Origin of the sequence: Aquirufa beregesia (assembly GCF_011090385.1) — a bacterium.
Classification (GTDB): domain Bacteria; phylum Bacteroidota; class Bacteroidia; order Cytophagales; family Spirosomataceae; genus Aquirufa; species Aquirufa beregesia.
Window position 1 is genome coordinate 1 of sequence record NZ_SEWW01000002.1, and the last position, 115,343, is coordinate 115,343.

A 115,343-nucleotide genomic window follows, 5' to 3' on the forward strand; every position below is an offset into this window, starting at 1 on the left:
GGAAAATTAAGCCCTGTAAGTTTTGAAGAAAGTTGGAATAATAATAAGTTCTTTTCAAAACCAAGATTTACTATTTTTAACAATGAAAAATTATTAGAAACCGGTCAACTCTAATCAGGGAAGTACAATCATCTTGAAACATGAGTTGTATGATAGGAATTATTTGCATTAGGCATTTACATTTCAGCGTTTGTAAATAATAAACCCTTTAATTTCTAAATTTGGGTATACAATAATTTTAGGGACCTTCTACGTATGAAAAAAGTATTCTTTGCTTTGACCTTATTACTCTATGGAAATGTATATGCCCAAAGTACTTTGAGTTCAGCCACATTTAAACCCGTTGAAGTATATCATTCTGAAGATTTATGGATCATTCAAATTTCTGAGAATACATTTGTGCATACTTCGTTTCTTCAAACGAACGATTTTGGCAAAGTGCCTTGTAACGGTATGATCATTAGGGATTCCAAAGAAGTGGTTGTGTTCGATACACCAACCAATAATAAATCTGCTGAAGCTCTAATCAAATACATAAAAGAAAAACTTCAATGTAAAGTAAAAGCCATTGTTCCAACCCATTTTCACGACGATTGTTTGGGAGGTTTAGCTTCATTTCATGAGCATAAAATCCCTTCATTGGGGAATTTTAGTACGATAGAATTAACAAAAGCAAACAAAGTTATTTCTCCTCAATTGGGATTTAAAGACTCTCTAAAATTGAAACTTGGAAATACGTTTACCATGGTAACTTTTTTTGGAGAAGGTCATACCAAGGATAATGTGGTAGGCTATTTCCCTAAAGAAAAAATACTATTTGGTGGCTGTTTAATAAAAGAACTAGAAGCCACAAAGGGTTATTTAGGTGACGCTAATATTGGTGAGTGGTCAAATACTGTTGAGAAAATTAAACAAGCCTATTCCGATGTGAATATAGTTATTCCTGGTCACGGGAAAATAGGTGGAAGAGACCTGCTTGATTATACCATTAAATTATTTAAAACTCAGTAGTTGCCTTTATAATCACGTCTAATTGATTTATCAATAGTTACGGACTTAATCCTGCGGATAGTGGCATATTTAGAAGCAATGAGGAGCAAAATTAGAAAAGAGGTCAATATCGACCTCTTTTCTAATTTTAGGCTGTTGCTCAACCCCTCTTACATTATTTTTGCAAGTTAGTTCAGATCTTTTTAACACTTTGTAGAGGTTCCACTTATCATTTGCACAGAAAAATATATCGTAAGCATGAAAACATAAGGAAATGCATCTACTTCTAGTACTAAAAATATAAGATAATTTGGATAATTATGCTGATTTTTTCTAATCACATATAATAAGGGCAGATTTAAAATATAGTAAATTTTGAAGTAGTTGGGTTTATTAATAAAGAGAAAGTGCTTTGTATCCCAAATTTACAGTTTTTGGCAGTCAGAAAAGGAGGTACTTACATCATTAGTGGTTGTTTTTCCGCCAGCGGCCATACCAGATCAAGAAACCTGTTACCGGTAATGAGGCAATCATTAAACTCATTAAAAAAGCGATTATCTTTCCGGTTAATCCCAATACCGAACCTACATGTATATCATAATTTAGGCGTAATAGTTTATCTGCAGTATTAGCTTCTTGGTAATGCCCCCAAATATGATTTACACGAAGCTCTTTAAGTGAAAACGGATTATAATAGACATAATCACTCCTCCAATAGGTATCATAACTTGGATTTATTACCACAGAGATACTAGAATTTTCCGTCTCGGGAGGGTGCAGCTCAATATGAGCAAAATTAACTCCAGAAGAGTAATATTTATGATATAGAGCGTCTAAAGGTTCGTTAGTTACAGGAGCAACATGTCTAGATAGAGGCTCTTCATATACCAGGCTTTTTTCCCCGCCAAAGGCTTGATGGTACCAATTCGCAAAATTGGGCATCACCCAAACTAACCCAGTAATGATAAACAAAAGCGCAAAAGAGATAGTATAAAAGCCAATTATACTATGTAAATCCCAATTTTTTCTTTTCCAATTGGCACTGCTTTTCCAGTTGAACCAAATGCGTTTTTTGAGTATATACCAGTTTTTGGGAAGCCATAATATAAAGCCGCTCAATACTATGGTGAAAAATAACAGTGTAACTATTAATACCAGTATCCTCCCCATATCTTGCGGAAGCCATAAATACATATGCCCCTTGAGGATGAATGGGAAAAATCCCTCTTCCATATTTTGCGTATGCAACACCTTTCCTGAATAGGGATTGATGTACATGATGTAATAGTATAAAGGAACCTGATGGTAGAATGTTGCCTCTATCGAATGATTGTCTTTGTAATATTTAATAGAGTGTAAATTTTTACCAGGTAATTCTTTACGGACAATCCGCCGAATTTCACTCGGTAATAAAACAGGCTTGTTTTCTTTTATCACAAATCGGTATTCATCAGTAAAATCTTGAATCTCTTTTTGAAAAGCATAAAAGCAACCAGTGACGGATATGATAAACACCAATAGCCCGATAATTAAACCGAGCCAAAGGTGTAGTGTTCGGATGTATTTTTTGATCACTTAGTTAGAACCGATTAGAATTTATAATTAAACCCAAGAGAAATGGATCTCAAGCGCTGAGGAGTAACAGTGCTCCATCCTGCATAATATTGGGTATTGGCCAGGTTATCAACTTTCAAATTGATACTATAATTGTTTACGGTATAAGCTAGAGATGCATTGATAATGGTATAACTTGGTAGGGTAAAGCTACCAATGTTGGCTCGGTTTAAAGAACGGAATTCACTGGCATAATTGGCACCCAAGCCGAAGCTAAATCCTTTTAATACCGATTTTTGAACACGGTAAGTTGCCCAAAAGTTAAATAGGTCGGCTGGTCCTGCTTCTTCAGTTCTCAAGCCCAAATATCCGCTATCTGGCGTATCTTTTTTCACTTTATTTTCATTATGGCTATAGCCTGCAATGATACTTAGTCCTTCAATAGGGCTAGTCACCATACTCAATTCAAATCCTTTGCTTTCAACCTCACCTCCTTGAATGGTGTTGTTTATATTATTGGGGTCAGACATTGTTTTATTGGAAACAAGGATATTGTAATAACTGGTTGTAAGAGCGATCTTGTCTTTGTACAAATTGGTTTTGACGCCTAATTCCCATTGATTAGCATGTTCTGGCTCAAGGATTTTTAGAGTAGGATTATTGCCACTTACATCAGCCACTTCTATAGGACTCAGATTAATAAAACCGTTCATGTAGTTACCAAAAATGGAAACCTTATTCACTATTGGCTGGTATACCAAACCAAGTTTTGGAGAGAAAGTGCTTTGTGATTTTAATTGATCTGAACTCCAGATGGATGGATTTCCTTGGAAATTGTCCAAACGCAAGCTCATCATGGCTGAGAACTTCGGTGTGAAATTGATTACATCAGAAACATAGGCACTCAAAATTTTAGTTTCAGCAATCGAATTTCCTTCTGCAGAATTGATCAACAATTGATCAATACCCTGGGTAGTTAATTTGCCGTTATCGGTTTGGTCATTTAGTGATATTACACCATTGGCAACCCAGCCCGTACTGTAATTTTCAACCTGTTTGATCAGGTAATCTATACCCACCAACAGTTTGTTTTTGAAAGTACCTAGGGTAAAATTACCTACAAAATTTTGCTGGATATTAATCGTATTGGTTTCGCCATCGCGTTTTGAAATATATCTGGTAAATTCATTTCCATTAGAAGAATCCCATAGGTACTGATAATAACCGTTGGTTTTGGTATGACTTCTTGATAAAATCGTTTGTGAGGTCCAGTTATTGGAAAATTTATATAAAGCTTGCGACTGAATGCTAAAACTTGGGTTTTTCATGCTAAGGCTATTTCCTGTATAAGATTTCTCATAACTTTTTTCAAACAGATTGATGGCATTGAAAGATAATGGAGCATATCTGTTCAGGAAGATCATAGGTGCATTGGCAGCCTCAGCATTTTTAAATTCCGTATTGAAAAGGAAAGTCAATTTATTGCTGGCATTGATTTTCACACTGGGAGCCACGTAAAATGCTTTATTGAAACCCGCATCTTGGAAACTTTTTTCATATTGATTGGCCATATTTAAACGAGCGAAAACTTTATCCCCCAATGGGATATTGATATCGGCCGTAAAGCGGTTCAGTCCATAACTGCCGGATACATAGCCTACTTCACCACCAAATTTTTCGTAAGGTCTCTTGGTTACAATATTGATCAATCCGCCATAAGCAATCAGGCTACCACCATACAAGGTACCTGATGGGCCTTTAATCACTTCAATGCTCTCAATATTGGCTGGATCAACTGTTCCATTTGAAATATTGGGCATACCATTCATCATAGTAGGTTGTAGTGCAAATCCTCTCATACTGTAAAACTCAGCTCCGTCGCCACCTCTTCCCGTACTTTCCCATAGTCGGGTAATACCTGTTGCATTTTTTAAGGCATCATTTAAATTCGTTACTAATTGGTCTTTCAATAAATTTTTAGAGATGGTATTATAGACCTGAGGGTTTTCCAAGTCTTTCAAAGGCATTTTAGATACGGTGACACTAGAATCGATTTTATAATCATTTCGGTATGCAGTTACTGTAACCTCTGACAATTCTTTAACAAAAGTGGTGTCTTTTTGTATTTTTTGGGCAAATGTGGTGATGCTCAATAGCATCAATGGCAATAAGGTGTATTTTTTCATGTTTTTATTTGGACTAATTCTAAATAAGGACAAATATAGCAGTTGAAGCGTCCAATGCAAGCCCTTATTTAAAATAATTCTAAATAATGATCAAGATCACCCAATGTATTAGTTAACTAATACTGATTTGAGTATTAAGTAAAAATGGTGTTGAAGGGAATATTATACCTTGATTTCAGTCGGAAATAGACCCGTTTGAATGGATTTGCATTTTGTACATTCGGGTATTCGATTTTAGATTAAAGTAGTAGTAAGAGATTAGGGGATAGGAAATACGAAGGGCGAGTTTTCTACGAATTAAGATGATATTAGGATGAATAAGAATAACCTCAAGGCTAGGAATTTGATAGCTATTTTGAGCCAAGGGAAACTTTTTACTATTTCCCTAAATGCTAAAAATTTTCTCTGAACGTCTTGAAAATGTAAGGGAATGCACGAGCTAAGAATGATAGTTATTAAAAAAAGGAAAATAGTATTTTAGGCATAATCGTTGATTTCGCTCTTAAAGGGATTACTATTAGTTTGGTTTATTAAGTCGTTGAATGTTTTTATTTAAATCTTGCTAGGAAAAAGGTAGAATAAATGAATGCCTCCTGACTGGCCCTTAACTCCTCTTACATTATTTACAACCTCAATTGAGGGGCAGGTCCATGGAGCAGCCTAAATGAAACCGAATAATCGGCTAACCTACTTGACTTTGACAACCACTTTTCCTTTAGTTCGCCCACTGGAAACATAGTCCATTGCTTCATTCAATTGATCAAATGGAAAAGTTTTATCTACCACTGGTTTGATAACTCCAGCATCAATCAAATTGCCAATTTCTGACAATTGTTTTCCGTTGGCTTTCATAAACAGAAAGGAATAATCAACGTCTAGTTTCTTTGCCTGATTTCTGATTTTGCTACTTATAAAAAACATAACCATTTTCATCAACCAGGATGAATTGATTTCTTTTGCAAATGCAGGATCTGGGGGGCCTGAAATAGAAATGACTTTTCCTCCCGGTTTCAAAATTCGTAAGGACTTTTCAAGCGTTTTGCTGTCTTGACTGTTCAAGACCACATCGTAGTCTTGGAGTATTGTTTCAAAATCTTGCGTTTTGTAATCAATCACAACATCTGCTCCTAAACTTTTAACTAACTCAAAATTAGCAGCACTTGTGCTTGTAGCCACCGTAGCACCCAAATGCTTTGCCAATTGAATAGCAATTGTTCCTACACCGCCAGAACCAGCTTGAACAAAGATTTTTTGACCTTTTTTAAGCTTTGCTTTTTCAACAATCGCTTGCCAAGCCGTTAATGCCACCAAGGGAAAAGAAGCAGCTTCTTCAAATGAAATGTTTTTTGGTTTTATGGCTAAATCATGTTCATTAACAGCAATAAATTCTGCAAAAGTACCAATATGATAATCGGCAGGACGAGCAAAAACTTCATCGCCGATTTTGAAGCGGCTGACTTTAGAGCCTACTTCAATAACTGTTCCCGCAAAATCGTGTCCTAAAATCAACGGAAATTTGTAAGGCATGAACAATTTAAATTCGCCCGTTTTAAGTTTGATATCTAATGGATTTATACTTGAAGAATGAATCTGAATTAAAACTTCGTTGTCTTTTGCCTTGGGCTGTGGAACCTCTGTTATTTGAAATTTATCTTCTTTGCTGTAACGGTTTATAGTATACGCTTTCATTTTGTTCTTTTATTTTAAATATTTTTCAGCATTTTTGGGATTTACTAAGGCAAATGCCAATTTCGGGAAAATTCGATTCAAAAAGTAAAATACGCCAGTGTAGCCCATTCGAATGGTGTATTGATTTTTTTGTAAACCCATAATCAGCCCTTTTATTAGTTTTTCAGGGCTCATTTTTTGAATCTTTCTATGTGCAATTAATTCGGTTTCTACAGCAGGAGGTAATAGCTCAAAAACTTTAACTGGGCTGTTTGCAATTCGCAAATGTTCTCGAAGCGACTTTGTATAAAACCCTAATGCTGTTTTAGTTGCAGAATAAGTTGCTTCAAGCAATGAAGGTACATAACTCAAAACGGACGTAGTGTTGATTATGGCCCCTTCTTCTCTTGAGTTTAACATATTCATAAATAGATTATTTAGCCGAATGACAGCTATATAATTGATGTCCATTTCATAAACAGCACCTCGTACATGTTTGTCGTTCGCTACGCCTAAATTGGACGGCATAACACCAACTCCTGCGTTGTTGTAAAGAATGTCAATTCCACCCATCAGTTCAATTTGTTTATAAAGTGCCATGGCATCTTCTTCCTTTGCTACATCACTTTTTATAGCTATTAAATCTGGATAGCGTGTTTTAGCCGTATCTAACTTGTCTTGATTTCTGCCTGTGATAATGACTTTTGTGCCTAATTCCAAGAATTGTTTAGCGGCTTCTAGTCCAATCCCGGCGCTGCCACCAGTAATCAAAATTGTTTTATTTTTTACGTTCATGTTGTCTTTGTTTTAGAAAACGTATAATTTCACTTTCAAATTGCAAGTGCAAAGCTAATAAAGCACTTTTAAATTGCAAGTGATTTTAAACTAATTTATGAAAAACAGTAAAAAAAGGTCCGATTGTCCAATTAGTTGTTCCTTAGATATTTGGGGCGACAAGTGGTCGCTGATTATTGTTCGAGATTTAATGTTATCCAAACAATGTACCTATGGTGACTTTCTGAAATCAGACGAAAAAATAGCGACCAATATTTTGGCCTCACGCCTGCAATCGCTTGAGGAAAATGGAATAATCAGTAAATCTGACCATCCAGACAGTAAAGCAAAAGTCCTTTACAAGCTGACAAAGAAAGGAATAGATTTGCTACCAGTGATGATAGAAATTAACTTGTGGGCAGATAAGTATTACGATCTACCAGCAGACAGAAAAGAAGAATTGAAAGAAGTAAAAAAGGACAAAGAAAAATTTATTAAAACAGCGGTCAAAGACTTAAAAAAAGGGATCAATTAATTTGCCTTGCAACAGACAAACTCAGGTTTAATGGTGTAAGTTCCTACTAACTTTCCCATCAGAACTCACAATGCAAGAGTTACTTATAGCTGCAACTTTCGTCGAAATGAGGAGTAATCTAAAATTACTTACATGCTAAATCGAGGGGAACTTCGGTGTTAGCTGTTTAAATGAATTGACTACATGATATCCCTTGGCCTACATCAACAAAATGGGGTAATTAACCATGGGAGGTCGTACTGAATTTTACTTGGATTTTCTGGTAAACCTACACCTTTAATGGGATTGTATGGAAAATGATATAAACACATAATCCACTCTGAAGAATGGATTATGTGTAAGGAGTTTATTTAAATAATTGTGGCGCAAAAGTATTTAAATAGATCCTCCAATTGGACCAAGTATGGCCGCCAGAATTCACAAAAAACGTATGTTTTAGTCCATTTTCTGTCAAAGTCTTGTCTAATAATCTGGCTGGTTCAATTAAGAAGTCGCTATCTCCACAGGCTAAGAAGTACAGCTTATAACCGGCTTTTTTCAAATTTTGAAATTGCTGATTGTAATCTGCCTTTGCTTTTTCATCAGCCATCCTAATCCCATTACTTAATGGACAGATGTAGCTAAAGAAACCAGGATTCAAATTCGTAACACGAATCGTATGCCCTGCCCCCATGGAAAGCCCAGCTATGGCTCTAGATTTTGGATTGGCGATGACTTTATAATTCTTTTCAATATAGGGAACGATGTCCTTCATAATGCTATTGACATACAAGTCTGTAAATCTAGGATCGTTTCGTTCAAAGGTTTTTTCGGGCAACAGAGATGTTTTGGCGGCTTGTTGTCCTGGATTCCCATTCGGCATGACCACGATCATAGGTTTTGCCAATCCTTTTTCAATCAAATTATCCATAATTTGGCATGTTCTCCCCATCGTATTCCAAGCATCTTCATCCCCTCCAGCACCATGTAATAAGTATAGCACAGGATATTTCTCTTTGCTAGATTCATATCCAAAAGGAGTATAAACAAACATTCTTCTGTTAACACCGATGGTGGGAGAGTCATACCATACTTGAGATAAATTGCCTCTGGAATTAGCTTCAAAATAATTAGTGGCTACATCACCTGGTACAAGTAAGACACTTAAATAGCGGGTTCCATCACGTTGCATGAGAATGTTGTTGGCATCTGTTACAGCTAGGCCATCGACAATAAAATGGTAGGTATATAGTTCCGATGAAGGTTTGGTTACTCTGGCTGTCCAAAGTCCCGACTTGTCTTTTTTCATTAATACCGACTGTGTAGGTTTTTCCATCCAAGAGCCATATAATTTAACTGTATCGGCATAGGGATTTGAAATCCTAAAAAAGACTTCCTGATCTTTTATTTCTGGGGAAATGATGGGTTTTTGTCCAGCAAAGTTGGCTAACTCCTGTGCATAGGATCCTACAGCCAAGAATAGTAATAGAATTGAAAGTATATGTTTCTTTTTCATGTTATCAATGTTTAAATGTATACCGTTGGATTCAATTTACTTGAAAAGTAATTGTCCAAATGTATTTAAATAGATTCTCCAATTGGCCCAGGTATGGCCACCCGGAGAAACAAAAAATGTATGGCCTATTCCATTTTTGGTAAGAGCGGCTTCTGTCGTTTTTGCCATTTCCCAAAGGAAATCATCGCTACCGCAAGCAAACCAATACAATTTATATCCTGCTTTTTTTACACCTTGAAGTTTAGACTCAAATTCAGGTGTGATGGTACGAACCCCGATACTTAGTGGACAGATGTAATTGAATGTTCCGGGGAATTCATTGGTAACGCTGATGGTATGTGCTCCACCCATAGAAAGCCCTGCGACTGCTCTTGAATCTGCATTGGGAATGGCTCTGTAATTCTTTTCTACATAAGGAATAATGTCTTTTACAATACTGTTAATGTATAAATTCTGAAATGCGGGATCATTGCGATCATATATTTTTTCATCCATTAATAATGTTTTGGCAGCCTTTTGACCAGGATTTCCATTGGGCATTACGCAAATCATAGGCACGGCTAATTTCTTTTCAATTAAATTATCAAGTATCTGAACGGCTCTTCCCATCGTACTCCAAGCATCTTCATCTCCACCCCCGCCATGTAGTAAATAGAGAACGGGATAATTTTGATTGGATGTTTCGTATCCATAAGGTGTATAAACATACATGTGCCTATTGCTACCAATAGTGGGCGAATCATACCATACTTTTTTCAAATTACCCCTTTGATTTGCCTCAAAATAATTTGTCGTGGTCTTTCCAGGAACCAATAAAACACTTAGATACCGAACGCCATCACGCTGTAAAAAGATGTTATTCACATCATTGACTGTCATGCCATCTACAATAAAATGATAGGTATAAAGCTCAGAAGCAGGTCTAGGAACACTAACAGACCAAGTACCTACTGAATCTTTCATCATATTGGTAGATGAATCAGAGCTCTTCATCCATGACCCATATAGCCGAACTAGTTTTGCTTTGGGAGCAGAAATGCGAAATATGACCATCTTTTCTCCTATTTCTGGTGAGATGATGGGTGCCCTTCTGACATTTGCCAATTCTTGGGCCTGCGAGGTAATGGCAGAAATAAACAAGAAACAAATAATGGCAAAAGAATACATTTTAATAAATCGGACTTTTGTTTTCATGAGGTATGGTTATTTTAATTTATGACTATTAACGGATAAAATAGAATTTTTAATTTACAAATTATTTTGGAGTAAGGTTCTCCATTCATGTATTTAGTGGAATTTCATTCATAAGTTTATTAAGGCAAATCGTTTTAGAAATGCATTTGGTACAGGCAGATGTTTAGTTCTTATGGTTTAGGAGAATTTAGAAAAGACAGCTATAAAAGAGCTAGAAAATTGAATTAGTCATTTGGCTTGCAAAAGACTAGGTCAAGTTTAACCCTTTAATCTCCTAATCATTACAAATTCCGCTTCTTTTTTTCACGAATGGCATAATCAACGGCCCGAGCCGTTAGTGCCATGTAAGTTAGGGATGGATTTTGAGTAGATGTGGATGTCATACAAGATCCATCTGTGACAAACACATTTTTACAATGATGCATTTGGTTAAAAGCGTTCAGCATGGACGTCTTGGGGTCTTTTCCCATTCTTACTCCGCCCATTTCATGATTTTCATTTCCTGGCAAGCGTTTAGTGTCTATGGGCTGTATATTTTTAAAGCCTGCAGCCTCATACATTTCGGTAAATTGCTGATGAAAATCTTTTAACATCTTCTCATCATTTTCGTCATAACCCACCGAAACTCGTAGCTGGGGTATCCCATACTTATCTTTTAATTGTTTATCCAAGCGAATGGTAGAATGTGCCTTAGGAATGGTCTCCCCCATCATTCCCACATTGATGTGCCAATTTCCCAACTTTTGTGCCAATAAGGATTGCTTTAAAGATTCTCCCACTAAGTCTTTGGCATTTTCAATGACCCTACTTGCAGAAAGGTTACTTGCATAGCCTCTCAAAAAATCCGTTTCTTGTTGATATACATTTCTAAATCGTGGGATATACCCAGATGTTGGTCTTTTCCCCTCTGTTTTATAGGCTAAATCTCCATCATATTCTGCTGTAATTCTACCTCGATAACTATGAAAAGCCATGTGCGTACCCAAAATACCAGAATCATTTCCTAGGCCATTGGGGAAGCGAGAAGAAATGGAATTCAACAATATTAAATTAGTCGCTAAAGGAGAGGCGTTCACAAAAATAATGGAGGCAAAATATTCCTCCATTTCATGAGTTAATGCATTGACCACTCGAACCCCAATGGCTTTGTTTTTCTTCTCATCATAAATGATGGAATGAGCAATGGCATACGTTTTTAGCGTTAAATTTCCCGTTTTATATGCGGCAGGTAAAGTGGCAGAATTGCTACTAAAATATCCACCATAAGGGCATCCCCGCTCACAAAGTGTTCGATTTTGGCACTGGCTTCTACCCACGGACATGTGGATTTTATCAGCTTGACTTAAATTGGCTGTGCGTGCTATAATAACATGTCGATCTGTATACTTGTTTTTAAGTACTTGGCCAAAATGTTTTTCCACACAGGATAATTCATATGGCTTTATAAAATCACCATCTGGCAGAGTTTCTAAGCCATCTTTATTGCCAGAAATTCCAACAAATTTTTCCACATAACTATACCAGGGGGCAACATCTTTATAGCGAATAGGCCAGTCGACCGCAAAACCATCACGAGCTGGACCAGTAAAATCAAAATCACTCCAACGCTGCGTATGACGGCCCCATAAAAGAGATCGGCCTCCTACATGGTAGGCCCGAATCCAATCATAGGGTTTTTCTTGAATGTAGGCTTGTTCTTCGTCTTTCGTTAAAAAATGGGAAGTGGCTTCGGTGAAAATAAAATTTTTGCTGGCAATTTTGTATTCTTTTCTTAGCTCCAAAGGGACCTGTCCTCCATGGGGGAAATTCCATGGATTGTGCATGGCAGTTGGGTAATCGGTCACATGTTTTACGTCTCTACCTCGATCTAAAAGGAGTGTTTTTAACCCTTTTTCTGTGAGTTCTTTGGCAGACCATCCACCACTAATGCCGGAGCCAATCACAATTGCATCAAACGTATTTTTATCTTTAACACTCATTTTTTACTGCCAATATGTTGAAAAGTTTTTTGAAAAATGAGGAATGGCAATTTCTGGCTCCTGTATCTCAGGGTGCCAAAGTTTTTCCCATTCAAAACTATAATAGCCCGCATACCCTCCCAATTTTAAAGCATGAAGAGCTTCTCTAATCGGGGCATGTCCTTCTCCTAAAAGCGTGTATTTTTCTCCTACATCTGATACAATCGCGTCTTTAATGTGCGTGTGTAAAATATATTTTTTCAATAGGGAGTATACAATAGCGGGGGGCTCTTTCGTAATCGACCACATATTAAAGAAGTCCCAAACCAGACCTACATGGGCATGATTTGTTTCTTGCATGATGTGCAGGAGCATGTCACTTTTTATTACTTTACCATGGGATTCCAGAAGGACTTTTACGCCAGAGGTTTTTGCAAAATCGCCTAATTCAATCAATGATTGAATGATGGCATTGACGGTTTCTTTTTCTGGCTGATCTTTTGGTAGGTCATTAGGAAATACACGAATAAAAGGGCAGGATAAATGGTTTGCTAACTCAATGTATTTTTTGGCCTCATCCAAATTGCTTTGTCTCTTTTTAGGGTCTAAAAAATGCATATTGGATGATGAACCCAAATTGACAATTTTCAACCCTGCATCTTCCACTTGCCTCCGAGTAGACGAAATATTCGTTGGCGAAAAGATTGAATTAGCGGGAAGGTCTAAATCCCCTTTTATTCCTCTTATTTCAATTCCTGAATACTTATTTTCTACTGCCTGCTGAATGACCTGTGAAAAATTCCAAGAAGGACATCCTAAAGTTGAAAAAGATAAAAGAGCTTTAGGAGGATTGATTAAATGTAAGGCTGATAGGCCAAATAGCCCCGAGCTTTGTTTTAAAAATTCACGCCGGTTTTTCATTTATTCCCCTTGATATTACATTGAATGTAATAAAATTATCTATAAGTTATATGAAATGAAATCACTATTAGTGCAATTACAGAAATCTTCTAAAAATGGAATAACTATTATCTTATTGATTTTAATAAGATTTGGATTCTTATCTTGGGAAGGTATAAGCACCTTTACATTATAGAAATATATTTATGGCTGGTATACTTGTAGAACTACTTCTTTCCTGGATTATACTTTGGTACTTTGATAAAAGTAATCTTTTTTCATTGGGGATTACACCTACTTTAAGTCGAATTTTAGATTTGATTTTTGGTCTTGTAAGCTCTTCTATCATATGTGGTTTTGGTCAATACCTGGTGATTTATTTGTCCAATTCGGCCGTAGAATTTAATCCTAATTTTACCCTTTCAACTTTTATTTCCAGCCTTTATTGGATGCTGAAATCGGTACTTTATGAAGAGCTAATTTTTAGAGGAGCATTGCTGTATATAGCCATTAAAAAGTTGGGCATTAAAAAAGCCTGTATGTTATCCTCTGTTGCATTCGGGATATATCATTGGTTTTCATATGGAGCTCTAGGTAATATTCCACAAATGGGGTATATCTTTATTTTGACTGGATTTGCTGGGGCCTTTTTTGCCTTTTCATTTGCCTATTCCAAATCCATTTGGTTACCCATTGGCCTACATTTGGGATGGAATGTAATCTCTAGCATCGTCTTTTCCCAAGGAGCCTTAGGGGCTCAAATGTTGCTCATTCATGGTGGGCAAAAAATCGGATATATTTGGTCTTTTGTATATTTCATTTACCAAATATCTGTTTTACCTATTCCCATTTATTTCTATTTACGAAATAAATCTGGGTTTTCTTTGGTGTAGAAAACAGTTTACTTTTGTAAGTAGGTTGGACTTATTAGACCCAATTTTATTGCGCTAAAATTATATAATTTAGGTTTCCCTCATGAATACACTTGCAGCTTTTAAAGAGTCATTACAGCATTCTTCTCCTGAAACGCATCATTCTGCTATGTTAAAAAGCCTGTGGTATGACGGAAAAGGAGACTGGGATAAAGCACATGCACAAGTAGACCAATTAAACGACAAGGATGCTGCTTGGGTACATGCCTATTTGCATCGGAAAGAAGGAGACTTGTGGAATGCGGATTATTGGTATGCTAGGGCTAAAAAAATTAGACCAAGCAGCTCTTTACAAGAAGAATGGGAAAACTTAGTAGAACAGTTTTTGTAATCAAATTAGGGTTTAATTACTGAAAAATTTGATTTAGAATCGATCAATCTTAAAAATTGGGGGTAAAATCAATCATCCATTCTATCCCATATTTATCCCGGAACATAGCAAAATAAGATCCCCAGGGGCTAGTAGACATGGGCATTTCTATGTCACCTCCAAATGAAAGTCCCAGGTATAGTTTGTCAGCCTCTTCCTTACTTTCGGCCTGTAAATATATTTTACTTCGGTTTTCATTTTCATTGACTGTTCCCATAAATTCAGGTACATCACTTCCCATTAATGCACTGGAGTTCTCTATGCTTAAGACTATTTGCATTATCTTATTGGCCTCTTTATTAGGGAATGAAAATGCTGGATTGCCAATATCTTTAAAACGTAATATTTTGGTTATTGTACCTCCAATTACCGATTGGTAAAACAAAAATGCTTCCTCAGCATTACCATTAAAATGTAGATGTGGATTGATTTTTGACATAAGATTTACATGTTAGCTGTTTCTGCGTGTTTTATTGAAATGATATATGCACTTACTCGCTTTCTAATTAATGACCCATTTTTGGGGTTCAGCTATTCTATTTACTTATTTTTTTACAAATCTGTACAAGTACGGGGCTTTATTTTGTGCACCTGTAAATTTCTTTTCAAGTCTTTCTAATACCTTCAAATCCAACATTTTCTTTTGAAAATTATTATTGGCAAAATTTCGTTCATATACCGTTTCGTATAGTTCTTGAATCTCCCGCATGGTGAATACTTCTGGAAGTAGATTAAACCCAATCAATTTAGCATCAAAGTTTAGACGCAGCGCTGTTAGGGCCTCTTCTACTATGCTATTATGGTCATGCATTAAGTTTGGGATTTGTTGGATATTGCGCCATTCCAATAACTCATCAAATTCGCGATTTTGTGTGGTTACTTTTTGTATGTCCACTAAGGCATAATAACCTATGCAAACGAATCGATCGGTTAGCCATGAAATAACCTCCTCCGTAAAAATCGTTGCATCATACTGGAGATACCCCAAACGCAATGCTTCATTATACGGACTTTCCACGATTCTCGTCTCATGTCCAAATACTCGAAATTGTTCTAAATAAATATTTTTTAGTGCCGTTCTTTCATATAAAATCCTGCTGGCAGCTTTATCAATCCCTTCTGATTTCTTGATGTATCCCCCAGGAAGCGCCCAAAAATTATCCCCCAATTTCGACTTAGATATCAGGATTTTTAATTCTTTTCCTTCGTAACCAAAAATGACACAATCAATGGACAAATGCGGTAAGTATTGGTCTAAATTAAATTCATTCATACGAGACTCCATTCAAATTTTGTCAATACGAAAATAAGATAATTCAACTAATACCCTCGGTTTAACACCGTCAAATTTTTATTATCTTTTTTTTAGAGAATAAAAAAATGCTTTTATATTTGACACATCAAACATAATAACCATGAAACATCTGTACCGATTCTGTATGAAACCTGCTGTACGACCAGCCTTTATCATCATACTATTATTCAGCGTATTAAGTTATTCATCTTCAGCAGCCATCATGGGTGATACCACGAGCTACATTCATACACTGGATATTCGAAGTGGTAAAATAGACACGCTTACTAGTGTTAAATCGCATGTTGAAGCGCCTAACTGGCACCCAGATAATTATTTGATTCTGAATAGTTATGGAAAACTCTATCGTTTTGATTTAACGAAGCGAAATTTTACTCAAATCAATACGGGTTTTGCCAATGCTTGCAATAATGATCACGGTATATCGCCAGATAAGAATTGGTTAGTGATTAGTCATAATGACAAAAGTGATCCTTCTCCCAAATCCTATAAATCGGCTATTTATGTGCTCCCCGTGCAAGGGGGAACACCTAGACGCATTACCTCAGAGGTGATGTCATTTTGGCATGGATGGACCCCAGATGGGAAAACCTTAGCTTATTGCGGTGAGCGAAATGGTAATTATGATATTTATTCCATTGGGGTTGATGGAGGAAAAGAAACGAGACTTACAGACTCACCAGGTTTAGATGATGGACCCGATTATTCGCCTGATGGCAAGTATATTTATTTTAATTCTTATCGAACGGGTCATATGCAAATATGGAGAATGTTAGCCGATGGGTCTAATCTAGAACAATTAACCTTTGATGTTAATTCGAATTGGTTTGCTCATCCATCTCCAGATAATCAATGGATTGTTTATATTGCCTATACTTCTGATGAAAAGCAAAGTCATCTTTTTGGTAAGCAAGTTAAATTACGACTGATGAATCTTCAAACGAAGGAAATTAAAGACATAAGTCCTGTATTTTATGGAGGACAAGGATCCATCAATGTTCCATCTTGGAGTCCTGATAGTCGAAAAATAGCTTTTGTAAGTTATTCCGTTAACTAATTAAACGATAGATTGAATTGTATGAAAAACGAGACCGCAAATTCACGAAGAAAATTTCTTCAACAAATTGGAGCTACCAGTTTATTAGCTTCTACACCGACTATGGCCACTTTAGGTCTTAGCGCTAATGCTGAAGAGCGAATGTTGAACTATGAGAAGAAAATTACTTCCAATGATAAAATCAGAATTGGGGTCATAGGTTATGGTGTCCAGGGGCATTTTGATTTACGTACGGCACTTAAAGTTCCTGGAGTGGAATTGGGAGGGATCTGTGATTTATATACGGGAAGGATTGAAAATGCGAAGGAACAATTTGGGAAAGAACTTTTCACCACCACTAATTACCAGGATTTATTAGATAAAAAAGACATAGATGCTGTTTTGATATGCACAACTGACGTTTGGCATGCCCGAATAACCGTAGATGCTTTGGCTAAGGGAAAGCACGTGTATTGTGAAAAACCGATGGTCTATAAAATAAGTGAAGGTTATCCCGTCATGGAAGCAGCCAAAAAATCGGGTAAAGTGTTACAAGTGGGTAGTCAGCGGGTAAGTAGTATAGGGTATGCCAAAGCAAAAGAATTAGTAGTAGCAGGTGAAATAGGGGAGCTAAATATGGTGAATGCAGTATATGATAGACAAAGTTCCATTGGTGCTTGGGAATATACGATTCCAAAGGATGCAAATGCGCTTACGACCAATTGGGGGAAATTCATAGAAGCGACAGAGAAAATGGCCTTTGATGCGAAAAAATTCTTTTGGTGGAGAGCATTTAAGGAAGTAGGGACAGGTGTGGCAGGAGATTTATTCATCCATTTGTTGAGTGGCACTCATTTTATGACGAACTCAAAAGGGCCAGAAAATATTTATAGTACGGGTCAATTTAGCTATTGGAAAGATGGTAGAAACCTACCAGATGTTATGTCGGGGGTGTTACAATATCCTAAAAATAAAGATCATGCAGCTTTCTTAATGACGCTTCAAGTTAATTTTATTAGTGGTACAGGTGGACAAGAAACCATACGATTAATTGGTTCAGAGGGTGTCATTGAAGTGAATGGAAATAACATTACTTTGAAACATAGTTTAATGCCGGAGGCACCAGGGTTTGGAGGATATGATTCACTATTTACTTTTTCCAAAAGCATGCAAGAAGAAATGCAAAAAGAATATGATGCTAAGTGGTCGTCAGAGCAAAGAAAAAGAAAAACCAAGGAAGATATTATTTTTAAAGCCCCAGCAGGATATGATGATCATTTAGACCATTTTACCAATTTCTTTGATTCGATTCGTACGGGAAAACCGGTTATAGAAGATGCAGAATTTGGATTTAGAGCGGCAGCCCCAGCTTTATCGTGTAATGAGAGCTTTCTTAAAAAGAAAATCATTCTATGGGACCCTATCAAGATGAAATTAAAATAAGTTTTTTCAAACAAGAATTAAACAAAAAATTCACCCAATAAGGTGAATTTTTTGTTTTGATCGAGGGCTCTTTTTTATCTTCTTGGCCACAGCGCTTCGCTTAGCATATGATGTTGTACACTAATCGATGGTGTAGTTCACGATTAACATCTATGAGAAATTTATGTCTATATTAGGGGGGGAATGATGAAAAGAAATAGGAGTAGGTCCTATTGGCTTCCAAAAAGGCGCCTGCAATGCGCTATGAATTGTGGCATGCTTTTTAGTATTTGATTCAATTTTATCTGCGCATCATTTTAATTTTCTCAGAGAAGATATGGAAGATTTATTGGAGAATTTGTTCTAATTTTAAACCTATTGAATCTCTTTGATTCAATAATGCATGAATGAACAATCCCGTATGAACCATGTTATATTTTCAACAGAATGCTAGAAAATTTGGGAAATCTATCGCCCTTTTGTCTGGTTCTCAAGCATATTCTTATTCTACGCTGATCGATCAAGCCGAAAAAATAGCTGGGCTTTTAGTAGAGGATCAAGCCGACCTGCATCAATCACCTGTGGCCTACATGGTTGAGCCAGGTTTTGCCTATGTTTCTGCTCAATGGGGGATTTGGTTGGCAGGGGGAATTGCTGTTCCTGTGGCACTAGCCCAGCCTGTAGATTCTATCCAATACATCATTCAAGATACGGGAGCAAAGACGTTTATCTGCTCAGCTTGCTTTACATCTCTACTCTCGGATTTTTGTCGAGATGCTGATGTTCGATTGCTTGTTTGGGAAGAAGTACCTGAAACAGCTAGTAAGTCATTACCCGAAATAAACGTCGATAAGGGAGCCATGATATTGTATACAAGTGGTACTACCAGTCTTCCCAAAGGGGTATTAAGCACCCATCATGGAATAGAAAGCCAAATTAGGTCTTTGGTAGAAGCATGGAATTATACGGCCGATGATCACACGCTTTGTGTGCTGCCTTTGCACCATATTCATGGGATTATTAATGTGATTTCTGCGACTTTATACGTGGGAGGAAAAGTAGAATTTTTGCCTCAGTTCTCGCCGGAGGAGATTTTTGCTCGATTTAAGCAAGGAGCATTGAATGTGTTTATGGCTGTTCCAACGATTTATTTCAAATTAATAGCCTATTTGGAATCCTTGCCTGAGAGTGAAAGGATCGAACTAAAAACATGTATGCAAGCCTTTCGCTTAATGATATCGGGTTCGGCAGCTTTACCTGTTTCTGTGATGGAAAAATGGGAAATTTTAAGTGGGCAGCGTTTATTAGAAAGATATGGCATGACAGAAATAGGTATGGCCATCAGTAATCCTTATGCTGGAGAGCGTCGGGCTGGGCATGTTGGGATGCCTTTACCGGGAGTACAAGTTAGGATAGTGGACGAGAAAAATAGGATTGTGGAGGGTCAGCCAGGTGAAATCCAAATTAAAGGGCCAACGGTCTTTAAGGAGTATTGGGGAAAGGAGAAAGCAAGTCAAGAAGCATTTACGGAAGACGGGTGGTTCAAGACAGGGGATGTGGCAGAATTAGCGGATGGATATTATCGAATTTTGGGAAGAAACTCCACCGATATCATTAAATCAGGAGGCTATAAATTGTCTGCTTTGGAAATAGAGGAAGTTTTAAGAACACATGCCAGTGTAGAAGACTGTTCTGTAGTAGGTTTGCCTGATGAAGAATGGGGCGAAATTGTGGCGGCCGCAGTTGTGTTGAAAGATAAAAAGAGCAGTCCTGAAGAATTGAATACCTTTATGCGTCAAAAAATGCCTGCTTATCGAGTACCAAGAAAGTACTTATTTCTTTCTGAGTTACCAAGAAATGCGATGGGTAAGGTGACTAAAAACGACTTGAAAGTCCTGTTTACATAAGGGCTTTTAGCGCTAAATAAAAGACACTTGGACAAAGTAAACAGCCCAAACCAGTATAAAAAGTAGCTGTTAATGCTCCATAGGGAACGAGTTTTTGGTCTGTGGCAGCTAAACCAGCAGCTACACCACTGGTAGTTCCCATAAGTCCACCAAAAACCATGGCAGCGTGAGGATTATCTAGTTTAATTTTTGACGCTATTAATGGGGTAAAAACGGTAACGACAATGGCTTTGACTACTCCTGTTGCGACGCTCAATGCAATAACATCTGAGCTGGCTCCTAAAGCAGAACCAGTTACAGGCCCCACGATGAACGTAAGGGTTCCTGCCCCAATGGTGGCTAGACTTTCTGCATCGTGATATCCAAAAGCTAAGCCCACACAAATTCCCACAATAAAGGAGACCCCCAAACCTAAGATCAACGAAATGATACCTGCTTTTCCGGCTTGTATCATCACAGGAAAGCTTACGCCCAAAGCCGTGGAAACGATGCAAAAATCCCTAAACATGGAGCCCCCCACTAATTTAAATCCACTGAACAAGGGGATGTCGGCAATTCCTTTTTCACCTCCAGTAATCATGCCTCCATAATAGGCTAATAATAAACCCAGTAAAATGGCAATGGCGGATCCTGGTATTTTTTTTCGTAAAAGCCTAGTAGAAATTTGTTCGGCTATCAGCATGATGATTGCAATGATGAGAAAACTAGTAATCATACCATTTTTCTCAAAAAAGGAAATGATGTTCATGAATGTGTGGTCTTAATGCTCGAAATAACAGGGACTAGGGCAAATCCAATGATCACAATGAGTGTCCCTGCTACAATGGGAAGTACACCTTTATTAAATGCGAGTAGCGCATTTTGACTGGCCGACATAGCCACGATAACGGGAATGTACATATTGCTCCAAAATCCAATTCCTTCATCAAATTGGGCTTTGACCCATTGCTTTTTTTGAAAATAGTTATGCAAAAGAACCAACAAGAGCATGGCAAATCCCACGCCTCCTACATTGGCTTGAACTCCGATCATTTCACCTAAAAAATCACCAAATAATTGACCTGCTAAATAACTAAAAGCGAGTAAACCTAATCCATAAATGAGCATAATTTCGAGGGCTTAAAAACGAAGATAAGAAATTCCTAGATGACCGTTTACTACATGTTTTGGCTTATTTGAATTGTTGTTATCCAACTTTCGTATTCAGAACATGAGTGAAGCTTATCCTTAGGGCTTTGGGGTGAAAAAGTAGATATTTTACATACTGTTGGTGGTGATTTTGGAGAAGGAAGAAATGAATTTTAAGTAAAGACATGCATCTAATGTAGATGTTTAGTTTAAATACAGGTGGTGATAAAAGTAATTTAAGCTTGTAGCGTCTGGTATTTTTACATTATCTACCTGTTTATCCAATTTAATAATTTCTAAAGAAGAAGAATTAAATGCAGGCCAAGTAGGCAAACCCTTTGCATTGGGATTTCCCAACTTAGCAAAGTTGACCCAATACGAAGACATGGTATTAGCTAAGGCTAGATCTTCTTTTTCCCAAGGTCGATTGACCAAATGAAGTGTATTCAAGGCGTAAGGAACTTCCCCTGTATGAAACGCTTTGAACTTTTTGTATTCTCCATATGCCGGAACTACACGGCTAAAGCGATATACATAAACTGGATGGCCTTGATCACTATGTAGATTTGCCAGAATAAAATTCGGAGCTCCAAAAATCACGTCTCGAGAAAGCCGATTTTGAGAATTGACGGCTATCGAATCATTGTTGGCAGGATAAAATTTTAATAATTCAGAAGCATAATTTCCATACTGTTTTTCAATATCTGCTTTAAAGGCTTCTGCCTTTTTGTAAGGCCCCATCACCAGTCCTTCGTCTTCATTCCAACCTGTCAGCAAAGGGACTTTATTCTGTTTTTTCTCGTTAAAAATACGCTCGATGCTTTCGGGCATAAAATATCCATCTACAATGACTCCACTTCTACTGGAAACTTTTTTGCGTAATTCTTCAGCAGGCATTGCTCGCATTTGATCTAAGGTTTGCAAACCTATGGTTTCCATGGCTTTTTTACCTTGTTCTTCCGATTCTGTTAGACCAACTAAAGCTTGTTTGGATACTAATGGGTTTCTTGGCAGTAAGCCTGCTCCACTTTCAGCAATGGCCTTATGAAATAGTCCCTTAGCTAAAGGAGATGCGACCAAACTAACCACCGCCATAGAACCTGCCGATTGTCCAGCTATGGTCACATTATTGGGATCCCCTCCAAATTGAGCAATATGCTGTTTTACCCATTTTAAGGCCTCTATTTGATCCAAAAGACCGTAATTGCCCGAAGCATGCAGAGGCGATTCTTTGCTTAATTCAGGATGAGCAAAAAATCCAAAAATACCCACACGGTAGTTGATGCTCACATATACAACACCTTGGGCGGCTAATTTTTCTCCATCATAAATGGGAACAGACCCCCCTCCAGAAGAAAAACCGCCCCCATGGATCCAAACCATTACGGGTTTTTTATCTATGGTTTTTTGGGCATCAGTCCAAACATTGAGGTATAAGCAGTCTTCACTTATGGGTTCTTTGGGAATCAAAAATTCTTCTGACCACATATAAAATGGAGCTGGCGGAGCTTGAATAGCACTTGGCCCAAAAGCCTGACACGATTTTACTCCTTCCCAAGCGGCAACAGGTTGGGGAGCTTTCCACCGTAAGTTACCTATGGGAGGAGCCGCAAAGGGAATGCCTTTAAAAGATTTGATTCCACTTTTTTCTGATTTCCCCTGAATGTAACCTGATGTTAATTTTATAGTTAAACCCACAGGTTCATTAGCAAATGTGGCAGGTATTCCAAAGAAATAAGAAAGCAGGAAAATGAAGGAAAGTAGAACAGTTTTTTTCATGTGAATGGTCGGTTTGGTGGTTTAGTGTAATTGAGTTTCTAGTTGTTTGGCTAAATGAGAATTTCCCCATTTCGCGACTTCATGCATTAATGGTAAAAGACTTTGTCCTGCCATGGTTAATTTATATTCCACCCGAGGGGGGAGCTCTTGAAATTCCGTTCGTTCAATCAAAGTCAAGGCTTCCAATTCTTTTAGTTCATTGGATAAAACCTTATTGGATATAGCTGGCATGAGTTGATTGAGTTTACCAAAACGGAGCGACTTATCGCCTAGGCAATTGATGATGATGGGTTTCCATTTTCCACCAATGATGGACATGGTCCGAGTGACGGGGCATTGATAAGGGTTGTCGATAAAACGCATAGAAAAATATTAGTTACTTAGAGGTTACTACTATTCACTTTTTTAGTTACTAAAGTATACCAATGGCCGTAAATTTGTTGAAATATTTATCCAATAGCAATGTTCAACATGAAAAAGAGTTTACTTTTTTTACTATTTATATTCAACACATTTTTGTCCTCTGCCCAAACGGGAAGTATTGAAGTAAGTTCAGGAGGATTTTCCTTTATTCCTGCTTTTACATCCAGAGAACCCAATCTTATTCTTAACGCAGGAACAAATCCACAAAGGAAATTATCAGGTCATATTATGTACATGGTTCGGTTGAAGAGTTTAACTCCTACGGGAATTATATTGATTTCAAGATATAAATTGATCAACAAAAAGTTTAAAGCAATAGCAGGCCTTCATTTACCAGCCATGCAAGTATCTGAAAATTATCAAGTTACTAGCATTTTTGGACAAGAATTAACCTTGTCTTATCCTTTAACTAACAATGTTTTGATGGGGGCCTTTTTCTTGAATGGGAGGGGTAGAAATAATGATTTTAAAGCGACATTTTCTTCAGTTCATGCAAATTACCACAAGAATAAATGGAATTTTTTAACGCAAATGTATTACTTAGATTTAGGGGATTTGACAGGTGTAGCTGAAACGATTTCATATGATATTAATTCTCATTTTCAAGCAAAGGCTTTTGTCAATTTTACACCTAAAGACCAATTTTTTATTAGCACGGTAGGTCTAAAATATTCATTATGAGAGCGAAATATGGTTTGGAATATCAATGATTTAAGCCACTTTACATTATCCCAAAGCTGTAACTTTCATGAAAATATACACCCAAATAGACTTACAAATTGTCGATAAAGGGTTGCGCATAATGACGTTTACCCGTGGCCTTGTATAGGGCATTGGCTAATGCAGCAAATACGGGTGGATACGCAGGTTCTCCCATGCCACTCGGATCAATTTCATTTTTAACAAAATGGATATTCATGGTTTTGGGAGCCTCATTCATGCGTATCATGCGGTAGGTATCAAAATTTTTATGTTGTGGTACGCCTTGTTCCAAAGTCATTTTCCCAAATAAAGCAGAGCCAATTCCATCTATCACGCCCCCTTCCACCATATTCCTGGCCCCCGTAGGATTAATGACAATGCCACAATCGATGGCACAATGCACTTTTTCAATCACAGGCATGCCATCTTTCATGTCCAATTCAATGACATTGGCAGCATAGGAATCATGGCAGAAATAGGCAGAAACGCCCACTTTCTTGGTGGATTTAATGTTTTTCCAATTCGATTTTTCTTGGACCAATTTTAATACACCAGCATATCTTTCAGGTTCATATTCATTGTTTTTGCCAACTGGTTTTTCGGCTGCCCGCTTTAGCAATTCCAAACGAAAATCAATGGGATCTTTACCGGCCAGTTCAGCCACTTCATCCAAGAAAGACTGTTCTGCTGCCGCCATAAAATTGGAGCGTGGTGCTCTGAAAGAACCCACTGTAATATTGGAATCTATGGTCCATTCTTCTGCTAAATAATGATCCACGGCACCAGCTGGAAAGCGGTTGGGATAAAGCGGAGATTCGGGAATTCCCCCTGCTTTCACATGAAAGGCAATCAAATTATTTTGCGCATCTAAACCAGCCTTGTAAGTAGCGGAATAGGTAGAACGATAAACCCCGGAAGTCATATCGTCTTCTCGAGTATATTGTAATTTGACTGGTGCTTGCACTTTTTGAGAAATGAGGGCGGCTTCAATCATCCAATGGGCGTAAGAACGCTTTCCAAACCCTCCGCCTAGTCGGGTCATTTTGATATTGATTTTATCCAAAGGAATACTTATCCGGGCAGAAAGAGATTGTTCCGTTAATTCAGGTTTTTGTATTGGTCCAGCTAAACTGGCAGAGTTCGCTTTCACGTCGGCAAAAAAGTTCATGGGCTCCATGCAATTATGAGCTAAATAGGGCCCATAATAGGTCTTTTCTATAATTTTTGCCGCCTGTTTAAAGGCCGCTTCCACATCTCCATCTTTACGTCTGACCGTAGCAAATGAATCTTTTTTAGCCGACATTTGGGCCACATGCTGGCTGGTGTTTTCCAATCCAGCAGGAATGTTTTCGACCGTTTTACGGCCTAGCATATTCCTATTTTGAGTATAGCTTTTAATCTCCTGCCATTCTACTTGCAAGACTTTTTTGGCTTGCAACACTTCCCAAGTTGAATTTCCTACAATAGCCACAACTTGGTTGAAACTAATGGTATCAAAAAAGGATTTTTCATAACCATCATTAAAGACTTTGATGGGGAAAATATCCTTGATGCCTCGCATTTTACGGGCTTCGGAATCATTAATAGACTTTAACTCCAGACCAAAGGCAGGTGGATGGACAATCATGGCATGGAGCATGCCTTTTACTTGAGTATCAATTCCATACAAAGGCTGACCCGTGACGATCTTTTTTAAGTCTACATTTTGTTTGGATTTCCCAATGATAGAAAAATCTTTGACTGATTTTAATGGAGTATTTTGTGGAACATTGATTTGGGCAGCAAGGCTGGCCAAATCACCATATTTAGCCGATTTGCCACTTTTTTTATGATGTAAAACACCAAGTGAAGTACTTATTTCCTCTACCGGTACTTGCCATTGTTTAGCTGCCGCCTTCATCAACATCCGACGGGCTGTGGCACCTGCTTGTCGGAGTGGCATCCAGCCTTGATGAATTGCTTGGCTTCCACCGATGTATTGTCTTGTAAAATGTTTGGTATCTAAATCTGCTTGAATCACCTGCACTTGTTTCCAATCCACATCCAACTCCTCTGCTACGATCATGGGCATGGAGGTTTTTACTCCTTGACCCCCCTCAGGGTTTGGCGACATGATTTGAATGATATTATCGGAGGTGATTTTTACAAAACCATTTATTTCATGCTGAGTTCCCGGGGCAACTTTAGCGTTATCTCCTGTGGAGGCAAAACTGGAGAAGTAGCTAAAACTTAACATGAATCCACCACTACTCAACGCGGCAGATTGTAGAAAAGATCTACGGTTTAGTTTTTCCATGATATCGAAATGGTTTATAAGGAAGAATCCAAGGTAATCTGATTTTGGGATTAACGCTTAATCTAAACCTTTATTTTTCAAGAAATTATGTAAAAGCTCGGCCATTTCTACATGGTTCAAATCCGAAAAGGGAAAGGGGGTATTTCCTTTGATTCCAATTTCGGGCAGGTGAATCACGGTAACATCACCACCATACTAAATGATGTTGGGACTCTTTTCATGACACAAAGGAAATGATAGGTTAGTTATTGGTATTTAGTTTGGTGAAGGAGAGAGAACCTAGTTTCCAAGCCCCATTTTGTTTCACGTAAACTTCTGTTACTTCAAATGGATTGGTCACTTCATTCCCACCTACTACTGCCAGTAAAGTTATTCGATTCAATAAAATGGCTGTAGAATCAATAATATTAACAGAAATAGAATGGATATCGGCTTTTTTATAATGAATCATACCGCCTTTGATGATGTTAATTTCACGGTCTTTTCCCCAGCTTCCTCCCATGTGGACAAAAACGGATTTTTCATGGAAAAGTTGGCTTAACTTATCAGCTTCTTTATCGGCCATCCATTGCCATTTATCTTTGGAAAGTTGAATAATCTCCTGGTCGGCAGATGAAGTTTGAGCCATCATCTCCACGCTAGCGGTTAGGATGAAAAGGAAAGAAAATAAGGCTTTTTTCATGGTATGTGTTTTAAAATTAAGGGGTATATAAGGATGATTAATGTTTGATTTGATGCGTGTCTCGTACGCTACTGAATGTTAAAGCTAACAGCTTCCAATCTTGACCATTTTTTTGGTAGACCTCTGTTACTGTAAATTCTGTAATGGCAACTTGTTCCCTTACCACCGCATCTAAAGTTATACGATTCCAGACAATGGCGGTATTACCAAAAAGCTCAACCGCTGTATCTTTTACCGTGGCTTTTTTATACCAAATTCTACCCGTTTTGATGATATCAAGTTCTTCCTCTTTTTTCCAAGTACCACTCATGTGCACAAATTTGGATTTAGTATCAAATAAGGCATCTAATTTAGTGCCATCTTTGTCTGACATCCATTGCCATTTGTCATTGGAAAGTTGGATAAGCGCTTGCTTTTCATTGCTTTGTTGGGCCAAACCCAATTGAATGAAAAATAAGGTAAATACGAAAGTTAAGATAGTCGATTTCATATGTCTAATGAGGTATAATTTTAAGTGTAAATTTTAAACAAATGTCCTATTATTATTTTTTACACAAGTAGATAAACTACTGAATTTTCTACCATTTTTACTCATTCATATTATAGGGAGAATCAGCTATAAGTGAAATAGTTACATTTGGAACAAATTTGAAAATCATGGAAAAAGTAATTGACCTTAACCAAATTAGCGAGTATAATGCGGCCAATAATCATACCACACTTCACCCTTTAGTGAGTGTCATAGATTTTTCTAAAGCGAACGTACGTGATTGGGGGAAGTCGATAACTCGTGTCAAATTTCAATATGGCCTGTATTGTATTTATTTGAAAGATGTCAAATGTGGAGATATTGTGTACGGTCGACATACCTATGATTACCAAGCTGGAACATTAGTCTTTTTTGCCCCTGGTCAAGTATCCGAATTTGAGATTCCAGGAGAGCCTTACCAGCCTAAAGGTTATGGTCTGGTTTTTCATCCTGATTTGATTCTTGGAACTGCACTAGCCAAGGCTATCCCTTTATATCATTTTTTTAGTTATAAATCCAACGAAGCTTTGCACATTTCGGATGCTGAAAGACAGGTTGTATTGGATTGTCTAGCCAAGATTGAATTTGAATTGAATCAAGCAGTGGATAAACACAGCAAGAAATTGATAACAGCTAATATTGAATTGTTTTTGAATTATTGCGAACGCTTTTATGACCGCCAATTTATTTCTAGAGAACATGTCAATCAAGGTGTTTTGTCCAAATTTGAAGACTTATTAAATACCTATTTCTTGTCGGAGAAGCCACAAATAGTAGGTCTGCCGTCTGTAGCATATTTTGCTGATGAACTACATCTTTCTCCCAATTATTTTGGGGATTTAATTAAAAAAGAAACAGGAAAATCGGTGAAGGAATTGATTCAGAATAAATTAATTGATGTAGCCAAAGAACGCATTTTTGATGGGGGAAAATCCATCAACGAAATTGCCCATGATTTAGGGTTTAAATATCCACAGCATTTTACAAGGGTCTTTAAACAACACGTAGGAAATACACCTTTGCAATTCCGCCATCTGAATTAATCTACATTTATGTCTTTTGTATCGTTAAATAACGGTGTTGAAATGCCCATTTTAGGTTTTGGAGTATTCCAAATTCCTGATGCTTTTGCTTGTGAAAAAAGTGTCAGTGAAGCCTTGGAAGTGGGTTATCGGTCCATTGACACGGCCGCATCGTATGGTAATGAAGCTGCAGTAGGGTTGGCCATTAAGTCTTCTCAAATACCCCGCCAAGAGATATTCATCACCACTAAATTTTGGGTTCAAGGAAAGGGATTTGAAGGGACTTTAGCTGCCTTTGATACATCGATGCAAAAATTGCAGCTTGATTATCTAGATTTATATTTGATTCATCAGCCTTACGGGGATGTATTTGGAGAATGGCGTGCCATGGGAAAATTATACCATGAAGGGCGCATCCGAGCGATTGGCGTAAGTAATTTTCAACCTGATCGTATTGTGGACTTACTGAATCATACGGAGGTAGTTCCAGCCATCAATCAAGTAGAAACACATCCATTTCAACAACAAATTACGAACCAACAATTTTTGCAGGAGCATCAAATTCAAATGGAATCTTGGGGCCCTTTTGCCGAAGGGAAAAATGGGATGTTTGAAAATTCGGTGCTGGCTTCTATAGCTCAGGCACATGGAAAATCCATCGCTCAAATTATTTTACGTTGGCTTATCCAGCGGGGAATTGTAGTTATTCCTAAAACAGTTAATCGATATCGGATGGTTGAGAATTTTCAAATATTTGATTTCAGTCTGACTGAAGGAGAAATGGAAATGATTCAAACATTGGATACAAAGACCAGTAGCTTTTTTGATCACCGCGATCCTACTATGGTTAAATGGTTGGGAACAAGGAATATAGAAAATGGAATTGTTTGATTTGTGTAATTTTTACGCTTTCTATTTGAATACATTTGTACACCTTTTTATAAATATCAAACCATGATAAAGAAATTCACCTTACGGATTAACAAGAAATCTCAGACTGTTGAGGCAGATGAAAACATGCCGCTTTTGTGGGTGCTTCGAGATGTATTAGATTTAAAAGGAACCAAGTATGGTTGTGGTGTGGGTTCATGTGGTGCATGCACGGTACATTTAAATGGTATCGCAGTTCGTTCCTGCCAATTGCCTATTTCAGCTTTGGCCAATCAAAATATCACCACCATTGAAGGGCTTGCAGAAAAAGGAGATCATCCTGTTCAAAAGGCTTGGTTAGATGTAGATGTGGCTCAATGTGGTTATTGCCAATCAGGTCAAATCATGAGTGCGGCAGCTTTATTAAAAAGCAATCCGCATCCCAGCGAAGTAGATATTGACAATTTTATGTCTGGAAATATTTGTCGATGCGGAACCTATACGCGTATTAAAAAAGCCATCCAACAAGCAGCCTCTAAGTAACATGAAAAAGACAGACACAACTTACAGTAGACGCTCGTTTTTAAAAGTTTCTTCACTTTCAGGCGGAGGTTTGATGTTAGGTATTTCGTGGTTGGCAAGTGCGAAACCGGAAGCGACTTTAGCGGCATTGAATATTGAACCTACTTGGCAAGAGCTGACAAGTTATATTAAAATCACTCCAGAAAATGTAATTAAGATTTTCTCTCCTAATCCTGAGTTTGGACAGAATGTCATGACCTCATTACCGATGCTGATTGCTGAGGAATTGGACGTTGATTTTAAAAGCATCGTAGTAGAACAAGCAAGTTACAATCCTGCGCTTTTTAGCCGCCAATTTACGGGAGGAAGCCAGTCGATCCGGTCAGCTTGGAAACTACTTCGTACTGCAGGAGCATCGGCTCGGCAAATGATCTTGACGGCAGCTAGCCAAGCATGGAATGTTCCTGTTTCGGAATTGACAACTTCCAAAGGACGGGTGAAACATGCCGCTAGTGGAAAATCAGCAAGCTATGGTTCTTTCTCTACCGCAGCATCCAAATTGCCAGTACCCAAAGACATCGTATTAAAAGCGAATAAAGGGTTTAGACTTTTAGGAACTCCACAGAAAAATGTGGAAGGACCAAAGATTGTCCATGGTCAACCCTTGTTTGGTATGGATTATAAAGAAGCAGGAATGCTCATTGCCATGACCGAGCGTCCCCCTGCTTTTGGCATGCGTTTGAAATCATTTGATGCTACGGCAGCCAAAAAAATGCCTGGGATTGTGGATGTATTCACGATTCAAGTGTATGAGCCTACACAAAAATTGGCCATGTTTGATACTCGTTCATTCAATGAAGTCATTGCGGTAGTAGGTAAGACAACATGGGATGTGATGAATGCACGTAAAAAGCTGAATGTAGTTTGGGAAAATGCACCAGATACCAAGGAGATCATGAACAACCGTGAGACGATTGTTCCTGCTGGGCTGGAAAGTACTTCCAAGCATTATGCGGACATGTTGGCCATGGATAAAAAGCCAGGTCGTGTGGAGCGTAAAGATGGTGAACCAGAAAAAGCTTTTGAGGCAGCGAAGCATGTTATTGAGCGCACCTATACCGCACCATTTTTGGCACATAATATTATGGAGCCGACTAATACTTTTGCTCATTTTCAAGGAAATAAAGTGAGGTTTGTGGCACCTATTCAGGGCCCAGATTTTATAGCCAATACGATTGCAATGCGTTTGGGGATTCCTAAAGAAAATATTGAGATACAGTTAGCCCGTATGGGTGGTGGATTTGGTCGTCGGGCATATGGTCATTATATGGTGGAGGCCGCTTTGATTTCCAAGCAAGCTAATGCACCTATTAAATTAGTTTACAGTCGGGAAGATGATGTAAGCGGAGGTATTTATCGCCCAACCTATCAGCTGACCTATCGTGCGGCATTTGATGAAAATAAGCGTTTAACAGCGATGCACATTAAAGGCGGAGGCATTCCTGAATCACCTTTACATGCGAATCGTTTTCCCGCGGGAGCATTGGATAATTATTTAGCAGAAAGCTGGTTTATTCCTTCCAACATCACCGTGGGAGCTTTCCGGGCACCTCGATCCAACTTCAATGCAGCGGCGGAGCAGTCGTTTTTAGATGAGGTTTCAGAATACATGGGCAAGGACCCGATTGCTTTCCGTTTGGAATTATTGCAAAGAGCCAAGGATAATCCTGTAGGTAAAAACAATGATTATGATGCATCCCGTTATATGGGCGTGTTGGAATTAGTACGCGATAAATCGGGATGGGGCAAGCCAGAGAATGCCAATAAAAAACGCGGTGTATCGGCTTATTTCTGCCACAATTCGTATGCTGCACAAGTCATAGACCTTCGAGTGAAAGATGGTCAGGTAATTGTAGACCATGTTACTTCCGCAGTGGACTGTGGAGTTGTCGTAAATCCTGAAGGGGCCAAAAATATGGCAGAAGGTGCAGCTATCGATGGAATAGGGAATGCATTATTTGGTAACTTAAGTTTTACAGATGGACGTACAGATCAAAAGAATTTTGATACCTATCGGATGATTCGCCATAATGAGGCGCCTAAGAAAATCGATGTACATTTTGTAGCGAATGAGACGGATCCTACGGGTTTGGGAGAGCCTCCTTTCCCACCAATTTTTGGAGCCATGGCCAATGCACTTTATAAGGCTACAGGTAAGCGATTGTACAAACAGCCTTTTGGGAATCAAATAGGCTAGTCTTTTCAGGAATAGAAAGCCCATCCATGCCATTGTATGGGCTTTTCGTGGATTTCAATAAAGTACTTTACATGCTGGATGGGATAGATTTTTTCATTTACATGCATATTGAAGCATGTTTTTTCCTTAATGAAAGGTAACAGACATTTTTATCAAAATTTTATAGAATTCATTTGTTTCTATAGCGATTTAAACGTTTAGCCAATACGCTAAAGACGGAGTCTTCATCCAGAGCTTCCCCCTCATTTTATCGGAAATCGGGATGAATTTTGTATTATCGTAATCTAGATATACAACGATGACATTCCTTTCTAAGAAATTGACCTCCTATGGCTTATGCCTATTCCTACTATTGCAGGTAAATTCCATGCTGGGCCAAGCCACCAATCCTGTGTTAAAGCTTTTTCCTGTCGGCACAGTTCTCCATGCCAACATCCCTTTTGCTCAGGATACCTTGAAAAAGCATTTATTAGATATTTACTTGCCAGCTAATACGACGGGCAAAATTCCTTTGGTGGTCTTCATTCATGGTGGAGGCTGGTTGGTGAATGATAAATATGCCGATATGGGTTATATGGGGAATACGCTGACCGCCATGATCAATCGGGGCTTTGCCGTGGCATCCATTGATTACCGCTGGGCTAGTCAGGCTATTTTTCCTGCGCAGATTCAAGATTGCTATCAAGCACTAACCTTTCTTTGCGAGCAGGCGGATAAGTACCAACTAGATAAAAACAAAATCGCTATTATGGGCTTTTCTGCCGGTGGACACCTTGCCTCGTTGGTTGGCCTAGCCAATAACAACAAAATTCCTGAATTTTTCATGAAAGGGAAAGCTCAGAAATTCAATATCAAAGCTGTCGTGGATTTTTATGGTCCTTCGGATTTAACGGGTCTTGAAAGTAGTGATGACCCTAAGGCTCCAGAAGCCATATTATTGGGGGCTGTTCCAATAGAGCGCCCAGATTTGGCCAAAAAAGCGAGTCCGGTAAGTTATGTAGACGCACAGGATCCATCCTTTTTAATTATTCATGGGGAGAAGGACAAGAGTGTCAACAACAAACAATCCAAATTGTTGAGCGGATGGCTTAGCAGCGTGGGAGTAAAAAATGAGCTAATCATTGTCAAAGATGCCCCGCATTTTGGGCGAATGTTTGATACAGAAGAGCTAAAAACCAAGGTGTTGCATTTCCTAGAAGGAGCTTTACAGCAGCCTTAATTTATTCTCCTAAACTGGTGATTGAAGTTGTAATTTAATCCAACACTCCACAGAAGGTCATCTCCCGCCAAAGCCGATCTTAATTTTTTGCTAAAAATAGTGGTTAAGGATATAGGACTTTTTTTCTTGGAAATGATCAATGACCCACTTAAGTAAGTACCGTCTATATCATCCATTTTCAAGTAGAAAAATTGAGGAATGATACTCGCTTGCCAGTTTTTGTGCCAAGAGAGATTGGAGAAAATGGTTTTAAATGCTAAAAAAGTCGTGCTTTGAGTGACGTCTTTAGTTAATCCAGTCGAGCCTAAATAGTTGACCCCCAAGGCAATATTTTTGTGGACCGATAAGGTGGGTGTGGCCTCCCAAGCAAAGAATCGCTGCACTTTTAAATAACTGGTATTAATACCATTGACATTCGCATCTTCTGTACGAAAAACAATGGCAGGATGCGCCCCCACGCTCATTTTGAAGTTTTTTTGTTGGATGGTTTTATATCTCCACCAAAGTACAAATGCCCATGGTTTCCCGTCCATTCCAAAGCGGAACATCGGATCAAAGCTCAAGCGGCCTTTACCGATGGATAAATCAAATAATATGGCAGGTTTACCCAAGGAAAAAGATGGAATTAAAGAAACGCCATTATTGGTAGCAGTAATTTGACCAGCAAAAAAAGAAGGTGTTTTGGTTGTATCAGTTTGAGCGAATAGATGGTTGACACTTGCTAGGAATACTAGCAAGAGCGTGGTTTTAAATTTCATTAGGATTGATTAAAGAGAGATGCAAAGGTCCGTATTTTTTTACTAAAATGAAATTAGGGGCTTATTTTACCCCTTTTAATGGATATACGAGCTTGATATTCCACAAAAAGGGCCTTGAGCCTTCTACCTTAGATTCAAAGGTTTTGTTCATGGTAGATTTAAAAATGATAGGAAAATCTTGTAAAGAGAGACTGATTTCAGAAGTCAAATAATAGCCGTCATTGCCGTCGATGTTGAGGTAATACAATTGCGGAGTAATGCCCAAAGTTACTTTTTTACTTAGTAGAATTTGGGATATATCGGCATACAGTGTGACAAAGTTTAAAGTACGTAAAGTGCCAGCATCCAAACCATGCGACCTTAAAAAGTAGATTCCCATGGTTAGATGTTTGGACAATTGATAACGAGGAAACATTTCTAGAACAAAATAGCGATCCGTTTTTTGAATTTGGATAGAATCATTCGTGGTAGGGATGGGCATTGTAACAAAATTGAGACCTAAATGCGTCCCCACATTCATCTTAAATTTTGATTGATTTGGACTTAGGTTATAGCGAAACCAAAATAGGGAATACCAAGGTTTGGCTTCTAGTGAAAAGGCTAATTCTGGGTCAAAGCTGAACCTTCCTTTGGAAACGGACATATTAACTATGGTAGCGGGCTTTTCCAATGAGAAAGAAGGAATAATTGAAAGACCATTGTTGGTGATACCTATAGAACCAGTAATTTGGGTAGGCTTTGGTAGTTGAATCTCTTGAGAAAAGGTAGTTTTTGATTGTAATAAGAATAGACAAAGGAGATAAATGCCTGCTTTTTTCATTTCCGTTTAATTTGCTTTAAATTGTAAAATTAGCCTGTTTCGATTGGCTGAGGATTATACATTTTACGGAAATGCTTACCATTTTATAGCCATATGGAAGATAAGATTAAGGAAAAAGACTTTGCCATTAGGAATTTGGATTCAGTAGAATCATGTAATGCCTATAATGAGCATTCAACTATTAATCCTTGGATAAGTATCATAGATTTTTCAAAATCCACACCTAAATGCCGGGAATGGATGCGTTTGGGTTTTTACTGCATTATGTTGAAAGATATCCATTGTGGGGATTTGAAATATGGTATTAGTCAATATGATTACGATGCAGGGACGCTCTTGTTTTTTGCACCCAATCAGATCTATAAAGTAGACAAAGTAGGAAGCTTATCGGTCCCCCAAGGTTTATGTCTTGTATTTGATGAAGAGTTAATTCGAGGAACTTCTTTACAGAAGCAAATTCATAGATATTCCTTTTTTTCCTATGAACATAATGAAGCCTTGCATGTGGATGAAGAAGAAAGAAATAATGTGATGGAAATTATAGCTAAAATTAATCGAGAAATTAGCCCAGAATTAGATGCTTTAAGTAAGAAATTAATTGTTACAAATATCGAATTACTTTTGGATTATTGCAGCCGATATTATCAAAGACAATTTACGAGTCGACAACCCTTGCATCAACTCATTTCTGATAAATTTGCTGATTTAGTAAGAGAGTTTATAATCACAAGTAAATCAGATGATTATGGATTGCCAACGATAAATTATTTTGCGAATAAATTGCATATATCGACCAATTATTTAGGAGATGTTATTAAGAAAGAAACCCAGCAAACGCCTATTGAAATTATGCATCAAATAATGATTAATCAGGCGAAAGAATTATTGCATGATTTTGAGAAGAATATTAGTGAAATTTCTCATCAATTGGGCTTTACGTATGCGTCACATTTCACGCGCTTTTTTAAGAATAAAATGGGTCTTACTCCGATTGAATATCGACGAAATTTGAATCGGTAGATTTTCTAAACTTTTGCTGTATTTTTTGCAAGACGATGCTTGTTTTCAAGAAAAACCGCATTTGAGTAAAATCAATGAATATGAGCTTTTCGTCTCATATTCACGACCATCAGCTTAGGTCAGGTAGTAGATGCCTTTAGTTTAAAAGTAAATGGTCAAACAGTGGCCATCGGCCAAATTAGCGCAAAAGTAGATCTAGGATCCAGTTTACAAGTAGGTGTCAATAAGATGAAGTTTCAGTAAGTACAACCTTAAATAATCGATTCTTTTCCTTGAATAAAGCCGTAGCTGACCGTGGAATTATTCAAGCCTATGGATGGATTGCTTGGGCCAGTTATTTTTCAACCATATACCAAACAAATATTGAAAATCAATTAGTCAAAAAATCCTCCTGAAAGTATAATTTTCAGGAGGATAATTTTGTTATATATTTACTGCCTAATGTGCTGACTATTCAGAATTTGTTTGCCTGTGGATAATAATTCTTTACTAGTTAAATAACCACTTGATTTGAGTAAAATTTCCCCATTAGGAAAAATAAAAAGTAAGGTTGGATATCCCGAGATATCGTATGTTGTACTTAAAATTCTACCCTCTTCTTGTTCCCCATCTAGTGCTACATTAATAAAATTTTGATTGAAAAAAGTCCCCACTTCTTGGTCAGAAAAAGTATATTTTTTAAGCTTTTTACAAGGGCCGCACCAAGTCGCAAAAACATCTAAAAAAACAATTTTATTTTCCTTTTTAGCTCTAGCTAAAGCGCCAGTCCAATTTTCTTTTTGAAAAATAATACCTCCATTGGGATCTTTATGAAAGTCAACAGAGGGGTTTTCAAATAAGTATATCGTAAACAAGGTAGCAAGACCTAGGGTGACAAATATGATACTTTTCATGTTAGTTCTGTTTAAATTCCGCATGGACATTTATATCAATAGATTTATTAATATTTGTTGAGGGTTTTCCACTAGTGAAAGCAATTCCATACTCAGCTAAAACGACGAAAAATTTACTATCCACAAAAATATTTTTTCCTTTTACATTGATGCTCCCTTTTTCCCTTATTGTATTGGTTTTATCTTTCATCGTTAATTCTCCAGTAATTTGAGCTGGATATGTTCCATCTTTGTCGAAATGGATAGCAGATAGATTGGTAATTTTCCCCACTAACTTAGCTTTGGGAAATTGCTTGGTATCTAGAAATTTGTTATTATTAAAATGTTTCTGCATCAAGGCTTTTTCGAATTCAAAGCTTTGCATGGGAACAGAAAAAACAACTTCCCCAGTTTGTGTGTCTATAGTCCCAATAGATTTAAAATTTTGAGCTTCAATATCTTCAGCAACCGTATGAGAAAAGATCTTGATAAGTATGGTATTACTTATTAATCTCTCCTCTACCATAGTAAAGGAAGAAGTAGTGAAAAAAGAGGCTAGTAATACGAACCCCAATAGATGTAATTTTTTCATGTTTATTATGTTTATAGTTTAAAATTCTAATGATTGTTTTATGTCACATTTTTCTAAAATAACATCCTCATACATTTGAAGATCAGCATCATAAGAAGCACCTGATCTGATGACACCTTTTATTTGTACTAAATCTCCAATTTTTATATCCTTAGTATGTTTATTCGTTTTTTTTGTGAAGGTACATTGAATGCCTGCTTTACTATTTTCTTGTTTCAAAAGGAGAACGATATTACCTGCTAAATCCTTTTCAAATTTTGAAACCTTTCCGTTTACGGACAATATTTTTGAATCACCTTCTGCATCAAGATATTTTTGATTTGCTTTTTTAGGATCCAATAAATATTCATCGACCAATTCATTTGCAGAAATAGAATAATCTGCCTCTAATGAAACGACATCCCTATGTGGCATTTGAAATTGAAATACTAAAAATGCGGTGATTACTAGTAGTATTATGGCACTTATTACCCATACCTTTCGAGCTATTTTTTTCATTGTAAATGTTTATTTATAAAACTTAATGTGATAATCACGGATTTGTCACCCAATAGAATTAATTTTTCTAAAAAAATATACTTGGTTATTTTGTAGAATAGTTACTTGTTGACAATGGCTTAAATATGTTATGATAAATGGCAAACGGAAGTTGAAATCTGCAGATTGATATTCGACAAATGTGCCACTGCATTCAAGAATACCAACAGGGTTAAATCTCGAAATGTTATACTGTTTATTTTCTTTAAGATTCATGACAAACCATGAGCCAGCACCTTCTCCTGCTAACCATTGTGCTGAATCAGGTAAATTTTGAGGAATGTTGGGTTTAGCAAGGGTATTTTTCGATTTTGCTATATGAGTATATGTCATTTTTTTGTTCAAGTTGATTTGAATGATATGATTTTAAGGCTACTACATTCCAAGCTGGGGTAGGAGTAAATGTCAGCGGGATAAATAGTCGATACCAAAACCTAAAGGAAGGTTTTCCAAACAATATGACAGTTCTAACAAACCTTGAACAATTGGTGCCATTCCATATAAATGGCCCATATTCAATAGCTCCCTTTTGTTGCATACTAATAGCCTTTATATAGGCTTTTTTGAAATCAATTGGGCAGTATGATCCAATTAGATTTCCTGTTCCATGACAGGATTTATTTTTTTCTACATATTGGAAGATCTCCCTTAAATTTCTAATTGTGCCATCTTCAATTTTAGCTCGAATAGGAATTTCAAGATCAAAATCCGTGCCTTTGTTTCTTACTCTACCATGCCCATTGGGGGCGTGATATCTTCCAAAATCGAAGTAATGACAATCTCCGTTTTTCTCATAAATTAGAATAACGGCAGCATGGCCAACCCGGTAGTAATTATTTTTTGAGATACCGAGTATGTGCATTAAATAATCATACCAAGCACCGGTTTTTTTACACAGTGTTTCTGGCCACGCTAATGAGATAGCAAAACCATTATGCTTCAATGTGCTCATAGGAAAATTCATGATGTTTATTTTTTGGAGATAATAAGTCAATATACTTAAAGCTAAAGCCCTTATAATCTTGGATAATTTGAGAGATACTAATAGTTTTGAGTGCATTGCCTCTTTCCATCATGATATCATTCTCCTTATTTATTCCTAGGCTACCCTTATGAAAGTCAAGGATATTTTGAGGAGGATTGTGTAGTAACCATTCTTGAAAAAGTTGCTCTCTTAAAAGCCTAATTTCTGGGCTGTACAAAGTAGCGGAGGACCAAATTTTGGTTTTTGATGTATCTAATTTAGAAACATGCTTTTGCTCCCCATCCCACCGTAATTCTGTTAATCTTGGCGTTGATTTATTTTCAAGCATGATTAGCGTAAATGGTTCTACATCATCAAAATCCATGAATGCTTGGAACATCTCTGCATTTGGATAGATAAAACTGTCAAGAAGCACTTGTCCACGACTTAATTTGTAAGACTCTTTCTTAGTATGATTTTCAAATGCTCCATTGAGTAAACAGGCAATTCTATTTTCACTAGGACTCAGTGCAATCCATGTTCCACCTGATTGAAGATCTTTGGGGAAAATTAAATGGGAACCTTTCATGTGATAATTCTTCGGAATATCAGTTGGCCGAATTACTTTTTCATCTCGATTGGATGTGAGAATGAAACCTGTTTCAGTTGGGATATAACTTACTGTGCACATGATGTTCTTTCTTGATATTGAATGGTAGAATTAGCGTAGCCAAATGTTGGTTTAATGATTTCAGATAAATTTTGCTCGATTAAACTAACTCGAATGAGAGCCTGGTGATGGATACTATGTTCCAGACAGTAATATAGTTCCCTCCCGAAACTGCTAGTAAATACTTGATCTGAAATAGAAGTGTCTTGAATTTGTAAGAGAGTATTTTCAACGTTTTTACTAGCTAATGATAGCATGGTATAACCAATAAAATCATTCGCTAATTCAAGGTTTATTTCAATATTCTTATTCCGTTCTCGTTTACTATAATCAACAAAAACGAAAGACTTATTTGTCAGTATTCCTTCATAAAATTCCAATATATGACGTACATGTTCTCCAATGGAAGAACCTAGCAAATATTTGGACTGATACCTATATTGCTCTTCAGAAAGCTGTTCTAAAAGCAACTTTAAATCCTTCAAGTTTAGAATGCATTGATTAATCATGAGAATCATTTAAAGATGTATTATTTAGTTAAGTATAAGGTTTTGATCACGTGAGTGCCAGTTTTAAGGTTTACTCCAAATAATTCTATTTTAGGTATTTGGGGAAACCAGAAGGAACTACCCACTAAATGAATGTAGATTTTGTTCAATACGAATTCTTCTTTTTGTATTTGAGTTACTACATAAAAGGTATTGTCATCTGCTTTTTTGACAGTAAAAATTTGCTTGGCATAAGACACAAAATGAAATGTTGCATTCTCTTTGGTTTTCGACAGAAAATGTAAGCCATATGCATACTTTTGTTGAATCCAAGTCAATGAAGAGATCCTTCCATTTTCCGTATGCTTTACCCAATAAATAGTTATTGGGTTATCTTTAAGGTGACCTTCTTCATCGGTTTGAATGGAGTAGATAATTTGATTAGCATCTTTACTTCGTTCAATGATAAAGCCTGAATTTATCACATTGAAACAAAGTATACATCCCAGGAATAGTTGTGTCATCTCATCGTTTATTTGGGTATACCTTAATATCTAAAAACAAAAAAAATCACCCGGTGGAAGGTGATTTTTTTAAATTGTTTTTAAAATATGCCGATTTTAATCGATTTGCTGCTCTTTAATTTTTTTAATCTGTTCTACACATTTGTGTTTTTGATTTTGAGCATTATGTCTAGTAGAATAGCCATATTGAATTTGAATTTCCTCTATGGGCTTATTTTTAAAGAAAATATCGTGTAAAAGCCGATTACAATGATCGGTAATTCTACTCATTAAATATTGCAGCCTGTCCGTGTAACTTTTTTCTTCTTCAATACTTTGCTCAATAGTTTCAAAAAATAAGTGATATTCTTTTTCTGAAATATCAAGGAAAGAGGGCATATTTCTAATCTTATTGAACCAGAGATATTTAGCAATAGCAAATACGTAAGTTTTTAATGAGGCCGTTAGTTGAAAGTCATCATGTCTAAGCTTTTCAACTAGAATAATCATAGTATCTTGAAATATATCTAATGAATCATCAGGAGTCCCTTTATTATTCAGAATAAAGCGATTAACAATCGGGAAATAGGATTTATATAATTCGCCATATGCAAAATTGCATTCCTTTTTTAAGTCAATAAGTAGGCTTTCATGATCCATGTTGGTAGTAGAGGAGGTACAAATATTAGATATTCATTTTTAATAAGCCTAATATTCGTCCATATAAGATCAATTTTACCTTGCATGTTTGTGCGATCCATCACAAGAAGGCATTTTTTGGGAAAGGCCACAAATACAATCACTTAATCCCTTGCCAATAAGGATGCGTTTTGTGTTTTTTTCAATTCTGGAAATTCTTGTGGCAGCTTGTTTTGGCTCCGCAAAATGCATCAAATACATTCTTTGTCGACCCGGAGTTAATCGTGCAAAAGCTGTTTTTAATGCTTCATCCTCATCCATGGCGCTTTGAAATTCCTCTGGAACAGCATAATCCTCAATTTTTTTTAAGGTCACTTTGGCACCCGATTTTTCCACTTCAATCGCTTCTAAAATATACGCTTTAATCAGTGCTTCTTTGGATAGGATATCGTCAAGATGGGTGAATCGAATTTGTCGGCTCGACTGTGTATTTTCCCCTGGTTTACTAAAGACGTGGGCAGAATCTTTTAATAAAACGCCTTTAAAAAACATGATGGCAACGTATTCTTTGAAACCTTGTAGAATAACCAAATTCGACTTGTCATGGGAATAGCAAGGGGAGCTCCATTTCAAATCTTCTTCCAAGCCCATCTCCAACAATAGGCTTCTCAGTAAGCTTAATTCCGCTTGCCATTTGTCTAGTTTTACCAGAAAGGCATCTACTTTAGGATTCATGAGTCACATTTTTTCTAAAAATAAATGGAATTTATGATATGTCCGTTTTTTGACTTTCAATTTATGAATGTCAAAAAATAGTCAAACGAGATTTTAGGACTTATTTATAGGATAATCCATGCCCAAATGGGAATCTTGCCCATCTACTTGAGGGCCGCCTCCAGGGAAGTGTTTGGTGGTCATGGCCACGGATTGAGTTCCTAAATTTTTTCCTTGAAAACCCACAATGATTTCTTGAATCATACGAGATGTCAAATCTGCATCTTCTCCAAAGGCCCCTTCCATTCGCTGCCAACGTGGTTCGGTGGCTAAGTCGGCCATGTACATATATCCTTTTCGTAGACCAGCCGCACGCCATTCTTTAGAAGCAATTTCAGCAAATTGACGCGTCAAAGCAAAGTCTCTCATAGCAGCCAAACCTAATTCCTCAGGCCATTTAGAAAATGCCGTTACACCCACACTTAATCCAACTGAAGCATCTGTGGTCACATGATTTCTTGGGTTGGAAGCCACGATGGCTGGTATCCCTAGTCGTGTTTCCTCGCACAAGGCTTGGAGATTGTTGGACCATTTTGCCAAGATTTCTGGAGCGGCGTTCGCTCTCAAAATGAAGTGACGAGGGTGAAATTGACGAGCCCCTTTTGTGGTTCCGGTAGTGGCCATATTAGGGGCTCCCAGCAGCTTTCGGATAAACATTTGGTGTTTTGAATCAGATCTTCTTCATAGAAACGATCGCTGATGGGTGTAGCTGGACGCGCAGCTGGCGCTCCACCAAATCCATTGTCGCCACCCATGCGAGTCGTACTAATTAACATGAAGCCCACCTTTTCCTCCTAGGTCATTTGAGAAACCAAGTCCTTAATTTCTCTCCGAAATGGGGAATCGCCAATCCTCGTATCGATCTAACTTGTTGTTTTTATTCAGGTCTTTGAACTGCATTTGTTGCAGATGGAGCATTTCCACTTAATTGTGGCTGACTTGTATGGAACCGTGCTTGTATTGGTAAAAGACAAAATAGCTAACAGGCCTAGCAAATACATGTTTTTCAAGGAATTTGATGGATATATGAATGGGCTATATGGTCTAAAAGGATTAATTAGCTGGTTTACAATGACTTATTGTATAAATTCTTGGATAATTGTTTCTCCGTTCATCAAAATAAGGTAAGCCGGTAGAAATAATTCAATTAGGATTTCTATATTGTAGCAAATAGATACAATATAGAATTATTATATCGAAAAATATTGAAAAAATACCAAATTAAATATCATTAGTCGATGAAAAAATGGATACTTAGTTTAAGTTTGCTCATGAGTAGTGTAGCTTTATTGGCTCAACCGTCAAGGCCAACACCTACCCCCAACGACACCCTTAAATCTGTAGAAGCTTTAACTTCAGGACAAGTAGTATTTCGGATTTATGCGCCCAAGGCGAGTCAAGTGATTGTTTCTGGTGATTTTTCTAAGGAGTTTGGCCCTAAAAATTTGAGTAAAAATGAACTGGGCGTTTGGTCATACATTACAGCGGAGGCCATTATACCGGATTTTTATACCTACGATTTTACGGTAGATGGGGTGAAAACGTTGGACCCTAAGAATACTTTGTTGAAAGAAGGAGAAAATGGCTATTCCAATATGATGGAAATTAAGGGGAAGGAATCGGTCTATGCTGCTAATCAAGCGGTTCCACACGGGAAGTTGGAGAAAGTCTGGTTTCAATCCAAGGTAACGGGTAAGCCTGCACGTTTTCATGTGTATACACCACCAGGTTATGAAAAGATGAAAGGGAAATTACCAGTTTTATATTTGCAGCATGGAGGAGGCGATAATGATGCTTCCTGGTCTACAGCTGGTCGTGCCAATTTTATTCTAGATAATTTACTGGCAGTGGGTAAATGCAAGCCCATGGTGGTAGTGATGCCCATGGGACATCCAGGCTCAGGTTTTTATATGAATCCTGGGATTGGGGAAGATCCTTATTACAAACAAATGTTTGAGGAAATCATGCCTATGGTCAATGAAAAATATGCTGTTCTGACGGATCGTTTTCATACTGCTTATGCGGGACTTTCTATGGGCGGATTGCAAGCACTGAATATGGCACTTTTTGCTCCTGAGAAATTTGGCTATGTATTACCTTTAAGTACAGGATATTTTCCTCCACAGTTGAAAATATTGGAAGAGAAATATATTCAAAATTTGAAAAACCCTGAGATTAACCGCTTAAAGCTCTTTTGGATTGCTATGGGAGGCGAAAGGGATATTGCCTACAAAAACGGTTTGGGGGTCAATGCTGTATTCGATAAATACGGCATTAAATACCAAACAAATACGTATGATGCAGGTCACACGTTTATCACCTGGCGTCATAATTTAGTTGAATTTGCTCTATTACTTTTTAAAGATTAATCACATGAAAAAAATCGTATTATTTGCTCTTGTTTGGGTAGTATTGATCACTCAAAATAGCTTGGCACAAACTGCTTCTGCCAAACATTTACCGATCATAGATGTACATGTGCATGCCATGAAAGTCAATGCCAATTTTGCCTCCGATATGTCGCCCTGGTTTTTAAGTAACATGCCAGGAACAGATCCTAATGAACCGACGCCCAAATTTTTGAATGCTGATGGGGCCATTATGTTAAAGGCGGCTCATTCGGACGAAGAATTTCAAGATGAGTTAATGCAAACCATGAAACGTTTAAACATGACCATTGTGGCTTCAGGAGATCCTCAGGTAATTCGTAATTGGAAAAAAGCGGCAGCTCCTGATCGGGTTATTCCTTCTATCGGTTTTAGTTCGGCTAGTGGTATTAGTGTACAAGCTTTTGAAGATTCCTTGAAAACGGGTTTTTATAAAGTGGTAGGGGAAGTGGGTTTACAATACCAAGGCTTATCTCCGAGTGATCCATTGGTGGATAAGTATTTTGAAGTAGCCGAGCGACTTAACGTACCAGTAGCCATTCATATGGGAACAGGGGGAAATGGCATGGCTAATCTGACTTCACCCAAATATCGGGCTTCCATGGGTAATCCCTTATTGTTGGAAGATTTACTAGCCAGACATCCTAAACTGAAAGTTTGGGTGATGCATGCCGGCTATCCTATGATCGATGAAATGATTGCGTTGATGGGAGCTAATTCCCATGTCTATGTGGATTTAGCCGGGATGATTTGGAGCTATCCTTTGGAAGAAATACACATGTATTTACGAAGATTAGTACAAGCAGGTTTTGGGAAACGAATCATGTATGGTACCGACTTAATGGTATGGCCAAAATTGTTAGAGACATCTTTGGGGGTCATTGAAAATGCTAATTACCTTTCTTTTGAGCAGAAGAGAGATATCTTTTTCAATAATGCCGTACGCTTTTTTCGATTAGATCCTTCCAAGTATCAATAAATAGGAAATATACCTTGGAAAATAAAAAGGGCATCTTTTAAGATGCCCTTTTTTATGCATGAATCTCGTTTATCTAAATTGAAAAATGAGAGGAAAAATGAAGCAAACAATGGCAGCCCAAATGGAATAAATGGGAAGGTATTGGGCAATACTTTTGGCCACTAGGTTAAAATCAGATTTTCCTTGAGTTGTTTTCAGTAAAGAATTTGCAACGAGAACTAAGTGGATAAAAATTAACAAATTACTTCCTAATACGGCTATTCGGTTAGGCGTGATTCCCCATTCGATTATTCGGAAACAAATGGCGGAAAGTGCAACTCCATTGACAACAATCGTTAGGGCAGATAATCCTAATAACAACCACGTTTGGTATTTGGGGCTTTCATTTTTTTCAGCTTCGGCTACAGAAAATAAAATGAGGGCCATAACTCCTATCAAAAGGCCATTAAAGATTAATAGAAATTCACGATTGGTATAAGGATCTTTTCCGGTAAACGCCATGGCAATTAAATAAACGAAAAGGAATACAAATACTACTGGGGTAAAGATTTTGGCAATAATCGGCGAAACGTTTTTGACCAAAGCAGGGTTCTTTTGAATCAAATAATTGCCTAAAATAGGTGTGGCAGATAAGCCACTGACAATCACATATTTTCCATAAAATTCTTTGATATCCAACCCTATTATTTCAAATAAGCCCAAGGAAATAGCGGTAAATAATCCACCCGAAAGAAGGATGATAGCGCACATTACTAATAAATCACCATGTAATCTCAAAAACTCAATTCTTTTATGCGTGTTGGAAAGAAGCCTTTCACCTAAGTAGGAATATGCCCAAACAGACCATAAGATTAGCGGAACATGTATACATGCTAATAGGATGGAATCAGACGGTGAAGTATGAGGAAGTAGGTTGATATAGATGACCGAAAAGAGGCAAATACCTAGAGGAAGTAAGATTTTATGAACAGGAACTTGTTGTTTCCAAATGGAATAGGCACTTAAAAAGGGGAAAATAACAAAGGAAATATTTCTTTGGAAAAAGGTATCTTGATCTAATCCGAAAAAAGAAGGGATCTGAGAAATTAGGGCAGCACAAATGCCCAAAATAAGTATAAAAAGTAATTCATTTTTGGCGCCCAAAGTGATTGGCTCCGGCGCATAATTTAGTCGCTGATTCCAAACTTGTAAACTTGTTTCTTCAGGATATTCCGACCATAAGGCGTTGAATTCTTTTTTAAATAAAGCGGAATTGGCACGGTATAACTTTTCCAGTTGTTCTGGATTTTTCAAGTTTTGTATGATCTCGCTTTTCATGATAATTGAGGTAAATAATTATTACGTACTAAAATGATTCATATGTAATACCATCTTATAGAACTCAATTTTATATAAGCTTTCCAAGGAAATACTTAGCGAAGCAATAACTTAGTAATTGATTAAAAATTGCACCTTATTTTGTTTAGCGGCAAATTTATTCAATAAACGGTAATATGCTGTTATATAATTCCTTCCCACCAAGTGGAGAATGATGGATTTGCCAATCCTAAATCGACCAACTCTCCAATTTTTGGCGTAATAACGGGGATATCCTGCTTTTTACTATTTTCCCAAAGAAGCTGTAATGGTTCATCCCATGGATGAATACTTAATTTAAATTTGGAATTATGTCCAGCAAAGATTTTTTTAGCCTTCAAATCTTTGGCAACGGTAAAAATTTCATCTGGCATGAGGTGGATGTATTTCCACGCTAGATTATATTGGCCTTGTTCTATGAGGGCTAAATCAAATGGCCCATGCTGGTCACCAATGGCCTTGAAGTGGGTATCATAGCCACTATCCCCACCGAGGAATAGATTATGTTGGGAAGTTTTCAACACAAAAGAAATCCAAAGTGTTCTATTTCGCTGGAGACCTCTACCTGAAAAATGACGAGCCGGGGTAGCCGTTAATTGCCAACCCTGTTCTAAAGTGATGGATTCATTCCAATCCAATTCTTCAATGATGTCAGGCGAATAGCCCCAATACTCTAAATGCTCCCCAACACCCAGTCCACATACCACTCGCTTGACTTTACTTTTTATCTTTTTGATAGTTTCATAGTCGAGATGGTCATAATGATCATGGCTAATGAATAAATAATCAATACTCGGTAAGCTTTCCGCAGTATATGGATCTGTACCTTTAAATGAAGCATTCATCCAAGAAAAAGGGGCCGCATAACCGCTCAAAACGGGATCTATCAATATGGTTTTGCCCTCTATTTGGAGTAAATAAGAGGAGTGTCCGAACCAGATCATATAGTCTGTGTTGGGACTTATTTGTTTCAAATCAGTTTTTACTGTGGGTAGTGCCACTGTTGGTTTGGTGCGGATGTTTTTACTCGTCATCACCCTCAGCATGGAGCCAATTTTATTGTTTTCCTCTGCGAAAGTGGGAGTGTAGGATAAATTTTGAAATTCGCCATTGTTATAATGAGGAGAATTTTTAATTCGGTGTAGCCTTTTACCTTTTGGGTTAGTCCCCAATACCGATTTATTGAGGGCAATCCAAGAACCTACCGAGATGCTTGTTAAAATTCCTAGAAAGCCTAGCATACGTCTTCTTTTCATATTACAAGGACCAATTTACTGCTTTTGATCTACCAATTGACATGTTCCTTGAATGATATGGCCAACTTAGGTATTAGCACGATTTTAATGGACATTTTTATAAATTCTTTCCAACCAAGAAAAGTGAGAGATGCTAATAATGTTACTATTTTGGCAAAAGGACATTTTTACGTTTATTTTGGTGAATGATGTCAAAGGTCATTTGACATCCATTCGCATCATTTTTTACAAGGTACATATGGCAAATTCAACGAAATTCGGAACAACAGTCAATTGGGTTATTGGCATTTTATTTACGCTGATTGGTTTGGTCAATGTTTTTTCTGGAAATGATCCAGAGTATGGTGTATTTATTATCTTACTTTCTTTGGTTTATTATCCACCTATCCAGGCATTCATTCATCGTCTGACCGGTGTCGGAATGACCAATGGGATCAAAACCATATTGGGGCTTTTTATTTTATGGGCAAGTTTAGGTGTAGGCGAGTTGATAACGAAGATTGAACAAATCTTGCAAAGCATGTAATTAGCTTTTTGCACGTCCTTTTGTAAAATGAATACCATGATGATTCAGGATTTATTTGTTCCCCCACTTTCACCAGGTAATACGCAAAGCATTGATTTAAGTATTCATAATTCAGCACTTAAGTTGGAGATTTATCAAGAGTTATGCCATTTTAATTCATTCATCCAGGATTCTATTGGTTCTAAACGATATGGTGTAGGTGGGTATTTAGAGCATCGACGAATCTATGAGTCGCATGAGAATTTTGCTACAGGTTTTGAAGACTTTAGGAATATTCATTTAGGAATTGATATTTGGACAGAGGCTGGTACAGGTGTTGTGGCACCTTTGGATGGCATCTTGCATAGTTTTCAGGTGAATGAAGGTTCTGGAAATTATGGTCCGACGATCATATTGGCCCATGATTGGGATGGAGAAAAGATCTATAGTTTATACGGACATTTGGCCAGTCAAGATTTAGAGGGATTAAGGTCTGGACAACAAATTAGTCGTGGTCAAGTCTTTGCTCATGTAGGTAATTTGAAGGAAAATGGAGGATGGCCATCCCATTTGCATTTCCAGTTGATTCGGGATTTACAAGGATTCATGGGAGATTATCCCGGCGTTTGTTCGTCAAGGGATCTGGATTTTTATGCTCAAAATTGTCCTAATCCCGAACTTTTTATGCTGGATTAACTGAGGAAGAAGGATTAATATTTAATTTTTCTAATACCCCTTTTCGTTTGACAATATTTTTATAATCCCATTGGATTATTTTCGATTTTTGAAGCCAGCGGTTGAGGTCTTGAATGGGAATATCATGTACGTTTTGAAAGTAAATACCAGCGGCTTTAAACTTACCTACTACCTGTAATTGATTTTCTTCAAAAGATAGACCACTCCAAAATAACAATTGAATCCCTTTTTTAAGTGAACTATAGCCCACAATGGGGTTATCGTCGATGAACCAAACGGGTATGGCATGCCAAATTTTACAGCTAGCTTCAGGTAATTTTTCCGAAATATAGTTGGCTAAAAAATCCCCAATTTCCGCTTCTTGAGGAGTTAGGTTCTGATTAAATGTTTGAATGGCAGGGTTCATGGTCGTAATGAATTAAATGAGTATCATTCTTTTAAAGTCATTTCTAGTTCAAATGTATTCAATTACCTGTAATTTTAACTACCCTTTCGAATCAACAAATGAGTACATATAAATCCATGAAATATTTCTTAGCGTTAATCATCATTGTGCAACTCCCAACTTGCCTCTCGGCACAGGAGCAAAAAGCAGCCCAATATTTACAGAAAATTAGAAACAATGAAGGAGAACTGACGGCATTTATGGCCCAGATGCCGAAAGGGGGCGACTTACATCATCATTTTAGTGGATCCATTTATGCTGAACCTTTATTGGAAAAAGCGATAAAATTAGATTATTACCTGAATATGGAATCGATGGCCGTGGCCAAGGAACCATCAGGAAAAGGTGGCTGGAAACGCTTGTCTGAAGTATCATCCGAAGGCCGATTGGACGCGATGAAAAATGAGATCATGCGTCGATGGTCAGTGAAGGATTATTATCCTGCATTTTATCCATCGGATCAATTGTTTTTTGAGTCTTTTGATAAATATTTGCCAGTCCTCAACGAAGAATATGCCCCTGGCATGTTGGAATTAAAAAACCGCGCTATGGCTGAAAATGTCAGCTATATCGAAACCATGTTTTCTCCTGTTTATTCCCAAATAAACTTCAGTGATTTGGCCTTTTTTGATACCGATTTACGCCATAAGGCTAGTCAGTCAAACCAGCAGGCTGTATTGAATTTACTGGAAAAATTGTATGGGAAATTGATGCAAAAAGAGGCGATGAATCAAGCCGTCATTTGGAATAATACCTTCATCCAACATTTGCATGATAGTCTAAAAATAGATGATGAGCGTTTTACCATGCGATATCAAAAATACGTGTTGAGATGTAAGAATCCAGTAGAATTATTTAAGGACATTGTTATCAGTTTTATGTCAGCGAATACCAGTGATTTGATAGTTGGAGTAAATATGGTGACTCCTGAACATGGAGAAACTTCCATGAAAGATTACCAGTTACATATGTTGATGTTCCAGTTTTGCCATCAGAAATTCCCTCGAGTAAAGTATTCTTTACACGCAGGAGAATTGGCTATGGGTCAAGTGGCGCCTGAAAGTTTAACATGGCATATTGGAGAGGCAATACATACAGCGAAAGCGAATCGAATTGGCCATGGTGTTGGTATCCCTTATGAAAAAAACAGTTATGACCTTTTGAGATACATGAGTAAACAGAAAATACCCGTGGAAATGAATCTGGTTTCTAACCGATTTATTTTACAAATTAAAGAAGATAAGCACCCCATTCAATTATATCATCAATTCAAGGTTCCTCTTTTAATTAGTACCGATGATGCAGGTGTTTTGCGTACGAGCTTGACGGAACAATACGTTTTATTGGCTAAATCATATCCGTTTTTTAGCTATGCTCACATCAAGGAATTGGTATTTAATAGTTTGGATTACAGTTTTATTCAAGAGCCTGAAGTCAAGCAGAAATTGCGACAAGATTTAGCTAAAAGATTTAAGGAATTTGAAGCAAAAATCCCTTAAATCTAATAGAAGTTTAAAGCTAAATTGTTAAATATTGGATTTCGGAATGGAGGCAATATTTTTATGTTTTCTTTATGAGTGATTTTATAGATTCTTTAATAGGAGCCTTAAGATATTTAGTCAATATTAAATTCTCATTATTCTCTTCCACATTTAAGTATAATTATATTTTTAAATAAAATCTATATTAAATGAGACATAATTTAAATAGAGAAATTGAATATTAAATTCTAACTACTTGGTAATTCAAATTCAAATTTTGTTCCAATTCCTAATTCACTTGAAACATAGATATTACCTCCTTGTGCTTCAATAAATTCTTTACAAATGGATAAGCCCAGACCACTCCCTTCATTTTGAGAACCTGGAATACGAAAATATCTGTTGAAAATTTTATCTAAATATTGGTGTGAAATACCTTGACCTGTATCTGCAACTGAAAATTTCACATTGTTTCTGTCTTTAATTACTTGAATTGAAATAGTAGAATTTTCGAAACTGTAATTGATTGCATTTGCAACCAAATTGCTTAAAACCCAAGCTGTTTTCTCTTTATCAGCTAGGACTTGAGATACAGAAGGGTCAATTTTTACTTCAAACTTGATTTGTTTATACTCTGCGGATATGTGATTTGTATTTATGGCGTATTCAACTATTTCGGCAGGAGTTGTGGCCATTACAATTAATTGAATACTTCCACTTTCCACTTGTGTCATATTTAATAATTCACTAGTAATTTTTAAAAGTCGATTTGCATCTTCCTTAATACTCTCCATTAATTGAATTTGATCCTCATTTAAATTACCTATTTTGTGATTTTCTAATAATTGTACACTCATTTTAATAGAGGAAAGAGGTGTTTTTAATTCATGTGATATGGTGGCCAAAAAATTGGTTTTAGCAAAATCAAGCTCCTTGTACTCCGTTATATTTTGAAGTAGAATAACATTGCCTACAAATTTTTCTTCATTTTCTCCTGTTGGAATTATATTTATGGCTATGATTTCTTTGTTAAAAAAACTCTCCTTATTATCTGAATATATTTTTACAGGTTTGTTGATTTTTTTTTCAATAAATAAATCTTGAATAAGTGTTCTTACTAAATCATTATTTACTGCAATATCTTGAATACGTTTTCCGAGGACCTCTTCGTTTTTTAGTCCAGTAACGTATAATGCGGTATTATTCATGAAAATTATATTATTTTTTTCGTCCAAGCCAATTACAGGATCTCGCATATTGTTAATTAATGTATCGATTCTCTTTTTTTCTAACATAAGCTTATCTAAACTACTAGCTTGGTATTCCTCTAGTTTTTCAGCCATTATGTTAAATGATGTAGCTAATTCTCCAAATTCATTATTGTCATCAAAGTGGACTCTTTTTGAATAGTTTTGTGATGCAATTTGTTTAATACTTTCGGATAGTTCTTTGATTGGATTAGCGATATTTCCAGGAAGGTTTACTAAGAGGATGAAAGCAATTAGAAAACAGATAGTACCGATGATTGAAATTTCAAAAATAGATTTTTCAGCTGTTTCATCGGCAATGTTACTTTTTCGTTGAATAGCTTGCATATTGAGCTGCATAATATCCGTGATATCTGTTCTTGTGTTTTTTATTAAGATGCTATCATTAGGGGATAATTTTAATTTGTTGTAATCATTTGTTAGTTTGAGGGTTAATTCTTTTTCCCCAACTTCTGTTATATTCTTTAGTTGTTTCGCAAGGTTTTCTTCAATTAATTGTTGTTCTACTTTACTATAGATGCCGTTATTTAAGGCTATCATCATTTGTCGCGAATAGTCTAATGTGTTGTAATTTGCTACCAGTATATTTTTTGTATCGTTTGATAGTTTAGTAATGAATTGGCTTGCCAAAATTGAAAGTAGAATGATCATGGCAAATAGAGATCCAGTGCCAAGAAATAATTTATATTTGATTTTCATTAGCTTAATATGACTAAGTCAATATTCGTAAGAGATAGTTTTTTGAGTAAGTTATTAAATACGTTTGTTGAAAGTATGATTTTAAACAAACTTAGATGGGGCTTACCAATACAAATGGTTGTTATTTTCTTTTCTTCACATTGTTCCAAAATGGTAGTAGAAATATGACTACTTTCTACTTTAATTATTTCAGCACCTAATTCTGTGGCTAGTTTAAAATTACTAATCAGATGTCTTTGTTTGTTTAAAGGGATATGACTACTATTTTCGGATGGAGTTTGTACATATAATAAATACCATTTACTGTGATAATAATTGGCCAATCTAGCTGTTTTCCTAATGACGGTCTTGGCCGTAATTTCATTACTGCTAATACATGCTAAAAATCGTTCGTGTTTTAGTGTATTTTCTTTGGTGATTTCTGTTTCAACTTTGCGTTCAACCTGAGAAGCAACTTCTTTTAAGGCTAACTCACGAAGTTGAAGAATGTGCTCACTTTTAAAAAAGTTATTTAGTGCAATTGGGATTTTTTCTATGGAATAAATTTTACCTTCTTTTAATCGTTCGATTAACTCATCTGAGGTTAAATCAATATTTACGACTTCATCAGCTATTGACAAAACTTTATCTGGAATTCGTTCAGTGACATCAATTCCTGTAATTGCTTTTACTTCTTTGTTGAGGCTTTCAATGTGTTGAATATTTACTGCTGAAATTACATTAATTCCTGAGTCAAGAATTTCCAGTACATCTTGCCAGCGTTTTTCATTTTTACTCCCTTCTATATTTGTATGAGCTAATTCATCTATAATTACTACTTCAGGCCGTAAATTAATAACGGCCTGAACATCTAATTCATCTAATCTTTTTCCTTTGTAGAAAAGGGTTCTTCTGGGGATAATTGGCAAGCCTTCTAATAATGCATGTGTCTCTTTTCTGTTGTGAGTTTCAATATATCCAATTTTTACATCGATTCCATTTTTCAAAAGGGCATGTGCTTCTTGCAACATTCGAAAGGTTTTACCTACCCCAGCACTCATTCCAATATAAATTTTGAATTTACCTCTTCTCGACTTTTTTATAAGATCAAGAAAAAGTTGGACATGGTGTTCTTTTTCTGTCATGGATGAAACATTTAAAATGAAATTGCCAAAGAAGTTGTCATGGTGAAATCGTCAGAAACTAGTTTCTCTAATCGATGAAAGGTATCGTTGTTTCCAGTAAATTTGCGACCTTCTATCCTCCAGGTAGTATTTTCTGTAATGGAATAATCATAATTAATAGAATAACTCCAAGTTTGAAAGCCTTGGGGACTTGTATTGGAGATGATAATTCCATTGGGGTCACTATAATATTCTACTCTTCCCACAATGTTGCTTCTCGAAGTTGGACTAATTTTTAATATTAAAACAGTTGAATACCATTGATAGAAATCAGCACTATTTTTATTTTTTTGTTCAAAACCCAAATCAAAACCAGCAGTAAATGCAACTTTTTTACTTAATTGAAATATACCATACCAATTATGAAAATACCTCATTAATTTGGTGCTATCTGGTTTATCATTCCCGATGAATGAGCTACTATTTATTGTAATTTTTTTATTTGGAGTGAATGTCAATTGGTGCCCTAGAGCGAGGGTGCTATTCCCATCTATTCGTTGTATTCGCTGCCAACCATTTAATAGTAATCCACTCAAAAGCCATTTTTTATTGGGAGCAAGGTATGTGACTTTAATGCCACTTTCATAATATGGAGAGTTGTCTGCCATAATACTTCTTGTTAGGGTCCAACAATCTTTACTTATGGCACTTTCAAATCCAATATGAGAACTGAAAATACCTGCATCTAACCATAGATTAAGTTTTTGACTTAATTGTACACCGACGTTTGCTTCATAGATGTTTTTTAAAACTCCAGGTTCTGAGGCTAAGTTTGCATTCATGTACGATCCAGTAGCTAAGGACAGATTTGCTCTTACATTATTTTGTTGGTACGCAGCTTTAATAAAAGCTAGATTTATAGTTAACTCATTATGTCTATTATGGGAATAGATGAAATTGGGCCTAGTTCCACTAGTAGGATTATTAAAATCATAACTAAAATAAGATTCTAAATATCCAGAAAAAATTAATGGTTTTTTCTCATTTTCGGATTGAGCAAAAGTTAATTGTGTGATCAGGGAAAATATGAGTAAAATAAATTTTTTCATTACTTATTGCATCTTATCTAGTTCAATATTCAATTTAAGAACATGGATACGTTCAGGGCCAAAAAGGCCAGCCATGGGTTTTTCAGTTTGTTTTGAGATTAATGTAGTTAAAGCATTTTCAGAAATACCTCTAACTTTTGAGATTCGATTAATTTGTATAAGGGCAGATGTTACAGAAATATGAGGATCTAATCCACTACCACTTGCAGTAACTAGATCAGAAGGAATTTCAGATTTTTTTATTTTGGGATTATGTGCTATAAATGTATCAATTCTTGCTTGCACAGATGCTAAATATGCAGGATTAGAAGGCCCTTTATTACTTCCTGCAGAACTAGCTGCATTATATTCAACAGCAGATGGTCGTGAATTGAAATAACGATCATTCGTAAATTTTTGACCTAAATTGCTGTAAAATTTTTTGCCTTTGAAATAAATTACATCACCATTTCCATGGCTAGTTGTCAACTGGGAACTTGCCCAAACGATAAGTGTATAAGCTCCAGAAAACAAAATAAGCATAACAATAGTTAGTCGAATAGAAGAAATTATATTATTTTTCATGATACTACATTAATATAAGATGGTTATAAATAAGTCTATTAATTTTATCCCAATGAAAGGAACAATAATCCCTCCTAAGCCATAGATCAACAAATTTCTTCGAAGTAAAGCACTAGCTCCAATGGGTTTGTATGCAACGCCTTTTAATGCAAGGGGAATTAACATTGGTATAATAATCGCATTAAATATTACAGCAGATAATATAGCACTTTCTGGGCTATGAAGTTTCATAATATTTAAGTCATTTAATGCAGGAATAGATGTAATAAACAGTGCAGGAACAATAGCAAAATATTTGGCTACATCATTTGCGATACTAAAAGTAGTTAGTGTTCCTCGAGTCATTAGTAACTGTTTGCCTATTTCTACTACTTCAATTAACTTGGTAGGGTCATTATCAAGATCGACCATATTTCCAGCTTCTTTAGCAGCTTGAGTTCCACTATTCATTGCTACACCAACATCTGCTTGCGCCAAAGCTGGGGCGTCATTCGTGCCATCTCCCATCATTGCGACTAGCCTACCTTCGCTTTGTTCTTTTCGGATATAGTTCATTTTGTCTTCAGGTTTAGCTTCTGCGATGAAATCATCTACCCCTGCTTTTTCTGCTATAAATTTGGCTGTTAATGGGTTATCGCCTGTTACCATGACTGTTTTAATGCCCATCTTTCGTAAGCGATCAAACCGTTCGCTAATACCTGCTTTGATAATGTCTTGTAATTCAATTACACCTAAGACTTTTTCATTTTCAGCAACCACTAAAGGTGTACCTCCATTGCTGGAGATTAGTCCCACTTTTTCTTCTGTTTCTTTTGGAAATATATTACCGGCCTTTTCTGTTAGTGCCCGAATGGAGTCATATGCCCCTTTTCTTATCCGAGTAGTATCATAGTCAATTCCTGAGCATCTCGTTTCTGCTGAAAATTTGATAAATCGGTGATTTTTAAATTCAAAATTCAAAGGATTTAAGCCAATTAATTCAATAATTGATTTTCCTTCTGGGGTGTCATCCGACATCGAGCTTAATACTGCAGCCCTCAAAAAATCCTCTTCTTTGACTCCATTGGACAGATAAAAATGAGTTGCTTTTCTATTTCCAATTGTGATTGTACCTGTTTTGTCTAGTAGAAGTACATCAATGTCTCCTGCTGTTTCTACAGCCTTACCACTTTTGGTGATAACATTGGCTCTTAATGCTCTATCCATGCCTGCAATGCCAATTGCGGAAAGTAACCCCCCAATTGTAGTAGGAATTAAACAAACAAACAGTGAAATAAAAGCAGCAATTGTAATGGGCGTTTGTGAGAAATCTGCTAATGGTTTTAATGTAATTGTAACAATAATGAATACAAGAGTAAAGCCAGCTAAAAGGATGGTAAGTGCTATTTCATTCGGAGTTTTTTGACGAGAAGCCCCTTCAACTAATGCGATCATTTTATCCAAGAAACTCTCTCCTTGTTCAGTAGTAACCATAACTTTGATTTTGTCTGATAAGACTTTTGTTCCACCAGTTACACTACTTTTATCTCCGCCAGATTCTCTAATAACTGGGGCACTTTCTCCTGTGATAGCACTTTCGTCAATGGTAGCGAGTCCTTCAATTATTTCACCATCGTTTGGAATGATATCGCCAGCTTCACAAATAAATATATCACCTTTTTTTAATTGGGATGAGGGGACTACCTTTATTTCATTTAGATACATTTCACCAAGAGGTTGAATTAATTTCGCAGGAGTTTCTTCTCTGGTTTTTCTGAGACTATTGGCTTGCGCTTTACCTCTAGCTTCTGCAATGGCTTCAGCAAAATTGGCAAATAATAATGTGATAAATAGAATGGAAGTGAGGGTGCAATTGTACATCAAACTACCCTGATCCTTCACACCCGTGGCTATAAGTACACATACAAATACCATCACTAAGGTTCCAACCCAAACAGTAAACATGACTGGATTTCGAAACATTTTTACTGGACTTAGCTTGATAAAGCTTTCCTTGATTGCGTCAAAAACTAAATCGCTTTCAAATAAATTATTTTTTTTAATAAGGCTCATGATATGGAGTTTACATAGATAAATATTCTGCAATTGGCCCTAATGACAAAGCCGGGAAAAATGATAAAGCAGCGACAATAACAATGACAATGAAGATCATCAACCCAAATGTAATCGTATCTGTTTTTAATGTTCCTGCGCTTTCAGGAATGTATTTTTTACTTGCTAAACTACCAGCAATGGCAACTGGGCCAATTATTGGAATAAATCTTGCTAGAAGCATAACTATTCCGCTTGCAATATTCCAAAATGGGGTATTATCTCCTAGTCCTTCAAACCCACTTCCATTATTTGCACTTGATGAAGTGAATTCATAGAGCATTTCGCTGAAGCCATGAAAACTTGGGTTATTTAACCACGCCGATAACTCAATAGGGTTTTGCGTATAGGCGTAACTAGCAAAAGCTGTTCCTGTTAAAATAAGTAAAGGATGAAGCAAGGTTACTCCCATGGCAATTTGCATTTCTTTTGCTTCTATCTTTTTGCCTAAAAATTCGGGAGTTCTACCAACCATCAAACCACTAATAAATACAGTCAAAATGATGTAAATGTAAAAATTTAGAAAACCCACACCACATCCTCCATAAAACGCATTCACCATCATGCCTAGCATTTGAAAAAGGCCACTTAAAGGCATAAAACTATCGTGCATAGCATTTACACTACCCGTTGAAATCACGGTAGTTGCAATACTCCAATATGCAGAAGCTGCAGCCCCAAATCGGACTTCTTTTCCTTCCATATTTCCATGTTGGTTAATCCCCATTTTTTCTATTAATGGATTTCCATTCATTTCATTCCATATAGTCGGCAAGGCTAATAGTAAGAAACCAACGGTCATAACGCCAAAAATCATCCAGGCCAAATTTTTTCTCTTAAGCATGTAACCAATAGCAAAAATGAATGCTAGAGGAATTAGCATCTGGGTAATTATTTCCAAAGTATTAGTGAAATAATTGGGGTTTTCAAGTGGGTGCGAGGAGTTAGCGCCAAAGAAGCCTCCTCCATTAGTACCTAGATGTTTGATTGCTATAAATGCAGCAGCTGGACCCCTGCTAACTTGTACAGATTCGTCTTGCAAAGTTGTGATTGTGTCCTTCCCTTCAAAAGTCATAGGGCTTCCATTCAACACTAATAAAATAGCCACTAGTATGGAGAATGGTAATAAGATTCGAGTACAAGAGCGCACAAATAAATAGTAAAAGTTTCCAAGAGTATGGGCTACTTTTTCTTTCATTGCATTAACGACTATTACAGCCATCGCAATTCCGCAACCCGCACTTATGAACTGGAACAACATCAAAACTAATTGTCCTAAATAGCTAATCCCTGTTTCACCTGAATAGTGTTGTAAATTAGTGTTTGCAATAAAACTAATTGCTGTATTAAGGGCTAAATCTAAACTCATGGATGGATTTCCATCTGGGTTAAGAGCTAAGTTTCCCATATTAGTCAATACAAGCATGGCTAATACAAACCAGACTAAATTAATTGTAAGCATGACAACAATATGTTGCTTCCAATTCATTTCTTTTTTAAAGTCAATGTTACCTAGTTTATAGATAAGTTTGTCTAAAGGGTCAAATAGAAAGTCCAAATTTGTTTTTTCATCACTAAAGATTTTGCCCATGTATCTGCCCATAGGTTTGGCAAGTATTACTACAACAAGGAAACTTAGGATAACTCCAATTATTTCTGTATTCATGATTTAAAATTTTTCTGGTTGAATAAGTACGTAGCACATATACGTAAATACGGAAAGAGAGATAATGAAAAGAAGAGTCATTTTTTTCAATTTAAGTGAATGAGTTAAAATAAAGTGGGATTACAAACTAGAGGGTGATTTTTTAAGTAAATCACATTATAGGGATTTGTTGATTTGCTTACAGAAAAAGCTATTTTGCCTTGTGTAAACCAGGATTGAAGTACCTCTTGATGAATTAAAATCGATTTTACCATGTATCTGTTTTTTTTGATACAGGTATAACAATTTGATTGCCAAAAATAAAATTATTTTATAATGCGCTGATTGTAAGAAGATTAATGAATTTAATCTTGGAGAAAGGTAATAATTACCCCTATCATTTTGATAGGGCTATACTTGCATTTTGATAGCCTTTAGCTGATTTTGTACTCCTCTAATTTTCTATATAGAGTAGTTAAAGCAATATTTAGAAGTTTCGCTGTTTCCGTTTTATTTCCCTTGGTATAATTGAGGACTTTTTGAATGTGAATTTTTTCTGCACTTGATAGATCAAATGCAGAAAGGGATTTTCCTTCAGAATTTATTGTTTGATTTTGTTCAAAATCATCAGGTAAAGTTTCCAGCTCCAAAATTCCACTATTAGTTAAAATAACACTTCTTTCCAGAATGTTCTTTAATTCGCGGATATTCCCTTTCCAAGTATGCTTTTTTAATGAATTCAAGTATTCTGAAGATATACTAAGGATTGACTTTTTCATTTTAAGAGCGAAGTATTTCATGAAATAATAAGCCAATGCTTCAATATCCTCTGTTCTTTGTCTTAATGGAGCTAGCTCTATTTGAAATACGGAAATTCGATAATATAAATCTTCTCGAAAGCGATTTTGTATAATTTCGTTTTTCAAGTCTCTATTAGTGGCGGCAATAATTCTAACATTTACTTTTGTTAATTTACTATCTCCTACTTTAAAGAATTCACCTGTTTCCAGGACTCTGAGTAATTTAGCTTGTAAATCTAATGGCATTTCACCAATTTCATCAAGGAAAACACTTCCTCCATTTGCTTCTTCAAAAATCCCTTTTGTTTCTTTTATAGCTCCCGTGAACGCTCCTGCCTTATGCCCAAATAACTCATTTTCTAGTAAATCTTTACTAAATGCAGAACAATTTATCGCAATAAAATTATGTCGAGCTCTATAACTAGCAGTATGAATTGCTTGAGCAAATATTTCTTTACCTGTTCCCGTTTCTCCCGTAAGTAAAACACTTGCATCAGTTATTGCTACTTTTTGAGCAGTTTCTATAGATTTTTTGATTGACTTTGATTGACCAATAATTCCCTCAAAGGAATATTTATTTCCCAATTGTTTTTCTAATTGAAGGACTCTTTTTGTCAATGATACTTTCTCTAAAGCTTTATATAAAAGGGGTATGATTTTATTGTTATCATCGCCTTTTATTATATAGTCAAAAGCTCCATTTTTAATTGCTTCTACTCCATCACTGATATTTCCGAATGCTGTTAATAAAATCACTTCTATGTATGAATATCTAGCTTTAATGGTTTTAATGAAATCTACGCCATTTCCATCAGGAAGTTTTACATCGCAAATTATGACATCAATATTTAAAAGGTCTAATTTATTTAAACCAGTTTTACAATCACCCGCTTGAGTAACCTCGAACCCCTCCAGCGAAATAATTTTTGACAATAATGTTCTTAATCTTTCCTCATCATCAATTATTAAGACATGTTGATTCATTTTGGGCTTATTTTTAAATTAATTAATGGAGTAATTAATGATTGATACAAACTATCGAATTAAATCTATTGTTGTTTCTGAAAAAGTCATCCCAAGTATTTGATTGAATGCGCATGGGCTAGATTTTCTTTACCTTGTAACAAATGTACTGAAATCAAGTTGACTGATTGTTTAAATGTAATTAGAATTGAATAATGCTGTTAAGCTAAATAGTTGAATTTTCCATGTCATATCATTATTGATCTGTTATTTTATGTTTGAATTTAAGGATGAATATCAATAGCTGGACTAACATAAAAACTTCCAGTACCTCCAAAGAAGATAAAATGTTTCTCCCCAAACTTTTCAGCACTTCTTGAATTTTCTTAGGGCCTTTCAGAAAGTCGTGATGCAGGTTGGGACACGTCCATTCTGTATTGAAATTATATATGTTAGCAGCTAGTCACAGTTTAGACTGTACGATTTTTTCAGCTTTTTATTTTTAATTCAGCTAAAATTGATCATCTTGAATAGCCTAAAATTTGAATTTCTACATGATACAATTAATGGGAATACGAGAAAAATGGCTCTCACTTTTCAACTAATAGGATGCAGATGGAAGAAAATATACACATAGATTTTCCACTTACTTATCAAGCTATTCAAGAAAAGACCCGAGTATCGGGTTTTAGTATGGCATCTGATGTTTTGACAGGATCATTGTTACGAACTTTGGCAGCTTCCAAACCGGCTTCTAATTTTCTTGAATTAGGAACAGGTACAGGATTATCTACTTCTTGGATTTTGGATGGAATGGATGAGAAATCTACGTTGATATCCATAGATAATGATGACGCTTTTCTATCTATTGCGAGAGAATATTTGGGCTCAGATTCAAGACTGGAGTTGGTCAATTCTGATGGAGAAGACTGGGTAATGTCTCATCTTTCCCTCCGATATGATTTTATTTTTGCGGATACTTGGCATGGAAAATACTTATTGTTAGACGAGGTGTTGAACATGCTAAACCCCGGTGGAATGTATGTAATTGATGACATGATTGAGCAAGCCAACTGGCCACTTGGACACCGTGAAAAAGCTGAGAAATTGATTCAAGAATTAGAAAATAGGAAAGATCTTAAGATGACGAATTTAGTTTGGTCTACTGGAATAATTATTTGTGTAAAGAAATAAAAGAGTCAAAAGATGATTGTAGAAGTGGCTGTATTGCAGGTTAGAGATGGACAAACAAAGCAATTTGAAGCAGATTTTAAATTGGCTAGTAAATACATTCGATCCATTCCTGGTTATCATTCGCATTCCCTTTTGAAATGCTTAGAACAGGAAAATAAATACATGTTAGAAGCTTATTGGCAAAAATTGGAAGATCATACGATTGGCTTTCGACAATCTCCACAGTATGAACAGTGGAGGGAATTGTTACATCATTATTATGACCCATTTCCTGTTGTTGAGCATTATCAAGAAGTATTATTGACATGATTAAAAGACTTGAATCCATTGATTTTATAAGAGGTATTGTCGTGATTCTCATGCTATTGGATCATGTGAGGGATTTGTTTCACGTTCATTCCATTGGTCAATCCCCCACAGATTTAGCAGTAACGACTCCTGCGATATTCTACACCAGAATTATCACACATCTTTGCGCTCCTATTTTTGTATTTCTGGCAGGGAGTTCGGCATATTTAGTATTTCAAAGATCTGAGAATAAAAAACAATTCAGCCAGCGCATGATTCTTAGAGGCGCTTGGCTTATCTTGTTGGATTTGATTGTGATCAATTTAGGCTTATTTTTTGATATACATTTTGGGCTTATACTAATCGACGTGCTAAGTGCCATTGGTTTTTCGATGGTGATAATTGGACTAATCAATCGTCTATCAACGAAGCAGATTTTTTGGTTGGCATTAGGTATTATCTTGCTTCAACAGGTGTTGTTGCAGATTCAACCAGCATGGCTTAAACCTCTGTCATTTTTAATTAGTCCGAATGCATTCCCTTTGCCTAATGGCACCTTGTTGGTGGTCGGTTATCCACCTATTTCCTGGCTTGGAATATGCCTATTGGGCTATTCTTTAGGGCATTATTTTTTGGAGAAAACGACGGCTGATTTTTGGAAATTAGGTCTTAGGTTATGTTTCCTTTTTTTAGTTGTTCGATATTTTAATCTGGGTGGAGATGCCCCATGGCAAATGGATGGATCATGGACGAAACAATGTATGTCCTTTTTTAATGTATCAAAATATCCTCCAAGCATTAGTTTTACATCATTGACTTTAGGCATCATGTTTTTACTGCTGAGTGTAAGTCAATATGTCGGAAAAAATGGGATAGAAATAGTCAGTTCTTTTGGGCGAGTACCCTTATTCTTTTTTGTCAGCCACTGGTATGTTCTTCACCTAATTTTGTTGGCTTTGATTTTCAATCAAGGCTTTCATATCGCCAATTTAGAATTCGGATTTCAATTAAGTAGACCTAAAAAATTTATTGGTTTGAGTCTTTCCCAAGTTTATATTGTTTGGTTTTTGGTGGCTTTACTCTATTATCCACTTTGCCGGTATTATTACCAATGGCAGCAAAGCAGAAAGAATCACTAAGGATTTTAAAGTTTTAGTTTAATTCCACCATTAATCATGAAACCATCCAATGGTGCATAGATGTCTCGGAAAGTTGGGTTTGATTTTGACCCTGTATAAATGGTGTCAAATTTGGTTTGGCGGACATCCAGAAAATTTTCAAAATTGATATAAATGGATAGTTTATGCCAAAACTTTTCAACCATAAATCCGGTGAGCCAATAGTCTTTTCCCGTGGCTCCGTCGCTTAATATTTGTGGACTAAAGTAATAGGCTTCCAAGCCAATTTTCCATTTCTTTTCTAGTTCATACATGAGAACAGAATTGAATTTATGACGTGGAGTCAAAGGCTTTTCCTCAAAGATATTTCTTAGGTGTAATTGTGTGTTGGTATAGGTATATCCTAGAAAAAGATGAAAATCTTGATAGGCAATTTTTACATTCGTTTCCGTTCCTTTGGAGTCGATATGTCCTTTGGAATTCACTAAAAATTCTTTTTGCCCATTTTCTCTTGATTCCATCAAAAGAGGGTTTTCTAATAGGGTATAAAAGAATAGATGATTGGCGCTGATTTGAATATCTTCCCCGATGCTCGTTTTATAGTTGAAATCGAGGTTGATACCTTTACTATTTTCTACGACATTGATTTTCTTATTGATGGGAAGAACGTTTTGGTATTGAATTCTCTCGCTTTCCTCGGTAAAAATAGTTGGAGTTTTATAGCCAAATCCTCCTCCAATTCGAGAGCTGAATTTTTCAGAAAAGTTAATGAGAGCGGAGGCTCTTGGTAAAAACTGCCATCCATAGTCATAGACGTAATCACCTCTTAATCCAGTTTCAATATGCAACCATGGCCAAATTTTAGTGGAGTTTTGTCCAAATAATCCAACAGTTCCTTGAGTGTAATTTCTCAGTGGAAATGAGCTAAAACGGATTTCATCAAAGACATCCGTCCAGGCATTGACACCTAGAACCCATTCACTTTTTTCTTGATAATGAGCAAATGATAATTCAGAGAAAGTGGAGTATTGTGTTCCATCATAGCGGTAATCAGGCACACTTATTTTTCGGTTAAAATAGCTGATGCTATTTTTAAAGGATAGGAGTTTGTTGGGGGAAAATTTGTGTTCCCAAGTGAATTGAGAAGATATTCTCTTGGTTTTATTTGATTCAAAATACAGGTGACCTGTTTCTATTAAACCATTGATGTAATGAATATCGCCTCCTAATCTATTTTCATAGGACATATTTAAACCCAAAATGAGTTTATTATTATCCGAAGGGTACAAGTATATTTTTGGGTTTAAGGTAAAGCGTTGGAATTCAGGAATGGCAGATAAATCAATATTCCCAGGATCGTATGGAGCGTTTCTATTGAAAGAAGCAAAAATGGTCGTTCCAATTTTTTGATTCCTTTTAGCATAATACGTATTAAAATCAAATCCTTTTGCGGAAGTTAGGTTAATATGGATTTTGAAGTCTTTTTCTTCGGTAGGATTCTTGGAAATTAAATTCACCAAACCAGCTATGGCGCCACCTCCATACAAGGTAGAAGCGGAGCCTTTAATGATTTCTACTTGCTTTAAATCTAGGGGAGGAATTTGTAACAGCCCCAACCCACTTGCAGCTCCAGAATACAAAGGGAACCCATCTTTTAATAATTGAGTGTATCGGCCGTCTAGTCCTTGTATTCGGATGGAGGCATTGGCAGACGTGGCGGAAGTTTGTTGAACTTGTATACCCGTACTTTCACTCAAAAGCATTCGAATATCCCCCGACTTCATATTGCTTTTTTCATTGATTTCTTCCCCACCAATAAACTCGATCCGGGTGGGAATATCATGAATGGTCCTTGAACTGCGGGTAGAAGAAACGATTACTTCCTCTAATTCTTCTTCTGAAGGATTTAGCGATATTTCTAATTGATTAATGGGCTTTAAGATCGAAACTAATTGTTGAAAAGCCTGATATCCCACATGACTGATATCTACTTTAACTATACTATCTGGTAAAGCATGGAAAATAGCAACGCCATTGACGTCGGAAATCTGCATTTGTAAACTGTTTTTCCATGATAACTTGATTGTAGCATTGATTAACGGATGACTATTTTCATCTTTGATAATGAGCTGCAAGGTTTTTTGACCCTGAGCTAATTGACTGTATAATAGTAGAATAAGAACGATTTTTATAAATTTCATCTCAGGCAAAATAATTCAACAAAAATAGAGATTATATCACAATTAATGGATGAGATAAAATAAATTGTATGGAAGAAGAATATCGCTTATATCATCGAGATGGTTCACTTTGGGCAACAGGTCAACAAATCAATGGCATCTCCACGGGTTATTGGGAATGGTTTCGTAAAGATGGCACGAAATTACGGTCGGGGTATTTTACACACGGGGAGCAATCGGGAGAATGGATTACCTATGATAAAGCAGGGAAGGTTTATAAGGGAACTCAAATGAAATGAAAGAACATTTCGTCAATCATCAATAAAAATTTATTGAAAAATATTCTAAATTTATTGTTTATCAATAAATAATTGTTAAAATTTGCATAACAATTAAATGCAAAAATTGATGAAAACGAAAACAGCGAGTATTTTAGCCACCATGAATGTGCTTTCTTGGATAGCTTACATTGGCATTTCGATTAAATGCGGTGCCATCATTTTCACTTATGTCTTAAGTTTATTTAATGAGCAGGTTGCCAAAGACCTTTACCAAGGATTAAACTTATATGATCTGAAAAATGAGAGTTTTTTACATTATTCTCTCATTGTGGGAATAACGGCGGGCCTTTTAGCTTTAAAAGCCTACGTCGCACATTTGGTTATTAAAGTATTAAGCAAAATCAATTTGAAAAGTCCGTTTGATATGGAAGTAGCCCTGCAAATGGAAAAAATCAGTATCATGATATTATATCTTTGGCTAATATCCTTAGGAGCTAGGATTTACCAAGAGATTCTGGATTTACCTAACATGGATTGGAATGGAGGCGAGGCTCTCTTTCTTTCTGGCCTCATCTTTTTATTTGCACAGATATTCAAAAAAGGAGTGGAAATTCAAGCAGAAAACGATTTAACTGTATAACTATGCCTATTGTCGTAAACCTAGATGTCATGATGGCAAAAAGAAAAATGTCCTTGAATGAATTGTCTGAAAAGGTAGATTTAACCTTATCCAATCTCTCCATTTTAAAGACTGGTAAGGCTAAAGCCATTCGCTTTAGTACCTTGGAAGCCATATGCGAAGCCTTGGAATGTCAACCTGCGGATATTTTAGAGTATCAAGCTTCTTAAATGATTTTGTTGCTCTGCGGCCCTTCTTTTATCCATCAACAAGTTTTTGGCATAGGAATTTGAATACCTATGGAGCTGGTTTGTCCTGTAGTTTGACTAGGATCCAGTTGGTCTCCTTGTACGTTTTCAATGCCGGAATTGACTTCTATTCCATACCAAGTAGGGATGCCAGGTTTTAGCTTGCGCCCAAGTCATGTGTGCTAGTAATAAAAATCAAAGGATTTTATTTTTCATATGCGGTATTTTTTTCACTTTTAGCGGGGTAAAAATCTGTAGGAAATCCATTGTGATATTTCTCCATAATTCATACCAAAGAAGCACGTCATCGAATAAGATAATTCCTTTCAATTCAGCACCAATTCTCGTTTTTTTCGATTGGACTACTTGCCCGCTTTGAGGGGCCAAAATAGACTACATGCCATTTCAATTGGAATAATTGGTGACTTTGGCAAGCTCCTCTTTATGGACTTCTATTTGCCAAAATTGACGGATTGCAGCATTGAAAACAAGCAAATTTTTGTAGAAAAATACTGGAAAGATTTGCCCTTTACTTTGTTAAAGGGACAAAAATAATTTTAACCAGTTTGTACTTTATTCTACCACTGGATTAAAGTATTTTTTCCCAATTACAAAAAGGATATAATTGGCTGTTAATGCACAGAAAACCATGATAATAGCCATTGTAAAGGGCGTTCCATCAAAAAGCAGTCCTAGTATTGTGGCACAGATAGATCCCCACGCCATTTGCAAAGCCCCCATCATCGCAGAAGCCGCACCAGCCCCCTCATGGAAGGGTTGTAAAGCCAAACTAATGATGTTAGGAAAGACTAAACCCTGGCAAGCCAAAATCAAAAATAACAAGAGGATATTGATTTGAATATTGATCAATCCAAATTTAGATAGTAGGGCTAGTATTATTCCTAATAACAATTGCAAGGGCAAAACAAAAGACAAAACTTGTTGACTGCTAAAGCGTTTTAATACCCAATGATTAAACTGACTAGCACCAATAATCCCTGAAGCGACCATCGCAAATATCCAACCAAACTGCTTTTCATCAGCATGGTAAAAATTCAAAAATGTGAGTGGTGCCCCTGATACAAAGGTGAAAATACATCCTGAACCGATGGCCCCAGAAATAGCAAAAGTTAAAAATTGTTTCTCAGGCAATAAGGCCAAATAGGAAGTCAGAATGCTGCCAATTTTAAACGGACCTTTCGGGTGTTTGTTGATTTTTTCAGGTAACCAACTTCTGATTAAGAAAAGAATCAACAAGGTGATGATTCCTAATAAAACAAAAATCACATTCCAATTGGTGATGGTTAACAGTAAACTTCCTAAAGAAGGAGCTAAAATGGGTGATACCCCCAAAATAAGCATCATCAAAGAAAGTATTTTAGGCCTTTCTGCTTCTTTAAAAGTTTCACGAATGATGGCATTGGGAGCCACCATACCAATACTACCCCCAATGGCCTGAAAGAAGCGCCAAACAATGAGCTGTTCTACTGTAGCAGAAAAGGCTGATCCAAATGAGCTAATGACATAAGCACTCAATCCAATGTACAAGACATTTTTTCGACCAAAATGATCTAGTAATGGGCCATTGACCAATTGTCCTAAGCAAATACCAAAAAAGAAACTTGACAACGTATATCCCATTTGCTCTTGTGAACAATGCAAAGCCTCAGCCATGTTTTTGAAGGCAGGCAAATACATGTCAATCGACAAGGGACCTATCGCTGATAATATTCCGAGAATTAGAATGATTTTAGTTCGGTTGGATTGTTTCGACATGTGGAATAGGTATTTCAATTTTAGGAACGGGTTGCAAAATTAATCCCAAAATATGGTTTTCAATAGTTTATTTTAAAAGAAGATTCATTTCCTTTGTTTATGTGCTGTAGTATGGAATTCTTTCTATTCAACACAGTACAGATTTTGAAAAGGGGTTCTTTCTCATCATTGAATAGAAATAGATTTCATGAAAAACATTGCTTTCGGACTATTATTTGCCATGCTATGGTCGTCTGCAGCAGTTGCCACAAAACTGGGAATCCTGTCTGTTCATCCATTGATTCTTGCTAATGTGCGTTTAATTATAGCGGGAATATTCATTTTATTGATCTCATTTTTCTTTCAGTCCGATTGTCGAATTCAACCCACGAGGAAAGAGTTGGGGCAATTAGCCTTTTTCGGCCTATTTAATTCCACCATTTATTTGGGGGCATTTGTTTTGGCCATCAAATACCTAAGTCCGGGTATAGGAAGTTTGGCTACTGCCACCAATCCCTTATTCATTACTTTATTGTCGGCCCTTTTGTTACAAAGAAAACCCCAAGGAAAAGAATTAGGGAGTTTGATTTTAGGATTATTGGGAATATTATTGGCTTCTTACCCTCAACTGAAACTAGATCCCAGTGTTTGGAAGGGCTTGCTGATATTAATAGGGGGGATCATCACAGTTTCCGCGGCTACGGTATATTATGTGCGTACCGAATGGCAGTTAAACTCCTTTGTAATCAATGGATGGCAAGTTTTATTAGGAGGGATTTTCCTGTTCCCTTTTACGGCATATTTTTCTGATGTTAACGCAGCAAATTTTGATCTAAGATTCCTATTTTCTGTCGCTTGGTTGATATTCCCCGTCTCCATGGGGGCATTATGGTTATGGTTTTATTTGATAGATCAAGATCCTGTATCGGCCTCCTTATGGATGTTTCTATGTCCTGTTTTTGGCTATATCTATGCCTATTTATTTAGTGGGGAATCCATTACGGTCTTTACTGTCATTGGAACCATCATCGTGATTGTAGGATTATATGTAGGCAAAAAACAAGCTCGGGTTTCATAAAACTATTTCGATTTTTTTATACCTTATCAAAAAATAGCATTCCTGTGACTACCAATCGATTAGAAGCATTTAGTGATGGCGTGTTGGCTATCATCATCACGATCATGGTCTTGGAGTTAAAAGTGCCGCATGGGTCTGATTTTGAGACCTTAACACCTCTACTGCCCAAATTTCTTTCTTATCTATTTAGCTTTATTTATGTAGGGATCTATTGGAATAACCACCATCATTTGTTTCAAGCTATAGAGAAAGTAAACGGCAAAGTACTATTGGCCAATTTGGGCTTGCTTTTTTGGCTATCACTTTTACCCTTTGTCACGGGTTGGATGGGAGAAAACCACTTCGCTGAAAATCCCGTTGCCTTGTATGGTTTTGTACTTTTGATGTGCGCTCTCTCCTTTTCATTTTTAGAAAAATCAGCCATTAAACATGAAGGGGAGGAGTCTACTATTGGACAAGCATTAGCCAATCGGTGGAAAGAGCGAGTATCTACTTTAGGCTATTTTTCAGGAATCATTTTAGCCTTTTTTTATCCTATTGTAAGTCTAGTGATATTTTATTCCATTGCACTATTATGGATTTTGCCCGACCAAAGAATTGAAAATAGATTGAATCAAAAACGCGTTTAGCATACTAGGCAAATATGAAATGTCCGCTTTCGTAAGAGTACTTTAAGTTTTGGTCTCAATTTAGATTAGCTTTTGATTTCCTATTTTACATTTGACATTAAACTTCTTAGAAATGATAAAACGTCGACAATTTATACAAGGCTCTGCTAACACCTTATTGTTTTCTCTGCTATTAGGGTCGAAACAATCGCTATTAGCCCAAGGGTCTTTATATCAAGGACCGGCCTTTACCTGGAAAGAGTTACGAGGAGGTATTTCCCTTTTTAGTGAGAGAGGAGGCACCATAGCAGTACTGAAGACCAAAGATGGTTATGCTGTAGTGGATTCACAGTTTCCGGATCAATCTCAACATTTGATTGATGATTTGAAAAAACAATCCGATCAGAAAATTCAATTGCTGATGAATACACACCACCATGGTGATCATACGAGTGGAAATAGTGCATTTAGAGGATTAGTCAATCGAGTGGTGGCTCATGAGAATTCATTGAAAAATCAAATAGCCGCAGCTACTAAAGCAAAAACGGAGGAAAAGCAATATTATCCTACGGAAACGTTTAAAGATACCTGGACGGCAAAAATTGGAAAGGAAAGAATCAAGGCACATTATTTTGGTCCTGCACATACCAATGGTGATGTGGCCATTCATTTTGAGAATGCCAATGTCGTTCATTTGGGAGATTTGTTCGGGAATAAACGTTACCCTATCATCGACAGAAGTGCAGGCGCCAGTGTGGCAAATTGGATTCATGTCAATGATAAAATTCAAAAGCAGTTCGACAAGGACACCATTTTTACGTATGGACATGCTTTTAATCCAACGGAGATTACTTGTAAAAAAGAAGATTTATTGGCCTTAACAGACTATTTGGAGAAATTAGTGATACATGTTTCTGCTGAAATTAAAAGTGGTAAAACAAAAGAGGAAGTAATGAAGTTAACGGCGGTGAATGGAGTACAAGGCATGAATGGAGATTTCCTGAAGAATAATTTTCAGATGGCTTACGAAGAATTAACAGAAAAAAATACCAAACAATAAACAACAATCATCTTATGAAAATCAACACATTATTAAAGCCGATTTTGTCGGTATTATGTCTTTTATTTGTTACGACTAGCTCATTTGCACAAGATGCTCCTCGTCCACCGCAAAGCCCTAAAGTAACAGTTACAGGTACTTTTAGCAAAGCCAATGTATCCGTAGTTTATAGCAGCCCATCTGTGAAGGGAAGAAAAATTTGGGGAGAATTAGTGCCATTTGGAAAAGTATGGAGAGCAGGCGCTAACTCTGCTACCATTATTGAAACCGACGCAGATGTAAACATTGGGGGTAATACGTTAGCTAAAGGGAAATATAGTATTTACATGCTACCTACTGAAGGTGATTGGCAAGTTATTTTTAATACCGAAGTAGGTCAGTGGGGGATTAAACGTGGTGGAGAAACAACGCGTAATCCAGAAAAAGACGCTTTTACCATTACCGTGAAAACCACTAAGTCAGACTTTAAGGAAGCCCTAGAATACAAAGTAGTGCCTGCGGGAATTGCATTCGGATGGGAAAATGTAAGCTTATTAATACCGATTAAATAATGTAAAACCTTTGTTCTATGTAAAAGCGGTCAGTAATGACCGCTTTTTGTTTTTATATTCATTGCTTAATTCTTGATATTTTGTTCTAATTTGTACAAGATCAACAACTATATACATCATGAATAAGGCGCTTCATATCTGCATCGTATTTTTTCTAATTATTCCTGCTAGGATCATCGCTCAGGATAAGCCTGCTTACCGTTTATTTAATGCTCGAGGTAAAGAAGTTTCCTATCAGAAAATGATCAAGCAAATAAGTAAACAAGATGTCATTTTGATTGGCGAATTACACAATAATCCCATCAGCCATTGGCTAGAATTGGAGATGATACAATCTTGTTTTTCTCAGAGAAAATTGATGTTAGGTGCCGAGATGTTTGAACAGGACAATCAAGGGGCTTTGTCGGCCTATTTAGAAGGAAAAATTTCAGCCAAGGGATTAGATTCATCCGCACGACTTTGGAAAAATTATAAGACGGATTATGCTCCTTTGGTGAATTTTGCCAAAGAAAATCAACTGAACTTTATAGCTACCAATGTTCCTCGAAAATATGCCAGCATGGTTTCTAAAGGAGGTTTTGAAGCATTGAATCAATTATCAGCGGAAGAAAAATCTTGGATGGCTCCACTGCCAATTGCTTATGATGCCAATCTTCCAGGCTATCAAAAAATGATCACGATGATGCCCGGACATGCTACTCCTAATATGTCCAAGGCTCAAGCATTAAAGGATGCGACTATGGCATATTTTATTCTGAAAAATTGGGCGGAGAATCAGCTATTTATTCATGTCAATGGGTCCTACCATTCAGAAAATTATGAGGGGATTTCTTGGTATTTAAAATTGGCGAAACCCAAGATTAAAATTGCCACGATTGCTACCGTTAGCCAAAAAGATATTAAGCAATTAACCCAAGAAAATAAGTACGTAGCGGATTACATTATTTGTGTGGAAGATGACATGACAACGACCTATTAACATAGAATTTAGCCTAGCTTCAAGTCCCCCATATACGAATAAATGAAGATCAATTTATACATAGATCTCCCCAATCATATACAATACACATTCCCCACTTATTTTCACCCGATCACCGACTAATTCACAGGATAGTTCTCCCCCACGAGGCGAAAGTTGCTTCGCTTCCAATTGGCTTTTATTCTTTTTCTTTGACCAATACGGAATCAGCGTGGTATGTGCAGAACCTGTCACGGGGTCTTCGTCTATTCCGGATTGAGGACCAAAAAATCGAGAGACAAAATCTACCTCATCGCCAGGCGCAGTAATGATAATTCCTCTTGCCTTCAGTTTGGCTATTTCAAAAAAATCAGGTTTCATGTTCGCAACTTGGCTCTCATTTTCATAGACAAACAGATAATCTGTTTTACCCTTTAACACCTCTTTTGCTGGGATGGACAAACCTTTAAATTGTTCCCAATTAAAATCAATTTCATGAATTTGATCAACGGGAAAATTCAACGTCAATAGACTCCCATCTTTAGCCACACGCAATTGACCACTTCGATGTGAATAAAAAACTATTTCATTGGACTCTTCCCCCAAGTGATGATACAAGACAAATGCCGCAGCTAAGGTGGCATGGCCACATAAGTCCACTTCTACGGTTGGGGTAAACCAACGTATATCATATTGTTCCCCATTCTTAACCAAAAAAGCGGTCTCCGCTAAATTATTTTCTGCTGCTATTTTTTGCATTTTATCTTCCTCCAACCATTCTTCTAAGGGACAGATGGCTGCGGGGTTTCCTGAAAACAACTGATTGGTAAAAGCATCTATTTGGAATAGGGTCAATTTCATGGGCTATTATTTTTTATCCCTCAAAATTATAAATCTACTGGAGAATAATTTCTCCATTCATCCAATATTTAGGAATATCATGTAGCTTAAAACAAAAAAGCCCCGAATCATTCGGGGCCTTAATGTTGAATTTAAAACGAATTAATTCGTTTTAACAAGCTCAAATAATTCCTTATCCATTTGTGGTTTAACTACACAAGAATTATCGAAGTGCATGGTTGAGGTATTTGTTGCATTATAAGTGGGCCAAGTAGGTAAGCCTTTATGATTAGGATTTCCTAAACGAGCGAAATTGATCCAAGCCTGACTCATTTTATCTGCCAACGCATAGGCTTCTTTAGTGCCACCTGTCATTTCTTCACAGCGAGCAATGTTATTGAAACAGAATGGAAGTTCAACGCAGTGAATGGCTTTATATTTTCCGTCAAAAACAGGTGATTGCCAAGTGAATAAATACATAAACACAGGAGCTCCCCCCGCTACAGTTGATTTGATATTTGCTTGGTCAACAGCGCCAGGTCTGAAACGAGTATCTACGTCCATTAAATCCGTTGGCTTAGTATCTGCAGGATATGCTTTTTTAACGGCAGCTTTATAGGCCTCAGCTTTAGCACCAAACGTTTTTTGTATATATGCTTCCACATCAGCCATGGAGGCATCATGACTTATTCCCGAGAATAAGGTTGGCATGAATTCATTTTTCACTGTTCCTATCATTAAAGGAACTTGCTTAGATAATTCCATTGCCTCCGCTGACATTGGTTGGAATGGCAATAAATTGGCATCAATACTCGGTCCCCAACTTAATCCAAAACCACCTACTGGTTTTCCCGCAGCTCTTAATTTTGCCGCTACTGATTGTAATGCTTTTTGACCAGCAGCTGCTAAGGTAGGGAATGGGACTTTTTGTAAACTATCCACCTTAGATTCATCTAAATGCAATGCATTTAATACTTCCTTGGTAATGGCTTGCGTTACGGATTTATCTGGCATCGTGCTGGTAAATGCGCCACTTTGATTGATGGCCTTATGGAATAATCCTTTGGCAGAAGGCATGGCCATCAAGGTATTCACTTTGGCGCCGCCACCTGATTGTCCAAAAATGGTCACATTTCCTGGATCTCCTCCAAATTGACTAATGTTTGCTTTCACCCAATCAAGAGCTACTTTCATATCCAAAATGGAGTTATTGGCGGAAGTTTTGTATTTATCTCCAAAGGCCGACAAATCCAAATATCCCAAAATATTCAATCGGTGATTAATGGATACGACTACTACATCTCCTTTTTTAGCTAAATTCTCGCCATCATAAGAAGGTAATTCTTGAGAAGAACCTGAGGTAAAACCTCCACCGTGAATCCAAAATAAAACGGGTCTTTTCTTCCCGTCATTGATTCCTGGAGTCCAAACATTCACACGCATGCAGTCCTCATTTGGGTAACCCCATGAGTGATTGTACACAAATTCTGATTCATCAGCCACTTGGGTTGTTGGAGTCAATAAATGTGCCACAGGGCCATAGCTAGTAGAACTACGTACTCCATTCCATGGCTTGGGCTTATGTGCAGTCTCAAATCTACCTGCTTCTGCATAGGGGATACCTTTGTATGTGTAAATACCTCCATGCACATAACCGCGCACTTGACCAGCATCCGTAGATACCACAGCTACATTTTGCCCAGTAGTTACTTGAGCTTGTAGTGAAATTCCTCCTAGAAGGAATAGACCTAATACTAAACTAGCTTTTTTCATTTTTATATATTTAAATTATAGAGAATTTCAGTTTTTTTTCCAATAGCACAAGGTTTGGCTCTTTGTATCATTTTGATAATTTAGTCAAATGTAATAAAATAATTTGATTTTCTATTTTTTAGAAAATGACTTTGATTAAAACACTTTCTTCTAAAAATTTGTCTATAAATTAGGGTAACATTAAATCGAACTCTTTGAAATTCAGCAAACATATCGCTCAATTGACTCTGGATTGTGTCATTTTTGGCTTTCATCATAAAAAACTCAAGCTCATTTTAAGCAAGCTTAAATTGGCTAAGGACATCTATGCCTTACCCGGTGGCTTTATCTTACAAGAAGAGGACATAGAAGATGCGGCGAAAAGAATCCTGTATGAAAGGACGAGTATTCAAGATTTATATTTAGAAGAATTTGGAACCTTTGGTAGAGCCAACCGAATTTCAGATGAAGACTTCCAACTATTTTCTAGTATCGCTCAAGATCTTTACCCCGACGTGGAACCTCCCGTCAATGAGAATAATCAAAAAATGCGCATTGTCAGTATAGGATACTATGCCTTGGTTGATTTTGAAAAAGTCATCCCTCAGAAAATTGATTTAGATGAGAGTTGTGATTGGTACGATATCAAAGAACTACCTAACATGCTTTTTGATCATCAAGAAATAGTCCACAAAGGCCTAGAAGTGCTCCGTGAAAACTTAGATAAAAAACTGCTTTTTAATAATCTTCTACCCGAAACCTTCACCATGAAAGATGTTCAGGAATTATATGAAACAGTTTATGACAAACCATTTCCAGCCAATAATTTCCAGAAAAAAATGCTGGATTTACAAATTTTAGAACGACTAGACAAAAAATATACGGGGGCTAAAAGCAAAGCACCCTTTTTATATCGACTAAAACCAAACCTTTAATATTCCTTATTCTTTGATAAAAGGTCCATTGCGGGACAGAATTAAATTTTATATTTGTCCCAATCAAAAGGCAGAATATGGGCAAATTTTATGACGTTATTTCTGAAGCACATCAAGAATTTATTGGGCAACAGCATCTTTTTTTCGTAGGAACTGCACCACTTCAAGGGGATGGCCGAGTGAATGTATCCCCCAAAGGCTTAGAAGCTTTTCGGGTCATTGATCAGCACACTGTTGCTTACATGGATATCATCAGCTCAGGAAATGAAACCTCGGCACATACCTTGGAAAATGGAAGAATAACTTTCATGTTTTGCTCTTTCGACAAAACCCCCAATATCCTGCGTTTATATGGGAAAGGCTTTGCCGTATTACCTAATTCTCCACTTTGGGATGAATATGCACCACATTTTACGATCTTTCCTAGCACACGGCAAATCATCGTAGGCAAAATAGATTTAGTTCAAACCTCCTGTGGATATGGTGTGCCCATGTACGACTATCGAGGAGAGCGAGATATCCATTTTACTTGGGCAAATCAAATGGGTTCTGAAAAACTGGAACAGTATATGGTGGAGAAAAATATGACCAGTTTAGATGGATTACCTACTGACCTAAGTCTTCAAAAAAAATCGTGATGATGGATCCTGTGTTAAAAAAATTGGCATTCAAAGAGCAAAAAGAAATCCTTGTTCTTCAAGCTCCTGAAAGCTTTCAGCAAACTTTAAGCCATTTGCCAGATGGTACCATCTTGATAACATCCATTGATCAGGTAAATCAAATGAACTATGCTATCGTTTTTGTTACCCAAAAAATAGAAATCCAACAGTTTGCTCAAGCCTGTCTGGATAAAATAGTAGGAGATGCCATGATTTGGATGTGTTATCCCAAGGGAAGCTCCAAGAAATACACCTGTGATTTTAACCGAGATAAAGGCTGGGAACCCATGGGAGAAATTGGCTTTGAACCCGTTAGTCAAATTGCCATCGACGAAGACTGGAGTGCTTTGCGTTTTAGAAACGTCCATTTCATTAAAAGCTTGAAAAGGAATCCTGATCATATCATGTCGAAAGAAGGAAAGGCAAGGATGCGTAATTAAAACAAATTTCTTTCCTTGCATCTGAAAGCCTCCATTGGCCTAAATTTATACATGAAAATGCCCGCTAAATCACCAGCTATTATTCGTTTAGGAGTCAGTCTACTTATCTTTTTCCTTATTCCATTTCAAGGGTTTTCTCAAAACCTTATTCAGGGGGCCCAAGTATTTGAGCTACATTGTGCTAATTGTCACAACTTTAAAGATGACGGGATTGGTCCGCAATTAGGAGGGTTAAAGGGAATTGTGGATAAAAAATATCTATTAGAGTTCATCAATAATCCGAAAGCGTTAATTGACGCCAATGTGGCCAGAGCACAAGACAAGTACAAAAAATTCAAATCCTATATGCCAAGTTTCAGTCACCTTGATCCCAAAGATCTGCAAGATGTGATTGCCTATATTTTAGAGAAACCTAGTCCCAAGATTATAGGAAAAAAAGAAAAATTAGCTTTAGAAAATCCGATAAAAGAGGGAATCCAATTTTCCGGTGAAACCATTAACCTAAAGAAAATATTAAAATTCCCATTTACCTATACTTCTCAGGTGAATACGCGTATTAATAAAATGACCTTTCACCCCATCAGCAAGGAGCGCATTATTTCTGATTTACAGGGTAAAATCTATGTAGTAGATGATAAAAACCAGTTAAGCGAGTTTTTAGACATAAGCAAGCATTTCCCACATTTCACCAATAAACCGGGATTTGCTACCGGTTTAGGGAGCTTTGCTTTTCATCCACTTTTTGCTCAAAATAAGCTTTTTTATACCACCCATACTGAACCAGAAATCAAAGGCCCTTCCGATTTTACCTATGGAGATAGCCTCCGCGTAAAATTGCAATGGATAATCACCGAATGGACCATGGACGACCCTAGTGCAAAAGTGTTAAGCGGAAAGTCTCGAGAAGTTATGCGTGTCAATGTCATTGACCAAGTGCATGGCATGCAAGAAATCACCTTTAATCCTTATGCCAAACCAGGAGATCCTGATTTTGGTCTTCTATACATCGGCTTAGGAGATGGAGGAGCATTGGAACAAAGAAGAGGCTTTATTCCCAATAATCCTGAGCATGCTTGGGGTAAAGTTCTCCGAATAGACCCTTTGGGGAGAAATAGTCAAAATGGGAAATACGGCATTCCTACCTTTAATCCATTTGTAGGAAAAAAAGGACTGGATGAAGTTTTTGCTCAAGGTTTCCGAAACCCCAATCGCATCTCTTGGTTGCATGATGGAAGAATCATTGTATCCAATATTGGCCAACGACATATCGAATCCTTATACATGTTAAAACCAGGGAAAAATTATGGCTGGCCTTTGCGAGAAGGTACTTTTGCCATTGATTCAACGATGAGCACCAATACCGTATTTCTTCTTCCTAAAAATGATGCTCAATTTGGGTATACCTACCCCATTGCCCAATTTGATCACGATGAAGGAAATGCGATCATGGGAGGTTTTGAATATACAGGAAAAGCCATCCCGAGTTTACGTGGAAAATACATTTTTGGGGAAATTGTTCGCGGTCGAGTTTTCTATATTCCTATTTCAGAAATCAAAGAAGGGACTCAAACACGCATCCGTGAATTGAAAATGCAATTGGATGCTTTGCCCATCACATTGAAAGAATTGGTCAAAGCGAATAAAGTAGATTTACGCTTTGGTCAAGATGCGCATGGGGAAATCTATATCATCACTAAAGCTGATGGCATGTTATACCAAATTGTCCCTTCCAAGTGATAAATATCACACCCAATGATTTCAATTTGTCATTACTTTGTTGAAATTTTACGCAAACATGGTACCATTCATATCGATTGATTCTCTTATTGAAAGTTTACATAATCAAGAAGCACTACTTCTTGTAGACATTCGAACCAAAGAGGAATTTGAAGCTAGACACATTCCGAATTCGATTCATATACCTGGGGAAGACCTTCCCATGGGTCTACCTGAAAACGGGAATCAAGTTCCTTTAGTGACTATCTGTGGGAAGGGTGGAGGAAGATCAGAACAGGCTGCTCAAAAATTAATTTCTTTGGGTTTTCAAGCCAAGTTTTTAGAAGGCGGTACCAATGAATGGTTTGAAAAAAACCATGTAGTATAAATGTATTCATCTTCTATATAGCAGCAAAATTTCTTTCAAAGATTTCCTGAAATAAGCGGCTCTTAGATGGACTAATTTTAAGAGAAATAGATTAATATTGGAAAATATTGATTGTCTCAAAACATAAATAAAAAGTCATGATAAGAAAAGCAAATGCCGTTTGGCAAGGAACGGGGAAAGAAGGTAAAGGAGTACTTACCACTCAAAGTGGCGTATTGAATCATACCCAATATTCTTTCAACACTCGATTTGAAGATGGGATAGGAACCAATCCCGAAGAATTGGTAGCCGCTGCCCATGCGGGTTGTTTTGCCATGAAGCTAAGTTTTAACCTAACGGGTGCTGGATTTCCTCCAAAAGTTTTGGATGTACAAGGAGAAATTAAAATGGAAGAAGGTACTATCATTGAATCTCGATTGATATTAAAGGCTACCGTGCCGGGCATTGACCAAGATACTTTTTTAGCACAAGTAAAAGATGCAGAAGCCAATTGTCCTATTTCTCGATTACTAAAAACGACGATTGTGGTGGACTCAACTTTGACAGTTTAATCCAAACATACTTCAGGTATTTAAAAGGCTTAACATGTTAAGCCTTTATCTTCACGTTTTATTGTTTTTAGGCTTAACATGTTAAGCCTTTTTCTTTCCCCCTCTATTAAAAACAGGGATCATATCAGTAAGAAAACAAATATTATTACTTTTAGAAATAGTATCACAAAACCGGAATTTATCCCATGAGAGAAAACGCTTCCAACCGTAGGAAATTTTTACAAGATGCCAGCCTTTTATCAAGTCTAGCTTTTATGCCATCCACCCATTCTCCCATCAAAGATGGCACTTCCTTGTTTGTTCCTAAAGTTCAAGAAAAGATCATTGCACCACGTTTAAAATTTGGTGTTATCGGAATCAATCATGGTCATATTTATACCATGGCCAATTCCATCATTCGGGGAGGAGGGGAATTCGTATCTTATTATGCGAAAGAACCAGATCTCATCAAGGAATTTGCTAAAAAATATCCTACGGCTAAATTGGTAAAAAGTGAAGCTGAGATTTTAGGAGACCCTTCCATTCAATTAGTCCTTAGCTCCATTACTCCCGTGGAAAGAGCACCATTAGGTATTCGGGTCATGAAATCCGGTAAGGATTACATGGTGGATAAGCCGGGCATTACTAGCTTAGATCAATTGGCGGAAGTACGCAAGGTCCAAAAAGAAACCAAAAGAATATATTCCATTTCTTATTCTGAGCGATTTGAAAATAAAGCGACGGAAAAGGCTAGTCAATTAGCTCAAACAGGGATTATTGGGAAAGTAGTACAGACTTTAGGAACGGGCCCTCACCGCATGAGTATTCCTTCTAGACCCTCCTGGTTTTTTGATAAGAAATATTACGGAGGGATCATCACGGACATTGGCTCACATCAGGTTGATCAGTTTTTGCATTTTACTAAATCTACGGAAGGACAAGTAGTAGCCTCCCAAGTAGCTAATCATAAATACCCTCAATATCCCAATTTTGAAGATTTTGGAGATTTAATGCTACGCGGAAATGGAAGTTCAGGTTATATCCGTGTGGATTGGTTTACGCCAGATGGGCTAAATACGTGGGGTGATGGAAGACTCACCATTTTAGGAACGGAAGGGTATATGGAAGTTCGGAAAAATACGGATATCGCTTCATCTCACGGTACAGGTAGTCATTTGTATTTAGTGACAAACAAAGAAACATTGTATATCGACTGTAAGAATGTGGAGCTTCCACATGGAGAGTTACTCGTGAATGATGTGTTAAATCGAACCGAAACGGCAATGACTCAAGACCACTGTTTCCTAGCCACCGAACTAGCACTCATCGCTCAAAAACAAGCTACTAAAATATCAGCGAAATAATGAAAAGGAGAAAATTTATCAATAACATCGCTTTGGGTGCCGTAGGTACATTGGGCTTTCCTACCATCGTTCCTGCCCACGTTTTGGGAGGAAAAGATGCTCCAAGTAATAAAATTAACATTGGCCAAATCGGTTGTGGGCGTATTGCTCGTACACATGATTTACCGAGTACTTGGAGGTATGAAAAGGCTAGAATTATGGCCGTTTGTGATTTGGACAGAAATCGTACGGTAGACACCAAAAAATTAGTAGAAGAATATTATACCAAGAAGACGGGTCAAAGCAATTACATCGACGTTAAAATGTACGATGATTACCGAGAAATGTTATTGAATAAAGACATTGATGCGGTGATGATCAGTACACCGGACTTTTGGCATGCGCAACCTGCCATGGAAGCAGCCTTAGCCGGTAAAGATGTTTACTTACAAAAACCCACATCTTTAACCATTAAAGAAGGACGTCAATTAGCTGAGGTCATCAAAAAAACAGGCAGAATCTTACAAGTTGGAACTCAGCAACGTTCCAGTAGCCAATTTAGGAGAGCCGCGGAATTAGTTAGAAATGGCCGGATTGGTAAATTACATACGGTCAAAGTGGGACTTCCAGGAGATCCAGGTGGCCCTGTAGTACAAGCTATGCCAGTGCCCAAAGGTTTCAATTACGATATGTGGTTAGGCTCAACTCCCTACATCCCTTATACTGAATTGAGTGTTCATCCTCAAGTAGGTTATGATAGACCAGGTTGGTTACGGATGGAACAGTTTGGTGCAGGAATGATTACAGGTTGGGGACAGCATCACTATGATTCTGCCGCTTGGGGTATGGATACGGAATTAACGGGCCCTATTTCAGTGGAGGCAGTAGCCGAATTCCCTAAATCGGGTGTTTGGGATGTACATGGAGATTTTATGGCAAAAGCAGAATATGCCAATGGTATAACCATGTATACCAGCGGAGGCTTCCCGAATGGCATTCGATACGAAGGAACAGAAGGTTGGATATTTGTTTCCAGAGGCGACTACTCGGCAACTCCTAGTGATCCTACCTCTAAAGTAAGAGCCAAAGCCATTGATGCGTCCAATCCAGCGATTTTGGAATCGGTGATTGGAGAGAAAGAGATTCGTTTATATCATTCTGATGAGCAACATGGCAACTGGCTAGATTGTATAGAAAGCCGAAAAGAGCCTATCTCGCCTATTGAAATTGGACATAGAGCTTGTACCGTTTGTTTGATAACCCATGTGGCTATGAAATTACCGCGTAAGCTGAATTGGGATGCTAAAAAAGAGCAATTTATCAATGACGGAGAAGCGAATCGTTATTTAAGTCGTACCCAAAGAGCACCTTATGGTACAGACCGTATAAAATTTTAGTTACATAGGATTTGAGGTCCATCTGAATGAATAAAAACGCCCCGAAAATCAGGGGCGTTTTTTATTTCATGTTTTTGACTGTTTCGTAAAATGACAAATTTTAACTAAAAAAATAGTTACAAATATTTTGTAACTAAAAAATTAGTTATACATTTGGTCAAACAAAAAGGACAGCTATGAAAAAACTAACCCAAGCAGAAGAGCAAATTATGCAGGTAATTTGGACTCTCCCAGAAGGCGGATTTCTCAAAGATATTATTGAGAATTTACCCGAGCCCAAGCCCCATTCCAATACCATTGCTACGCTATTAAAAATATTGGTAGAAAAAGAATTTGTGGGAATCAGTAATCCCAATCGCAACAATCTCTATTTTGCAAAAGTCACGAAGCAAGAATATTCTGGTCAGCGAATTGCAGGTTTGACAGAATCGTTTTTTGAGGGTTCCTATACCAATGTCGTTTCCTTTCTTGTTGATAAAAAACAGATGTCTATTGAAGATTTAGAATTGTTACTAAGCCAATTAAAATCTAAAAGCGATGATGAATAATGCCTTATTAATCTATCTTTTGAAAAGTAGCCTAATATCAGGGATATTTTATGGCTATTATGTATTGGTACTTCGGAATACTCGCTTCCACACCTACAATCGATTCTATTTATTGGCCAGTATGCTAATTAGCTTGGTCATTCCGATCCTCCAGTTCTCCTTTTTTTCCGTAGATGAAAAGGAAATTACAGGAGCAGGGGAAGCTATTTACTTAATTGCTGCATCGGCAAGCACCACTCCCGAGCGATTTTCATGGTTGAATTTACCTTGGTTGGAATATGGAATATGGACTTTTTATTTGATTTCTGTAAGCTTGTTAAGCTACTTCTTATATCAAGTTGTTAAGATTTATCAGATGAAAAGAAGAAATCCAAGCATTCACATGGATGGATTTCAGTTCATTGAGACCGATGAAGAGGATGCTCCCTTTTCATTTCTCCAATTCCTCTTTTGGAAAAAATCCATCTCTATTTCTGAACCCAATGGTCAAGCTATATTTAAGCATGAATTAACGCATATTCAGCAAAAACACACCATTGATCGGGTTATCTGTCAAATCATCACTTCAGTATGTTGGATCAATCCATTTTACTGGCTCATGCATAAAGAATTGCAAAACATCCATGAATTTATTGCGGACCAAGAAGCTGTTGGAAGCAATAACGTGAATGCTTTTGCCCAAATGATCTTACAATCACATTACGGAAATCACTTTTTAAATCCTGGACACTCATTTTATTATTCATCCATTAAACGAAGAATTATCATGTTAACAACATCCAAAAATACCCCATATGCCTACCTGAGAAAGGTATTAGCGCTACCATTGGCGGCATTGGCTATATTTATTTTCTCTATCCAAGTGACCGCTCAAGAGAAAAACGAAGAATTAAGCACTAGTAAAATTGGTATTTCTATCAGAAATGCTCCAAGTAAACCCATGAAAGGCAAAAAAACGACCAACAAGGATTTGCCTCCGCCTCCACCGCCGCCCTTGTCCGTTAGAGCAATTCCTGCAGTTCCTGCTGTTCCACCAGTTCCTCCTGCCAATCCTTTGTATGTAGTCGATGGAAAGATCGAGCGAGCTTTGGTTCTAAATAAAATGAACCCCAATGATATCCAATCTGTGAATGTATTGAAAGGGGCTATGGCCAATGAAAAATATGGACAAGATGGGATCAATGGTGTGGTGGAAATCTCTACCAAGAAAAATGCTACTACGAATATTTCGATCAACCAAAATATCAATACGATCGTGGAAGAACCTGCCACATTTCCAGGCGGCCCCCTTGCGTTTCAAGCCTTTTTATCCGCTAATCTTAAATATCCTGAAGAAGCTAAAAAAGCGAATATTTCCGGAAAGGCCTATGTTCAATTTACGGTGACTGCCGATGGAACAATTGCCGATATCAGTGTATTAAGATCCCCTGGTTATGGTTTAGCGGAAGAGGCAATTCGCATCATCAAGGATTCAGGTAAATGGATTCCAGCCAAGAATCATGATGCCAATATCTCTTCTAAAATCGTTCAACCCATTGCTTTTTCCTTAGGAAAGTAAAAGTAAAAAGTGATTTCTAGCATTCGTAATAGCCGGTGATTTTCATCAGGCTATTACCGTTTAAGCACATATTTATTTCCCAGTCATCATATGTTTTCCGGACAAAAAAATCATGTAGAGGGAAATCTGCACATGGAAATAATACCATAAATTTGAAAAAATGATTAAAACCTATTTTTGTAATTTTTAAAATTTATTTTCAATAATTGACCATTTTTAAAACTGATAATTATTTAATTAGCAATTTTTAATTCATTTTAAGGCTAATTTAAAACTTTAAATATTGAGTTTGTATTTTTTGATTAGTTCTAATTATCGTTATTTTTTTACATTTTTTGTTTAAAATTTGGGATATTCCCATGTTTTTTCAGGTATTTTTTAAAAAAATGCCAAAATGCTAAGGAAGAGTTCTATAATCCTGCTACATTTCAGCATAATTCATCAATAAATACAATTTATACGCCCACTACTGAACATTTTGGGCGTATATATATTCTCCGAGAATGGATGCCTTCATTGGTCAACTCTCGAGAATTTTAGAAACAAATTTGCCAAAGGCTCAGCTTAGGTACTTGGTTTGTTTTCTCCTGTATGTATGATGAAAACTCAGAAATGAGTACATATTTCAGAATATCAGCGCATTTATATACAATTCAATCATGATGAAAACATCCTTTAGCAGAAGAAATGTCTTAAAGTCTGGACTAGCCGCCATGGGCGGAATAGCACTTGCCCCCCACTTGAGTTTGGGAGCCTTTTCCCATAGCTCTTTCCCTTTAGATTCGGAAAATCGATTGTATTACAGTCCATTAATGCGCGAGTACATGTTGGATGAGCGACCTAATGTGCCAGCTATGATAGCTCGTTTAAATGCCAACGAAAATCCATACGGTCCCCCAGAAAGTGCCCGAAAAGCTGTAGCCGAGTCGGTTTCAGGTGGTAATCGCTATTCTTGGAAGGAATTAGCCACTTTGGTGGATATGTTGGCAAAAAAAGAAGGAGTGACGAAAGAACATATCATGATGGGACCAGGCTCTTCCGATTTATTGGAAAAAGTGGCCATTGTTTTATTTGCTAAAGGGGGAAATATTGTCTCGGCTGATCCCACCTACATGTCGCTCATTCGAGTAGCGGAAGCTGTTGGTGCTACATGGAAAGCCATTCCTTGTAAGTCGGATTGGACCCATGACCTAAAAGCGATGGAGGCCGCCATTGATTCCAACACCAAAATGGTATATATCTGCAATCCCAATAATCCCGTAGGTTCCATTATGGCAGCGAATGAATTGATGGACTTCTGCTCAAGAGTATCGGCTAAAGTTCCTATTTTCATCGATGAAGCTTATTTAGAACTTGCCGAGGGCGACACTGCTAGCATGGTTTCTCTATTGGCACAAAAGAAAAATGTCATCATAGCTAGAACCTTTTCCAAGATCATGGGAATGGCAGGTTTGCGAGTGGGATATGCGGTAGCGCAACCAGAATTTCTTAGTAAAATTGAAAAAATAACTCGTGGAGGAATGGGGATTTGCCATACGTCTGTCTTAGGCGCTATTGCTAGTTTACAAGATAAAGAGTTCCAAGCCATGACGAAGCGTCTTAATACCCAATGTAAAAACTATTTGTATCAAGAACTTAGTTCTCTGGGCTATAGCTACATTCCTTCCTATACCAATTTTGTGATTTTCCCTATTAAAATGGAAGGCAAGACCTTTTTGAGTAAAATGGCCAGCAAAGGTGTAATGGTGCGTTCCTTTGATATTTTAAATAAACCGTATTGTCGCGTCAGCATAGGAACCATGGCTGAAATGGAATATTTCGTCACATCTTTGAAAGAGCTCGCTTAAAATTTTTGTTATGATTGATGCTATTGAAAAGACACTGACGCTCATTTTCCTAATCGGTTTAGGCATAGCCCTACGTAAGAAAATTAAAAACAAATCAGAAATTCAGGGCTTAAAAGAAGTCATCCTCTCCGTAGCACTTCCTGCCACGGTATTCATCGCTTTGATGGGAATCAAGATGAGTTTGAGCTTGCTAATCTATCCTATTATTTTGGTGTGTTTTAACTTCTTTATATTTCTTTCAGCACCCTATTTTTTACCTTTCTTTGGTATAGCCAAAGGTACACCTGCGAGTCGTACCTTAACGATGCTACTTCCTTCATTGGCTCCTGGATTGTCCAGCTTTCCATTTATTTCCGAATTTCTGGGAGGAGAATCCTTGGCTTTGGCGGCCATGGCTGACGTAGGAAATAAGTTCTTTGCCCTTAATTTCTTGTATTACATTTCATTGAAAATGCACATGGCTATTCAGCAAGAAGGGACTATCAGGAATAAAAAAGGCATGAAAGATTTTTTATGGAGTCTGATCAAAGAGCCCATCAATGTGATCATGTTATTGGCCATCGTATTTCTTTCCATGGGTTTTCATATGAGTACTTTACCTTTGGTCATCCAGGAAATCTTCTCCCGAGCCAGTACCTTAATGGGCCCATTGGTATTAATCTATATAGGAATGGCCGTAGAAATAAGAGAAGGAAAAGAGATTAAAATGATACTGTCCATTTTATTTTTCCGAGCGGGCATTAGTCTACTTTTTAGTTTATTGGTCATTTTAGTATGGGGTATCCATGACCCCAACATGATCTTATTATCCGTCGTAGTTCCTTTAAGTGCCTGTAGTTTTTGGCCATTTGCCCATATTTCGGCTATTCACCATAAGGAAGAATTGAATGAAGTTTCTGAAAATCGAAAAACATTTGATGCCAATTTAGCCTTATTGACATTAGCCATTTCGCTTCCATTATCCACCATTTTAGTGATTGGAGTTTTAGCTTCTGGTCAAACTTTTGCAGAAACCAGTAATCTTGGACTACTCTCACTCACATTGATGGGGGCCAGCATTATCCCCAACTTGAAAGCATTCAAAAAAGTGAAAGCTACCTGGAGAAACTTTAAAGAAGCACATTAGACTTAAGCCTTAGGGCATTTTAGCTTGACTATATCCCAGCACCTTATTCCAAACACCTTCATCTACCGGGATGCCCAATTGCATATTTTCGGATCTCGTTTTAAGGGATCTTTCTCCAGGATAATTCACTTCTCCTCCTTCTGTTACTGGCGTCGAATTTCTTAATTGAGATATGGTGTTTTCTAGGGCCTGATCTAAAAAGGCTTGATCATTGATTTTTAAGGGGTCAATCGCAATAAATACTTGAGAACATCCTCCGCAGGCCCCTTTTCCTACCAAATCGATATCAGCTGTGGTTCTGCCTTTGGAAAGAATGGCTGAAAATAAATCCAACATGATAGCCAATCCGGATCCCTTCCAATACCCAGTAGGTAAAATTCTACGTGTGGCTTCAATCGGAGCAGGATCATCTGTGAGTTTTCCTTTCTGATCAAATCCCCCTGGAAATGGGAGCTTCTCACCCTTTAAGCGAGTGGTTTCTAATTTTCCATAGGAATATTGAGACATCGCCATATCAAAAACAACATGACCGCCTTGGCGCGGAATGGCCATGATGAACGGATTATTCCCGATTCCACCCGAAGTGGCACCCCATGCGGGCATGCAGGATTCTGTATTGGTCCAGCAGATGGCCATATAGCCCTTATCAGCAGCTTGCCAGCCATAAGAGCCACCTCTCATCCAGTGAGTGGTATTATTTAAAGCCACCAAACCTAAACCATATTGCTTGGCAATATCCATCGCCCTCTCCATCGCGAATATGGCATTGGTAATACCTATACCCATATTTCCATTGTATATTTCAATGGAGCCAAGATTCACATCCAAACTGGGTTCTGCGTGCACATCCACCCAGCCTTTGGAGACAAAATTCAAAAAACGCTCAACCCGATTTAAACCATGAGAATATACCCCATCCCGACTTGTCTCTGCATGTGTTTTAGCGCAAATTATGGCTTTATCTTCTGGTAAGCCCGCCAGTATAAATGCTTGTTTTATGGTCTCAACCATGTCATCAAATGCAATTCTTTTCATCATAACTAGTTTGTATATTAAAGATATAGAGAGTTATGTAGAAAGAAGACGTAAAAGGATATAATCTCCTCATGGGCAAATGAATTTTCCTGTAATACTCCATATAAAATAGCAATCATAGTGGCTTCGAGGGCCTCAGCCACCATGATTGGAGAGTGAATATACTAGTATTTAGGTGGCTGAGGCTCTCGAAGCCACTATGATTGGAGAGTGAATATACTAGTATTTAGGTGGCTGAGGCTCTCGAATCCACCATGACTGGAGAGGGAATATACTAGTATTTAGGTGGCTGAGGCTCTCGAAGCCACTATGATTGGAGAGTGAATATAATTTTAATTAGGCGGCTGAGGCTCTCGAATCCACTATGATTGGAGAGTGAATATAATTTTAATTAGGCGGCTGAGGCTCTCGAATCCACCATGATTGGAGAGTGAATATAATTTTAATTAGGTGGCTGAGGCTCTCGAAGCCACCGTGATTGGGGTACTATCCTTATTAGACTAAGGATAATTTTATCGCTTAAAACTTGTCTTTCATCGAATTAACTTTCACAACTAAAATATTGGTTTCATATTGAATGAAAATATCCCTATTGATGAAAAAACATGTATTATACGTATTATTAAGCTTTTTAAGTTTAGTAAATCTGCAGGCTCAAAATTCCTTGCATCAGTTGAAAGTGGAATATCAATCCCAACCCATAGGATTGGATGAACAGCATCCCCGATTATCTTGGCAAATGCTGTCCCAAGATAAATCCAGAGGAAATCAACAATATGCCTATCGGATTGTTGTTCGAGATGCTAAAAACCAAGTCACTTGGGATAGTAAAAAAGTAAACTCTCCCCTGTCTTTAGGAATCAATTATGAAGGCTTGGCCTTACAAGCGTCTCAAAAATACCAATGGACCGTTCAGGTTTGGGATCAACAAAATAAAGTAAGTTCGGCATCTTCTTGGTTTGAAACAGGATTATTAAATCCTAGTGCACAAGGATGGAGTGGCGCTGAGTGGATAGGCGAAAATGACTTGCCGCTGTATTCTCATTATTTATCCATGTACAAAATCCAATTTGGTATACAACTGGATGAGGCCTCTAAATCCACGAAAGCATCCTTTGTTTTTGGAGCAAATGACCCTCGATTGCAAAACAGAAATTTGAATATCATGGATGTGGCCAGCGGTCCCAATGCCTCCTACATTCAATTGGAATTGGATATTAACCGTGTGGCGGAGTCAGATTCAGGATTAGCCCAGCTAAATGTATATCGCGTAGGTTACGACAAAAAGGATAGCCCAACTAAGGTTTTTGCTAGTTTTAAAATAGCTAAATCTCTTATTTCTCCCGCAAGCAAATACCAGAAGCATACCATTTTTGCCCAATGTAATTTTGGTGTTTTTGATTTTTATATCGACCAAATAGACCCAGTTCACAAAATAAACGGAGCACCTGCTGGAGCTGCTGCTGCACCCAGAGGAGGAGGCCAATCGGGACTTAATCTGAATCCAGTAGGTAGAGGAAACAACTTCATCAGTTTCCCAATGTTATCTGACATTGGATTTCAGGTCCCAGCCAATCAAAAAGCCTTATTTTCTGGGGTCTTGGTTAAAAACTTCCGATACCCAAGTAATACCTTATTTGATGCAGCTGAAAACCCTAGCCTATTTACGCAAGGGGGTATTCAGTGGGATGGGAAACAATTCCAAATTTCGGCTTCTTCAGAAAATGTATTGGTTTGTGCCAATCCAAGCCGATTTGCCGCTCCTATGTTACGCACGCAATTTGCCAGTGTTCCCAATAAAGCCATCAAACAAGCACGTATTTATTCAACTGCTCGTGGTATTTATGAATTATACCTCAATGGTGAGCGAGTAGGAAAAGACTTTTTTAATCCAGGTTTGACGCAATACAATAAAACACATTTGTACCAAACTTATGATGTGACTAAACTCATTAAATCAGGCGAAAATGCCTGGGGAGCTTGGTTAAGCGAAGGTTGGTGGAGTGGTAATATTACGTTCAGCGGTGATAGCTGGAACTTCTTTGGAGATCGCCAGTCCTTACTAGCTAAACTCGTGATTCAATATACTGATGGTACCGAACAAATCATTACCACGAATCCAGAAAAATGGACTTATAGCAATGATGGCCCAATCCGTTACGGTAGTTTCTTCCAAGGAGAAGTATATGATGCACGTAAAGAAGCCGCTATTGCGGGTTGGTCTACCACTTCATTCCAAGCGAAAGGTTGGAAGCCTGCTGCAAAAATTTCTCTAGAAGGATCGGCCTATGTAGGAGATGTACCAAATGCTTTGAATTACAAAGATATGAAGCTGGTTGGTCAATTGGATGATGCCGTTCAAGTGAGAAAAGTGATGCAAGCGAAGTCCATGCATGAGCCAAGAAAAGGCGTGTATGTGTATGATATGGGGCAAAATATGGTGGGTTTTCCTAAAATATTCATTCCTAATGGAAAAGCGGGTCAAACCATTACCTTACGTTTTGCCGAAGTACTGTATCCTGATTTACCTGAATATGCTTCGCAAAAAGGGATGATCATGTTGGAAAACATCCGTGCGGCATTGGCACAAGATGTCTATATCTTAAAGGGTGGAGATGAATACATACAACCACGATTTACTTTCCATGGTTATCGTTATTTAGAAATTACGGGATTGGATCAAGCGCCTGCTTTAAGTCAAGTGGCAGGTTTGGTGCTTTCTTCCATTCAGGACATAGGTTCCTACTATGAAAGTTCTGATCCTTTGGTGAATAAATTGTGGAATAACATCACGTGGTCCATGAGAGGAAATTTCCTTTCTATTCCAACGGATACTCCTGCTAGAAACGAAAGAATGGGCTGGAGTGGGGATATCAATGTCTTCTCCAAAACAGCAACGTACATGGCTCAAGTGAATAATTTCATGCGCCGTCATCTATTGGCGATGCGTGATGTGCAACGTGCCGACGGTCGTTTTACTGATGTAGCCCCGATGGGTGGAGGATTTGGAGGAACACTTTGGGGAAGTGCGGGTATCATCATTCCTTGGGAAACGTATCAACAATACGGAGATAAGAATATGTTGATGGAGCATTACGATGCCATGAAACGCTATGTGGCATTTTTGGAAACGAAAATGGATCCAGCCAATGGTATTGTTAATGAAGGACCACTAGGAGATTGGTTGAGCCCAGAAAACAACAAAAATGATAATACCCTTTTCTGGATGACTTACCAGGCATATAACCTAAAAATCATGTCGCAAGTGGCAGGTATTTTAGGAAATAAGTCGGACGAAAGCGCCTACCTTGCCCAATACGAAAGCAAGAAGAAATTAATCAATGCCATTTACATCGACCCAAATACACACAGAACGGTGAAATCGGGAGTAAGAGCAGCACGCATGGGCCCTCCGGGAGCGGCACCTGCAGCACCTGCCACGCCTCCCGTTTCCGACAAGGGACAATTGATGGATACGCAGGCATCTTATGCCATTCCTTTGGCATTGGGCGTGATTGATGAAACCAATAAACCCTTCATCTTGAAGCATTTGGTGGAAACGGTACAACGATCTAACAAAGACGATGAAGGAGTGGCGCGCCCTCCTTATTCCCTAATGACTGGATTTATTGGAACGGCCTCCATTGCCGATGCGCTTTCCAATAATCAGCAGCATGATGTGGCCTATGCTTTATTAACGCAGAGAACTTATCCTTCTTGGTTGTATTCGGTAGCGAATGGCGCCACGACCATTTGGGAAAGATTAAATTCTTATACCATTGAAAATGGTTTTGGAGGAAATAATAGCATGAACTCCTTCAATCACTATTCTTTTGGGGCCATTGCGGCATGGATGTACCAAACTTCCTTGGGAATTCAACGCGATGTAGCTTCGCCAGGATTTAAGCACTTCCAATTGCAACCGACACCGGATGTATCGGGTAAAATCAATTTTGCCAAAGGCTATGTGGAAACCATGTATGGCAAAGTAACAAGTGAGTGGAAAAATGAAGGGAATGTAATGAGCTATCAATTCACAGTTCCTGCCAATACTTCGGCACATTTGAAACTTCCGGCTAGTTCGGCCAAGGTGACAGAAGGTGGTCAAGATGTAACAAAATCCAAAGGAATTTCAGGGATTAAGCAAGAAGGAAATTTCTTAGAAATGGAATTAAACTCAGGATCCTATGAGTTCAAAGTCAGTCCGCTTAACTAGAATACCCCGCCATTAATCAACTAAGGGCGATTCGTAAGGATCGCCTTTTTTTGGTGGAAAAGGATGAGAGGAAAGGATAAAATCAAAATGATTGATAAATTCACGGCAGATATACATCAAGATATGACACAAATTCAAGTTTCCGCCAACATTCAAGCTTCCGTACAGCAAGTGTGGGATTGTTGGACCAAAGTCGAACATGTGAAGCATTGGAACTTCGCTAGCGACGATTGGCATTGTCCTGAGGCTCAAAATACCTTAGAAATAGGGAAAGAGTTTCATTATATAATGGCTGCCAAAGATGGTTCATTCAGCTTTGATTTTTGGGGCACGTTTAGCCAAATAGAACCCTTGAAAAACCTAGAAATTACCCTAGGAGATGGGCGCCGAGTGAGTGTCCAGTTTATTTCAGAGGGAGACAGCACCATAGTTAAAGAGTCCTTTGATCCTGAAAATGAAAATCCAGAAGAAATGCAAAAAATGGGTTGGCAAATGATTTTGGATAATTTCAAAAAGTACGTGGAGCAGTTAGCCGCATAAAATAAGAAAGGCAACCAATGAGGTTGCCTTTTCTGTTTGTCTATCGATTTGACTAGAACAATTTCTCTTGTGGAGGTTTAGCTCCTGCCAAACGGATATACACAGTCGTTTGACCACGGTGATGTGCTTGATGCTCCAGGCATTTAGCCAAAGCAGCGTCCTTGGTCATGTCGAATCTTCCGAACATTTTAACCGATTCCGTCATTTGAGCAGCCGTCATTTTTTTGACAGAACTGATGACAAAATCATAGCCATCCATAACCAATTGGGTTACATTGGCTTTTGATTTGTCGGTCGACTTTTCCGAAGCACCCATAGCAATGGGACTTTTCTCACCGGATGCAGCCGAAGCAAAGCCATAATTGGCATCGGTTAAGTGTAGCATTTGTTCTGCAAAAGAACGCATTTCAGGAGTGGGTTTTAGGGCATAGCCAGATTCTGGCATAGCATCTAGATACTCTTTGGTATAAGCCTTAGATCTTTCCCAATCTTTGACCATAGCATCAACAGACGATTGAGCCACAGCCATTTGGCATAGGCCTAATACAAATAAGAGTGACAAGAATAAACGAGAACGTTTCATGATTTTTTTAGGTTGGTTGAATCGTCAATATTCCAATAAAGAAGTCAAATTTCAAAGGAATTGGGGGAATATTGTTTTTTACTTACAAGCTGCTTGGAAGGGTACAAGTCAAAACCTTTTTCAGAGGTTCGTGCTTTTTATCTGTCGTTGTTTAGGTTAATGAACAGGGGGATTTTATTCCCTTTCAACTATTTATTATGGCCCCCAATGTCTCACGTTTTATCTTCATGTACCATAATTGAAATATATGGTACACATTATTTCTATCCCTTCTTGAGTAAATTATAAAGTTTGGTATTGATGAAAATGACTTCTTTACCCTTTTGTTTCTATACTATAAATTACATATTCAGCGATTCCATTTGGCAACTTTTCGTCAAACCAATGCCAAATATCAAAACGGGAAGTTCCTTTTTCCCAACAATAGAAACCAAATTCTATTTCATCAATATCGTTTATAGGTATATCTCCAAACTCTTCCCACATTTTTTCTAGTTCAGCTATTTCCATGGTGAAAGTCGTTTTCAATCATTTGTAAAAACTTCATTAATTCTTCTTTGCTTAGGAAGACTTCATTTCTTTCCAAACCAATACTTCTTTTCTGTCTTTGTTTAAGTCAAAGAACATTGGAATTTGATGTCTAATTCGTTAATAAATTCGAAGTCATTTATCCATCTAATTCCCATGCTGTCACAAACATTAGGTATTTTTATCTTATTTGAGTTTAGGGCAGTCACCTTTTCTTCTTTGGTAACAACAGTTGCATTTTCGTGCAAAGCATGTGCAATCACCCAAGGGTCAGCTAATGAACGAGCTTTTGTATTATCAACTAATTGGGAATAATCTTCTAAAATTTTTCTAATATGTATTGTAACGGGTTCGTTTATTTTTTGGATTGGAATTTTACTCCCTTTCAGCCATTTTGAGAGGTCGTCCTCAGTTCTAATGATTTCTTCATATACCAATTCGGGAATAAAAATCTTTCCATTTTTGCCAAGTTCATTTAAGACTTTCCAATAATCAGGGCAAAATTTTGGATTGTAGTATTTTTGCCAAGCTTGGATTAACACATTGGCATCCAAACAATATTTGTTTGCCATTGTGCTCATCTAAATAATTGTGATTCGAGTTTTGAAAATTTATTTACTTGAACATTTAACAGATTACTAGCCATGGTAGGCTCGATATATCCGCCACGAAATGCATCTAAAACTGTTTGTGTAAATAATCTACTGTTTCTATTTAGTTGTAGCAAAAAATAGTTTGGTCCGCTTGGTTTATCATTTTCCTTTTGTTTAGCTTTTTTTTCTGCTTCTCTTTTCAAATACTCCGCATAATCAATATCAGCCTGCTTTTTTAATTTCTGATATGCTGGTGTTGAAATGATATTTAGATTTAAAGCACGAACCAAGAGAGCAAATGAACTTACACCTAATTGCTTGGCAACTTTAAAAACATCTTTAGAGGTTTGAAATGATTTTGAATCAAAACTCAGAACAATTTCTTTTGGTATTAAGGCATTAGCTGCAACTTCATTGCAGAACAACTCTATTGGATGAAATTTGTCTTTGAGTTTTAAGTCAGGTTCAACTTCATTGGAAATACCTGTTTCTGCTATCCAAATGTGTGCTAACTCATGGACAAGTGTAAACAGTTGTGGGGCATTCCAGTCGTCTGAATTTACGAAAACAAATGGAGCAAGTGGGTCAGCGATTGCAAAACCTTGTAATTCTTCCAAATCTAATTTGAGTCGGGAATGAATAAAACTGGTCCTTGAAACGAAAATGCCCATTTTTTCTGCGGCATCAATCCATTCTTTAATTGGGTTATCAGTCTTATAGGAAGCGGGATTTATTTTTAATGTGTCAAGAATGTCTTTTGCTACAGTTTGTGGATTATCATTTATTGAAAACCGACCAACAAAAACTAATTTCTCTTCTTGGTTTTCTGAATATACATCACTAATCCATGCTTGCTTTTGTTGGATTTCTCTGATAATAAAAATGGAAGAAGTTGTCAGTGATTTTGAGCCCGATTTCCTAAAGTCTTGAAGTGGATGGAAGTCACGAGGAGCTTCGGGTAAAAAGAATAGAGCAAAAGGTCTTTTATATGTTTTAGCAAGTGTTTGTGCTTGTCTGATAGTTGGTTGACTTATTCCCGCTTCCCACTCCTTCAGCCTATCAACGGGCACAGAAACTTTAGCAGCAGCAATTTCTTCGGTCATTTTTGCCGATTCTCTTGCCCATTTCAGAACATTGGGTGTTATGTATGCTTTGTCTGCCATATAGCTGTCAAAATTACAAACTTTAAGATCGATTTTGTCAAAATACAAATGTTTTGTTGGAGCTTTCGTTTTTTAGCTTGGCAAAGGAGCCATTTTTTTTAAGTCTTCAATTAATGCGACATTTTCTGTTACTAAATCAGCCAGTTCTTTTTTAAATTTTTAATTTGATCTTGTAGCATGGTTTTCTATTGTTTTTAACTGATTAAGGCTTGGCGAAGTTGGCGATTCTCACCACAAATGTTGATGCAGAGAACAAAATTTTGGTTAACCATAAATGTTTAGACTTTGGTAGAGGCATTTTTCTATAATACACATTCAAATATTCCAATAACTTTTAATTCACTTAACTCATCAGGTTCAATTATGATGTCATCATATTCTGAATCATACGAAAGAGGTTTTAAAATAATAGCCTCATGACCCCATTGGTCATCATTTATTGTCTTTTTACTTCTATACTCTTTAATGGTATAGCGAGAGCCAAAGTCAGGGTCTTGAATATTAGTATGTTCTACTAAAACTATTTGTCCATTTCGTGAACCACCTGAATACTTTCTAAATAAGCAAATAGAACCGTTAGGAATAACCTTGTTCATCGATTCTCCAATTACGGTGCAAGCAAATAAATCCGGAGATGGTTTATATCTTGGTGGAATTTCGACCCAGTCGCAATCTGATACAGTTTGTAATTCACTAAAATTTCCAGCCGCTACTTTTAAATCATAAATTGGAACGGAATTGATATAAGGTAATACTTCAATTTTTGGAATTTTTAAAGCAGGTTTCTCTAGCTTAAACTTCGTAATATGTTTTGAGAGATACTCTCTCAAATTTTTATCGCATACATATACATAAGTACCTTTTATGCCTCTTAGCATTACTGTTTTGTAAATATTTATTATAAAGGCTTTTAAGTCTTTTATATCAGAAATACCAACACTACCATTTCTATCAAAATAATTTTCTTTTATGATAACAATCTCATCCTTTTCCTTGTCATAAGTAATTTCATTTCCGAAAATTACTCCTGCATAATTTAGATCGTAGGCTTGTGTTGTGTGAATACACCCTACTTCATTAATTGCATTTGGGGAATTGATCCAATCGTCTGCAACTCTATTCCATTGTAATTCTTCCCCTTCAATTTTAATGTCGTATAAGGATTTGTCATTTTTAGAAATCCATGGCCATGAAAATCCTGCAATTAAACGAGATAGCCCGTTCTCTGATTCCCTTAGTTTTATTTGTGATACTAAATCTGCAATGGAGTCGAAAAGAATAAACTCATATTCTTTAGAATTAAACATTTCAGACTGAGGAGACATAGAACAATTCAGAATATTATCAATATATCGGACATAATCATTACCTCCTTTTACTCGAAATTGGGATTTTAGCGATTCAACTTTTGTATCCTTTTTAACCTTCAATAAATCGAAATCCTCCTTTTTTACATCGGAGGGTTTTATAGATTGATTTTCATCATAGAATAATATGGATTTACTAGATTGTAAAAGAATCCAATCAAGTTCACTGCAGGTATATCTATCAAGATTTAACTTTTCACAAACGACATCAAATGCTCCGAAATATGCACCCAAATTAACACGCCTTCTTAGACGATGAGATTCATCAACAACAACAATGTCATATTTTTCTTTTGCAATTTCTGCAGGCCCAATAACCATATTTGAGTTTAAACCTTTGATATTTTTAAATACCTTTTTAAGAGTATTTCGAAATGACGACATTGGCACTACTAATGCCATTTTAGGACTGGGATATTTGTTTTTTAAATTTTTGATTAGGTCTATAAATTCGGTCTCATCTTCACCAAATTCTTTGAAATTAAAATCCTCATTGTTGGTGTTTAGTAGTTTGAATAAAAATATTGCTAGTATAGTTTTACCTGTCCCTGCTCCGCCTTCAACTATGAAATCCCTATACTCATCTTTCAAAAGATTATTTAATATGACTAACAATCCACTTCTTTGCTCAGAAGTTAAAGTTTTGTATGGAGAGTATTTAAATAAGTCAGAGTTGTCAATGTAATCAATGGAATGTTTTGAAACTCCTTCGGCTCTTAATTTATCCCATATAGATTTAAAAATATCCCAATAAACTTCTTTCTTTTGATAATAATTATGATTTGCTAAGCCAACATTTCCATTGATTAACTTATATTGACCATCGCCTGAAATATATTTAATAAGGTTAGATTCAATATCAAGAGTTGCTGACTTATTGAATTTTTCGCTAGAGATTAAATGAACAGAGGAAAGTTTATTTTTTGCATTACTTTTCAGGTGGCTGTTCATTCGAGCATATGTATCAGTTGTCTCACCAACATAAGCTTCTTTTATTGCCCCATCACTAAGTATATAAACAATTGGCCAAAGATCTTTAGCATAATGAAGATCTTGAAACTCATTGAATAAGTTTGAATTGAAATCATATCGCTTTACTTCAAATACATTATTCAAACTCATAACTCGGTATATTTTTTAGCTGTACCTTTTGCTTTATCTACTGGATATTTTTCTCCATTTGTTTTGATTTTGTCGAATACAATTTCCTTAACATCTAACCCATATTTTTCAGCAAGTAAAAAGGCGAATGAAAAAATATCAGCAAGTTCCTCTTTTACTTTATCAGTATTTGCATCCTCTGCTTTCTTCCAAAGAAATAATTCTAAAAGTTCAGACGATTCTATGCTTATTGCCAAGGCTAAATCTTTTGGATTATGAAATTGCTCCCAATCTCTTTCATTTCTGAATTTCAAAAGTGCTTGTATTATTTCTTCGCTTTCTTTCATTACATATTTAGTTTATGTATTGTCAAGGTAATTTTATATTCGCTATTTCCGCAACAAAAGTTTGACAAATTATACAATGGTTAATGTTGGTAGTTGAAATAGATTCGTACTGTAGTATTTTCTGAAGATAGAAAATTGAAAGGATAAATCGAAGTTCCTTGTTTAGTTTAAATTCAGTACGTGTCTTTGGGAAACTGAACAGTTTTATGAGTTTTGCGTATGAAAAAAAATGAATTATAAATCCCGACACTGATACAATACCCACTTAAACTCATATAGACAAATTGAAAATTTTATTTTTCTAAGGCTTATGTATTGTTGATACCTAATTCAATATTTCTTAGTTAAACAAAACAATTTTTTGTCTAAGTCCATTACCCACATGAAATGGTAGGAGCCCTATTTGTTGCAACCGTCCTTTGATCACCCCTGCTGGTGTTCGGAATTTATGCGCAAAGGCTTGGATCATTTCTTCGCTTAATGGAGCAGCATCTAGGATTTGTTGCCATGCATGTTCTGGCAATAAAAGTTTGGCAGCAAAGGTATTGGCTTCTTGTTCTTTCTCTTGGTCTATTTCAGTTCCTTCTACATTCTCTAAGAAAATATCCTTTTTGCCATGCAAAATAATGTGTGCTGCTTCATGGAAAAAAGTAAACCAAAAATGGTCGTCGGTTTTAAACCTACCTGCAATTTGAATAATCGGTTTGTTGTGAAACCAGCGTGTTGCTCCACTAATTGGGGCTTTTGGTAAGTTTTGCGTAAATACCAGCGCCACGCCGCAAGAAGCACACATGTTTTGCAATGATTGGGTAAAATTTTCAGGCATCAAAAAAGCCAGTTCTCTCATTTCTGTCAATGCGTCTTTGAATTTCTTTTTATCAAACTCGGCTATTTTAATTTCCTTGGCTTGTAATTCACCTTGACGTAACCAGGCTGAAATAGCGTGAGGACTTTGGGTGTGTGCCAATGAAATTTTAAAAGCAACAGATACCTGCTCATCTACATAAATCCGCTTCCATTCGTCAGCTGATGCGACACTAAAAAACTTCAAGAGTTTGTCAACCAATATATGCTTCTCTTTTGTGTTGGGTAACCATCCCAATTTTCGCATTTCATGGATTGGAAATGCATCCAGCCAGTCTTTTTCTTTTTCTAGTTCTTCTCGTTGTTGTAATTCGTAGAGTTCTTGGCGGTAGGTCTTTTCTCTGTTAAGCCAAAAACTAGCTGGTATATCCAGCACTTTTTCCAATTGAAAGGCCGTGGCAGTAGAAATAGGTTCTCTTCCTTTAATGACATCATTGATTTTTTCCTTAGGTCTGCCCATTCTTTCAGCAAGCTCGGCTTGGCTCATGCCCATAAAGTCAATATGCTCCTGAATGGTATCACCAGGAGGGGAGAGTAGTGATTTGGCTATTTCGAGTGCTGTTGCCATGTTGATTCTTTTCTTGTTCTTTGTTTTAGTGGTAGTCTTCAATGTCAATAATCCGAATTCGGGTGACATTTCCCCAGTCTAATCCTCCATCAGCTTTTTGGGGTATGGGTTCATGATTTGGCTCAAAAATCAATCGGTAATTAGTAGAAACATTCACAGCTAATTCTCCCTTTCGGTCTCCTGTCAGCTCATGGCATCTAGCCGCTGGCAGGGCTCGCATCACCGCTAAATTTTCTGCAGCTGCTAGGTCTTTAAGTCTTTGGTTTAATTGGCGGGCCAAGTGCCCAAAGGATTTGGCCATCTCTTTGGGATCGGTTAATTGCTTTTCAAGTTTCCTGCTTTTGTAAAGTATTTCCACTACAAATATAAATAGTATTAACGAAAAGGGTTAATAAAAACAATCATAATTTTTAAATTAATTGAAAAAGCGGGTCCGTAAAAAGGTAGCTTACCCATTATGTTCTTTCATATTTAAACCTCTAATGCTAATCAAACTATCCTACATCCTCAAGCATAGCTATTCATTTCCTGACCCCATCATATCTATTTTCCTCCCGAAACCCTTACATTTGACAAAATCCAATCCAATGAAAAAGCTTCTGTTCATGGTGGGTATATCCATCCTAGGATTATTGCTGGGATTTGCCTCTTGGCAAAATAGGATGCGTGTGGATTGGCCAGCCTATCATGGGGGCAATAACCGCAATCATTTTTCTCCTTTAAAACAGATTAATACTTCCAATGTAAGTCAATTATCCCTAGCCTGGGATTACGATGCGGGTGGGGCGGATACCCTCACCAATGGCACCCAAATGCAATGCAATCCCATCATCATCAACGGGATTTTATACGGTGTTTCTGCCAATACCCAGGCTTTTGCGCTGGATGCTAAATCAGGGGTGGAACTTTGGAAGACCAATATCAAGATTAAAACGAACAGTACCACTAGTCGAGGACTAAGCTATTGGTCCAACGGCAAAAAATCGCGAATCTTTTTTGGTTATGGGTCCTATTTATTTGCTTTAGATGCCAAAACGGGCAAAGTCATACCGACCTTTGGTCAGGATGGCAAAGTCAATTTATTGCCTGGCATTCAGCGGGAAGGTTCGGATGAATATGTCTCCCTCAATACGCCTGTGACCATTTTTAAGAACATTCTGATTGTAGGAACTAGGGTTTCCGAATCCGCTACAGCTCTGTTGGGTGATATCCGAGGCTATGATGCCATTTCTGGAAAATTACTCTGGACCTTTCAGACCATTCCTAGACCGGGGCAATTCGGATATGCGACTTGGGAGAAATACAATTATAAAAATCTAGGTGGCGCTAATAGCTGGATGGGGATGGCTTTGGATGAAAAACGAGGAATTGTCTATGCGCCTACTGGCTCAGCGGCTTTTGATTTTTATGGGGGAAATAGAAAGGGCGACAATCTTTTTGCTAATTGCCTGTTGGCATTGGACGCTACCACTGGAAAGAGGCTTTGGCATTTTCAGACGGTTCACCACGACATTTGGGATCGGGATATTCCTGCGCCTCCTAATTTGTTTTCCTTGACTATTCGGGGAGAGAAGAAGGATGTCGTTTCTGTCTTAAGCAAGCAAGGCTTTATGTTTGTGTTTGATCGGGTCACAGGTAAGCCCATTTTCCCCATCGTAGAAACTCCTTTTCCTGCTTCTGATGTACCTGGTGAATTAGCATCTAAAACCCAGCCTATCCCCACTTGGCCTGAGCCATTTACTCGACAAAGTTTTTTCGAAAAGGACATTAATCCAAGCTTGTCTAATCCTGAGGAAATCAAAAAGGAATTCGCCTTGTCAAAAGCTGGGCATGCCTATATACCTGTAGGGAAGGAAAGAACCATCTTTTTCCCGGGAACTGATGGGGGTGCACAATGGGGTGGAGCAGCGGTAGACGAACATCAAGTGATGTACATTCCTGCCAAAGAAAATCCGGTATACACGTCTTTGATCCCCAATACCAAAAGCCTAAAAATGACCACGGCCAGTGTTCTTTATGAGCAACATTGCATGAGCTGTCATGGGCAAAATAAACAAGGGAATGAAGACGGGTCGATACCTTCTTTGTTGCAGGTAAAGAAGAAATATAACTTACAGAGTTTTGTGCAATTATTAAATCAAGGGCGCGGAAGAATGCCTTCCTTGCAGCATATCAGTCAAGAACAAAAAGAAGCGATTTGGGCTTTTCTTCAAGGAGAAAATATAGCCGTAAAAGGCACCAGTCATTTGTCCATTTCCGATTATTTGATGACGGGCTATAATCGGTGGTTTGATTCAAATGGATATCCGGTCAGTCGGCCGCCTTGGGGCACGTTGACCGCTATCAATATGCATTCGGGAAAAAGATTGTGGCAAGTGCCTTTGGGAGAATATCCAGAATTAATGGCTAAAGGAATACTAAGAACGGGGACCGATAATTATGGTGGACCTGCGGTTACGGCAGGTGGATTGGTGTTTATTGCGGCTACCAAAGATGAATATATTAGGGCCTTTGATCGGGCGACAGGGGAAGAGTTATGGCGTTATCAATTACCAGCGGCGGGTTATGCTTCGCCCTCTGTGTATGCGGTAGATGGCAAGCAATACGTGGTCATCGCTTGTGGTGGAGGCAAGTTGAAAACAAAATCGGGCGATCACTACCTTGCTTTTTCATTAAATTAAGTTTCATGCAAATTCAAGAAATTCCGATCCAACAAGTATTAGTGATTCGTCAGGAAGTCATGTGGCCAGATAAAGACCTGGATTTTGTCAAGGTCTCAGGCGATGATGCTGCAATTCATTTAGGGTTAGTCGATGCAGGTCAATTGAAGTCGGTTATTTCGATTTTTAAGGAGCATCAAAGTATCCAATTCAGGAAATTTGCCACGCTTGTATCGGATCAAGGGAAAGGCTATGGCTCTATTTTATTGAACCATGTTTTTGAACAATTTAGTCAATCGGATATAAAACAGATTTGGTGTCATGCGCGCGTTCCCAAGGCCCAATTTTATGAGAAATTTGGGATGAAAAAAGCGGGGGAAACTTTCCTGAAAAATGGAATCGAATATGTGAAAATGGAGAAAAGAATATCCTAAATTTCCCCTGATTTTATCTTTTCTTTTTGATTTGATTTTCAAATAAAAATACCCCGTTTTTGTTCGAAATAATGATGTCTGGTTTTTTGTCTTTATTGACATCCAGCACCGTAATATTTAATCCCGCTCCCGAGTCTTGATCGATCAAATATTCTTTCCATATTGGGTCTCTATATTGTTGATTAAACTCTACATAGAAAAGTAGAGCGGGGTCGCTATCCCCTGCATCTCGCCCATGATGCGCTAAAAAACGCTTACCCGTAATGTATTCTTTTCTACCATCTCCGTTTAAATCGGCCATGATCGATGCATGGGTTTGAGCCGTACGCGTACTCATCAAATGAGTTTTAAAGCTAATCTTTCCTTGATTCAAAATTTGCTCATGCCACCAAAGCCCCAAAGCATGAGCCGATGCGCTGACGACATCGTTTCTACCATCCCCATTGACGTCCATCACTTGCATGTGAGAACAAGCTTCTCCTAGATTCGTCGGATGAAAAGTCCAATCTCCTGATTTGACATCTTTTTTGCCCTCAAACCAGCCTTCTCTGATGACTACATCGGCCAAGCCATCCATGTTGATATCTCCCATGCCGATACCGTGCGAGAAACTTTCTGTGCCAGGGACTTTTTCTTGACTTAAAGCATGCCTTTGCCATAAGGTATCCCCTTTTTGGGTAGGTGCTTGAAGCCAAACAATTTGTTTTTTGTCTTTATCTCCACATAAAATATCCAACCGTCCATCTTGATCTACATCAATAAATCCGGGAGACTCATTGCTGATACCCATTCCTTGGGCGATGATGTGTTTTGTCCAACGTTCGCTTTTATTTTTGGGATTTTCAAACCAAAATCCAGCTTTACCAGGGAAATCAACGATGACTACATCCTTCCAGCCGTCTAAATTGACATCCAAACAAAGGTTTAGAAAGGATTCCGAATACTCTTTTCTTGGATCAAAGGTTCTGGACGGTGCCATTTCATGTTTGACCCAATGTGGAGCTTCAAACCAGTAATATCCCGCAATAATGTCTATTTTTCCATCTTTATTTAAGTCGCCAGCCGCCACTCCTTCCGAGATAAAATCACCCGTTATTTTCGTTTTCTTAAAGTCGGATGGGGGCTGCGACTTTAATGCCAGCATGAAAAATAATAGCAGCAATTCAATGCCTAAAATGGGGATAAATTTTTTCATCGTTGGGTTATTTTTGACTCAATACTTTATCCAATAACATACTCACTTCATGGTTCTCATGGGAATGTCCTAATTTGGATTGTAATTCCTTCAAGGAGGCAATGGCCTCTTCCGATTTCAAGGCAGCTACTCGCTGAATGGTGTAGGTTAAAAACTTGGGCATTTTAGCTTTTACACCTAATTGAAGAGCGCGCTTTACATCCAAAGTCGCTAAAGGTTCGGCAGCATACCAAAGCATCAAAGGTAAATTATGGTCTGCTTGATCTTCTGTTTTCTGTACTAAAACATCCAACACATTCCAACGCTGCGCAGGATCCAATCGCAATAAGGCTGAAACTAAATACAGCCGAACTAGTGCCGACTTATCCGTGCGAGCCATGGACTCAAATTGACCTAAAATATCAGCGGAAACTTGCTTCTTTTCTGCGACCAATTGTATCGCCCAGCTTCGGATATTTTCGTCTGGATTCGTTAATAATTGGGCCACCTCTTTTTCTGTCAAACCTTTTGTCACATGTAAAGTCCATAAGGCTCTCAATTTTCTGGTCACATCTGGGTTTTTATCGATGATGTTTTTCAAAGCTGCGTGAACTTGGGGATTTGGCCCTCTTTCTTGTAAAATAGTTCTCGCTTGTCGGACATACCATTCATTGGCATGAAGCTGGTAATTCACTAAATCCATGTCGGACGCTTTATGTAAATCCACTTGTACCCATTTGTCGTTTTCATGGGTGATTTTAAAAATTCTCCCCATCGTTTTATCATGGACGTCGGGGTTAGAACTATGGCATTGATTTTTATCGTACCAATCGATGGCAAAAACAGAACCACTTGGGTCATATTTGAAGTTGAGCCATTGCGACCAAGCATCATTCATGACAATGAAGTCCTTTTTATGTGAGGCACTATAGCCCGAACCTTGCCTATTGAGTTGATCCACGTTTAATCGAGAGCCATTGATATTATTCATGAAGATATTATTTCGGAATTCTTTAGGCCAAGAATTTCCTCCCAAATAAATCATGGCACCTGCATGTGCATGACCTCCCCCAGCAGATGCAGAGCGAAAATTACCTGCATGTGGGCCTCTGTTTCCAACATAATGCCGATGGTCAGCAATGGTTTTGATGTCTTCGTAGGTATATGGATTAAAATGTTTTCCGGCTTGTCGCTCATATCGTGCCCCTTGGATGATATGGAACATATGCGGAATCACACAAACCGTAATGAAAGGATGTCCATACTCATTGAAGTCGATTCCCCAAGGATTACTCGTTCCTTCTGCAAATACCTCAAACTGATGACTGATGGGATGGAATCTCCAAACACCTGCATTGATTTTAGTACGTTCCTGATCGGAGGCGCCTGGTTTCCCTACATTGGAATGGGTAAACACCCCATGATTCCCATATAACCAACCATCGGGGCCCCAACGTAAGCTATTGAGCACTTCATGGGTATCATGTACGCCCCAGCCATCCAATAGTTTTTGGATGGGTCCAGTGGGTTTATCCGTTTGGAAATCAGTTGGGATGAATAATAGGTAAGGAGCCGCTCCTAACCAAACGCCCCCCATGCCTACTTCAATCCCGCTGACTAAATTTAGGCCTTCCATGAAGACTTTTCTTTTATCCAAGGTTCCGTTTCCATCCGTATCTTCAAAAATCAGAATGCGGTCTTTACCTTGTCCTTCCGGGGCAGGAACGGGATAGGTATGGCCTTCTACCACCCATAGTCTTCCTTTGGCATCAATCGTAAAACTGATGGGACGAACAATGTCAGGCTCTGCCGCAGCTAAATTAATTTTGAAGCCTTTGGGCAAAGTCATGGCCTCGGCCGCCTTTAAACCTGAAAGTCCAGCATTCAGAACAGGATCTAAAGGAGGTAGCACAATGATGTCCTTTTGATGCAATTCATTGGGGTAATTAGGCCGAAGGGCATGGAACTGAAAGTTGTCAAAATTGATGTGAGCTAGTTTATCATGTGCCACGTAAGGAATGGGCGTGATACCCGTTTCATTGTCGATGATGCGGATGAAGATTTCTTGTTGCAAATAGGGTTTAACGTTTGCCACAACAGGTTGTAAAGTAGCTCGCCCTTGCCCTGTGGAGCGGAAAATGACTTTTTTGCTTTTGGCTAATACCAATTCTACACGAGTATCTTGCAATGCTCCTCCTGAAACCCAAAAACTAGCAAATGGCTGTGTGATTTTAAAGGGTACAGAGGTTAAAGTACCTGTAAATGCATAGTTTTTTGTGCCACCACTGGAGATGAAATGGCTTCCCTCAGGACCAATTTTCATGGTCTTATCATGTACGGGTGAAGGATCTTGGTCAAAAATAGGATTGGCAAAGGCATCTCCTTCCGCTTTCCAATCGGCTAGGGTTCCTGATTCAAAATTCAAGTTCAATGTTTTTCCGTTTTTGGACGGGCGAATACCTTTGACTAATTCATTGCCAATGGCACCTTCCACCACTTCAAATTTTCCCACCATGCCGGCTGCACGGTGACCTGGGATGGAGCAGAAATAGGTGTCGTTTGATTGAGCAATAAAAACGATGCTTGTGCTAGAACCTTTATCTAAAATAGTAGCACTCTTGATCCCCAGTTTTTCCATGGAAACATCATGCGTCATTTGCTCCCCATTGACAATCGTAATGCGTACTTTTTTGCCTTTATTGGCTTTTAATGTCGGATTTCGCGTACCATCTTTTGAAAAATAACCTAACATGGTCGCTTCTAAGGTGTAGTCAAAGTCGACTTTACTACTATCAGTTTGAGCAAGCATTTTGCTGCTTGCTATGGCAGGATTACTTAGAAAAAGACATAGGATTAAACCGAGTAAATAGGTAGAAGGCTTCATCATAGAGGTAGAGAGATTGTTTTAAGGTAATTCTTGAATGCGTATATCTTTTACGGCGACTTGTGCCTTTCCTCCTCCATGGATTTGTATTCCAATGAAGCCAGATTGAGGAATGGAGGCATCCGTTTCTGTATAATCCACACTCATGTGACCATTGATGTATAATCGAATTTGATGATTGATGGCTTTGATTTCATAGTCATTCCAATCATTGATTTTGATCCAAGTTAGTACCTCTTGATCATTGGGTTTTACTAAGGTTTTATTCCTTCTGGATTCATCATATAAACTAGCCCAATAATCTTTTCCAAAATCCGCTTGGTATCCGATCATCTCGTAAGCTGGGTCTTTTAAACGCTGACTACGAAATTGAACTCCGGAATTAATAAAACCTTGGTCACCTGTCAGCTTGATTTTGAGTTTAAGGATAAAATTGGAATAGATTTTTTTCGTGCACAAGAAGTTATTGTGAGGAACGGTGGTTTCTAGTGAACCTCCCATCAGCATGCCGTTTTCAATACGCCAGGTATGAAGGGTATCTCCTTCCCAGCCATGGAACGTTTTTCCATCAAATAATGCGATGGTCTTAGGACCTTGTGCGAAACAAAGTGGAATACAGACGAAAGATAGGAATCCTATCCAGATCAATGATTTCATGGAGGGAAAGGAATCATATTAATCCTTAGACTTTTATGTGAGTCAGGATGCGTAGATTCATTTTTTAGGTTTAGCTTAATTCGAATCTCAATATAAGAGAAAAAATCATAGCTTAAACCTAAACAAGCCCAAGAATGTGCTATTTTTTATTGAAACCGTGCAAATTTGATTTTATAGAATGTGAACCACTACTCTACGATATCCCGTGAGGGATGGAGTTCCATTGTCTTTTCCTTCAATAATCACATGGTAAGTCTCACCATGTTTAGCGGTATCAGGAATTTTGACTAGCGCTTTGTTTCCAGATACTTGAATGTCTGCTGCACCACTTCCAGCTTCTTTATAAGGCCAAGCAATAAGGGCAACATCGTTTTTATCAGGATCAAGAGCAAACAGGTTTAAGGTGATTTTTTGTCCCGCTTTGGCATATACTTTCATTCCTTCTCTCACGGTAATTTGCGGAGCATGGTTTGCGTCTTTAAAGTCCTTAATGCACCAGTTGGCCCGAGCGGCGAAATCTTGTTGAAGTGCTATGAGCCAACGCGTTTGAGCATAATTAATATCCAATTTTCCTAATTCAGGATTGAAATCAGCAGCCTCTTCATTGTCCTCGTATCGATATGGATTATCTTTTGCTTGCGCAAAACGGCCACCCCAACCGCCATAAGTGGGGTTATGTAAATTATTTAAGCCAACCTCTACCAAATGTAAAAATGCAGGGGAATCGCCTTCGGAAATAAAATCATAAGGAACAAAATTACCCCATTGAGCATTTTTCAGTTTGTTTGGATCTCCGTGAATGTGCTCATCATCTCCCGCTTGTTTTTGACCATCGCCATAAGCATAATACATCTTCAATAAGGGTCCGTGATTTAAGATGATGTTCTTTGACATATAGGGTCCTTCAAAATAAGGCTGAGCTGCTTTGGGCATGATTCTTTTCCATGGGTAGGCAAAACTTCCAAACTGATGGGCATTGTAAAATACTCGAATTTTTGGCCAATGTAGACCGATATACTTTTTATAGGTGGCATCTTGGTCCATGACCGTATAGATGATGGCTTTTTTAGCTACTTTTTCTTGAATGATGGGCCAATCTTTTTGTTTGGAATAGGCTTCTTCAATGGATTTTAATGCCCTAGCAATGGTGTTTGTTCCTCCCCACGCTTGCAAAAAAATAGCTTCAGGGTCATTGTCTAGTAATTTTTCTTTAATCCATTCGGACCCAGGGGTGATTTTATCCATTTCCCCCTCAAAGTCAATGTTCCCGACTTTCACTAAACTATGTAAATATGCTGGAATGGGATAGTTTTTGGAGTGCTGACTTAGTTTGGGATAAACTTCGCCATAGGCATTCAATAAATCCTGAATCCAGTTGACACCCGGCCAGCGAAGGTCGGTTTTGGCTCCATACATTTTCTTGGTCATCTCCATTTCGGAAGTAAACAAAGTACCTTTTCCATCACCTTTATAGTGCCACATGGAGCTGGAGTAAACCAAACCTTCTAGGTGAAATTCATTGGAATACAATAGCATCCGAATGAAAGTATCCACATCATCAATTTCCCCATCTGTCGTGACAATGGTCCTTGGTAGATTTTCTTTGGCAAATATGGGCGTGAATAGTCCCAAGCAGAGCATAAAAAAGAAGGTTTTTCTCATTTTATGAAAGGAGTATTTGAATTTAATGGACGTGTTTTGGCTTTATTTACAAATGCTAATGATCAAATATAATCCACTTAATCAATGTTTTGACTCAAGGTAGTGCATTTTCAATAAATCTGCACCAAAATCATTCCCTTTTTCTCGTAAGATAGCATGAATGTGATTTCCATCATTTTGGAATCCGACATTGTCGTATTCAATTAAAAAATCGGGCCCGTTGATGATGTAATAATGCGACTTATTATTTTCTAAGCTGCCCACCCAAGCAAAGTGGATTTTATCCATGCCTGTAGCGGCGATTTTGTCCATCATTTGATGTGATTTTTCATGTTCAAAATTGTGGATGTATTCTTGAATCAGAATTTTTAACATCGCCTTTTGGGCATCGGTAAATTCTTTTACAGCAATCCCATAATAGGAGTCGATACGCTGTTGACTATTAGGGGAAGTAATGATGTCTTTAGGAACGGCTTGTTGTAAGATGGCTTTCGATTTTTGATTATCGCTGAGCATATTGATCAACATAAAACCATAATCTTCTTCCTTACTTAAAACCCGTAAACCTGCATACTTAGATGATTTCACTTCGGACGGATCTGTACCAATGAAATAGGGCGACATGCTTATTTTTTTGCCATCTGAAGTGAGGCTGAGTGCCATGTGATGACCTCCAAAATTCATTCCCCAAGGGGCATCTCCCGGTTTACCAAAAATAGAAATGTAATAATTTCCGTGTGCCCAATTTAATTTTTGCATTTGGGTTAAGAACTCCTTTTTGATTTCACCTTTATCGTATGCCTCTTGATATAAGGTGTTTAAAATATCATCCAGCTGCATGATGCTGGTAGTTTTTAAGTAACCTTGAGAACTCAATAATGCACTTAACACTCGGTGAAAAGCCAGTCTACTTTTGTCGGAAAGCGAGCCATATTGAATGCCGGGTCTTGGAACCATACCCACTGGGAGATTGGTCCATTTTTTTCGTAAACTATCCTGAAAAGAGTAGTTTACTTTTTTGAGTTCATCCTGATTTAAGGTCACTAAAAAGGCCTTGGTCGCTTGATGAATGCGATCGCTATTTTGCGAAAATAGGCTCAAAGGTAAAATTAGAGCAATAAGCAGGTAGATTGATTTTGTTTTCATGGTAAGGAATTTTGTTAAAAGTATTCATTTTTAATTAAGATACTAATGCAATCCTCTGCATTTTAGCATTCTATTTTATTCTATATTTGATTTTTAACACCTAAGCATATTGAAAATGATAACAGAAGATGTATTGAAGCTTTTTACTCGAGATTTAAACCGTTTAAAAACGGAGATTTCCCAGTATCAAGATGAGGCCAATTTATGGAAAGTAGAGGGGGCTGTTTCTAATTCCGCAGGCAATTTATGTTTGCATTTGATTGGGAATTTACAAACCTACTTTGGTTCTGTGTATGGCAATACGGGCTATGTGAGAGATCGAGAAAAGGAGTTTTCTGAAAAGGCTGTTCCAAGAGAGCAATTACTCTTTATGATAGCTGAAACCGAAGCCATGTTAAAGCGGGTTTTGCCCACCATTAGTCAGGAACAATTGGAGGAGGATTACCCGATGCCCGTATTTGATCATTCCATGAGATCAGGATATTATTTTATTCATTTGGCGGTTCATTTAGGCTATCATTTGGGACAAATTAATTATCATCGACGCTTATTGGATAAATGATGAGTCAAATTCGTATTACCCATTTTGAGCCAGCCTATCGAGATGCCATTCGGAGATTGAATGTGGAATGGTTGGAAAAGTATTTCCATGTGGAAGAGATAGATCGGGAGGTTTTATCTAAACCCGAGGAGGTGATTTTAGCACCTGGCGGAGAAATTTTTTATGCTTGGTATGAGGATGAAATTGTGGGGACAGTGTCCTTGATGAAAACCGATGAAACATGCTTTGAATTGACTAAAATGGCCGTATCTGAGAATTTTCAGGGCTTAGGTATTGGTAAATTATTGATGGAATATTGTTTGGATTTTGCAATAAAAGCGGGAATCAAACAGATTATTATTTACTCGAATCGACGACTGGAAAGGGCCGTGGATATGTACCGAAAATTTGGTTTTAAGGAAATGGATTTAGGGCCTGTAATTTACCAAAGAGCTGATATTAAAATGTGTCTAGATATAAGTTAGTTGGTATTTTTCATTTTGAGATATTAAAATTAAGAGGATGAATTTTTTGGTAGGAAATTTATAGTATTTTCGAAAAACTAATTAGATCCGATTAAATGAGCATTTTAAAAGTAACAACAGAGTCAATTAGAAGGGCGAATAGCAAAGGTGTGGATTTTAATAAAATGCATAATTACAAGGGTATTATCGTAGTAAAAACGAATTTAAATGGAATTATAAGAGTACGTGAAATATCTAGAGAAATGATCAATGAAGCTTACGAAAAATCTTTAAGGCATTATGCTGAGGAATTATAATTTCAATTTTGAGTATTAACCAATTATTGAATTTAAGGAGTGAATTTTTGGACTTCTTAATTGCTCAAGTCAAAAACTATTTTTCTCCACGGCTATTCGTAAACTAATTAAAGCCAAAACCAAAGTGATCGGCGTAAAGATGAATCTTTCCATGGCATTTAATGCCTGCGTATTTCCCAAGGTGTTCAAGAAAAATAGGAGAGGAATGAGCCAAATTACATAGTCTGCTACTTTCCCAATATTGAAGAAAACCCAACGCGCTTTTATGGCAATGACTAGCGCCATAAAGACCAAGATGAATAGGGAAATGGATTCCATTTTGATTAGCTCATGTTGACTTTGTACGCGGCCCCCCCATACGATATCAGGAGCCACCAAGCCTGCGATGACTAACAAATGAAACAGAATAGCCAAAAAAATGAATCCTAAAAAGATCCGTACAGCAAGCGTAAATGAGATCCATTTTTTCATATCTTGATATCTTTAATATCAGTTGATTTTTTGTGCCTTCACTCCTTCAAAACTAAGTTTTACAGGTAAAATATCCCCTTTATCATCAAAATACATCGGTTCCATGCAAGTTACACGGTGATTTCTATCCGTTTCATCCAAGGGTCTTCGGTGATACACCATATACCACTGATCTGTATTAGGTACTTGAATGACGGAATGATGCCCGGCACCCGTGGCTACCTGTGGGTCTTGTTTTAAGATTTTTTCTTTTCTTTCAAATGGGCCAAAAGGACTATCCGCTACAGCATAGGCTACCGAATAGTTAGGGCCTGTCCAGCCACCTTCACTCCACATGAAATAGTATTTATTATTTCGGATAAACATGAATGGCCCTTCCACATATCCGCTTGGAGTAATTTCTTTAAACATTTTCCCATCTTCAAAAGGGATGATGGATTTGAAATCTGGGCTTAATCGGGCTATGTTGCAATGCTTCCATCCGCCATAAATGAGGTAGTATTGTCCGTCCTTATCTTTAAATACAAATTGGTCGATAGGTTGGGCCCCATGATGAAATTGACTGATCAAAGGTTTTCCAATTAAATCCTTGAATGGTCCTTGGGGCTTTTTGGCGACAGCTACTCCAATCCCTCCCGTTTCCTGATTATTCTGGATGTCGTTGGCTCCAAAAAACAAATAATATTTTTTGTCTTTTTGTACAATCGCAGGCGCCCACATGGCTTTTTTCGCCCATTTGATAGCAGATGTATCTACGATTGTTGCATGCTTTTTCCAATGAACCAGGTCTTTGGAAGAAAAGGCATCGAAGAATACCTGCTTTTGATATACATCCGAATAAGTGGGGTATATCCAATATTGCTTATTGAAAATGATGGCTTCTGGATCCGCATACCAGCCAGGGAAGATGGGATTTCCTGATGTTTTTTGTTGGGCCTGAACCGGATGAAAAAGAATTAAAAATATCGAATAGTATAGTAGTTTCATAGAGTTTTTAATAACTTGTCTGGGCAAAGTTAAAATACTCTTTTAATTTACCTAAACTTATCATTCAACTATGTCAACTAGTAAATCTACCTTTAGTTTAACAGAAGACTGGACCGTCGTGGTCTTTGGATTCTTAATTATTGCCTTAGCCCTTTTTGGAATAAAAATTCCTAGCCCCACATTTGCTTGGGAAAACTCAAGTGAATTGCTTGAAAAGGTAGTGAGTACTTCCAATTTATGGAACGTTACTAAATTATTTTTATGGGTCTATGCCATCGCTATATTGGCCACCAAAACCTTAGGAAAGGATGTAATAGCCACTGCCAAAGGATTTCCTATTGTATTTATTTTAACAACTTTGGCTCTCATCTTAGC

Annotated in this window: 111 protein-coding genes (1 of these 111 running past the window's edge); 51 read left to right on the forward strand and 60 right to left on the reverse strand. The window is 37.4% G+C overall.

Annotation, left to right across the window (positions count from 1 at the left end; translation table 11 throughout):
- The first annotated feature begins 255 nt into the window (after positions 1-255).
- Complete coding sequence (gene bla / locus EWU23_RS03855; protein ID WP_166229053.1) at positions 256-1,011, forward strand: subclass B1 metallo-beta-lactamase; 756 nt, start codon at positions 256-258, stop codon at positions 1,009-1,011.
- Positions 1,012-1,455: 444 nt separating this feature from the next.
- Here the strand turns inward: bla and EWU23_RS03860 are convergent, their stop codons facing one another.
- From EWU23_RS03860 to EWU23_RS03875, 4 genes are all read right to left on the reverse strand, one after another.
- Positions 1,456-2,565 (reverse strand): PepSY-associated TM helix domain-containing protein, encoded by a 1,110-nt coding sequence (locus tag EWU23_RS03860; RefSeq protein WP_166229055.1) that lies wholly within the window; start codon positions 2,563-2,565, stop codon positions 1,456-1,458.
- Between the two features lie 14 nt (positions 2,566-2,579).
- Positions 2,580-4,730: a TonB-dependent siderophore receptor gene (locus EWU23_RS03865; protein ID WP_166229057.1), complete on the reverse strand. Its 2,151-nt coding sequence runs from the start codon at positions 4,728-4,730 to the stop codon at positions 2,580-2,582.
- 687 nt (positions 4,731-5,417) lie between these two features.
- Positions 5,418-6,419 carry an NADP-dependent oxidoreductase gene (locus tag EWU23_RS03870; RefSeq protein WP_166229059.1) on the reverse strand — a complete coding sequence of 334 codons (1,002 nt, stop codon included), beginning with the start codon at positions 6,417-6,419 and terminating at the stop codon, positions 5,418-5,420.
- A gap of 9 nt (positions 6,420-6,428) precedes the next feature.
- The gene (locus EWU23_RS03875; RefSeq protein ID WP_166229061.1) at positions 6,429-7,193 is read right to left on the reverse strand and encodes an SDR family oxidoreductase; all 765 of its coding nucleotides are present in this window, start codon (positions 7,191-7,193) and stop codon (positions 6,429-6,431) included.
- Between the two features lie 97 nt (positions 7,194-7,290).
- Between EWU23_RS03875 and EWU23_RS03880 the strand changes: the two genes are divergently transcribed.
- Positions 7,291-7,707: a winged helix-turn-helix transcriptional regulator gene (locus EWU23_RS03880; RefSeq protein ID WP_166229063.1), complete on the forward strand. Its 417-nt coding sequence runs from the start codon at positions 7,291-7,293 to the stop codon at positions 7,705-7,707.
- A 346-nt stretch (positions 7,708-8,053) separates the two neighbouring features.
- On the opposite strand, the gene EWU23_RS03885 is transcribed toward EWU23_RS03880, so the two are convergent.
- The 4 genes from EWU23_RS03885 to EWU23_RS03900 all read right to left on the reverse strand — a co-directional run bounded on the left by EWU23_RS03885 (position 8,054) and on the right by EWU23_RS03900 (position 13,275).
- Positions 8,054-9,202 carry an esterase gene (locus tag EWU23_RS03885; protein WP_166229065.1) on the reverse strand — a complete coding sequence of 383 codons (1,149 nt, stop codon included), beginning with the start codon at positions 9,200-9,202 and terminating at the stop codon, positions 8,054-8,056.
- A gap of 36 nt (positions 9,203-9,238) precedes the next feature.
- Positions 9,239-10,396 (reverse strand): esterase, encoded by a 1,158-nt coding sequence (locus EWU23_RS03890; protein WP_166229067.1) that lies wholly within the window; start codon positions 10,394-10,396, stop codon positions 9,239-9,241.
- A 281-nt stretch (positions 10,397-10,677) separates the two neighbouring features.
- A complete protein-coding gene (locus EWU23_RS03895; protein ID WP_166229069.1) occupies positions 10,678-12,375 on the reverse strand; it encodes a GMC oxidoreductase in 1,698 nt (565 codons plus the stop codon).
- Positions 12,376-12,378: 3 nt separating this feature from the next.
- On the reverse strand, positions 12,379-13,275 hold the full coding sequence (locus EWU23_RS03900; protein ID WP_166229071.1) for a sugar phosphate isomerase/epimerase family protein: 897 nt from the start codon (positions 13,273-13,275) through the stop codon (positions 12,379-12,381).
- 185 nt (positions 13,276-13,460) lie between these two features.
- Here EWU23_RS03900 and EWU23_RS03905 point away from each other — a divergent pair, with 185 nt between their 5' ends.
- Both EWU23_RS03905 and EWU23_RS03910 read left to right on the forward strand, forming a co-directional pair.
- Positions 13,461-14,147 carry a CPBP family intramembrane glutamic endopeptidase gene (locus tag EWU23_RS03905; RefSeq protein WP_166229073.1) on the forward strand — a complete coding sequence of 229 codons (687 nt, stop codon included), beginning with the start codon at positions 13,461-13,463 and terminating at the stop codon, positions 14,145-14,147.
- A gap of 82 nt (positions 14,148-14,229) precedes the next feature.
- Complete coding sequence (locus EWU23_RS03910; protein ID WP_166229075.1) at positions 14,230-14,517, forward strand: hypothetical protein; 288 nt, start codon at positions 14,230-14,232, stop codon at positions 14,515-14,517.
- Between the two features lie 49 nt (positions 14,518-14,566).
- On the opposite strand, the gene EWU23_RS03915 is transcribed toward EWU23_RS03910, so the two are convergent.
- Positions 14,567-14,995: a VOC family protein gene (locus EWU23_RS03915; protein ID WP_166229077.1), complete on the reverse strand. Its 429-nt coding sequence runs from the start codon at positions 14,993-14,995 to the stop codon at positions 14,567-14,569.
- 105 nt (positions 14,996-15,100) lie between these two features.
- On the reverse strand, positions 15,101-15,829 hold the full coding sequence (locus tag EWU23_RS03920; protein WP_166229079.1) for an NUDIX hydrolase: 729 nt from the start codon (positions 15,827-15,829) through the stop codon (positions 15,101-15,103).
- 142 nt (positions 15,830-15,971) lie between these two features.
- Here EWU23_RS03920 and EWU23_RS03925 point away from each other — a divergent pair, with 142 nt between their 5' ends.
- From EWU23_RS03925 to EWU23_RS03935, 3 genes are all read left to right on the forward strand, one after another.
- Complete coding sequence (locus tag EWU23_RS03925) at positions 15,972-16,928, forward strand: TolB family protein (protein WP_166229081.1); 957 nt, start codon at positions 15,972-15,974, stop codon at positions 16,926-16,928.
- Between the two features lie 21 nt (positions 16,929-16,949).
- Complete coding sequence (locus EWU23_RS03930; protein ID WP_166229083.1) at positions 16,950-18,350, forward strand: Gfo/Idh/MocA family protein; 1,401 nt, start codon at positions 16,950-16,952, stop codon at positions 18,348-18,350.
- A gap of 407 nt (positions 18,351-18,757) precedes the next feature.
- Complete coding sequence (locus EWU23_RS03935) at positions 18,758-20,236, forward strand: acyl-CoA synthetase (protein ID WP_166229085.1); 1,479 nt, start codon at positions 18,758-18,760, stop codon at positions 20,234-20,236.
- Here the strand turns inward: EWU23_RS03935 and madM are convergent.
- The 4 genes from madM to EWU23_RS03955 form a co-directional block, all read right to left on the reverse strand.
- Positions 20,229-20,984: a malonate transporter subunit MadM gene (gene madM, locus EWU23_RS03940; RefSeq protein ID WP_166229087.1), complete on the reverse strand. Its 756-nt coding sequence runs from the start codon at positions 20,982-20,984 to the stop codon at positions 20,229-20,231. The two genes, EWU23_RS03935 and madM, sit on opposite strands and share 8 nt — an antisense overlap.
- The gene (gene madL, locus EWU23_RS03945) at positions 20,981-21,343 is read right to left on the reverse strand and encodes a malonate transporter subunit MadL (protein WP_166229089.1); all 363 of its coding nucleotides are present in this window, start codon (positions 21,341-21,343) and stop codon (positions 20,981-20,983) included. The genes madM and madL overlap by 4 nt, the downstream gene beginning before the upstream one ends.
- A 225-nt stretch (positions 21,344-21,568) precedes the next feature.
- Positions 21,569-23,143, reverse strand: coding sequence for a carboxylesterase/lipase family protein (locus EWU23_RS03950; protein ID WP_166229091.1), 1,575 nt, complete (start codon positions 23,141-23,143; stop codon positions 21,569-21,571).
- A 21-nt stretch (positions 23,144-23,164) separates the two neighbouring features.
- Positions 23,165-23,506, reverse strand: a complete 342-nt coding sequence (locus tag EWU23_RS03955) for a winged helix-turn-helix transcriptional regulator (protein ID WP_166229093.1) — start codon at positions 23,504-23,506, stop codon at positions 23,165-23,167.
- Positions 23,507-23,614: 108 nt separating this feature from the next.
- On the opposite strand from EWU23_RS03955, the gene EWU23_RS03960 reads away from it, so the two are divergent.
- Positions 23,615-24,247 (forward strand): hypothetical protein, encoded by a 633-nt coding sequence (locus tag EWU23_RS03960; protein WP_166229095.1) that lies wholly within the window; start codon positions 23,615-23,617, stop codon positions 24,245-24,247.
- Positions 24,248-24,338: 91 nt separating this feature from the next.
- On the opposite strand, the gene EWU23_RS03965 is transcribed toward EWU23_RS03960, so the two are convergent.
- From EWU23_RS03965 to EWU23_RS03980, 3 genes are all read right to left on the reverse strand, one after another.
- On the reverse strand, positions 24,339-26,564 hold the full coding sequence (locus EWU23_RS03965) for a xanthine dehydrogenase family protein molybdopterin-binding subunit (RefSeq protein WP_166229097.1): 2,226 nt from the start codon (positions 26,562-26,564) through the stop codon (positions 24,339-24,341).
- 241 nt (positions 26,565-26,805) lie between these two features.
- A complete protein-coding gene (locus EWU23_RS03975) occupies positions 26,806-27,246 on the reverse strand; it encodes a nuclear transport factor 2 family protein (protein WP_166229099.1) in 441 nt (146 codons plus the stop codon).
- A gap of 37 nt (positions 27,247-27,283) precedes the next feature.
- A complete protein-coding gene (locus EWU23_RS03980) occupies positions 27,284-27,736 on the reverse strand; it encodes a nuclear transport factor 2 family protein (protein ID WP_166229101.1) in 453 nt (150 codons plus the stop codon).
- A gap of 167 nt (positions 27,737-27,903) precedes the next feature.
- On the opposite strand from EWU23_RS03980, the gene EWU23_RS03985 reads away from it, so the two are divergent.
- The 5 genes from EWU23_RS03985 (at position 27,904) to EWU23_RS04005 (ending at position 33,665) form a co-directional block, all read left to right on the forward strand.
- Entirely contained in the window at positions 27,904-28,818 is a 915-nt protein-coding gene (locus EWU23_RS03985; protein WP_166229103.1) for a helix-turn-helix domain-containing protein, read from the forward strand.
- Positions 28,819-28,827: 9 nt separating this feature from the next.
- Positions 28,828-29,688: an aldo/keto reductase gene (locus tag EWU23_RS03990; RefSeq protein ID WP_166229105.1), complete on the forward strand. Its 861-nt coding sequence runs from the start codon at positions 28,828-28,830 to the stop codon at positions 29,686-29,688.
- 63 nt (positions 29,689-29,751) lie between these two features.
- Complete coding sequence (locus EWU23_RS03995) at positions 29,752-30,210, forward strand: (2Fe-2S)-binding protein (protein WP_166229107.1); 459 nt, start codon at positions 29,752-29,754, stop codon at positions 30,208-30,210.
- 1 nt (position 30,211) lies between these two features.
- Positions 30,212-32,446: a xanthine dehydrogenase family protein molybdopterin-binding subunit gene (locus EWU23_RS04000; protein ID WP_166229109.1), complete on the forward strand. Its 2,235-nt coding sequence runs from the start codon at positions 30,212-30,214 to the stop codon at positions 32,444-32,446.
- 298 nt (positions 32,447-32,744) lie between these two features.
- Entirely contained in the window at positions 32,745-33,665 is a 921-nt protein-coding gene (locus tag EWU23_RS04005; RefSeq protein ID WP_235942143.1) for an alpha/beta hydrolase, read from the forward strand.
- On the opposite strand, the gene EWU23_RS04010 is transcribed toward EWU23_RS04005, so the two are convergent.
- Both EWU23_RS04010 and EWU23_RS04015 read right to left on the reverse strand, forming a co-directional pair.
- The gene (locus EWU23_RS04010; protein ID WP_166229111.1) at positions 33,662-34,423 is read right to left on the reverse strand and encodes a hypothetical protein; all 762 of its coding nucleotides are present in this window, start codon (positions 34,421-34,423) and stop codon (positions 33,662-33,664) included. The two genes, EWU23_RS04005 and EWU23_RS04010, sit on opposite strands and share 4 nt — an antisense overlap.
- 61 nt (positions 34,424-34,484) lie before the next feature.
- Entirely contained in the window at positions 34,485-35,243 is a 759-nt protein-coding gene (locus tag EWU23_RS04015) for a hypothetical protein (RefSeq protein WP_166229113.1), read from the reverse strand.
- Positions 35,244-35,336: 93 nt separating this feature from the next.
- Here EWU23_RS04015 and EWU23_RS04020 point away from each other — a divergent pair, with 93 nt between their 5' ends.
- Both EWU23_RS04020 and EWU23_RS14130 read left to right on the forward strand, forming a co-directional pair.
- Complete coding sequence (locus EWU23_RS04020; protein ID WP_166229115.1) at positions 35,337-36,263, forward strand: helix-turn-helix domain-containing protein; 927 nt, start codon at positions 35,337-35,339, stop codon at positions 36,261-36,263.
- A 272-nt stretch (positions 36,264-36,535) separates the two neighbouring features.
- A complete protein-coding gene (locus tag EWU23_RS14130; RefSeq protein WP_262886075.1) occupies positions 36,536-36,658 on the forward strand; it encodes a hypothetical protein in 123 nt (40 codons plus the stop codon).
- 36 nt (positions 36,659-36,694) lie between these two features.
- On the opposite strand, the gene EWU23_RS04025 is transcribed toward EWU23_RS14130, so the two are convergent.
- The 11 genes from EWU23_RS04025 to EWU23_RS04075 form a co-directional block, all read right to left on the reverse strand.
- The gene (locus EWU23_RS04025) at positions 36,695-37,156 is read right to left on the reverse strand and encodes a thioredoxin family protein (protein ID WP_166229117.1); all 462 of its coding nucleotides are present in this window, start codon (positions 37,154-37,156) and stop codon (positions 36,695-36,697) included.
- A gap of 1 nt (position 37,157) precedes the next feature.
- Entirely contained in the window at positions 37,158-37,727 is a 570-nt protein-coding gene (locus EWU23_RS04030) for a YceI family protein (protein WP_166229119.1), read from the reverse strand.
- 18 nt (positions 37,728-37,745) lie between these two features.
- Positions 37,746-38,225, reverse strand: a complete 480-nt coding sequence (locus EWU23_RS04035; RefSeq protein ID WP_166229121.1) for an OB-fold protein — start codon at positions 38,223-38,225, stop codon at positions 37,746-37,748.
- A gap of 45 nt (positions 38,226-38,270) precedes the next feature.
- A complete protein-coding gene (locus tag EWU23_RS04040) occupies positions 38,271-38,597 on the reverse strand; it encodes a DUF6695 family protein (protein WP_166229123.1) in 327 nt (108 codons plus the stop codon).
- The gene (locus EWU23_RS04045) at positions 38,554-39,216 is read right to left on the reverse strand and encodes a DUF6695 family protein (RefSeq protein WP_166229125.1); all 663 of its coding nucleotides are present in this window, start codon (positions 39,214-39,216) and stop codon (positions 38,554-38,556) included. The genes EWU23_RS04040 and EWU23_RS04045 overlap by 44 nt, the downstream gene beginning before the upstream one ends.
- On the reverse strand, positions 39,197-39,919 hold the full coding sequence (locus EWU23_RS04050; RefSeq protein WP_166229127.1) for an NRDE family protein: 723 nt from the start codon (positions 39,917-39,919) through the stop codon (positions 39,197-39,199). The genes EWU23_RS04045 and EWU23_RS04050 overlap by 20 nt, the downstream gene beginning before the upstream one ends.
- The gene (locus EWU23_RS04055) at positions 39,907-40,407 is read right to left on the reverse strand and encodes a hypothetical protein (RefSeq protein WP_166229129.1); all 501 of its coding nucleotides are present in this window, start codon (positions 40,405-40,407) and stop codon (positions 39,907-39,909) included. The genes EWU23_RS04050 and EWU23_RS04055 overlap by 13 nt, the downstream gene beginning before the upstream one ends.
- A gap of 20 nt (positions 40,408-40,427) precedes the next feature.
- The gene (locus EWU23_RS04060) at positions 40,428-40,910 is read right to left on the reverse strand and encodes a DUF4833 domain-containing protein (protein ID WP_166229131.1); all 483 of its coding nucleotides are present in this window, start codon (positions 40,908-40,910) and stop codon (positions 40,428-40,430) included.
- 96 nt (positions 40,911-41,006) lie between these two features.
- Entirely contained in the window at positions 41,007-41,549 is a 543-nt protein-coding gene (locus tag EWU23_RS04065) for an RNA polymerase sigma factor (RefSeq protein ID WP_166229133.1), read from the reverse strand.
- 75 nt (positions 41,550-41,624) lie between these two features.
- Positions 41,625-42,263, reverse strand: coding sequence for a DUF1801 domain-containing protein (locus EWU23_RS04070; RefSeq protein ID WP_166229135.1), 639 nt, complete (start codon positions 42,261-42,263; stop codon positions 41,625-41,627).
- 93 nt (positions 42,264-42,356) lie between these two features.
- Positions 42,357-42,959 (reverse strand): glycoside hydrolase family 3 N-terminal domain-containing protein, encoded by a 603-nt coding sequence (locus tag EWU23_RS04075; RefSeq protein WP_317164289.1) that lies wholly within the window; start codon positions 42,957-42,959, stop codon positions 42,357-42,359.
- A 581-nt stretch (positions 42,960-43,540) separates the two neighbouring features.
- Here EWU23_RS04075 and EWU23_RS04080 point away from each other — a divergent pair.
- Both EWU23_RS04080 and EWU23_RS04085 read left to right on the forward strand, forming a co-directional pair.
- Positions 43,541-44,671 carry an esterase gene (locus EWU23_RS04080; RefSeq protein WP_166229137.1) on the forward strand — a complete coding sequence of 377 codons (1,131 nt, stop codon included), beginning with the start codon at positions 43,541-43,543 and terminating at the stop codon, positions 44,669-44,671.
- A gap of 4 nt (positions 44,672-44,675) precedes the next feature.
- The gene (locus EWU23_RS04085) at positions 44,676-45,668 is read left to right on the forward strand and encodes an amidohydrolase family protein (RefSeq protein WP_166229139.1); all 993 of its coding nucleotides are present in this window, start codon (positions 44,676-44,678) and stop codon (positions 45,666-45,668) included.
- A 69-nt stretch (positions 45,669-45,737) separates the two neighbouring features.
- Here the strand turns inward: EWU23_RS04085 and EWU23_RS04090 are convergent, their stop codons facing one another.
- Entirely contained in the window at positions 45,738-46,985 is a 1,248-nt protein-coding gene (locus tag EWU23_RS04090; protein ID WP_166229141.1) for a DUF4153 domain-containing protein, read from the reverse strand.
- A gap of 182 nt (positions 46,986-47,167) precedes the next feature.
- Positions 47,168-48,280 carry an MBL fold metallo-hydrolase gene (locus EWU23_RS04095; protein ID WP_235942144.1) on the reverse strand — a complete coding sequence of 371 codons (1,113 nt, stop codon included), beginning with the start codon at positions 48,278-48,280 and terminating at the stop codon, positions 47,168-47,170.
- A 130-nt stretch (positions 48,281-48,410) separates the two neighbouring features.
- Between EWU23_RS04095 and EWU23_RS04100 the strand changes: the two genes are divergently transcribed.
- Both EWU23_RS04100 and EWU23_RS04105 read left to right on the forward strand, forming a co-directional pair.
- Positions 48,411-48,806 (forward strand): hypothetical protein, encoded by a 396-nt coding sequence (locus tag EWU23_RS04100; RefSeq protein WP_205753077.1) that lies wholly within the window; start codon positions 48,411-48,413, stop codon positions 48,804-48,806.
- A gap of 36 nt (positions 48,807-48,842) precedes the next feature.
- Positions 48,843-49,481, forward strand: coding sequence for a peptidoglycan DD-metalloendopeptidase family protein (locus EWU23_RS04105; RefSeq protein ID WP_235942145.1), 639 nt, complete (start codon positions 48,843-48,845; stop codon positions 49,479-49,481).
- Here the strand turns inward: EWU23_RS04105 and EWU23_RS04110 are convergent.
- Positions 49,468-49,887, reverse strand: coding sequence for a DUF1801 domain-containing protein (locus EWU23_RS04110; RefSeq protein WP_166229145.1), 420 nt, complete (start codon positions 49,885-49,887; stop codon positions 49,468-49,470). The genes EWU23_RS04105 and EWU23_RS04110 overlap by 14 nt on opposite strands.
- A gap of 98 nt (positions 49,888-49,985) precedes the next feature.
- On the opposite strand from EWU23_RS04110, the gene EWU23_RS04115 reads away from it, so the two are divergent.
- Positions 49,986-51,425, forward strand: coding sequence for an amidohydrolase family protein (locus EWU23_RS04115; protein WP_166229147.1), 1,440 nt, complete (start codon positions 49,986-49,988; stop codon positions 51,423-51,425).
- 230 nt (positions 51,426-51,655) lie between these two features.
- Here the strand turns inward: EWU23_RS04115 and EWU23_RS04120 are convergent, their stop codons facing one another.
- From EWU23_RS04120 to EWU23_RS04150, 7 genes are all read right to left on the reverse strand, one after another.
- Positions 51,656-53,374: a HAMP domain-containing sensor histidine kinase gene (locus EWU23_RS04120; protein WP_166229149.1), complete on the reverse strand. Its 1,719-nt coding sequence runs from the start codon at positions 53,372-53,374 to the stop codon at positions 51,656-51,658.
- Positions 53,374-54,498 (reverse strand): sensor protein KdpD, encoded by a 1,125-nt coding sequence (locus EWU23_RS04125; protein WP_166229151.1) that lies wholly within the window; start codon positions 54,496-54,498, stop codon positions 53,374-53,376. Before EWU23_RS04125 ends, EWU23_RS04120 begins: the two co-directional genes overlap by 1 nt.
- Before the next feature lie 11 nt (positions 54,499-54,509).
- Positions 54,510-55,586 carry a porin gene (locus EWU23_RS04130; RefSeq protein WP_166229153.1) on the reverse strand — a complete coding sequence of 359 codons (1,077 nt, stop codon included), beginning with the start codon at positions 55,584-55,586 and terminating at the stop codon, positions 54,510-54,512.
- 3 nt (positions 55,587-55,589) lie between these two features.
- Positions 55,590-56,150 carry a K(+)-transporting ATPase subunit C gene (locus EWU23_RS04135; protein ID WP_166229155.1) on the reverse strand — a complete coding sequence of 187 codons (561 nt, stop codon included), beginning with the start codon at positions 56,148-56,150 and terminating at the stop codon, positions 55,590-55,592.
- Between the two features lie 9 nt (positions 56,151-56,159).
- Entirely contained in the window at positions 56,160-58,202 is a 2,043-nt protein-coding gene (kdpB, locus tag EWU23_RS04140; RefSeq protein ID WP_166229157.1) for a potassium-transporting ATPase subunit KdpB, read from the reverse strand.
- Positions 58,203-58,212: 10 nt separating this feature from the next.
- Positions 58,213-59,907, reverse strand: a complete 1,695-nt coding sequence (gene kdpA, locus EWU23_RS04145) for a potassium-transporting ATPase subunit KdpA (RefSeq protein WP_166229159.1) — start codon at positions 59,905-59,907, stop codon at positions 58,213-58,215.
- Positions 59,908-60,320: 413 nt separating this feature from the next.
- On the reverse strand, positions 60,321-61,670 hold the full coding sequence (locus EWU23_RS04150) for a sigma-54-dependent transcriptional regulator (protein ID WP_166229161.1): 1,350 nt from the start codon (positions 61,668-61,670) through the stop codon (positions 60,321-60,323).
- A 594-nt stretch (positions 61,671-62,264) separates the two neighbouring features.
- Between EWU23_RS04150 and EWU23_RS04155 the strand changes: the two genes are divergently transcribed.
- The 3 genes from EWU23_RS04155 to EWU23_RS04165 are packed head-to-tail and all read left to right on the forward strand — an operon-like array spanning position 62,265 to position 64,270.
- Entirely contained in the window at positions 62,265-62,843 is a 579-nt protein-coding gene (locus EWU23_RS04155) for an O-methyltransferase (protein ID WP_166229163.1), read from the forward strand.
- Between the two features lie 12 nt (positions 62,844-62,855).
- Entirely contained in the window at positions 62,856-63,152 is a 297-nt protein-coding gene (locus EWU23_RS04160) for an antibiotic biosynthesis monooxygenase family protein (protein WP_166229165.1), read from the forward strand.
- A complete protein-coding gene (locus EWU23_RS04165; RefSeq protein ID WP_166229167.1) occupies positions 63,149-64,270 on the forward strand; it encodes a DUF1624 domain-containing protein in 1,122 nt (373 codons plus the stop codon). The genes EWU23_RS04160 and EWU23_RS04165 overlap by 4 nt, the downstream gene beginning before the upstream one ends.
- Before the next feature lie 5 nt (positions 64,271-64,275).
- Here the strand turns inward: EWU23_RS04165 and EWU23_RS04170 are convergent, their stop codons facing one another.
- Positions 64,276-66,450, reverse strand: a complete 2,175-nt coding sequence (locus EWU23_RS04170; RefSeq protein ID WP_166229169.1) for a TonB-dependent receptor — start codon at positions 66,448-66,450, stop codon at positions 64,276-64,278.
- A 68-nt stretch (positions 66,451-66,518) separates the two neighbouring features.
- Here EWU23_RS04170 and EWU23_RS04175 point away from each other — a divergent pair, with 68 nt between their 5' ends.
- The 3 genes from EWU23_RS04175 to EWU23_RS04185 all read left to right on the forward strand — a co-directional run bounded on the left by EWU23_RS04175 (position 66,519) and on the right by EWU23_RS04185 (position 67,559).
- Positions 66,519-66,728, forward strand: coding sequence for a toxin-antitoxin system YwqK family antitoxin (locus EWU23_RS04175; protein WP_166229171.1), 210 nt, complete (start codon positions 66,519-66,521; stop codon positions 66,726-66,728).
- A 109-nt stretch (positions 66,729-66,837) separates the two neighbouring features.
- Positions 66,838-67,350, forward strand: coding sequence for a DUF2975 domain-containing protein (locus EWU23_RS04180; RefSeq protein ID WP_166229173.1), 513 nt, complete (start codon positions 66,838-66,840; stop codon positions 67,348-67,350).
- Between the two features lie 2 nt (positions 67,351-67,352).
- Positions 67,353-67,559 (forward strand): helix-turn-helix domain-containing protein, encoded by a 207-nt coding sequence (locus EWU23_RS04185; RefSeq protein ID WP_166229175.1) that lies wholly within the window; start codon positions 67,353-67,355, stop codon positions 67,557-67,559.
- A gap of 591 nt (positions 67,560-68,150) precedes the next feature.
- Here EWU23_RS04185 and EWU23_RS04190 read toward each other — a convergent pair.
- Positions 68,151-69,353 (reverse strand): multidrug effflux MFS transporter, encoded by a 1,203-nt coding sequence (locus EWU23_RS04190; RefSeq protein ID WP_166229177.1) that lies wholly within the window; start codon positions 69,351-69,353, stop codon positions 68,151-68,153.
- Between the two features lie 187 nt (positions 69,354-69,540).
- On the opposite strand from EWU23_RS04190, the gene EWU23_RS04195 reads away from it, so the two are divergent.
- The 5 genes from EWU23_RS04195 to EWU23_RS04215 all read left to right on the forward strand — a co-directional run bounded on the left by EWU23_RS04195 (position 69,541) and on the right by EWU23_RS04215 (position 73,608).
- Complete coding sequence (locus EWU23_RS04195) at positions 69,541-70,410, forward strand: DMT family transporter (RefSeq protein WP_166229179.1); 870 nt, start codon at positions 69,541-69,543, stop codon at positions 70,408-70,410.
- 44 nt (positions 70,411-70,454) lie between these two features.
- Positions 70,455-71,039 (forward strand): TMEM175 family protein, encoded by a 585-nt coding sequence (locus EWU23_RS04200; protein ID WP_166229181.1) that lies wholly within the window; start codon positions 70,455-70,457, stop codon positions 71,037-71,039.
- 112 nt (positions 71,040-71,151) lie between these two features.
- On the forward strand, positions 71,152-72,078 hold the full coding sequence (locus EWU23_RS04205) for an MBL fold metallo-hydrolase (protein ID WP_166229183.1): 927 nt from the start codon (positions 71,152-71,154) through the stop codon (positions 72,076-72,078).
- Between the two features lie 14 nt (positions 72,079-72,092).
- Complete coding sequence (locus EWU23_RS04210; RefSeq protein ID WP_166229185.1) at positions 72,093-72,629, forward strand: DUF2911 domain-containing protein; 537 nt, start codon at positions 72,093-72,095, stop codon at positions 72,627-72,629.
- A gap of 118 nt (positions 72,630-72,747) precedes the next feature.
- A complete protein-coding gene (locus tag EWU23_RS04215) occupies positions 72,748-73,608 on the forward strand; it encodes a ChaN family lipoprotein (protein WP_166229187.1) in 861 nt (286 codons plus the stop codon).
- A 54-nt stretch (positions 73,609-73,662) separates the two neighbouring features.
- Here EWU23_RS04215 and EWU23_RS04220 read toward each other — a convergent pair whose 3' ends face one another.
- Positions 73,663-74,448: a PhzF family phenazine biosynthesis protein gene (locus EWU23_RS04220; protein WP_166229189.1), complete on the reverse strand. Its 786-nt coding sequence runs from the start codon at positions 74,446-74,448 to the stop codon at positions 73,663-73,665.
- A gap of 141 nt (positions 74,449-74,589) precedes the next feature.
- Entirely contained in the window at positions 74,590-76,200 is a 1,611-nt protein-coding gene (locus EWU23_RS04225) for a carboxylesterase/lipase family protein (protein ID WP_166229191.1), read from the reverse strand.
- A 194-nt stretch (positions 76,201-76,394) separates the two neighbouring features.
- Between EWU23_RS04225 and EWU23_RS04230 the strand changes: the two genes are divergently transcribed.
- The 12 genes from EWU23_RS04230 (at position 76,395) to EWU23_RS04285 (ending at position 88,666) form a co-directional block, all read left to right on the forward strand.
- A complete protein-coding gene (locus EWU23_RS04230; protein ID WP_166229193.1) occupies positions 76,395-77,114 on the forward strand; it encodes an NUDIX hydrolase in 720 nt (239 codons plus the stop codon).
- A gap of 77 nt (positions 77,115-77,191) precedes the next feature.
- Positions 77,192-77,752 carry a pyridoxamine 5'-phosphate oxidase family protein gene (locus tag EWU23_RS04235; protein ID WP_166229195.1) on the forward strand — a complete coding sequence of 187 codons (561 nt, stop codon included), beginning with the start codon at positions 77,192-77,194 and terminating at the stop codon, positions 77,750-77,752.
- Positions 77,752-78,213 (forward strand): hypothetical protein, encoded by a 462-nt coding sequence (locus EWU23_RS04240; RefSeq protein WP_166229197.1) that lies wholly within the window; start codon positions 77,752-77,754, stop codon positions 78,211-78,213. The genes EWU23_RS04235 and EWU23_RS04240 overlap by 1 nt, the downstream gene beginning before the upstream one ends.
- Positions 78,214-78,270: 57 nt before the next feature.
- Positions 78,271-79,950 (forward strand): PQQ-dependent sugar dehydrogenase, encoded by a 1,680-nt coding sequence (locus EWU23_RS04245; RefSeq protein ID WP_235942146.1) that lies wholly within the window; start codon positions 78,271-78,273, stop codon positions 79,948-79,950.
- Positions 79,951-80,008: 58 nt separating this feature from the next.
- Positions 80,009-80,317, forward strand: a complete 309-nt coding sequence (locus tag EWU23_RS04250) for a rhodanese-like domain-containing protein (protein WP_166229199.1) — start codon at positions 80,009-80,011, stop codon at positions 80,315-80,317.
- Positions 80,318-80,454: 137 nt separating this feature from the next.
- Positions 80,455-80,868 carry an OsmC family protein gene (locus EWU23_RS04255; RefSeq protein ID WP_166229201.1) on the forward strand — a complete coding sequence of 138 codons (414 nt, stop codon included), beginning with the start codon at positions 80,455-80,457 and terminating at the stop codon, positions 80,866-80,868.
- 185 nt (positions 80,869-81,053) lie between these two features.
- A complete protein-coding gene (locus tag EWU23_RS04260) occupies positions 81,054-82,211 on the forward strand; it encodes a Gfo/Idh/MocA family protein (protein WP_166229204.1) in 1,158 nt (385 codons plus the stop codon).
- Positions 82,211-83,587, forward strand: coding sequence for a Gfo/Idh/MocA family protein (locus tag EWU23_RS04265; protein WP_166229206.1), 1,377 nt, complete (start codon positions 82,211-82,213; stop codon positions 83,585-83,587). The genes EWU23_RS04260 and EWU23_RS04265 overlap by 1 nt, the downstream gene beginning before the upstream one ends.
- A gap of 176 nt (positions 83,588-83,763) precedes the next feature.
- Entirely contained in the window at positions 83,764-84,135 is a 372-nt protein-coding gene (locus tag EWU23_RS04270) for a BlaI/MecI/CopY family transcriptional regulator (RefSeq protein WP_166229208.1), read from the forward strand.
- Positions 84,125-85,693 (forward strand): M56 family metallopeptidase, encoded by a 1,569-nt coding sequence (locus EWU23_RS04275; protein WP_166229210.1) that lies wholly within the window; start codon positions 84,125-84,127, stop codon positions 85,691-85,693. The genes EWU23_RS04270 and EWU23_RS04275 overlap by 11 nt, the downstream gene beginning before the upstream one ends.
- Positions 85,694-86,352: 659 nt before the next feature.
- Complete coding sequence (locus EWU23_RS04280) at positions 86,353-87,540, forward strand: pyridoxal phosphate-dependent aminotransferase (protein WP_317164290.1); 1,188 nt, start codon at positions 86,353-86,355, stop codon at positions 87,538-87,540.
- Positions 87,541-87,550: 10 nt separating this feature from the next.
- On the forward strand, positions 87,551-88,666 hold the full coding sequence (locus tag EWU23_RS04285) for an AEC family transporter (protein WP_166229212.1): 1,116 nt from the start codon (positions 87,551-87,553) through the stop codon (positions 88,664-88,666).
- A 9-nt stretch (positions 88,667-88,675) separates the two neighbouring features.
- Here the strand turns inward: EWU23_RS04285 and yiaK are convergent, their stop codons facing one another.
- Positions 88,676-89,704 carry a 3-dehydro-L-gulonate 2-dehydrogenase gene (yiaK, locus tag EWU23_RS04290; protein WP_205753078.1) on the reverse strand — a complete coding sequence of 343 codons (1,029 nt, stop codon included), beginning with the start codon at positions 89,702-89,704 and terminating at the stop codon, positions 88,676-88,678.
- 592 nt (positions 89,705-90,296) lie between these two features.
- Here yiaK and EWU23_RS04295 point away from each other — a divergent pair.
- The gene (locus EWU23_RS04295; RefSeq protein ID WP_166229214.1) at positions 90,297-93,917 is read left to right on the forward strand and encodes a family 78 glycoside hydrolase catalytic domain; all 3,621 of its coding nucleotides are present in this window, start codon (positions 90,297-90,299) and stop codon (positions 93,915-93,917) included.
- Between the two features lie 87 nt (positions 93,918-94,004).
- The gene (locus EWU23_RS04300; RefSeq protein WP_235942147.1) at positions 94,005-94,457 is read left to right on the forward strand and encodes an SRPBCC domain-containing protein; all 453 of its coding nucleotides are present in this window, start codon (positions 94,005-94,007) and stop codon (positions 94,455-94,457) included.
- A gap of 52 nt (positions 94,458-94,509) precedes the next feature.
- Here the strand turns inward: EWU23_RS04300 and EWU23_RS04305 are convergent, their stop codons facing one another.
- The 8 genes from EWU23_RS04305 to EWU23_RS04340 form a co-directional block, all read right to left on the reverse strand.
- Complete coding sequence (locus EWU23_RS04305; protein WP_166229216.1) at positions 94,510-95,040, reverse strand: DinB family protein; 531 nt, start codon at positions 95,038-95,040, stop codon at positions 94,510-94,512.
- Between the two features lie 315 nt (positions 95,041-95,355).
- Positions 95,356-95,550: a hypothetical protein gene (locus tag EWU23_RS04310; RefSeq protein WP_166229051.1), complete on the reverse strand. Its 195-nt coding sequence runs from the start codon at positions 95,548-95,550 to the stop codon at positions 95,356-95,358.
- A gap of 101 nt (positions 95,551-95,651) precedes the next feature.
- The gene (locus EWU23_RS04315; protein ID WP_205753079.1) at positions 95,652-96,140 is read right to left on the reverse strand and encodes a DUF4411 family protein; all 489 of its coding nucleotides are present in this window, start codon (positions 96,138-96,140) and stop codon (positions 95,652-95,654) included.
- Positions 96,141-96,145: 5 nt separating this feature from the next.
- Entirely contained in the window at positions 96,146-97,324 is a 1,179-nt protein-coding gene (locus EWU23_RS04320; RefSeq protein WP_166229220.1) for an XRE family transcriptional regulator, read from the reverse strand.
- Positions 97,325-97,626: 302 nt separating this feature from the next.
- A complete protein-coding gene (locus EWU23_RS04325) occupies positions 97,627-99,813 on the reverse strand; it encodes a DNA/RNA helicase domain-containing protein (protein ID WP_166229222.1) in 2,187 nt (728 codons plus the stop codon).
- Positions 99,810-100,139, reverse strand: a complete 330-nt coding sequence (locus EWU23_RS04330) for a nucleotide pyrophosphohydrolase (RefSeq protein ID WP_166229224.1) — start codon at positions 100,137-100,139, stop codon at positions 99,810-99,812. Before EWU23_RS04330 ends, EWU23_RS04325 begins: the two co-directional genes overlap by 4 nt.
- Before the next feature lie 340 nt (positions 100,140-100,479).
- Positions 100,480-101,571 carry an ImmA/IrrE family metallo-endopeptidase gene (locus EWU23_RS04335; RefSeq protein ID WP_166229226.1) on the reverse strand — a complete coding sequence of 364 codons (1,092 nt, stop codon included), beginning with the start codon at positions 101,569-101,571 and terminating at the stop codon, positions 100,480-100,482.
- A gap of 25 nt (positions 101,572-101,596) precedes the next feature.
- Positions 101,597-101,929 carry a type II toxin-antitoxin system RelE/ParE family toxin gene (locus tag EWU23_RS04340; RefSeq protein ID WP_166229228.1) on the reverse strand — a complete coding sequence of 111 codons (333 nt, stop codon included), beginning with the start codon at positions 101,927-101,929 and terminating at the stop codon, positions 101,597-101,599.
- A gap of 229 nt (positions 101,930-102,158) precedes the next feature.
- Here EWU23_RS04340 and EWU23_RS04345 point away from each other — a divergent pair, with 229 nt between their 5' ends.
- On the forward strand, positions 102,159-104,252 hold the full coding sequence (locus tag EWU23_RS04345) for an outer membrane protein assembly factor BamB family protein (RefSeq protein WP_166229230.1): 2,094 nt from the start codon (positions 102,159-102,161) through the stop codon (positions 104,250-104,252).
- A gap of 5 nt (positions 104,253-104,257) precedes the next feature.
- Complete coding sequence (locus tag EWU23_RS04350) at positions 104,258-104,665, forward strand: GNAT family N-acetyltransferase (protein ID WP_166229232.1); 408 nt, start codon at positions 104,258-104,260, stop codon at positions 104,663-104,665.
- Between the two features lie 13 nt (positions 104,666-104,678).
- On the opposite strand, the gene EWU23_RS04355 is transcribed toward EWU23_RS04350, so the two are convergent.
- The 5 genes from EWU23_RS04355 to EWU23_RS04375 form a co-directional block, all read right to left on the reverse strand.
- Positions 104,679-105,860, reverse strand: a complete 1,182-nt coding sequence (locus EWU23_RS04355) for an FG-GAP repeat domain-containing protein (RefSeq protein WP_166229234.1) — start codon at positions 105,858-105,860, stop codon at positions 104,679-104,681.
- 7 nt (positions 105,861-105,867) lie between these two features.
- Positions 105,868-108,723, reverse strand: a complete 2,856-nt coding sequence (locus tag EWU23_RS04360; RefSeq protein WP_449500860.1) for a PVC-type heme-binding CxxCH protein — start codon at positions 108,721-108,723, stop codon at positions 105,868-105,870.
- Positions 108,724-108,744: 21 nt separating this feature from the next.
- A complete protein-coding gene (locus EWU23_RS04365; RefSeq protein WP_166229238.1) occupies positions 108,745-109,380 on the reverse strand; it encodes a 3-keto-disaccharide hydrolase in 636 nt (211 codons plus the stop codon).
- A 171-nt stretch (positions 109,381-109,551) separates the two neighbouring features.
- Positions 109,552-111,042: a nucleoside hydrolase-like domain-containing protein gene (locus EWU23_RS04370; RefSeq protein WP_166229240.1), complete on the reverse strand. Its 1,491-nt coding sequence runs from the start codon at positions 111,040-111,042 to the stop codon at positions 109,552-109,554.
- Positions 111,043-111,123: 81 nt separating this feature from the next.
- Positions 111,124-112,188 (reverse strand): DUF3500 domain-containing protein, encoded by a 1,065-nt coding sequence (locus tag EWU23_RS04375; protein ID WP_166229243.1) that lies wholly within the window; start codon positions 112,186-112,188, stop codon positions 111,124-111,126.
- A 115-nt stretch (positions 112,189-112,303) separates the two neighbouring features.
- On the opposite strand from EWU23_RS04375, the gene EWU23_RS04380 reads away from it, so the two are divergent.
- The 3 genes from EWU23_RS04380 (at position 112,304) to EWU23_RS04390 (ending at position 113,510) form a co-directional block, all read left to right on the forward strand.
- Positions 112,304-112,750, forward strand: coding sequence for a DinB family protein (locus EWU23_RS04380; protein ID WP_166229245.1), 447 nt, complete (start codon positions 112,304-112,306; stop codon positions 112,748-112,750).
- Positions 112,747-113,214 carry a GNAT family N-acetyltransferase gene (locus EWU23_RS04385; protein ID WP_166229247.1) on the forward strand — a complete coding sequence of 156 codons (468 nt, stop codon included), beginning with the start codon at positions 112,747-112,749 and terminating at the stop codon, positions 113,212-113,214. The genes EWU23_RS04380 and EWU23_RS04385 overlap by 4 nt, the downstream gene beginning before the upstream one ends.
- 95 nt (positions 113,215-113,309) lie before the next feature.
- Positions 113,310-113,510: a hypothetical protein gene (locus EWU23_RS04390; protein ID WP_166229249.1), complete on the forward strand. Its 201-nt coding sequence runs from the start codon at positions 113,310-113,312 to the stop codon at positions 113,508-113,510.
- A gap of 69 nt (positions 113,511-113,579) precedes the next feature.
- Here EWU23_RS04390 and EWU23_RS04395 read toward each other — a convergent pair whose 3' ends face one another.
- Positions 113,580-113,981 (reverse strand): hypothetical protein, encoded by a 402-nt coding sequence (locus EWU23_RS04395; RefSeq protein WP_166229251.1) that lies wholly within the window; start codon positions 113,979-113,981, stop codon positions 113,580-113,582.
- Between the two features lie 18 nt (positions 113,982-113,999).
- Positions 114,000-114,968 carry a glycoside hydrolase family 43 protein gene (locus EWU23_RS04400; protein ID WP_166229252.1) on the reverse strand — a complete coding sequence of 323 codons (969 nt, stop codon included), beginning with the start codon at positions 114,966-114,968 and terminating at the stop codon, positions 114,000-114,002.
- A gap of 70 nt (positions 114,969-115,038) precedes the next feature.
- Between EWU23_RS04400 and EWU23_RS04405 the strand changes: the two genes are divergently transcribed.
- Positions 115,039-115,343 carry the 5' portion of a YeiH family protein gene (locus EWU23_RS04405; RefSeq protein WP_166229254.1) on the forward strand. It continues 955 nt past the right edge of the window, so the window shows 305 of its 1,260 coding nt (coding positions 1-305); its start codon is at positions 115,039-115,041; its stop codon lies off the right edge, out of view.

What these genes read in the sequence shown, in the direction of transcription:
- EWU23_RS04310 (WP_166229051.1), bottom strand. Translation starts at nt 95,550, where the DNA reads ATGGAAATAGCTGAACTAGAAAAAATGTGGGAAGAGTTTGGAGATATA.
- EWU23_RS04105 (WP_235942145.1), top strand. Translation starts at nt 48,843, where the DNA reads ATGATGATTCAGGATTTATTTGTTCCCCCACTTTCACCAGGTAATACG.
- EWU23_RS04220 (WP_166229189.1), bottom strand. Translation starts at nt 74,448, where the DNA reads ATGAAATTGACCCTATTCCAAATAGATGCTTTTACCAATCAGTTGTTT.
- EWU23_RS04110 (WP_166229145.1), bottom strand. Translation starts at nt 49,887, where the DNA reads ATGAACCCTGCCATTCAAACATTTAATCAGAACCTAACTCCTCAAGAA.
- EWU23_RS04375 (WP_166229243.1), bottom strand. Translation starts at nt 112,188, where the DNA reads ATGAAAACAAAATCAATCTACCTGCTTATTGCTCTAATTTTACCTTTG.
- EWU23_RS04315 (WP_205753079.1), bottom strand. Translation starts at nt 96,140, where the DNA reads ATGGCAAACAAATATTGTTTGGATGCCAATGTGTTAATCCAAGCTTGG.
- EWU23_RS04250 (WP_166229199.1), top strand. Translation starts at nt 80,009, where the DNA reads ATGGTACCATTCATATCGATTGATTCTCTTATTGAAAGTTTACATAAT.
- EWU23_RS04190 (WP_166229177.1), bottom strand. Translation starts at nt 69,353, where the DNA reads ATGTCGAAACAATCCAACCGAACTAAAATCATTCTAATTCTCGGAATA.
- EWU23_RS04385 (WP_166229247.1), top strand. Translation starts at nt 112,747, where the DNA reads ATGATGAGTCAAATTCGTATTACCCATTTTGAGCCAGCCTATCGAGAT.
- EWU23_RS04205 (WP_166229183.1), top strand. Translation starts at nt 71,152, where the DNA reads ATGATAAAACGTCGACAATTTATACAAGGCTCTGCTAACACCTTATTG.
- EWU23_RS04285 (WP_166229212.1), top strand. Translation starts at nt 87,551, where the DNA reads ATGATTGATGCTATTGAAAAGACACTGACGCTCATTTTCCTAATCGGT.
- EWU23_RS04115 (WP_166229147.1), top strand. Translation starts at nt 49,986, where the DNA reads ATGAGTACATATAAATCCATGAAATATTTCTTAGCGTTAATCATCATT.
- EWU23_RS04235 (WP_166229195.1), top strand. Translation starts at nt 77,192, where the DNA reads ATGGGCAAATTTTATGACGTTATTTCTGAAGCACATCAAGAATTTATT.
- EWU23_RS03975 (WP_166229099.1), bottom strand. Translation starts at nt 27,246, where the DNA reads ATGAAAAAAGCCTTATTTTCTTTCCTTTTCATCCTAACCGCTAGCGTG.
- EWU23_RS04270 (WP_166229208.1), top strand. Translation starts at nt 83,764, where the DNA reads ATGAAAAAACTAACCCAAGCAGAAGAGCAAATTATGCAGGTAATTTGG.
- EWU23_RS04260 (WP_166229204.1), top strand. Translation starts at nt 81,054, where the DNA reads ATGAGAGAAAACGCTTCCAACCGTAGGAAATTTTTACAAGATGCCAGC.
- EWU23_RS04045 (WP_166229125.1), bottom strand. Translation starts at nt 39,216, where the DNA reads ATGAGCACATTGAAGCATAATGGTTTTGCTATCTCATTAGCGTGGCCA.
- EWU23_RS04380 (WP_166229245.1), top strand. Translation starts at nt 112,304, where the DNA reads ATGATAACAGAAGATGTATTGAAGCTTTTTACTCGAGATTTAAACCGT.
- EWU23_RS04000 (WP_166229109.1), top strand. Translation starts at nt 30,212, where the DNA reads ATGAAAAAGACAGACACAACTTACAGTAGACGCTCGTTTTTAAAAGTT.
- EWU23_RS03960 (WP_166229095.1), top strand. Translation starts at nt 23,615, where the DNA reads ATGAAAAAGAGTTTACTTTTTTTACTATTTATATTCAACACATTTTTG.
- EWU23_RS04350 (WP_166229232.1), top strand. Translation starts at nt 104,258, where the DNA reads ATGCAAATTCAAGAAATTCCGATCCAACAAGTATTAGTGATTCGTCAG.
- EWU23_RS04065 (WP_166229133.1), bottom strand. Translation starts at nt 41,549, where the DNA reads ATGGATCATGAAAGCCTACTTATTGACTTAAAAAAGGAATGCAATTTT.
- EWU23_RS04210 (WP_166229185.1), top strand. Translation starts at nt 72,093, where the DNA reads ATGAAAATCAACACATTATTAAAGCCGATTTTGTCGGTATTATGTCTT.
- EWU23_RS04335 (WP_166229226.1), bottom strand. Translation starts at nt 101,571, where the DNA reads ATGGCAACAGCACTCGAAATAGCCAAATCACTACTCTCCCCTCCTGGT.
- EWU23_RS03930 (WP_166229083.1), top strand. Translation starts at nt 16,950, where the DNA reads ATGAAAAACGAGACCGCAAATTCACGAAGAAAATTTCTTCAACAAATT.
- EWU23_RS04090 (WP_166229141.1), bottom strand. Translation starts at nt 46,985, where the DNA reads ATGAAAAGCGAGATCATACAAAACTTGAAAAATCCAGAACAACTGGAA.
- EWU23_RS04365 (WP_166229238.1), bottom strand. Translation starts at nt 109,380, where the DNA reads ATGAAATCATTGATCTGGATAGGATTCCTATCTTTCGTCTGTATTCCA.
- EWU23_RS04360 (WP_449500860.1), bottom strand. Translation starts at nt 108,723, where the DNA reads ATGAAGCCTTCTACCTATTTACTCGGTTTAATCCTATGTCTTTTTCTA.
- EWU23_RS03890 (WP_166229067.1), bottom strand. Translation starts at nt 10,396, where the DNA reads ATGAAAACAAAAGTCCGATTTATTAAAATGTATTCTTTTGCCATTATT.
- EWU23_RS03865 (WP_166229057.1), bottom strand. Translation starts at nt 4,730, where the DNA reads ATGAAAAAATACACCTTATTGCCATTGATGCTATTGAGCATCACCACA.
- EWU23_RS04305 (WP_166229216.1), bottom strand. Translation starts at nt 95,040, where the DNA reads ATGAAACGTTCTCGTTTATTCTTGTCACTCTTATTTGTATTAGGCCTA.
- EWU23_RS04155 (WP_166229163.1), top strand. Translation starts at nt 62,265, where the DNA reads ATGGAAGAAAATATACACATAGATTTTCCACTTACTTATCAAGCTATT.
- EWU23_RS04085 (WP_166229139.1), top strand. Translation starts at nt 44,676, where the DNA reads ATGAAAAAAATCGTATTATTTGCTCTTGTTTGGGTAGTATTGATCACT.
- bla (WP_166229053.1), top strand. Translation starts at nt 256, where the DNA reads ATGAAAAAAGTATTCTTTGCTTTGACCTTATTACTCTATGGAAATGTA.
- EWU23_RS04245 (WP_235942146.1), top strand. Translation starts at nt 78,271, where the DNA reads ATGCCCGCTAAATCACCAGCTATTATTCGTTTAGGAGTCAGTCTACTT.
- EWU23_RS04225 (WP_166229191.1), bottom strand. Translation starts at nt 76,200, where the DNA reads ATGAAAAAAGCTAGTTTAGTATTAGGTCTATTCCTTCTAGGAGGAATT.
- EWU23_RS03985 (WP_166229103.1), top strand. Translation starts at nt 27,904, where the DNA reads ATGGAAAAAGTAATTGACCTTAACCAAATTAGCGAGTATAATGCGGCC.
- EWU23_RS04095 (WP_235942144.1), bottom strand. Translation starts at nt 48,280, where the DNA reads ATGAAAAGAAGACGTATGCTAGGCTTTCTAGGAATTTTAACAAGCATC.
- EWU23_RS03980 (WP_166229101.1), bottom strand. Translation starts at nt 27,736, where the DNA reads ATGAAATCGACTATCTTAACTTTCGTATTTACCTTATTTTTCATTCAA.
- EWU23_RS04400 (WP_166229252.1), bottom strand. Translation starts at nt 114,968, where the DNA reads ATGAAACTACTATACTATTCGATATTTTTAATTCTTTTTCATCCGGTT.
- EWU23_RS04320 (WP_166229220.1), bottom strand. Translation starts at nt 97,324, where the DNA reads ATGGCAGACAAAGCATACATAACACCCAATGTTCTGAAATGGGCAAGA.
- EWU23_RS04330 (WP_166229224.1), bottom strand. Translation starts at nt 100,139, where the DNA reads ATGAAAGAAAGCGAAGAAATAATACAAGCACTTTTGAAATTCAGAAAT.
- EWU23_RS04060 (WP_166229131.1), bottom strand. Translation starts at nt 40,910, where the DNA reads ATGACACAACTATTCCTGGGATGTATACTTTGTTTCAATGTGATAAAT.
- EWU23_RS03995 (WP_166229107.1), top strand. Translation starts at nt 29,752, where the DNA reads ATGATAAAGAAATTCACCTTACGGATTAACAAGAAATCTCAGACTGTT.
- EWU23_RS03880 (WP_166229063.1), top strand. Translation starts at nt 7,291, where the DNA reads ATGAAAAACAGTAAAAAAAGGTCCGATTGTCCAATTAGTTGTTCCTTA.
- EWU23_RS04215 (WP_166229187.1), top strand. Translation starts at nt 72,748, where the DNA reads ATGAATAAGGCGCTTCATATCTGCATCGTATTTTTTCTAATTATTCCT.
- EWU23_RS03875 (WP_166229061.1), bottom strand. Translation starts at nt 7,193, where the DNA reads ATGAACGTAAAAAATAAAACAATTTTGATTACTGGTGGCAGCGCCGGG.
- EWU23_RS03955 (WP_166229093.1), bottom strand. Translation starts at nt 23,506, where the DNA reads ATGCGTTTTATCGACAACCCTTATCAATGCCCCGTCACTCGGACCATG.
- EWU23_RS04075 (WP_317164289.1), bottom strand. Translation starts at nt 42,959, where the DNA reads ATGTTTATCCGAAAGCTGCTGGGAGCCCCTAATATGGCCACTACCGGA.
- EWU23_RS04100 (WP_205753077.1), top strand. Translation starts at nt 48,411, where the DNA reads ATGCTAATAATGTTACTATTTTGGCAAAAGGACATTTTTACGTTTATT.
- EWU23_RS04390 (WP_166229249.1), top strand. Translation starts at nt 113,310, where the DNA reads ATGAGCATTTTAAAAGTAACAACAGAGTCAATTAGAAGGGCGAATAGC.
- EWU23_RS04035 (WP_166229121.1), bottom strand. Translation starts at nt 38,225, where the DNA reads ATGAAAAAAATAGCTCGAAAGGTATGGGTAATAAGTGCCATAATACTA.
- madM (WP_166229087.1), bottom strand. Translation starts at nt 20,984, where the DNA reads ATGAACATCATTTCCTTTTTTGAGAAAAATGGTATGATTACTAGTTTT.
- EWU23_RS04265 (WP_166229206.1), top strand. Translation starts at nt 82,211, where the DNA reads ATGAAAAGGAGAAAATTTATCAATAACATCGCTTTGGGTGCCGTAGGT.
- EWU23_RS04120 (WP_166229149.1), bottom strand. Translation starts at nt 53,374, where the DNA reads ATGAAAATCAAATATAAATTATTTCTTGGCACTGGATCTCTATTTGCC.
- EWU23_RS03920 (WP_166229079.1), bottom strand. Translation starts at nt 15,829, where the DNA reads ATGAATGAATTTAATTTAGACCAATACTTACCGCATTTGTCCATTGAT.
- EWU23_RS04300 (WP_235942147.1), top strand. Translation starts at nt 94,005, where the DNA reads ATGATTGATAAATTCACGGCAGATATACATCAAGATATGACACAAATT.
- EWU23_RS03915 (WP_166229077.1), bottom strand. Translation starts at nt 14,995, where the DNA reads ATGTCAAAAATCAATCCACATCTACATTTTAATGGTAATGCTGAGGAA.
- EWU23_RS04070 (WP_166229135.1), bottom strand. Translation starts at nt 42,263, where the DNA reads ATGAATCCTAAAGTAGATGCCTTTCTGGTAAAACTAGACAAATGGCAA.
- EWU23_RS04345 (WP_166229230.1), top strand. Translation starts at nt 102,159, where the DNA reads ATGAAAAAGCTTCTGTTCATGGTGGGTATATCCATCCTAGGATTATTG.
- EWU23_RS04295 (WP_166229214.1), top strand. Translation starts at nt 90,297, where the DNA reads ATGAAAAAACATGTATTATACGTATTATTAAGCTTTTTAAGTTTAGTA.
- EWU23_RS04275 (WP_166229210.1), top strand. Translation starts at nt 84,125, where the DNA reads ATGATGAATAATGCCTTATTAATCTATCTTTTGAAAAGTAGCCTAATA.
- EWU23_RS04050 (WP_166229127.1), bottom strand. Translation starts at nt 39,919, where the DNA reads ATGTGCACAGTAAGTTATATCCCAACTGAAACAGGTTTCATTCTCACA.
- EWU23_RS04125 (WP_166229151.1), bottom strand. Translation starts at nt 54,498, where the DNA reads ATGACAGAAAAAGAACACCATGTCCAACTTTTTCTTGATCTTATAAAA.
- EWU23_RS04040 (WP_166229123.1), bottom strand. Translation starts at nt 38,597, where the DNA reads ATGACATATACTCATATAGCAAAATCGAAAAATACCCTTGCTAAACCC.
- EWU23_RS04170 (WP_166229169.1), bottom strand. Translation starts at nt 66,450, where the DNA reads ATGAAATTTATAAAAATCGTTCTTATTCTACTATTATACAGTCAATTA.
- EWU23_RS04080 (WP_166229137.1), top strand. Translation starts at nt 43,541, where the DNA reads ATGAAAAAATGGATACTTAGTTTAAGTTTGCTCATGAGTAGTGTAGCT.
- EWU23_RS04055 (WP_166229129.1), bottom strand. Translation starts at nt 40,407, where the DNA reads ATGATTAATCAATGCATTCTAAACTTGAAGGATTTAAAGTTGCTTTTA.
- EWU23_RS04195 (WP_166229179.1), top strand. Translation starts at nt 69,541, where the DNA reads ATGAAAAACATTGCTTTCGGACTATTATTTGCCATGCTATGGTCGTCT.
- EWU23_RS03870 (WP_166229059.1), bottom strand. Translation starts at nt 6,419, where the DNA reads ATGAAAGCGTATACTATAAACCGTTACAGCAAAGAAGATAAATTTCAA.
- EWU23_RS04010 (WP_166229111.1), bottom strand. Translation starts at nt 34,423, where the DNA reads ATGAAATTTAAAACCACGCTCTTGCTAGTATTCCTAGCAAGTGTCAAC.
- EWU23_RS04025 (WP_166229117.1), bottom strand. Translation starts at nt 37,156, where the DNA reads ATGAAAAGTATCATATTTGTCACCCTAGGTCTTGCTACCTTGTTTACG.
- EWU23_RS03990 (WP_166229105.1), top strand. Translation starts at nt 28,828, where the DNA reads ATGTCTTTTGTATCGTTAAATAACGGTGTTGAAATGCCCATTTTAGGT.
- EWU23_RS04280 (WP_317164290.1), top strand. Translation starts at nt 86,353, where the DNA reads ATGATGAAAACATCCTTTAGCAGAAGAAATGTCTTAAAGTCTGGACTA.
- EWU23_RS03885 (WP_166229065.1), bottom strand. Translation starts at nt 9,202, where the DNA reads ATGAAAAAGAAACATATACTTTCAATTCTATTACTATTCTTGGCTGTA.
- kdpB (WP_166229157.1), bottom strand. Translation starts at nt 58,202, where the DNA reads ATGAGCCTTATTAAAAAAAATAATTTATTTGAAAGCGATTTAGTTTTT.
- EWU23_RS04015 (WP_166229113.1), bottom strand. Translation starts at nt 35,243, where the DNA reads ATGAAAAAAGCAGGCATTTATCTCCTTTGTCTATTCTTATTACAATCA.
- EWU23_RS03935 (WP_166229085.1), top strand. Translation starts at nt 18,758, where the DNA reads ATGTTATATTTTCAACAGAATGCTAGAAAATTTGGGAAATCTATCGCC.
- EWU23_RS03910 (WP_166229075.1), top strand. Translation starts at nt 14,230, where the DNA reads ATGAATACACTTGCAGCTTTTAAAGAGTCATTACAGCATTCTTCTCCT.
- EWU23_RS04165 (WP_166229167.1), top strand. Translation starts at nt 63,149, where the DNA reads ATGATTAAAAGACTTGAATCCATTGATTTTATAAGAGGTATTGTCGTG.
- EWU23_RS04240 (WP_166229197.1), top strand. Translation starts at nt 77,752, where the DNA reads ATGATGGATCCTGTGTTAAAAAAATTGGCATTCAAAGAGCAAAAAGAA.
- EWU23_RS03895 (WP_166229069.1), bottom strand. Translation starts at nt 12,375, where the DNA reads ATGAGTGTTAAAGATAAAAATACGTTTGATGCAATTGTGATTGGCTCC.
- EWU23_RS04370 (WP_166229240.1), bottom strand. Translation starts at nt 111,042, where the DNA reads ATGAGAAAAACCTTCTTTTTTATGCTCTGCTTGGGACTATTCACGCCC.
- EWU23_RS04185 (WP_166229175.1), top strand. Translation starts at nt 67,353, where the DNA reads ATGCCTATTGTCGTAAACCTAGATGTCATGATGGCAAAAAGAAAAATG.
- EWU23_RS03905 (WP_166229073.1), top strand. Translation starts at nt 13,461, where the DNA reads ATGGCTGGTATACTTGTAGAACTACTTCTTTCCTGGATTATACTTTGG.
- EWU23_RS04130 (WP_166229153.1), bottom strand. Translation starts at nt 55,586, where the DNA reads ATGAAAAAATTTATTTTACTCATATTTTCCCTGATCACACAATTAACT.
- yiaK (WP_205753078.1), bottom strand. Translation starts at nt 89,704, where the DNA reads ATGATGAAAAGAATTGCATTTGATGACATGGTTGAGACCATAAAACAA.
- EWU23_RS03965 (WP_166229097.1), bottom strand. Translation starts at nt 26,564, where the DNA reads ATGGAAAAACTAAACCGTAGATCTTTTCTACAATCTGCCGCGTTGAGT.
- EWU23_RS04255 (WP_166229201.1), top strand. Translation starts at nt 80,455, where the DNA reads ATGATAAGAAAAGCAAATGCCGTTTGGCAAGGAACGGGGAAAGAAGGT.
- EWU23_RS04005 (WP_235942143.1), top strand. Translation starts at nt 32,745, where the DNA reads ATGACATTCCTTTCTAAGAAATTGACCTCCTATGGCTTATGCCTATTC.
- EWU23_RS04160 (WP_166229165.1), top strand. Translation starts at nt 62,856, where the DNA reads ATGATTGTAGAAGTGGCTGTATTGCAGGTTAGAGATGGACAAACAAAG.
- EWU23_RS03950 (WP_166229091.1), bottom strand. Translation starts at nt 23,143, where the DNA reads ATGAAAAAAACTGTTCTACTTTCCTTCATTTTCCTGCTTTCTTATTTC.
- EWU23_RS04395 (WP_166229251.1), bottom strand. Translation starts at nt 113,981, where the DNA reads ATGAAAAAATGGATCTCATTTACGCTTGCTGTACGGATCTTTTTAGGA.
- EWU23_RS04030 (WP_166229119.1), bottom strand. Translation starts at nt 37,727, where the DNA reads ATGAAAAAATTACATCTATTGGGGTTCGTATTACTAGCCTCTTTTTTC.
- kdpA (WP_166229159.1), bottom strand. Translation starts at nt 59,907, where the DNA reads ATGAATACAGAAATAATTGGAGTTATCCTAAGTTTCCTTGTTGTAGTA.
- EWU23_RS03925 (WP_166229081.1), top strand. Translation starts at nt 15,972, where the DNA reads ATGAAACATCTGTACCGATTCTGTATGAAACCTGCTGTACGACCAGCC.
- EWU23_RS03900 (WP_166229071.1), bottom strand. Translation starts at nt 13,275, where the DNA reads ATGAAAAACCGGCGTGAATTTTTAAAACAAAGCTCGGGGCTATTTGGC.
- madL (WP_166229089.1), bottom strand. Translation starts at nt 21,343, where the DNA reads ATGCTCATTTATGGATTAGGTTTACTCGCTTTTAGTTATTTAGCAGGT.
- EWU23_RS04355 (WP_166229234.1), bottom strand. Translation starts at nt 105,860, where the DNA reads ATGAAAAAATTTATCCCCATTTTAGGCATTGAATTGCTGCTATTATTT.
- EWU23_RS04325 (WP_166229222.1), bottom strand. Translation starts at nt 99,813, where the DNA reads ATGAGTTTGAATAATGTATTTGAAGTAAAGCGATATGATTTCAATTCA.
- EWU23_RS04135 (WP_166229155.1), bottom strand. Translation starts at nt 56,150, where the DNA reads ATGAAAAATAATATAATTTCTTCTATTCGACTAACTATTGTTATGCTT.
- EWU23_RS04150 (WP_166229161.1), bottom strand. Translation starts at nt 61,670, where the DNA reads ATGAATCAACATGTCTTAATAATTGATGATGAGGAAAGATTAAGAACA.
- EWU23_RS04020 (WP_166229115.1), top strand. Translation starts at nt 35,337, where the DNA reads ATGGAAGATAAGATTAAGGAAAAAGACTTTGCCATTAGGAATTTGGAT.
- EWU23_RS04180 (WP_166229173.1), top strand. Translation starts at nt 66,838, where the DNA reads ATGAAAACGAAAACAGCGAGTATTTTAGCCACCATGAATGTGCTTTCT.
- EWU23_RS04175 (WP_166229171.1), top strand. Translation starts at nt 66,519, where the DNA reads ATGGAAGAAGAATATCGCTTATATCATCGAGATGGTTCACTTTGGGCA.